The sequence below is a fragment of the Brevundimonas sp. NIBR10 genome, from assembly GCF_027912515.1.
Lineage (GTDB): Bacteria > Pseudomonadota > Alphaproteobacteria > Caulobacterales > Caulobacteraceae > Brevundimonas.
In genome coordinates this window covers 1,461,116-1,570,291 of sequence record NZ_CP115464.1, presented here as the reverse complement: position 1 = coordinate 1,570,291, position 109,176 = coordinate 1,461,116, and the positions used below count along the sequence as shown (strand labels likewise).

The window sequence follows — 109,176 nt, the reverse complement described above, 5'->3', positions numbered from 1 at the left end:
TATGCCAAGGGCTTCGGCTGGGCGGCCGAGCTGAACCTGCAGGACGTCTACAAGAAGCTGTTCGAGGGCGAGCGCGGCCTTGGCTACCCCAAGGAACGCGCCCAGATCATGGCCACCAACCGCGGCATCCTGAAAAACCTGAAGACCGTCACCTGCCACGACATGATCACGGTTCTGAAGACCGTCGACCAGGACCTGCTGAAGGCGGCCGTCGCCGGTGAGAAGTTCCAGGAGTATTTCTTCGCCAACGCGACCGACACGGCCATCCGCGACTACATCAAGGGCGTGGTCGCCACCTCGCCGGCGCTGCAACCGGCCTGAGACTGAAATCGGCCTGAGATTGGCGCCCGCTGTCGCACCGACGGCGGGCGTCGTTCGTTCAGGCGGGGATGTCGGACTTGCGGATGACCAGCGAAGGGCGAACCTCGGGCTGGCTCAGCTTTGCAGGATCGACGCCGCGCAAGGGGGCCAGCAGTTTCTCGGCCGCCATCCGGCCCATGTCGCGGATCGGCAGACGCACCGTCGTCAGGTTCGGCCAGATGCGCTGGGCCATGGGCAGGTCGTCGAAGCCGACGATGGAAAGGTCGCGCGGCAGTTCCAGACCCCGCTCGCGCGCCGCCTGCATGACCCCGATGGCCATGTCGTCGTTCAGGCTGAAGATGGCCGTGGGCGGCTCTTTCATCGACAGCAGGGCGTGGCCCGCCTCGACACCTGATTCGTAGGTATAGGCCCCCTCGTACTCATAGGCGGGGTCCATGGGGATGCCGCGCTCGGCCAGGGCGTCGCGGAAGCCACCACCGCGCACCGCAGCCGACCGGAACAGGCTGGGGCCGCGCACCAGGCCGATTCGCCTGTGGCCCAGGTCGGCCAGGCGATGCGCCGCCTCGGCCGCGCCCAGATGGTCATTGGTCACGACCATGACGCCCGGCTCGTCCAGCGAAACCGAGGCGATCCGGACATAGGGACAGTCGAGATCGCGCAGCAGGGCGATGACCCGCTCGTCCTCCGACACCGACGGCGGCATGATGACGCCGAACAGGCGCTGGCGTTCGACGAAGCCCCGGATGTCCTCGACCAGGGTGTCGGAATAGCGGTTGCAGGGGTGGACGACGAGTTCGAGCCCCGAACCCTTCAGCGCGTCCAGCACGCCCTGCTGCATGTTCACGACATAGGTGGGGCTGGGGTTGTCGTAGATCAGCCCGACCAGGAAGGACCGGCGGAAGGCGAGGCCGCGCGCCTGGGGGTCCGGGGTGAAGCCCAGTTCGGTGATCACCTCGTTGACCCGGGTGCGAGTCTCCTCGCGCACCAGGGGCGACTGGTTGATGACGCGGGACACCGTCTTCTTGGAGACCCGGGCGATCCGGGCCACGTCGTTGATGGTGGCGCGCTTGCCCGGCTTCAGCGGGTGCGGATCGTCTGTCACGTCGGCGTCTCTGGATAAGTCCGACGCATGGCATAGCCGTGACGGCGCGCCGACGCCAACCCGGATTGTGAAAGCCGATTGACACCGGTTTCCTTCGCCGGTCATATCCCGCCCAAGAACGAGGGAACGCCTAAGTGATCCGCATCCAGCACAAGAGCCGCGCATGACGGCCGAGCCGATCCACGAATCGAGCGCAGCCGCCGTGGCCGAGGCGTTCGTCTCCGCACGCCTGGCGTCGCGGGCCACGCCCGACTATCCGGGCGTCCTGCCCACCACCATGGCCGAAGGCTATGCGATCCAGGAGATCGCCATCGGCCTGTATCCGGACCGGATCATCGGCTGGAAGGTGGGCGGCGTGGGCCCTGCCCTGCAAGAGAAACTGGGCACCCACCGTCTGGCGGGTCCGATCTTCGCGCGCAACGAATGGCCGGTCGACGGCCCCGTGACCGTCGGTGCCATCGAGGGCGGCTTCTGTGCCGTCGAGGCCGAATTCATCGCCCGCATCGGCGAGGGTGTCGATCCCGCCAAGACCGACTGGACGATCGAGGAGGCCACGGCCGCCGTCGACGCCGTCTTCATCGGGATCGAAATCGCCGGCAGCCCCCTGGCCGCCATCAACGACCTGGGGCCGCCCATCGTGGCGTCCGATTTCGGCAACAACGCCGGGGTCTTCGTCGGCCTGGAGTTGGACGGCTGGCGCGAGCGGCTGGACGCGATCACGGTCGAGACCACCATCGACGGCGTCTCGGTCGGAACCGGCGGATCGCCGTCCCTGCAAGGCGGGGCGATGGAATCGGTGCGGTTCCTGCTGGAGCACGGGGCACGGCGCGGCCGGCCCCTGACCGCCGGTATCCTGGTCTCGACAGGGGCAGTGACGGGCGTACACAGGATCTACAGCGGCAGCGACTTCGTCTGCGACTTCCAGGGCGTGGGCGAGATCCGCGGCACCGTCATCAAGGCGCAAGTCTGAACCATCAACACCGACGCCAACCCGACGGAGACAGGTCGGGACGCGTGAGGACCAGAGTACAGGAACGGCCATCATGACCGACACCACCCAGGGCTCTACGGGCCCGATCTCGATCAAGGCGCCGTCGCCGGGCAAGTACCGCTGGCTGATCATGTGGCTGCTGTTCGCGGCCATGGTGATCAACTACGTCGACCGGCAGATGATCGGGGTGCTGAAGCCCACCCTGTCGACCGAGTTCGGCTGGTCCGAGACGGACTATGCCGACATCGTCTTCTGGTTCCAGGCCTCCTACGCCCTCTTCTATGCGATCTGGGGCCGGTTGATGGACAAGATCGGGGCCCGGTTCGGTCTCGGCATCGCCTTCGCCATCTGGCAGGTCGGTCACATCCTGCACGGCGGGGCGCGGGACCTGACGCATTTCATCATGGCGCGGATGCTGCTGGGCGTCGGCGAGGCCGGGGGCTTCCCCGGCGGGATCAAGGCCGTCACCGAGTGGTTCCCCAAGAAGGAACGCGCCCTGGCCACCGGCCTGTTCAACGCCGGCACCAACATCGGCGCGATCGTCACGCCCCTGCTGGTGCCCGCCCTGGTGCTGGCCTTCGGCTGGCAGATGGCCTTCGTGATCACCGGCCTGATGGGGCTGATCTGGCTGCCGATCTGGCTGCTGGTCTATCGCAAGCCGCGTGACCAGAAGCGTCTGTCCGCGACCGAACTGGCCTATATCGAACAGGACCCGGCCGATCCGGCCGAGAAGGTGGGCTGGCTCAAGCTGCTGACCGTCAAGGAAACCTGGGCCTATGCCGGCGGAAAATTCCTGATCGACCCGGTCTGGTGGATGTTCCTGTTCTGGCTGCCCGACTTCCTGGGCAAGCGCTATGGCCTGGACCTGAAGACCTTCGGCCCCCCGCTGGTGGCCATCTATCTGCTCAGCGATGTCGGCTCGGTCGGGGGCGGCTGGCTGTCGTCGCGGATGATGCATATGGGGATCAGCCTGAACCGGGCGCGCAAGACCACCATGCTGATCTGCGCCCTGCTGGCCGTGCCCGTGATGTTCGCGGCCTATGCCTCCAACGTCTGGATCGCGGTGCTGATCATCGGCGTCGCCACGGCGGCCCACCAGGGCTTCTCGGCCAACCTCTACGCCATGCCCGGCGACGTCTTCCCGCGCTCGGCGGTGGGGTCGGTCGTGGGCATCGGCGGGATGCTGGGCGGCATCGGCGGCATGGTCTTCTCGAAATACGTCGGTCAGGTGCTGGAGAAGATCGGCACCTATACGCCCATCTTCGTGGTCGCCGGCACGGTCTATCTGCTGGCCCTGCTGCTGATCCACGTGATCTCGCCGCGGTACGCTCCGGCCAAGGTCTCGACCTGATCTGAGGCTTGGGGGGACGACGCCCGGCGGCGCGTCGTCCCCCTGTCACCGCCGCCGGTGTTGGTGGAGTGCCCACGATGATGACGCGACGAGGTCTGACGCTCGGCGTCGCCGCCGGGGCCGCCGTCACCGCCCTGCCACGCCTGTCCCTGGCACAGACCACAGCCCCGACGGTGCGCACCACCTACGGGCCGATCATCGGCGGGCGGGACGGCGACATCTCGGTCTTCAAGGGCGTGCGCTACGGTGCCGACACGGGCCCACGCCGGTTCCAGCCGCCCGTCGCCCCGACACCCTGGACCGAGCCGGTCGAGACCCTGGCCTATGGGGCATCGGCACCGCAGGGCCGTCCCGATGTGCCAGCGTCCGAGGACTGTCTGTTCCTGAACGTCTGGACGCCGGGGCTGGACGGCGAGAAGCGGCCGGTCATGGTCTATATCCACGGCGGGGCCTATTCGAACGGCTCGGGCTCGGACCCGCTGTATGACGGGACGCGGCTGGCGCGGCGCAAGGACGTCGTCGTCGTCACCCTGAACCACCGTCTGAACGTGTTCGGCTATGCGTTTCTGGCACGGCTGGCGCCCGGCTTCGGGTCATCGGGCAATGCGGGTCAGCTGGACCTGATCCTGGCGCTGCAATGGGTCAGGGACAATATCGCGGCCTTCGGCGGCGATCCGGGCCGGGTCATGGTGTTCGGCCAGTCGGGCGGCGGGGCCAAGATCGCGACCCTGATGGCGACGCCGGCGGCCGCCGGCCTGTTCCACACGGCGGCGACCATGAGCGGTCAGCAGGTCACGGCGTCGGGCCCGATCAACGCCACGCGCCGGACCCAGGCCTGGCTGGCGGCGATGGAACTGCCTGTCGAGCGGATCGGCGAGCTGGCCACGATGCCTTGGGAGACGCTGCTGGAGGGCACCTCGGCGCGGGACCCGATCCTGACCGGCAGCGGGGTCTATATGGGGCCGGTGATGGATGACGTGGTGCTGCACCGCCATCCCTTCTATCCCGATGCCGCGCCCCAGTCGGCGTCGATGCCGATGATCATCGGCAACACCCACGACGAGACCCTGGGGTTCCTCGGCAACGACCCGGCCAACGCCAATCTGACCTGGGATACGCTGGTCGGGCGGCTGACGCCCGAGCAGTTGAGGATCGACATCCAGCCCGAGACGGTGATCGCCTGGTATCGCCAGAGCCACCCGGAGCTGTCGCCCGATCAGGTGCTCATCGCCGCCACGACCGCCGGTCGATCGTGGCGCGGGGCGGTGATCGAGGCCGAGGTCCGGGCCGCCACCGCTGCGGCGGGGGCCGGCAGGGGGGCCTGGGTCTATCAACTCGACTTCCAGGCCAGCCTGTCGAACGGCAGGAAGGGTGCCTATCACACCGCCGACATCCCCCTGGTGTTCGACAATGTCGCCGCAGCCGGATCGGGGGCAACGGGAGCGGAGGCCCAAGCGGCGGCCGACCTGATGAGCGGGGCCTTCGCCACCCTGGCCCGGACCGGAGATCCCAACCATGCGGGGCTGCCGGACTGGACGCCCTATGACCTGACGCGGCGCCAGACCATGGTGTTCGACACCACCGCCCGGATGGCCGACGACCCGCGCGGCGACGAGCGGGCCTTCTTCAGCCGCGTGCCCTATATCCAGCCGGGAACCTGAGCCCATGAGGATCGATCGCCGCAGCCTGTTCGGGTTCGCCGCCGCCGTGGCCGGGGGAGCGTCTGCCCCGTCAGCCCTGGCCCAGATGAGGCCGGGGCCGCTGCTGGCCCCGCCGGACCCGACCGAGGTGTGGAAACTGTGGCCGAACGGTGCGCCGGGCGGGGAGCGGGTCACGGTCACGCCGGTCGTCACTGAGCGGTCGACGGACCCGGCCTTCCATGACCGGTTCGCCCAGTACACGACCGACCCGATCCTGACGGTCATGCGGCCGATCACGCCGAACGGGGCGTCGATGATCCTGATCCCCGGGGGCGGGTACAAATGGTCCGTCGTGGACAAGGAAGGGATGGATGTCGCGCGAGTCTTCGCCGAAGCCGGGGTGACCTGTTTCGTGCTGCGCTATCGCCTGCCCGCGGACGGCTGGGCAGCGGGGGCCGAGGCGCCGTTGCAGGACGCGCAGAGGGCGGTGCGGATGGTGCGGTCGCGGGCCGCCGAGTTCGGATTGGACCCGGCGCGGGTGGCGGTGCTGGGGGCCTCGGCCGGGGGGCATCTGGCGGGATGGGCGACGGCCGAGACGACGGCGGCCTACACGCCGGTGGACGCCCATGACGAAGTGTCGTTGCGGCCGGATTTCAGTATCCTGATGTATCCGGTGGCGACCATGGCCGATCCGTTCGTCCATGCGGGGTCGCGCGAGCAGTTGCTGGGGACCGCGCCTTCGCCGGAGCGGATCAAGGCCCATTCGCTGGAGGAGATGGACTGGACGGGCGCGCCGCCGGTCTGGTTGATCCACGCCATCGACGATGCGTCGGTGGTGGTCGAGAACAGTCTGAACCTGCTGTCAGCCCTGCGGCGCGCCAAGGTGCCGGCCGAGGCCCATCTGTTCGAGGAAGGCGGCCACGGCTTCGGGGTGCGCCTGATCGCCGGAAAGCCCGCCGACACCTGGCCCGAGATCGCGCTGCGGTTCGGAAAAAGGCATGGGTGGGTGGCGTAGGCCACGATCGGTGCGCTGGACTCCCCGGACTCGAAAATTAGAGTCCGAAGAGTCCGAAGAGTCCGAAGAGTCCGAAGAGTCCGAAGAGTCCGAAGAGTCCGAAGAGTCCGAAGAGTCCGAAGAGTCCGAAGAGTCCGAAGAGTCCGAAGAGTCCGAAGAGTCCGAAGAGTCCGAAGAGTCCGGACTCGAAAAAAGAGTCCGTTGAGTCCGTTGAGTCCGGACTCGAAAAAGAGTCCGTTGAGTCCGTTGAGTCCGGACTAAGGATCGGAGGTGCGACGGCGCGGGATGTCAAAGACCGTGTTCGCCCCAGTCTAACATACCGGCGGACCAGGGCGGGAAACTCAGGCCGAGATCGGCACGATCCGTTGCAGGATAAGGGATTGGCGCGTTGAAGTTGGATAACGCGGCGGCGTTGAGCAGCCTATTTGCTATGGCTTTGTCAGCCGACGCTGGTCCTGGTTCGGAACATTCGATGTCCCCAGCGGAGCATAGAGAACGCAGTCGGCAAGACGACGATGGGGAGAAGCAGCCGGTGCGCTGTGTCCCAGCTCCAAACCCAAGGCGAACGGCCAATGAGAATCGGCATCGAGAAGGCCGCCAACACCCACACGGCAAAGGCCGCCAGGCAAAGCGCGAGCGCCATCACCATGATGCCATTCAGCAGACTGGCAGCCCGCTCTTCGGGACCGTCTACAGGACTTTCAGGTTGGCTATCGGGCTTCGGCATCGCAACCTCCGGACACCCGAGACTAGGGGGCCTGCTCATAGAGGTCCATGCGTTTCCCTAGACCGGCTGCAGCGCCCCGCTGGCGATGACCGGGCCGGTGGGGAGGCCGGTGGGGGAGCCGCCGCGGGGTTCGACGGAGACGGCGAGGGCCGGAGGGTTGTCGGGGTTGACGCCCAACAGGCGGGCGGCGTCGATGACCACGACCTCGGCGCCGTCCATGGAGCCCATGGAGACCGGTGGCGAACCGTCGGGCAGCATCCACATCTCGAACGAATGCCCCTCGGGCGCGCCGGAGATGGGGGCGATGATCAGCTTCTGGTTCTGGCGATCCAGGGTGACGACGAAACTGACCGGGCCGTCCTCGGCCGACTTGAGCATTCCGACCGACATGGGCTGGATCGTCGGGACGGGCGTAGCCGGGGTCGGGGCGATCGGGGTCGCGCCGGGGTTCAGCAGGACGACGGCAAAGGCGGCGGCGGCGGCCGTGGCGAAGACGGCGGTGCCGGCGCGCCAGATGGCGATATTGCCCCAGAAGCCGTCATTGTCGTTGGCCGGGGTCCTGGTCAGACCCAGCTGCGCGGCGATGCGCAGCCAGACGACGCGCGGCGGCACGACCGGCGGCACGGCCTCTATCATCGGGGCCAGGCGGGCGTCCCAGTCGGCGACCTGATCGGCGAAACCGGCGTCGGACTTGATGCGGCGCTCGGCGGCGGCGCGTTCTTCGGCCGTCAGCACGCCCAATGCGTATTCGGCAGCGCGTTCGTCGGGGAAGGGGAAGTCGGTTGTGTCTGTCATCCGCCCAGGCAAGCCTTCAGCTTCATCAGGGAGCGGCGGATCCAGCTCTTCATCGTGCCGGTCGGGACGCCGAACACCTTGGCCACGTCCTCATAGGTGCGGCCCTCGAAGAAGGCGGTGCGGATGGCCCTGGCCTGAGCGTCCTCCAGCTGGTCCATGCAGACGTCCAGCCGGGTGGTCTGTTCCGAGCGAAGCACGGCACCCAGGCCGTCCTCGGCATCGTCCGGAACCTCGTTGGCGTCATCGATGGGGCGGGTGGTGCGACGGCCGACCTGGCGCTGGCGGTCGATGGCGCGGTTGCGGGCCATGGTCGCCAGCCAGGTGATCGGGCTGGCACGGTTCTCGTCGAACGTGCCCGCCTTTGACCAGACGCTGATATAGACTTCCTGCAGCACGTCCTCGGCCTCGCTTCGATCGTTCAAGATACGAAGGACCACACCGAATAGTTTCGACGAGGTCGCGTCATAGACGTCCTGAAGCGCGGAACGGTCACCGCCGGCGACGCGGCGCAGGTTTAAGGTCAAAGTCTGACGACTGATGTCGGCGTCCATGCGTCGGCGTCTGTATATCCGTTGATCGTCAACGCCTTCGGTCGCACGGCGGCGCTGCGTCCGCAAGCGGACTCAGCAATCAGCGCACCAGCAGGCGCGATCCGAAATAGCCCGCGAGCGCGGCCGTGCAACTGATGAAGGTCCCCCACGCCATGTCGGCGAGGGTGATGTGCAGGGCCCACCGCGTCAGGGTCGCCTGGTTGGTGAGGTCATAGGTCGCATAGGCCACGAAGCCGAACACCGCCCCGTTGATCGCCGCCCGGCTCCAGCTCTGTTCGTTCAGGGCCGGGACGACGGCCAGGAATGTGATCCCGAAGAGGAAGATGAAATAAAAGGCCCCGGCCGCGACGAAGTCGACCTTGGTGCGCATCCAGTCGCCGAGCACGGGGCGATAAAGCCTGTCGCCCATCATGGTCAGCCAGACCACGTCGAGCACCAGCATGGCGATCGCGGACGATCCATAGGCGGCGATGTATTTCAGCATGGGATCCTCAAGGCTTCTTCAGGCGATAGTGGCTGACGCCCCAGACCGTTCCGTCCGAGTCGCCGAACAGGCCGGCGGTGGCCATGTAGAAACGCCGCCAGCGCCGGGTCCACAGGGCGGCCTGGTCGCCATAGACTTCGGTCATGATGGCGCGGACCTCCTCGGCATTGGCGTCCATGTTTTCCAGCCAGTGGTCGGCGGTACGCTGGTAGTGGGTGCCGGACCAGCGCCACTGGTCGTCGATGGTCAGGATATCTGAATACTGACGCATCAGGCCGTGGCTGGGCATGACGCCGCCGGTGAAGAAATGCTGGGCGATGAAATCTGAATCGTCCGAGACCTCGAACCGGTAGGGCTGGTCGACGTGGCTGAAGACGTGGATGAACATCCGGCCGTCGGCCTTCAGCCATCCCGCCGCCCTGGTCAGCAGGGCGCGCCAGTTGGCCATGTGCTCGAACATCTCGACCGAGACGATCCGGTCGAAGGTGCGGTCGATGTTGAAGACGTTCATGTCGGCAGTGATGATGGTCAGGTTGGTCAGGCCGCGTCTGGCCGCCTCGCCGTCGATGAAGGCCTTCTGGCTGCGCGAGTTGGACACCGCCGTGATGGTCGAGTTCGGATAGTGTTCGGCCATCCACAGGGACAGCGAGCCCCAGCCGCAGCCGAGTTCGAGCACGGCCTGGCCGTCGTGAAGGTCCGCGTGTTCGCTGGTGATCCGTAGGGCGCTGGCCTCGGCCTGATCCAGGGTCGCGGTCGGGGATTCGTAGAAGCAGCTGGAATATTTGCGGTGCTTGCCCAGGCACAGTTCGAAGAAGCGGGCGGGCAGTTCGTAGTGCTGTTCGTTGGCAGCGTCGGTGTGTTCCGCGACCGGTCGGGCGGCCATTTCGCGGGCGAACTCGGCCTCGACGTCGGCGGGCGGGGTCTTGAGCGCCTTGCGCGCATTGGCGACCAGAAGGGCGATGGCGGGGCGGGTCACGAAGTCCGGAAACGGCGCGTCCTGGAGTTTGTTGACGCTGTTGGCGAGCAGGCTCATCGGGCGGTCCTCAGGAGGCTTTGGAAGGGCGGGGGAAGAAGGCCCCGACGCGGTTCTGGTAATCGACGTAGGCCTGGCCGCGCGACTTCAGCATGGCGGCCTCCAGCGGGGGCACGCCGGTCAGGCGGGTCAGGATCAGATACATGACGATCGGCGCGATCAGGGCGGCCCAGCCCCAGGGCCAGTTTGCGGTCAGGTCGATGGCCATGACGGGGTATGCGACCCAGCCGAACCATTCGAAGACATAGTTGGGATGGCGCGACAGGCCCCACAGGCCCTTGTCCATGATCCGGCCCCTGTTGGCGGGGTCGGCCTTGAAGGCCTTCATCTGCTGGTCGGCGATGCCCTCGCCCGCGATGGCGACGGCCAGGATCACGGCGCCGACATAGTCGGTCAGCGTCAGGCCTTCGCCGGGGCGCAGGGCCGCCGCGGCGATGGAGGCGCACAGCAGGGTCGTCGCCGGGGCCTGGACGATGGCGAGACCGAACAGCCGCTTGCCGAAAGTGGGGCCCCACTCGGCCTTGAGCATGGTGTAGCGGGCGTCTTCTTCCCTGGTGCGGGCCACGCGGATGGCGATGTAGGCACCCAGTCGGACGGACCAGACGGCGACCAGGACCGCGACCAGGATCTGGCGCGCGCTCGGGCCATCGACGTCCCAGGCCCATGGCGACAGGGCGACGATGACCCCGGTCAGGCCGGTGCCGAAGGTCCAGAACACGTCGGTCCAGCCGGCATTGCCGGTCTTGAGCACGGTGGCCCAGGCCGTCGTCATGACGACCAGCATGAAAATCAGGGCGAAGGCGAGGGCGAGCAGCACGGCGGCGTCCTATCGGCTGATCAGCTGGCGGGTCGGCAGGCCGAGGCGGCCCATGCGGGCGATCAGCTCGGTCTTCTGGGCGGCGCTCATGGTCGGGCTGCGCGACAGGAGGGCCGGGAACTGGCCGTCGGCGGTCGTGGCGATCATCCACGAATAGTCAGGGGCGATGTCGATGACCCAGTACCTCTGGCGGATCAGGCCGCCGAAGAAGCTGGCCTCCCATTTGGCGTTGGTGGCGGAGTCGAGGACGCGGGCGGTCGTGTTGATGGTCGTCGTCCGGCCCGTGCGGCTGCCGCGATGGCAGGTCTGGCTGATCGAGAAGCTGGTGGCATTGCGGCGCGACCAGACCTGATTGGCGGCCCAACAGTCGCTTTGGCGATCGTTCGGGGTGCGGGCGATCTCGTACCAGCGGCCCATGAAGCGATCGAGATTTATGGTCGCGCGCGGTTCGGGGGCCTGGGCCAGGGCGGCACCGGCCGATCCGGCCAGCAGGGCGATCGCGAGGGCTATGGAACGGAACTTACGCATGGTGACCTCGGGGTTCGGAGACGGCACCGACCGTGACTGGATAGGCGGGGGTGACGCCGCCGCGCAGGCGCAGGCCCTTGAGCAGCAGCCGCACCGCCTCCCAGTGGATGCCGGCGATGACCTTCAACGTGAGCAACGGATGGCCGATCCAGGCGGCCAGCAGGTTGCGGTCGGTGATCTCGGCCCGGTGCGCATGGAAGGCGGTGAAGAGGATCGGCCCCTGGGCGTCCTCGACCGTGATGGCGACACTGGCGGCCTCGCCGGGCACGCCGGTCGGCGGGGTCACGGCGAAGCGATAGGCCAGGTCCATGTCCATGAAGGGCGAGACGTGAAAGGCCTTGTCCACGGACTGGCGTACCGCGCCGGCGGTCTGCTCGACCGGCATCAGATAGGCATGGCGACCGCCGAAGGTGTTGGACACCTCGTACAGGATGGCGCTCAACCGGCCGTCCACGGCGTGGCAGAAGAAGACGCTGAGCGGATTGAAGCCGTAGCCCAGGATGCGGGGCATGGTCAGCAGCTGGACCGGGCCGCCGCCCTCGATCCCGGCCTCGGCCAGGCGGGTCGCGATCTGGGTCTTCAGCGGCGTCTCGGAGCGGTCGCCGAAGTCGGAGGCGCGCAGGGTCATCAGGCCGAACCGATCCGCGCCGAGCCAGCGCAGACGCTTCACCAGCCCGTCCCATTCGTCGAGGTCGAGCAGCAGCATGAAGACGCGGTATTGCAGGGCATGGACGCGCGGACGGGTCCGGCGGTGGAACACCGTACCGGCATAGAGGCCCGAGCGTGTGCCCGCCTGGGTCATTCGGCCGCGAGCGCCATGGCAGAAGCGGGAGACGGCACGGTCAGAGGGATGCGGCCGCTTTCGTTCTCGACCGTCCAGGGACGCCGCACGCCGCCGATGGCCTCGGCGACGGCGAGACCGGCCTGGAGGCCGTCCTCGTGGAAACCCGAGCCGAACCAGGCCCCGGCGAACCAGGTGTCGTTGACGCCCTGAAGCGACCACAGCTCGCTCTGCGCAGCCAGGGCGGCGGCGTTGAAGATGGGGTGATCGAACTCGCGATCGACCAGCACGGTCGCAGGGGCGGGTTCGCGCTCGGGGTTCAGGGTGACGAACAGATTGTCGCCGGCCAGACCCTGCAACAGGGTCATCCAGTAGGTGACGCTGGGCTGACCCGCGTCGCCCGCCACCGGTTGTTCGCCGACGTAGTTCCAGGCGGCCCAGGCGGACTTGCGCCGGGGCATCAGGGCGGTGTCGCGGTGCAGGACGACGCGGTTCTTGCTGTAGCGGATTGCCCCGAGCAGGCGCGCTTCTTCGGCCGTCGGATGCTCCAGCATCGCCAGGGCCTGATCGGAATGACAGGCCAGGACGACGCCGTCATAGGATCGGCGCTCGCCGTTGGCTAAGATCGTCGCCCGGCCCGGCGTCCGCTCGATCAGATCGACCGAATGATTCAGCAGCACCTCGCCCCGGAAGGCGCGGGTCAAGGCGTCGACGTAGGAGCGGCTGCCGCCCTCGACCGTCTTCCAGTTGGGCTTGAGATCGACCTCGAGCAGGCGATGGTTGCGGTAGAAACGCACGAAGGCGGCGGCCGGATAGTCGGCCATCTGGCGCGACGAGGACGACCAGATCGCCGCTGCCTGGGGCAGCAGATGCAGGTCGCGGAAGGCCTGGCCATAGCCCTTGCGGTCCAGGTAGTCGCCCAGGGAACATAGGGACTGATCCAGCTCGGGAAGGTCGGCCTCGGCCTCGCGGTGGAAGCGTTTCAGGTCGGCCAGCATGCTCCAGAATTTCGGGTTTGCCAGGTTGCGCTTCTGGGCGAACAGACCCTTCAGGCCATGGCTGGAATATTCGAACCCGCCGGCCTCCATCGACACGGCGAACGACATATGGGCCGGTTTGGCGGCGACGCCGAGGTGGTCAAGCAGGGCTGTGAAGTTCGGATAGTTGGGCTCGTTGTAGACGATGAAGCCGATGTCCACCGCCGTCATGCAGGAGCCGCGCTGATCGAAATCCGGCGCCTCAACTGTACAGGCATGACCGCCGACCCGGTCGCCGGACTCGTACAAGGTGACGTCATGATGTTGCGACAGCAGCCAGGCCGCCGACAGGCCCGACACGCCTGATCCGACGACGGCCAGCCTGCGGCGGACGGACGAAGGCTCTTGATGCGGCGGGATGCGGTCGTACATGAAGCCCTGCGGTATCGGTGTTTCTGACAGTCGGGCTCAGCTACGTGCGGCGTCGCGATCCGGATGCCGGGAAAGCTAAGCTTGAGAGGACGCGAAAGTTCCAGACAGGCGGCGCATCCGTTCGGAACACGGTGCGTAGCTGTTCACGGGGTTGCGGTTTGCGTCCTGGTGCGTGGAGTGAAGACAGATGACGGCTCCCCTGGTGGACGACGTTCAAGGCCGGTTCGGATTCGATCTGCCGAGACCGAACCGTATCCTGCTGTGGGCCTTTCGCGCCGCCGACAAGGACTGGCAGGGGCGTGGCCTGACCATGGTCATGCCCGATCGTCAGGAGCATCATTTCGGACCGCCGTCACCCGATCGGGCCGTGCTCGACATCCGCGATTGGGGCTTCATCCACCGGATCGTGGCCGGCGGGGCGATCGGCCTGGCTGAGAGCTATATGGCCGACGAGTGGCGCACCCCCGACCTTGCGCGGACCCTGATCGTGCTGGCGGACAATTTCGACCGGCTGGGCAAGCTGACCCAAGGGAACGCCCTGGTGCGGGCCTTCAACTGGGTCACGCACAATCTGGGGCGGATGAACACCCGGGCCGGATCGAAGAAGAACATCGTCGCCCACTATGACCTGGGCAACGACTTCTATTCGCGCTGGCTCGATCCGAGCATGACCTATTCGTCGGCGCTGTGGACGCAAGGCAGCCAGTCGCTGGAGCAGGCGCAACACGAGAAATACGCGGCCGTGGCCCGGTCCATCGACCTGCAGCCCCACCACCGGGTGCTCGAGATCGGTTGCGGCTGGGGTGGGTTCGCGGAATATGCGGCGCGCGAGATCGGCTGTTCCATCGTCGGACTGACCCTGTCTCCGGCCCAGCAGGCGTTCGCGGTCGAGCGGATGGCAAAGGCCGGCCTGTCCGACCGGGTCGAGATCCGGTTGCAGGACTATCGCGACACGGCCGAGACCTTCGACCGCATCGTCTCCATCGAGATGTTCGAGGCGGTCGGCGAGCAGTGGTGGCCGACCTATTTCAAGGTGGTGCGCGATCGGCTGGTGCCCGGCGGACGGGCGGGATTGCAGATCATCACCATCCGCGAGAACCTGTTCGAGGCCTATCGGCGCGAGGTCGACTTCATCCAGAAATACGTCTTCCCCGGCGGGATGCTGCCGTCCGAGCCGCGCCTGAACCAGGAGACGGCGGCGCAAGGGCTGGTGACCACTGAGACGCGGCGTTTCGGCGCCGACTACGCCCGCACCCTGGCCCTGTGGCTCAAGCGGTTCGACGAGACCCACAGCGGCATGGACGCGACCTTCGACCGGCTGTGGCGGTTCTACCTCGCCTATTGCGAGGCGGGGTTCTCTACGGGCCGAACCGACGTGGTTCAGGTGTCGCTGGTGCGGCCGAACTGACGCTTTCGGGCCGAATCTGAACCAACCGCCGCGCTTCGCATTGCTGGTCTGCAATTCGAGGAACAGCGATCATGGCCGCACGACCCACCTGGCAGGGACATCTGAAGCTGTCGCTCGTCACCTGTCCGGTGGCGCTCTACACGGCGACGTCGTCGTCGAGCGAGATCCACTTCAACCTGATCAACCCCGAGACCAACAACCGCATCCGCATGGTCCCGACCGACCCGGATACCGGCCCGGTCGAACGCTCCAGCCTGGTCCGGGGATACGAGGTGTCCAAGGACGAATACGTCCTGTTCGACGACAAGGATTTCGATCAAGTTCGTCTGGAAAGCACCCGCACCATCTCGATCGACAAGTTCGTCGACGAGACCGAGATCGACCGGCTGTACTGGGACGATCCCTTCTATGTCGTGCCGGAAAAGGGTGCAGGAGTTGAAGCCTTTGCCGTCATCCGCGACGCCATGCAGAAACAGGGCAAGATCGCCCTGGGGCAGCTGGTGCTGCGCGGCAAGGAGCGTCAGCTGGCGCTGGAGGTGCGGGGCAAGGGGCTGGTCGCCTATACACTGCGGGCCCACGAGGAGGTCCGCGACGCCGACGACTATTTCGACGACATCCCCACGGTCAAGGCCGACGCCGACATGGTCGAGATCGCCGCCCGGATCATCGCCCAGAAGGAGGCCGACTTCGACCCGACCGAGTTCAAGGACCGCTACGACGACGCCCTGCGCGAACTGATCAAGTCCAAGACCAAGGGCGGCAAGGGGGTGGTCGAGGTCGAGGAGCCGGACGACACCAATGTCATCGACCTGATGGAAGCCTTGCGAAACAGTCTGAAGGGATCGGCGACGGGGGCGAGGAAAGCCCCGGCGAAAAAGGCGGCGACGAGGAAGCCGGCCGCGAAGAAGAAGGCGGCCTGAAAGCGAGAGGCCGGAGCGACGTCAGGCCAGTGAGGTCAGGGGGCGTGTCGTCAGCGACAGGGCGTCCGCGTCGAACTGGGCCGCCATGGCGATGATGCGGTCGCGGTCAACGCCGCTGGTCATCCATTCCGCGCGGCGGCGAAACGAGCGCGCGCGGTTCTTGAGGTTGTCGATCTGGATCACGATGGGTCCCTCCCCGGGACACTCATACAACCCGTCCGAGAGCGCTTTGTTCCATACGACTGTCTGGAACCGGACATTCAGGGGCCAATGTCCGATCCTGTGGCCTTGATCGCCGGCCGCAAGCTCTTCGCCGCCGCGCGAAAATCCTTCCACGGATCGGGCTTTCCGAGCAGCGCCTCATAGTTCCAGAGGTTGAAGACGGAGGGGTCCAGGCCCGTCCTCACCTGGCTCCAGGACAGCGGAAAGGCGATGCCCGCGCCTGGGCGGGCGCGCGGCGACCAGGGGGCCACGGCCGTCGCCATCCGGCCGTTGCGCAGATAGTCGAGGAAGATCTTTCCTGCCCGCGCCTTCTTGGCCAGGGTGGTGGTGAAGCGGTCGGGGGCGTCGGCGCGAATAGCCTCCGAGACCGCCTTGGCGAAGGCCTTGTTCTGGTCCCAGGTGATCCGGCTGCGGGCGTCGGTCCTGATCGGCACGACGACGTGCAGGCCCTTTCCGCCGGTCGTCTTGACGAAGGGCGTCAGGCCGAGGGTTTCGAGTTTCGTCTTTACGACCTCGGCGGCCGAGATCACGTCGTTGAAATCCAGGCCCTCGTCGGGGTCGAGATCGAAGGTGATCTGGTCCGGGATTTCCGGCTCGCCCGGCGCGCAGCCCCAGGGATGAAGTTCCAGCCCGCCGGACTGGCCGATGGCGACCAGGCCGCCGGCATCCACGACCGAGACATAGGGTTTGCGCTCGTTGACGTCGATCAGCTTCAGCCGGGGGTTGGAGCCGGGCATGGCGTGGCGCTGGAAGAAGGTCTCGCCGCCGATGCCCTCGGGGGCGCGGATGACCGAGGTGGGGCGGTCGCCGACATGGGGCAGGATGCGGTCCGAGACGGCCTCGTAATAGCGGGCGAGGTCGGCCTTGGTGATGTCGGGGCGACCGTCGGTTCCGGGCCACAGCACCTTGTCCGGGTTGGACAGGGTGACGCCGGCGACGACGACCTTGCCGGGTTTGCCGCCGAGTTTCAGCTGGGGCGGGGGCGAGGCCTTGACGGTACCCTTGGTGCCCGGTGCCGCCTTGGGATCGACGGGGGCCTGGGGCATGGCATCGACCTCGGCGGCCGCCTTGTCCTCGCGCAGGCCCTTGAAGGCGGCCTGACGCAGGGAGCCGCTGTCGGTATAGCCGCCGTGTTCGATCTCGGCGACCAGGACCGGCTTGAGCCAGTGGATCGTGCCGCCGGTGGAGGACCGGCGCGGTGCGGCCTTGCCGACGAAGGGGCTGTGGTCGGCGGCCTGGGCCTTCAGGGCGGGGAGGAGCCGTTTGACCACCGCTTCTGAATAGCCCGTGCCGACGCGGCCGAGGTGACGCAGGCCCTTGCCGGCCGTCTTGTCCACGTCCTGGACGCCGACGATCAGGGAGCGGAAGCGGTCGCCCTCCGAGGTCCAGCCGCCGATCACCACCTCGTCCCTGCCCCGGCATTTCGACTTGACCCAGGTCGAGGATCGGCCGGCGGTGTAGGGGGCGGTCAGGTCCTTGGAGATGATGCCTTCGAGGTCCATGCGGCAGGCGCTGTCGAGCACGGCCTGTCCGGTCGTGGCGAAATGATCGACGTAGCGGATGCGTTTGGCGGCCGCCTTCGGGATGCGGTCGATATAGGCCTGGAGCCGCGCCTTGCGATGCGAGAGCGGCAGTTTGCGCAGGTCCTCGGGCCCGTCGAACAGCAGGTCGAAGGCGAAGAAGATGAGCCCGCCGGTCTCGCCGTCCGAGATCGCTGCCTGGAGCGCCGAGAAGTCAGGCATGTGGTCGTCGGCGAGGGCGCAGAGCTCGCCGTCCACGACGCCGTCGGGCCATTTCGCCGCGTCGGCCGCATGGGCCGCGAACCGATCCGACCAGTCCAGACCCTTGCGGGTGCGCAGGGTCGCACTTCCGCCGCCGACGCCGACCTGGAGGCGGTAACCGTCGAACTTGATCTCATGGGCCCAGCCGGTGCCGCGCGGGGGGTAGTCGCCGACCTTGCACAGCTGGATCGGGACGAAGGCCGGGGGTTTCGTGAGCGGGGCGGGGGCCGCCTTCGGCTTCGGAGGTGCCTTTCGGCCGGTGGGCTTGGACGAGGTCCACTGTTTCCGGCCGTCGGCGATCTGGGCCATGGTGCGGCCCGAGGTGACCGAAGCGTCGATCTCCATATTGGCATCGCCTTCGCCGTCGACGGTGAAGTCGTCGATCTCCTTGATCAGCAGCCAGTTGTTGCGTTTGGACGGTTTTCCCCGATCGCCCTTGAGCCGGATCAGGGCCCATTTGCCCTTCAGCCGTTCGCCGTGCAGGACCATCTTGACCTGACCCTTGGCGAAGGCGGCGTCGAGGTCGGGCTCCTGGGGCTCCCAGCTGCCCTCGTCCCACATCTGGACCGTGCCGGCACCGTAGTTGCCGGCCGGGATCGTGCCCTCGAACCCGCCGTAGTCGAGCGGATGGTCCTCGACCTCGACGGCCAGGCGCTTGATGGTGTGGTCGCGCGACGGGGCCTTGGTCACGGCCCAGGATTTCAGGACGCCGTCGACCTCGATGCGGAAATCGTAGTGCAGCCGCGTCGCCGCGTGGCGCTGGATCAGATAGCGCAGCGGGGCGCCCTTCCTCGCCTTGGCCTTCTTGCCCTTGGGCTCGGGCGTGTCGGCGAACCGGCGCTTGGCCTGATAGGTGTCGAGCTCGCCCTTCGCGGTCATGACCCTGGAGCCTTCAGGAACTTGGCCAGGGCCTTCTCGAATCCCACGGTCTCCGCGCCCGGCAGCACTTCGGCCATCTGTCCGCTCTCATAGAGTTCGAACACGGCCGGGTGCACATAGGACGAGCGGCACACCGTCGGGGTATTGCCGAGCAGCCCCGCCGTGGCCTTGACGCAGACGGTGATCGACCGTTTCGCGGCGGTCGGCGAGGTCGGGGGCTCCATGCCGCGCAGGGCCCGCGCCGCCGAGACCGTGCCGGCCCAGGTGCGGAAATCCTTGGCCGAGAACTGTTCGCCCATGGCATCGCGGATGTAGGCGTTCACGTCGTCGGATGTGACGGGGCACAGATCGCCGTCCTCATTGCGGTACTTGAACAGGCTCTGGCCGGGCAGGTCGCGCAGGGATCGGACGACGGTGGCGAGGCGGCGGTCTCGGACGCTGACCCTGTGCTCGACGCCGCTCTTGCCCTTGAAGGCGAAGGTCAGGCCGGTGCCGTCCACGGCCAGGTGGCGCTTGTGCAGGGTGGTCAGGCCGTAGCTGCGGTTCTGTCTGGCATAGACGGCGTTGCCGACCCGGATCAGGGTGATCTCGAGCAATTGCACGGCCGTGGCCAGGACCTTGGCCCGGCATGCCCCTTTCAGGGCCATGTCCGCCTCGACCTGTCTGCGCAAGCGCGGCAGGGCGGCGGCGAAGGCGGGCAGCTTGTCGAACTTGTTGGAGGCCGCGTGGGCGCTCCAGCCGTCGTGATAGCGATACTGTTTGCGGCCCTTCACGTCGCGGCCGGTGGCCTGGATATGGCCGGACGCGCGGGGACAGATCCAGACGTCGGTCCAGGCAGGCGGAATGGCCAGCATGCGGATGCGGTCCAGAACCTTCTCGTCGGTGACGGGCTGACCTTGGGCGTCCAGATAGTCGAAGCCCTTGCGCGACACCTTGCGGGTCAGGCCCGGCCGGTCGTCCGAGCACCAGGTCAGGCCCTTGGGAGCCGACTCGGTGGGAAATTTCGCCAGTCCGTCCGCCATCGCCGTCCCATTCGCCCGATCAGAGGCTGGCGAACGCATCATCGACGACGCCGTTCCTGAAGCGGCTGTTCGGCCGGCGGGCCCCAGGGTTGCGGCACCTGCACCGTGGACAGGCCGCCGTGCCTCGCCCATAGGGACGCCGTGAGCGCGCCCCCCTCTTCGTCACGCCGATACGATCTCGACTGGCTGCGCGTCGGGGCGTTCGCCCTGCTGATCTTCTATCATGTCGGTCTGGCCTACGGCGTCTACGACTGGCACATCCATTCGACCCATACGCTGTTGTGGATGCGCGAAGGAGTGCTGGTCACCAACCCGTGGCGGCTGACCCTGCTGTTCCTGGTCTCGGGCGCGGCGATCCGGTTCATGACCCTGAGGAAGACGCCGATCCAGGTGGCGCGGCTGCGCGTCGCCCGGCTTCTGCCGCCCCTGATCTTCGGCGTGCTGGTGCTGGTGACGATCCAGTCGTGGATCGAGGCGCTGGACAAGGGTGGGTTCGACGGCGGCTATCTGGCTTGGCTGGGGCATGAGTTCGGCCCGTCGGGCCTGGCCGACGGGGTTCCGCTGAACCACCTGTGGTTCGTCCTCTATATCGCGGTCTACAGCGCGGTGATCGTGGCCCTGATGACCCGTCCGGCCTGGATCGAGGCGGTCGAGCGCAGGATGGGACCGCTGTTCGCCGGCTGGCGGATCCTGATCCTCCCCGCGCTCTGGCTGATCGGGGTGCGGGTGCTGCTGTTTCCGTGGTTCGGCCTGACGAATGTCCTGTGGTGGGACTGGTACAACCATGCCCAGTCGCTGGCCGCCTTCCTGTTCGGCTTCTTCGCCGTGCGTCAGGTCTCGATCTGGCGCGATCTGGAGCGGTTCCGCTGGGTGGCCTTGAGCGTCGCGGCGGTCGCCCTGCCGCTGATGATGCTTCAGGTCGCCCATCCCGGAGGCGGAGCCTTCTGGGGCGTGCCGCGCAACATCGTGGTGGCCATCGACCAGTGGGCCGTGATCGTGGCCCTGCTGGGGTTCGCCAGCCTGCATCTGCGTGACAAGGGCGGCCCGGCGCTGACCTATCTGAACGACGCGGTCTTCACCTTGTATCTGGCGCATCAGACGGTGCTGGTCTGCGCGGTCTGGCTGATCCGACCCGCCGCGCTACCCGTGTGGATCGAGGCGCCCTTGCTGGCCGCCGTGACCTGGGGGGCCAGTCTGTTGATCTACGAGATCGTGCGGCGGATTCCGCTGCTGCGTCCGATCTGGGGCCTGCGTCCCCTGCCCGGTCGGCCGACCCTGGCCTGGCTGACAGCTGCGCACTGGTCGCACGTGCGGTTCCGGCGGCGGCGTATCCTGCTGGCCATCGGGGTCATGGCGCCGGTGCTGGCCTTTGCGGCCGTCGGGGTGGCTATCCTCGCCTATCCCGGCTTCGACAATGCCCGACAGTATCTGAGCGAGCTCGGCAATGACTCGGCCGCCAACCCCATGATCTTCAACGGCGGGGTCTTCGCCGCGGGCGCGATGGCCGGTTTCGCCGGGGTCGGCTTCGGCCTTGCGGTCAGCGCCATCACCCGGGCCCACATCACCGGCTGGCTGATCGGCATCGTCTTCGTGCTGGCCGGGGCGGGTCTGGCGCTGTCGACCCTGTTTCCGTATCCGGACCCGCGCCATCAGGTGATCAACATGGCCCTGGGCATCCAGGTGGCCCCGCTGCTGTTGCTGTGGGGGCTGGCCGGGACGCGGGAAATGCCGCGACTCAAGGCCTTCCTGACCCTGACCTTCGTGGTGATGACGATCCTGACCGTCATCACCCATCATCTGGTCTTGCCGGGCACGGTCAATCCGACCAACGTCGGCTGGTGGGAGCGGGCCTTCGCCGTGGTGCTGGTCACCTGGGTTGGGGTCACGGCCCTGATCCTGGGGCGTCACCTGCACCGACGCGCGGCCGACACGGAAATGTGAAAATCACGGGACAATCACGACTCCGTGATTGATTTTCACGAGAATGCGTTCATGCTGCGATGCAGTAGCCTGGCGCACCTTCCTTCCCCATCGCGCGCCGGTCTCCGGGATATCAAAAGACGCCATGAACAGTCTGGCCCTGCGCAGCGATGTCCTGGACGGCGCCGTCGATTTCGGCGCCGACACTTGGGCTCCTGACGATGCCCCGCTGGCCATGCCGCGCCAATCCTTCGAGACGTGGGCCTTCGACGAGAGCGCGCCGGCTGCGCCCGTCGCGACTTCGCCCCGGAACGTGGGCTTGCGCCGTCTGGTGCTGGCCGGTGCCACGACCCTGATCACCGTTCTGGCCGCCATCGCCCCCTTCATCCTGTACGGCCGCAAGGGCTGGGACGGGCTGGAGATGCTGGCGTTCGGCCTGTTCCTGATCCTGATCGCCTCGATCGGCTGCTGGTTCGCCAACTCGGCCATCGGCCTTTGGGTGCTGATGACCAACCGCGAACAGGAAGACCTGTCATTTTCGCCCCACCCCGAGGCACCGACAACCCGCACCGCCCTGTTGATGCCGCTTTACAACGAGGACGCCCATGCGGCGCTCGGTCGGTTGCACGCCATCGACGCGGGCCTGGCGCGTCTCGGCGTTTCGGACGCCTTCGACCTTTTCGTTCTGTCGGACACCAACAAGCTCGACGCCCTGATGTCGGAACAGGCCGTGTTCGCGGGCTTTCGCCTGCGCACCCATTCCCAGGCCTTCTATCGCCACCGCGAGCTCAACGTCGAAGCCAAGTCGGGCAACATCACCGACTGGACCCGGCGATTTGGCGGTGCCTATGAGTTCATGATCGTGCTGGACGCCGACTCGACCATGGCGGGCGAGACCGTGCTGCGCATGGTCGACGCCATGGAGCGGAATCCGCGCATCGGCCTGATCCAGACCGCCCCGACCATCATCAAGGCCCAGACCCTGTTCGCGCGCGTCTCGCAGTTCAGCGTCAAACTGTACGGCCGCGTCGCCGCCGCCGGTCTGGCCTGGTGGACGGGCTCGGAAGGCTCCTACTGGGGTCACAACGCGATCCTGCGCACCCGCGCCTTCGCCGAGGCCGCCGGCCTGCCGGTCCTGCCGGGTGTGAAGCCGTTCGGCGGCCACATCATGAGCCACGACGTCGTCGAGGCCGCCCTGCTGCGCCGCGCCGGCTGGGGCGTCCATGTCACCGCCGCCCTGGACGGATCGTGCGAAGAGACCCCGCCGACCATCACCGACTTCGTGCGCCGCGAACACCGCTGGTGCCAGGGCAACCTGCAGCACCTGGCCCTGCTGGGCGCGCCGGGCCTGACGGGTGCCAGCCGGACCCAGCTGTTCATGGGCGTGCTGGCCTATCTGGCCTCGCCCCTGTGGTCCGCCTCGCTGGTGACCGGGCTGGTGATCCAGCTCTACTATCCGATCGACTGGGCCTCGTTCTTCTACTTCCTGAAGCCCCAGTTCACGCCGTTCATGCTGGCATCATTGCTGGCCGGCGTGCTGCTGATCGGGCCCAAGATCATGGGCGCGGTCCTGGTGCTGTCGCGTCCGCGCGAGCGCCGGGCTTTCGGTGGCGGCCGCCAGATCGTCAAGGGGATGATGGCCGAGATCTTCCTGTCGGCCACCCTGGCCCCGATCTTCATGGTCGCCAACACGGTCGCCGTGACCAAGATCCTGATCGGTCAGGACGCCGGCTGGCATGCCCAGCAGCGCGACGCCGATGGCGTGTCGTGGAAGGACGCCTTCCGCTCCATGCGCTGGCAGATGGGCACGGGCCTGGCCTTCTGTGCCGCGCTCGCCTTCCGTCCGGACCTGGCCACCTTCTTCATCCCGATCGTCGGTCCGCTGCTGCTGGCCGCGCCGATCGTGGTCTGGACCTCGCGCCGCGCCTCCGGCAAGGCCTTCGCCCGCAACGGTTTTCTGGTCACGCCCAAGGGCGACGAACAGAGCGCCACGCCGTCCGTGCTGCACGGCCCGGTTCGCCCGAGCCCGCTGACCGACGGTGTCCGCGTCGCGGCCCTGCGCGCGGCGATGCAGAACGCTTAGGCCGCCACTCGCTCCGGCGCTGGCGATCGGGATGTTGCCTGACCATCTCTGGCCCACACGGTCAGTGAGGCGACTATGAACAAGATCGGGATTGCGGGGATTGCGGCAGGCATCGCCGCCCTAGCCTGCGTTTCTCTTGCAACAGCGGACACCGGACTACTCGTTGCCGAGCGTATCAGGACGCCAGACAGTCCCCTGATATGGATCCCTCACTCCAGTGACACGCCAATCGTGGACACGGGCCTACTGAAACTCCAGTGCACCTACTTCACGGGTTTGGGGATAGAGCGGCAGGTTCACGCCGACCACCTTTCGCGGCTTGGAACCCCACAATGTCCCTTTCTCAAGCCCAGGGACGATTGCGGACTGGTCAAGGCCGTCCAGCGTGCCGACGGAAAGCGCGACCCGTGGGGTAGTCGCCTGACATGGTCTCAGCCGAAGCACTGCCCGTCCTAAAGCTGCCCCATCTGATTGTCGTGATGCACGGCTTGGCTCTTCAGCCAGGCCACGAAGGCCGTGGCGCTGGGCGATGGCGGGCGATCGCGCGGCAGGACTACGTGATAGGCGAAGCCCACCGCCTCGCTGCCGTCAGGGAAGGGCGCGACCAGACGGCCTGAGGCCAGGTCCGCCTGGGCCAGGGTGCGTTTGGCAAGGGCCACGCCGCGGCCCGCCGCCGCCGCCTCGATCAGCATCGACGACTGGTTGAAGCGCGAGCCCTTGCGCGGGTCCGAATGCTTGACCCGGCGGGCCTTCAGCCACATCGCCCAATCCGGCCGCGAAGGATCGCCGTCGTTGGACATGTCGTGCAGCAGGACGTGTCCGGCCAGGTCGGCCGGCGTCCGGATCGGCTTGTCGCCTGCCATCAGCGACGGGGCGATCACCGGCAACACTGTCTCGGTCATCAACCGCTCGACGACATGGCCCGGATAGTCGCCGGGGCCGTAGCGCACGGCCAGGTCGGCCCCGCCCTCGCCCAGCACGGCGGGCTCGAGGTCGGCCGAAATCCAGACCTCGATCTCGGGGTGGGCCGCGTGGAAATCGTCCATGCGCGGCATCAGCCATTTGGCGGCGAAGGACGGCGTCACGCTGATCGAGACCTGTTTCTTCTTGGGTGGTTCGCGCAACAGGGACGAGGCGTCCATCAGCCGCTCGAAGCCCTCGCGCAGCAGGGGCACGGCCCCGCGCCCCAGGTCGGTCAGTTGCAGACCCTTGGCCTCGCGCTTGAACAGGGGGCCGCCGACGATGTCCTCGAGCAAGCGAATCTGCTGGCTGACGGCGCCGGGAGTCACCGACAGTTCGTCGGCGGCCCGGCTGAAGTTCAGGTTCCGCGCCGCGCTTTCGAAGGCGCGCAGGGCGTTCAGGGGAAGGAGCGGTCTGGCCATGGCGGTTAGAAATCCTATCAGGCCGACAAAGACAATCTGATTTGTGCGGCGCACCCCGCGGGCGGAGTGTGATCGCACGACCCACGGCAGGCTAGCCCCTCCGATCGAGGCCGGCGGAGCTGTCATGAGAGTCTTTCTAGCATCCATTCCCATGGACGGCGCCCGCGTCGTCATCGTCGGCGACGGCGAGCCCGCGCTGGCCAAGCTGCGCCTGTTCCAGAAGACGCCCGCCGATCTGGCCTGGTTCGCGCCGAACGGCGCACCGACGGGAGCGAGCGCAGCGCAGGGCGGTACGGTGGCAATCGACCGGCTGCCCCACGCTGACGATCTGGCCGGGGCCCGGCTGGTCTTCATCGCGATCGAGGACACGGACGTCGCGACCGATCTGGCCGCCCTGGCCCGCGCGACCGGAGCCCAGGTCAATGTGGTCGACAGGCCCGCGCTGAGCGACTTCCACACCCCCGCCCTGATCGACCGCGACGAGGTCGTCATCGGCATCGCCACCGGCGGATCGGCGCCCATTCTGGCGCGTGACATCCGCAGCAAGATCGAGGCGGTCCTGCCTGCCGGCCTGACCGAGGTGGCGAAGCTGGCGCGCGATCTGCGCGACACGGTGATCGCAAGCGTTCCCGACTTCATGGCGCGCCGGCGGTTCTGGGAGAAGGCCTTCCGGGGTCCGGCCGCCGACCTGGCCGCCGCAGGACGCACCGCCGAGGCCCGCCGCGAGATGATGCGGCTGCTGAACGCGTCCAGCGAAATCACCACCGGCCCGGAGCAGGGGGTGGTCCACATCGTCGGGGCCGGACCCGGCGATCCGGAACTGCTGACGCTGAAGGCGTTGCGCGTGCTTCAGGACGCGGACGTCATCATCCACGACAAGCTGGTCCCCGACGCGATCCTGGACCGCGCCCGCCGCGACGCGCATCGCCTATATGTCGGCAAGAGCCGCAGTCATCACTCGGTGCCGCAGGATCAGATCGAGGCCCTGATGGTCGAGGAGGCGAGGAAGGGTCAGCGCGTGGTGCGGCTGAAGGGCGGCGATCCGTTCGTGTTCGGGCGCGGCGGCGAGGAACTGGAGGCCATGCGCAAGGCGGGTGTTCCGGTCTTCGTCGTACCGGGCATCACGGCGGCCATCGGCTGCGCCGCCTCGGCCGGCATTCCCTTGACCCACCGCGACATGGCCCAGTCGGTGACCTTCGTCACGGCGCAGGAAAAGCCCGGCGGGATCGCGCCCGACTGGTCGCGGCTGGCCGGACCGAACCAGACCCTGGCCGTCTATATGGGCGTGGGCCGCGCGGCAGAGACGGCGGCGTCCCTGATCGCGGCCGGTCGCGATCCCTCCACGCCGGTGGCCGTGGTCGAGAACGGCAGCCGCCCGGATGAGCGGGTCATCACCGGTACGCTTGCCGAACTCGGTGGGCTGGTGGCGCGCGCCAGTCTGACCGGCCCGGCCCTGCTCTACGTCGGCGAATGCGCGGCGTTCAGCGCAGCGCAACTGGATGTGCAGGCGGAGTTGGTCGCATGAAGATCGTTACCGCCAATCGTCTGTCGGACGGCCGGGTCATCTATCTGGGTCCGGACGCCGCCGTGGTCGAGGACCTGGCCCTGGCCGCCCTGTTCGACGCGGACGCGGCCGATGCGGCCCTGATCGCCGCCGCGTCCAAGCCCGCGACGTGGGTCAATCCCTATCTGGTCGAGGTCACCGATGGCCCGACGCCTTCCGGCCGCGACCGGCTGAAGGAAACCATCCGCTCGGCCGGCCCGACCGTCGGCAACAGCCTGAACCACCGCGAGCCTGCCTGATGTACCGTTACGACGAGTTCGACCATGCCCTGGTCCAGGAGCGGGTCGCGGAGTTCGCCGATCAGGTCGCGCGCCGGGCCTCCGGTGCCCTGACCGAGGACGAGTTCAAGCCGCTGCGGCTGATGAACGGCGTCTATCTGCAACTGCACGCCTATATGCTGCGGGTCGCGGTGCCGTACGGGGTGATGAACGGCACCCAGATGCGCCGGCTGGCCCAAATCGGCAGGACCTATGACAAGGGCTATGGCCACTTCACGACGCGGACCAACATCCAGTTCAACTGGCCGGCCCTGACTGACCTGCCCGCCATCCTGAGCGACCTGGCCGAGGTCGAGATGCACGCCATCCAGACCAGCGGCAACTGCATCAGGAACGTCACCACCGACGTCTTCGCCGGGGCCACGGCCGACGAGTTGGAGGATCCGCGTCCGTGGTGCGAGATCCTGAGGCAGTGGTCGACGATCCATCCCGAGTTCAGCTTCCTGCCGCGCAAGTTCAAGATCGCGGTGATCGCGTCCGAGACCGACCGCGCCGCCATCCGCACCCATGACGTGGGCCTGCAGATCGTGAAGGGCGAGGACGGCGGCACGGCCTTCCGCGTCTTCGTCGGCGGGGGTCAGGGACGGCTGCCGCACATTGCCCAGGAGATCGCAACGGTCCCAGCCGTGGACCTGCTGGCCTATCTGACCGCCATCGTCCGGGCCTGGAATCTGGAAGGGCGGCGCGACAACATCCACAAGGCGCGGATCAAGATCCTGGTCGCCTCGCTGGGCATCGACGCCTTCCGCGAGAAGGTGGACGCCCATTTCGCCACCTTGCGTCGCGAGGCCCTGGCCATCCCGCAGGACGAGGCGGATCGCATCAAGGCCTATTTCGCCCCGCCCGCGTTCGCCGACCTGCCGAAGACTAGCGCGCCGTTCGACCGGGCGGTCCTGGCCGATCCCGACTTCGCGCGGTTCAGCAGGAACAACGTCCGGCCGCACAAGCAGGCGGGGTACGCGTCGGTCATCATCTCGCTGAAGCCGCTGGACGGCGTGCCCGGCGACATCACGGCCGAACAGATGGAGATCGTCGCCGACCTGGCCGAGCGCTATGCGTTCGACGAGGTCCGCGCGGCCTATGAGCAAAACCTCGTTTTGCCCCACGTCCGGCTGGACGACACCCCGGCCCTGTGGCGCGAACTGCTGGCGGCGGGGCTGGGCACGCCCAACGCCGACCTGGTCACCGACATCATCGCCTGCCCCGGCCTGGACTACTGCAGCCTCGCCAACGCCCGCTCCATTCCGGTGGCGCAGGCCTTGTCGAAACAGCTCGCCGATCTCGACTACCAGGAGCGGGTCGGGCCGGTGCGCATCAATATGAGCGGGTGCATCAACGCCTGCGGACACCACCACGTCGGCCATATCGGCGTGCTGGGCGTCGACCGGAAGGGCGAGGAATATTACCAGATCACGGTCGGAGGTTCCCCTGACGAACAGGCGGCGCTGGGCGAGATCGTGGGGCGGTCCCTGCCCGCCGACGAGGTGCCGGGAGCCATTACCCGGGCCCTGGATCGCTACCTGGAAATCCGTACCGAGGGCGAGCGTTTCATCGACACCGTCCGCCGGACCGGTGCCGAACCGTTCCGCGAGGCCATCTATGCGCCCTTCTCGAACCCGGAGGTCGCCGATGTCGCCGCCTGAGCTGGAACTGCTGGACGGGATCCACAATGGCCCGCGCCTGTCGGTCACGACGCCGCTGGACCAAATCGAGGCAGCTGCGCGAGAGACCGATGTGCTGGTGCTGGAGTTCGAGGCCTTTCGGGACGGGCGGGGCTTTTCGCTGGGCGCGATCCTGCGCGAGCGGGGCTATGGCGGCCGGCTGATCGCCGCCGGAAAGATCCTGCCGGACCAGGCGCGGCACCTGCGCCGGTCGGGTTTCGATGCGGTCGAGCTGAACCCCGGGGCCGACAGGGCGACGTGGGAACGGATGGATCACGCCTTCGACGCCGCCTATCAGGCCGCGATCGATCCGGTCCCGACCATCTGGCAGCGCCGCACCGCCGCCCAGAGCACGACGCCCCCTGCCCTGCCCCCAAAGCCTGACGGCGATCTGCATGCTCTGGCTGCGCGCCTGAACGAACAGGTCGCTGGACAGGATGCAGCGGCCATCCTGAAGGCAGCCCTCGACCCGGCCCTGGGGCTGAAGACCGCCGCCATCTCGTCGTTCGGGGCCGAGGCGGCCGTCCTGCTGCATCTGATCTCGGACGAGAAGCCCGACCTGCCCGTCGTCTTTCTGGAAACCGGCCAGCATTTCTTCCAGACCCTGCAATACCGGTCGCAGCTGACCGCCAGCCTCGGTCTGACCGACGTGCGGCTGGTCACGCCGGATCCGCAGGAAAAGGCCGATCTCGACGCCCGCGACGACCTGTGGAAGACCGACGCCGATGCCTGCTGCGACCTGCGCAAGACCCGGCCCCTGGCCCGCGCCACGGTCGGTTTCACCGCCCTGGTGACCGGCAGGAAGCGCCATCAGGCCTCGACGCGGGCCGGGCTGAAGCCGTTCGAGGTTCTGGACGGGGTGTTGCGCGTCAATCCGCTGGCCGACTGGTCTGCAGACGACGTCGAGGATCATCTGGTCGCCCACGCCCTGCCCCGCCATCCTCTGGTCGAGCAGGGCTACCTGTCGATCGGTTGCCACACCTGCACCCGCCCGGTGCAGGAGGGCGAGGATGCGCGCGCCGGTCGCTGGTCGGGGCTGGACAAGACGGAATGTGGTATTCACGTCGAACGACGCCAGCCGATCGCGGCCTGACCGCCCCTTCCCTACAGAGTATGCCCGTGACCACCGCCTCCATCACCGACCTGATCGGCAACACACCGCTGATCCGGCTGAACCGCCTGTCGGACCTGACCGGCTGCGAGATCCTGGGCAAGGCCGAGTTCATGAACCCCGGCGGCTCGATCAAGGACCGCGCCGCCCTGTCGATCGTCCAGTCGGCGCGGGCGTCCGGCGCGCTCAAGCCCGGCGGGACCATCGTCGAGGGCACGGCGGGCAATACCGGCATCGGCCTGGCCCTCGTCGGGGCCGCTTTGGGCCATCCCGTGGTCATCGTGATTCCGCGGACCCAGTCCGAGGAAAAGAAGCAGGCCATCCGCTCGCTGGGGGCCCGGCTGGTCGAGGTCGACGCCGCGCCGTTCTCGAGCCCCAACCATTTCGTCCACTATTCCGGCCGGCTGGCGGGCGAGCTGAACGCGTCGGAACCCAACGGCGCGATCTGGTCCAATCAGTTCGACAACCTGGCCAATCGCGAGGCCCACTACGCGACCACCGGCCCGGAGATCTGGGCCCAGACCGAAGGCAAGGTGGACGCGTTCGTCAGCGCCATCGGCTCGGGCGGCACCATCGTCGGCGTGTCACAGTATCTGAGAGAGCAGAACCCCGACATCCGAATCGCCATCGCCGATCCGGCAGGCGCGGCCATGTTCAACTGGTTCACGCAAGGCCAGATGACGTCGGAAGGCTCCTCGATCACCGAGGGCATCGGGGTGGCGCGGATCACGGGCAATCTGGAAGGGTTCAAGCCCGACCATGCCTATCGGATCGAGGATGCCGAGTTCCTGCCCATCCTGTTCGACCTGGTCCAGCACGAGGGCTTGTCGCTGGGCGGATCGGCGGGGGTGAACCTGGCGGGGGCGGTGCGGCTAGCCCGAGATCTGGGGCCGGGCCAGACCATTGTGACCTGCCTGTGCGATCCCGGCTCGCGCTATGCATCCAAGCTGTTCAACGCCGATTTCCTGCTCAGCAAGGGGCTGCCGACGCCGCCGTGGACGCAAGCCGCGGCGGCGGCGGCGGCCGCCTGACGGCCGGGCGTCCACGAGGCGGTTGCAGGTTCGTCCGCCTTCCCCATATTCAGGCCCGACGCCGAACTCGCCGCTTCAGGGAGATGGGCGTCGCAGTCGCTTGATTTGAGGACTCGCCAACGTGACCACACGAACCATCCTGTTCGACAGCCCCTTTTTGCTCGGTTTCGACCAGACACGGGCCCTGATCGACCGCGCCGCCAAGGCCGCGAACGAGTCCTATCCGCCCTACAACGTCGAGCAACGCGGCGAGAGCGAGGTCCGGATCACCCTGGCCGTCGCCGGATTCACGCCCGATGACCTGGCCGTGACCCTTGAAGGTCGCCAGCTGACCATCGCCGGCAAGCGCGAGCCGGTCGGCGAGGCGGACCAGGCGTTTCTGCATCGCGGCATCGCGGCGCGGGGTTTCGTCCGCAGCTTTGTGCTGGCCGACGGGCTGGAGGTCGAGGGCGCGGCCCTGGAGCACGGCCTGCTGCACGTCGACATGAAGCGGCCCGACCATATCGCGGCCGTGCGCCGCATCCCCATTCGCTCGGCCTGATCGCGACCGATCAGAGCCTTGATGCGAACCGTCCGGGGAACCGGGCGTTACCCTATCCAGAAGGAGGCGTTTCGATGCTGTCGACGCGTATGACCAAGGAAGATTTCGCCGGCCTGGGTGCCCCGGATCTCGTCTATGTGCGCGAGATCACGGCCGCCGATGTGCTCAGCGACACCCCGTTGAAGGATCTGGGCGGCTTCGACATCGATCCGGACCAGACCCTGTATGCCGTGCATGGCGCGAACGGTGAGCGGCTGGCCGTCATGATGGATCGGGAAACCGCCTTCGCCGCCGCCGTGGCGCACGAGCTCGCCCCGGTCTCCGTTCACTGATTTAGGCAGAGGCCGATCGGCCACTCCGGGGCCGCGCTCAGGCGGCGGTTGCCGCCTCGTTGCGGACGAACAGGGCATGGACCGCATCGACGGTGCGAGCTTGGCGCAGCTTCTCACGCAGTTCCGGCGAACGCAGGGCGCGCGACACTGCCGCCAGAGCCCTGAGGTGTTCGGCACCGTCGCGCGGCGGGGCGAACAGGGCGAACAGCAGGTCCACGGGCCGGTCATCCACCGAGCCGAAGGCCACCGGCGCGTCCAGACGCACGAAGACCGCAGAGATACGGCTCAGGCCCTCGATGCGGGCGTGGGGGATGGCGACGCCAGAGCCAAGACCGGTCGAGCCCAGGGCCTCACGTTCGAGCAGGGCGTCCAGTACGCGATCGGCGTCGAGGTTCAGCGACTGCGCCGCCGCCTCGGCGACGACGTGCAGTGCCTGGCGCTTTGACGAAGCGCCGCTGCGCAGGACGATACCGTCCGGCGCGAGCAGGTCATCGATGTCCATGCTATCCCCGACTCAAATCACTGACAGCCCACGATCGGCGGGCGGGCGCCGTTTAGACGCTCCGCCCGCCTTCGCATAGCCCTACACCCTAAACGCTTGCGGAAGCGTGTCCGTTGCTCTTGGCGGCACCATTGGAGGTGATGGTCCGTTCCGGGTCGATCCACCCGACGTTTCCGTCAGGCCGACGATAGACGACCGACAGGCCGCCGTGCGCCGCATTCCTGAAGAGCACGACCGGATAGCCCGTCATGTCGAGCTCGGCCACGGCACGACCGACGGTGATGGTGCGGATTTCGCTCTGGGTTTCGGCGATCACCATGCCGACGGGCGGCGGGCCGTCCTGGGTTCCCGCATCGCCGAAGACCTCGTCCTCGACCTCATCGGGGTTACGGAACACGATCGAATGGGCGACCTCGGCCGCAGCCATTTCGGTCTTTTCGGGGGAGAGGCCCTTGGGCCCGGCGTGGTGGTCCTTGAGCCGTCGCTTGTAACGACGCACCCGCTTCTCGAGCTTGTCGAGACTTTCCGTGAAGGCGGAATGGGCGTCGCCGCCCATGCCCGTCGTCACGAGGGTCTGCCCCGACGCCAGGCGGACCCAACAGTCCACCTTGAAGCCGAAACCGTCCTTGGACACCACGACCTCGGCGTTTTCACCGCCGCGTTCGAAGTATTTTCCGACGCCCTCTTCGAGTTCCTGGGAGATGCGCGAGCCTAACGCTTCGCCGACATCCACATGCTTGCCGCTCACTTGCACTTGCATGGGAGTAGAACGCGACTCCTCGCGGAAGGTGTCAATCCATATCACGGATTTGTGGCAAAGCTGATCGCCGATCAGGCGAACTTCAGCATCCGACGGCGCTGCACCGAGGACGGAATCCTCAAGGCTTCCCGGTACTTGGCCACGGTCCGGCGGGCGATGTCGATCCCGGCCTCGTTCAACAATTCGACGATGCGGTCGTCGGACAGGACGTCGCCGTCGCGGCCTTCGTGATCGATCATCGCCTTGATCCGGTGCCGGACGGCTTCGGCGGAATGGGCCGCGCCGTCGCCCGTCGCATTGATCGAGGCGGTGAAGAAGAATTTCAGCTCGAACACGCCGCGCGGGGTCGAGACGTATTTGTTGGAGGTCACGCGACTGACCGTCGATTCGTGCATGCCGATGGCGTCGGCGACGGTCTTCAGGTTCAGGGGGCGCAGGAACTCGACGCCGAACGCGAGGAAAGCGTCCTGCTGGCGCACGATCTCGGCCCCGACCTTCAGGATGGTGCGGGCCCGCTGGTCCAGCGACTTGACCAGCCAGGAGGCCTGGGCCGCGCAGTCGGCGACGAAGGTCTTTTCGGTCTCGGTGCGGGCACCGGCCGAGATGGTCGCGTGATAGCGTTTATCGACCAGCAGGCGCGGCAGGGTGTCGGAGTTGAGCTCGACCTTCCAGCCGCCGGCCGGGTCGGGGCGGACGTGGACGTCGGGGATCACCGTCTGGGCCGTCTCATGACCGAAGCCCGCGCCGGGACGCGGCGTCAGGCCCTTCAGCTCTGTGATCATCTCCGACAGGTCTTCGGCATCGACGCCGCAGGCCTGGCGCAGGGCCGTCAGGTCGCGCCGGGCCAGCAGTTCGAGGTTGTCGAGCAGGGCGGCCATGGCCGGGTCGAAGCGGTTGCGCTCGACCAGTTGCAACCTCAGGCATTCGGGCACGGAGCGGGCCATGACGCCGGTGGGCTCGAAGCCCTGACAGACGATCAGCACCGCCTCGACGCGATCGAGGCCGCAGCCCAGCCGGTCGGCGATCTCGGCCAGTTCGCCCCGCAGATAGCCGCCGTCATCGACCCCGTCGATCAGGCTGAGCGCGATGGCGTGATCGACCGCCGAAAACCCGGCCGAGGAAGCCTGGGCCTGAAGGTGTTCGGACAGGGTGGGGATCTGGGCGTCGGGGCGTTCGCCGCCGTCGCCATCGTTGAACGACCCACCCTTGCCCGCCGCCGACCAGTCCGACAGGCCGGGCTGGGAGGCCGCGTCATCGGACAGCCGGTCCGAGGTCCGTTCGCCGGGGGTGGCGTCGCCATAGACGTCGTCCTCGCGCGCATCGACGGTGGATGAGCGATCCGAGGCCTCGCCGTCGGTGAAGCTGAGTTCGTCGGAGCGGGTGATTTCGGCAGGCGCGTCGCGGGCCTCCTCCAGACGGCTCTCGACAGGGGTGCCGTCGGTCTCGTCGCGTTGCAGGAGGGGGTTCTTTTCGAGCTCGGCCTCGACATATTCGTCCAGTTCCTGGTTCGAGAGCTGCAGCAGTTTGATCGCCTGCTGGAGCTGGGGCGTGATGACGAGGCCCTGCCCCTGCCTGATCTCCAGCCTTTGCCCAACCACGATCGTTGCGTCTTTCGATAAGGGGGCCGACATGGCCCGGAACTTGCTGTCGCCCACGATGACGGCAAGCGGTTAACGGCGCTCTAAGCGGTGGGGACGGCCCCGTCATTCTTCCCCCGCTCGCGGGGGAAAGCGGTCCGTCGTCGAGCGGAGCGAGACCAGGACCGATGGGGGAAGTCTTCCTTCTTCGCCCTGCGTGACACGACCCCCATCGTCGCTGCCTTCGCTGCGCTCAGGGACGCGACACTTCCCCCGCTGCGCGGGAGAAGAAGACTTACCGCCGCTTCCGCTTCTGCATGACGAAGCCGATGACCTTGGCGGCGGCTTCGAAATGCTCGCGCGGGATGGTCTCGTCGATGTCCACGGCGGCGTAGAGAGCGCGGGCCAGGGGGACGTTCTCGACGATCGGGACCTTGTGTTCGCGGGCGACCTCGCGGATGCGCAGGGCGACGGCGTCGACGCCCTTGGCCACGCAGACGGGAGCGGCGTCGCCGTCCTCGTAGCGCAGGGCGACGGAATAGTGGGTCGGGTTGGTGACGATGACCGTGGCCGTGGGCACGTTCTGCATCATCCGCTGGCGGCTTTTCTGCATGCGGATCTGCTTGAGCTTGGCCTTGACGTGCGGGTCGCCTTCCGAGTTCTTGTACTCCTCCTTGACCTCTTCCTTGGACATCCGCATCCGCTTGGCGAAGCGGATCTTCTGCCAGATGAAGTCACCGCCGGCCGTCAGCCCCAGGAAGACCAGGGCCGACATCATCAGGGCGATCATCATGTCGCGCGCCAGGGGAAGGATGGTCGCCGGGCTCATGGCGGCCATCATCTCGAACTCGCGCATATGGGGCTTGAGCACCATCCAGCAGATCACCCCGACGGCGATCAGCTTGAGCAGGGTCTGACCGAACTGCATCAGGCCGTCGGGGCCGTAGATGCGCTTGAACCCGGCCATGGGACTGACCTTCTCCCATTTCGGCTTCATCTTCTCGCCGCTGAAGATCAGACCGCCGCTCTGGGCCACATTGCCGCCGACGCCGCCGATGATGGTGGCCAGCATCACGGCGCCCAGGAAGGGCACGACGATCCACAGGGCGTGCATGCCGATTTCGAGGCCGCCGCCCGCATCCAGACCGCCGATCATGGCGTGGGGCGAGGCGATGAAGGGCAGGAACCCTTCGGCCATGGTGGTGGCGAAGTATGACCCGCCGAAGACGATGACGGCGCAGGCCCCCATCAGGCTCAGGGCCTGGGCGACGTCGGGCGACTTGGCGACGTCGCCCTTCTTTCGCGCCTCCTCGAGTTTCTGAGGAGAGGCTTCTTCTGTCTTGGACTCGGGATCGGCGCCTTCAGCCACCGACGCCTCCTGCGCCCGCGGCGAACACGCGGGCGACCGCGCGGTACCGATCGATGAACACGGTGCCCATCACCCCCAGCGACAGGGCGAAGATGGACAGGCCCAGGATGACGCTGAGCGGGGCGGCGGCGAAGAAGACCTGAAATGCCGGCATGACCCGCGCCACCAACCCCGAGGCCAGGTTGAAGATCAGGGCGAAGACCACCACCGGCGCGGCGAGTTGCAGCCCCAGGGCGAAGCTGTCGCCGACGGTGCGGACCGCCATCTGGGCAAAGTCACCCATCAGGAGCGGTTTCATCGGGGCGATGGTCTGGTACGAGCCGACAAGTCCGGCGATGAACAGGTGATGGGTGTTGGTGGCGAACACCAGCACCGTCCCGAACAGCATCAGGAAGGACGCGATCGTGGTGCCGGGCTGGGCCTGGAGCGGGTTTGCGGTCTGGGCGAAGCTGAGGGTGGTCTGGAGCGACACGATCTCGCCAGCCGTCGACAGGGCCGAGGTGAACATCCGCAGCAGCATCCCGATCATCAGGCCGGTGACGACCTCACGGATGATCCAGCCGACCATGGTGCCCAGGCTCTGCGGCAGGGGCGGCAGACCACCGGCGACGATGGGCCACAGCGCCAGGGTCACGACCAGGGCCAGGGACAGGCGGATGCGCGGCGGCACATAGCTTTCGCCGATGCCCGGCAGGGTCAGCAGGATGGCGCCGATGCGTGCGAAGATCAGCGCGCCGGTCCAGACCTGTTCGCTGGTCGCATAAGGCTCCACCGCGTCGCTACATCCCGGCGATGCGGGCGGCGATCGTCCTCATGAACCCGCCCAGCAGGGCCCCCATCAGCGGCAGGAACAGCAGCAGGGACACAAAGATGGCGATGATCTTGGGGGCATAGATCAGGGTCTGTTCCTGAATCTGGGTCAGGGCCTGAAACAGACCGATGCCGACACCGACCACCAGACCCACCAGCAGGATGGGGGCGCACAGTTGCACCGTCAGCCAGATGGCGTCGCGACCGACATCCAGAACTTCCGCGCCGTTCATCTGAAAACTCACACTCCGGGAAACTCGGCAGAAAATGCCGGGAGCGTGGTTAACGGAGGGTTAGGAGACGCGTCATTCTGCCTGTCATCACCATCGATTGCGCGCGCCATCCGGATCGCCGCCGCGATCTGTCTTTCACGCATGGCGGAGCGAAGGTCGCACCCCCTCCCCTTTGCCGATTTCACCGCTATATCGACGCCATGACCGATCCCGTTGCGTTTCCCCCCGTTTCCCCCGCCGAGGCCGAGGCCGCCGTGCGGACTTTGATCCGCTGGGCGGGCGACAATCCGGATCGCGAAGGATTGCTCGACACCCCCGGCCGCGTGACCCGCAGCTACAAGGAACTGTTCGCCGGCTATGAGGTTGAACCGCGCCAGTATCTGGAGCGGACCTTCGAGGAGGTCGGCGGGTACGATCAGATGGTGGTGCTGAAGGATATCCGGTTCGTCAGTTTCTGCGAGCATCACATGCTGCCGGTCGTCGGCGTGGCCCACGTCGCCTATCTGCCCACCGATCGGGTGGTGGGCATCTCCAAACTGGCGCGGGTGGTGCGGGGCTATGCGCGGCGCCTCCAGATCCAGGAAAAGATGACGGCCGAGATCGCCACGGCCATCGACGAGGTGCTGCGCCCCGCAGGTGTCGGCGTCGTCATCCAGGCCGAGCATTCCTGCATGACCCTGCGCGGCGTCGACGTGCCGGGGGCCACCCTGACCACCTCGACCCTGCTGGGTGCCTTCCGCGACGATCACCGGACGCGCGAGGAGTTCCTGAGCCTGACCCGCCGGGGATGAGCGAGGCGGAGGCGCTCCATCGGTCGGCGCTGCTCAGCGGCATCGGCCTGGGCACGCCCTACGATCCGGCGCTGGCGATGACGCGGCTGCGTCAGGCGGCAGCGTTGGGGCACGATCTGGCGGCAGGGGCGTTGGCCGTGATCGAGGCCGAGCCGGACGGGCTGGAGGGATGGCTCACGCCGCCCGCGCCGCGCGTGCTTTCAGAACGACCGCACATCCTGGAGGTGGAAGCTTTCGTTTCGCCGGCCGTCTGCGACTGGCTGGTCGAGCGGGCGCGGGCGCGGATGGCACCGGCCGAGATCTACGATCAGGCCACGGGGGCCGGGCGGCCCGATCCGGTGCGGACCAACACGGCCTTCGCCTTCGACCTGGAGGCGACCGACATGGTGCTGGTGCTGGTGCGCGAGAGGATCGCGCGGCTGGCGGGGCTGCCGGTACCGGGGCTCGAGCCCAGCCAGGTGCTGAGATACACCCCCGGCCAGAAGTTCGACTGGCACGTCGATTTCCTCGACCCTGCGATGCCCGGCCATCGCGAGGACCTGGCGCGATCGGGGCAGAGGATCGCGACCTGTCTGGTGCGGCTCAACGACGACTACGAGGGTGGCGAGACCGCGTTCGCGACCGGCGATCGGCGGTTCGGCGGGCCGAAAGGCTCGGCCATTCTGTGGGCCAATGTGACGCCGGACGGGAGGGCTGATCCCCTGACACGCCACGCGGGCCTGGCACCGACGTCGGGCGAGAAATGGATCCTGTCGCAGTGGATGCGGCCCCGCGCGCCGCTGCGCGCAGCCTGAGCCCCCGCGTGCCGCTGCGCGCCTGACGAGATATTTACGCCTGTCAGGCGACAAATGGTCCGTTGCTTGCGCCGAGGGGCTCAAAGGAGCCTGATCCCATGGCCTGGACCGCGATTTCGACCCGAAACGAGACACCCGCGATCTCTCGCGGCGGGTGGCTGGACGCCCTGCGTTTCATTGTGGCCTCGCTGATCATCCTGCACCATTTCCAGGCGGCGGGCCCTGTACCGCTGGCTGAGCTGATCAATCCGATCTTCGAGCGGGGCGGGTTCCTGCTGACCAACTTCTTCCTGATCGATTCGGGATACGTCCTGATGCGGGTCTATGGGCCGTCGGTCGGGGCCGGAAGGATGTCGGCGGGCGACTTCTTCGCCAAGCGCTTCCTGCGGGTCTATCCGGCGCATCTGCTGATGGGGCTGGCGCTGGTCGTGCTCGTGGTCGCCTCGACTGCGGCCGGGATCGGGCCGCGCAATCCCGAGTGGTTCCGCTGGGACCAGTTGCCGGCGCAACTGACCCTGACCCAGGCGTTCGGCGTCTATGGCGGGCTGGGCTGGAACGCGCCGTCATGGTCGATCTCGGCCCTGGTCGGCTGTTACCTCGCGTTTCCGTGGCTGTTGAAGGCGATGCGCCGGATGGGGCCGTGGGCGGTGCTGGCGGGCGTCGTGGTGCTGTACCTGCTGGCCAATCAGGCGACCCACGCCCTGTTCGGATACCCGGTCTATCAGATGCCGATGATGTACGGCTTCTGGCGGGCCCTGCCGCTGTTCATCCTGGGGATGGGGCTGGCCGTCTTCACCGAAAAGGTCTGGATCGCGCCGAAGCTGGCGGCCTTCGTCGGCATCGTCTCGGCCGTGGCCTTCTTCGCCCTGGAACTGCACGGCAAGCATGCGCTCATCGCCCTGACCCTGATCTCGCTGATCATCCTGGCGGCGGGGGCCGTGCCGGTGACCCGGCCGTCGAAGCTGGTCGAGAAGCTGTCGGTGATGTCGTTCTCGATGTTCATCACCAATGAGGTGACGCGGATCGCCTTCTTCGGCGTCGCCAACGTGATGATCGCGAAGCTGGCCCTGCCCGTCGCGGCGCAGTGGGGCCTGTGGGTGCTGGGGGTCGTCATGGCGTTCGTGGTCGCCTTCGGCTTCCACATCCTGATCGATCAGCCGATCCAGAACCGGATCAAGGCCTGGCTGAAGGCGCGGCGTCGGCGTCCTTCGCCGGTCGTCGGGCCGGTGGTGTCGCTGGAGGGCTGAGCCCTCAGGGCGCTGGCCGCGTCGCGTTCCAGACGAAGACGAAGTTGCGCTGTTCGGCCCATGTCTGGCCCTCGACATGGTCGCCGACCAAACAGGCGGCGGTGTGATAGGGGCCGACGCCGTCCGAGGTGCGGAACGAGACGCACAGCCGCCCGTGCTGGGCCTTCCAGCGGCCGGCCTCGATCTGGCTCTGATAGAAGTCGCCGGTGACTGTGCCGTCCGGGGCCAGGGCCAGGTTCATCGGCTGCGTATAGGGCTGGGCCGGATCGACGCTGAGATCGACCGACCAGGTGCCATCGAGCTGAGCGGATGCCGGGGCCGCTGTCTGGACGGGTGCCGTCTGCGATGCGAGGGCCAGGAACAGGGCGGCGAGGATCATGGGCGAACTCCGGTTTGTGGCCAGACTGGACGGGCCAAAGACCCTGGGCAATCCATGATCCATTAACCGCGTTGAAAGGCCGCGCACGGCACAACCGGGATCAATGGCCCGCCCCCGTTCGAGATCGTCGATCGCGAGGACGTCCGTGGCGCTGGGCGCCATGGGCGCGGTCGTGCTCGGGCCCATGGCAGCGGCGGTCGCGCCCGCCTTTGCCCAGGAAGCCGCCGCCCCCACCGATCCCCTATCCATCCGCGTCGGGGCCAACCGCGACTTCACCCGCGTCGAGTTCGCCGGCGTCATCGGCCAGAGGTCGCGCGTCCGGCGCGAAGGCCAGGCCGTCATCGTCCGGATCGGTGCCACCGCCGCCGACGTCAGCCGCCTGAGGAACGATCCACCCCCCGGCGTCACCAAGGTCGAGACTCGCGCCGTCCAGGGCGGGTCCGAGCTGATCCTGACCCTGGCCGCCGGGGCCGACGCGCGCACGGGCACCGACGACGGCGCGGTCTGGGTGAACCTGTACGCCGATGCGGCCAGGGCGGCCCAGGGTCCGGCCCCGACGGTCGCGCCCGGTTCCCTGGTGCGGGTCGCGGCCGAGACGCATGACGACCAGGTCACGCTGAGCTTTCCGTGGACGGCTCCGGTCGGCGCCGCCGTGTTCCGGCGAGGCAATGCCGTCTGGGTGGTGTTCGACACAGCCGCCCGTCTGGAGATGCCCAAGCAGGCGGCCATGGGCCCGGCCGGGGCCGCACGCTGGGCCGCCGGTCCCGACTATACGGTGGTACGCATCCCGGCACGCAACGACCTGCAGGTCTCCGCGGTGGGCCAGGGCGCGACCTGGACCGTGACCATCGGCGGAGCGCCGACCTCGGCCGCCACGGCCGTCGAGGTCACCCGGGACGATGAGGCCGCGACCGCCCTGGTGGCGCGGATGGCCGGGGCGACCAAGGCCATCTGGCTGACCGATCCCATGGTCGGAGACCGGTTCGCGGCCGTCACCGCCCTGGCCCCCGGCAAGGGCAATGGGGCGCTGCGCAGGACGATCGACGCCACCCTGTTGCCGACGGCCCAGGGTCTGGCGGTCGAGACCCCGACCGACGACCTGACCATCAAGACCGAAGGCGACCTGGTCACCGTGACCCGGCCGCGCGGCCTGACGATGTCGCCGCCATCCCAGGCCTTCGACGAGGCCCCCGAGGCCGAAGACACGCTGAAGAAGGCCGCCTTCCCCGCCATGATCCTCGCCGGCTGGGCCGATCCGGGGCACGACGGGTTCGCCAAGCGGTATCGCGCGCTCCAGGACGCGGCGTCGCTGGAAACCATCCAGTCCACAGATGACCCCCGCACGCCGATCGAGGCGCGGATGCAGTTCACCCGGTTCCTGATCGGATCAGGTCTGGGGTTTGAGGCCATCGGAGTTCTGAACGCCGCGATCGCCAAGACGCCCAGCCTGCAAGGGGAGCCGGAGATCCGGGGCCTGCGCGGCGCGGCCCGGGCCTCGATCGGACGGTTCGAGGAGGCGGAGGCTGACTTCTCGGCCGGGGCCCTGGCCGGGGATCCCTCGACCAAGGTCTGGCAGGGGTATCTGGACGCCCAGCGCGGCGACTGGGCTTCGGCGCGCCAGAATTTCGCCGCCGGTGCCGCCGTGATCGACGACTTTCCCAATACATGGAAGGCCCGGTTCGGGGCGGCCCATGCCCAGGCGGCCCTGGAGCTCGGCGACCTGAACGCAGCCCGCACCCTGCTGGCCTACAGCTTCAGCCAGAGGGCGCCGGCGGCCGACCAGTTGACCGCACGGCTGGTGCAGTCGCGACTGTTCGAGCTGACCGGCGAGAGCGATCGGGCCCTGGCGGTCTACAAGGCCGTGGCGCGTGCGCCGCTGGACGGGATCGCGACGCCTGCCAAGCTGGGTGTCATCAAGCTGTCCCTGGCCAAGGGGCTGATGACGCCGGTCCAGGCGGCGGCCGAGCTGGAACAGCTGAAGTGGCGCTGGCGCGGCGATGCGACCGAACTGGCCGTCATCCGAACGCTGGGCGGCCTTTACCTGTCGCAGGGACGGTATCGTGAGGCGCTTGAGACGCTGAGGGGGGCCGGCAAGCAGCTGGGTGACCTGCCGGGCGCGGCCGAGCTTCAGGCCGATCTGGGCAATGCCTTCCGGGCCCTGTTCCTGGACGGGGCGGCGGACGGATTGCAGCCGGTGCAGGCGGTGGCCCTGTTCTATGATTTCCGCGACCTGACGCCCGTGGGGGCTGACGGCGACGAGATGGTGCGCCGGCTGACGCGTCGGCTGGTCGACGTCGATCTGTTGCCCCAGGCGGCCGAGCTGCTGAAACACCAGGTCGACGAACGGCTGGAGGGGGTGGCCAAGGCTCAGGTCGCGTCGGACCTGGCAACGCTCTATCTGATGGACCGTCAGCCCGAGAAGGCCTTGCAGGCCATCTGGGGCTCGCGCACCACCCTGTTGCCGACGGCGCTGAACACCGAACGCCGCGCGATCGAGGCTCGGGCCCTGATGGACCTGGGCCGGTACGACCACGCGCTGGAGACCCTGGGGACCGACACCAACGGCCCGGCCCAGGACGTGCGGGCGGAAATCCTGTGGAAGCAGCAGAACTGGGCCGGGGCGGCCAAGATCTATGAGGCGCGGCTGGCGGGTCGGGCGGCGGATACGGCGACGCCGCTGTCGGCGGCCGAGGAAAGCCGCGTGATCCGGGCGGGCATCGGCTATTCGCTGGGGCGGGACGCGGCGTCGCTGGGCCGACTGTCGCGCGCATTCCAGCCGTTCGTGGAGCGGGCCCGGTCCAAGGCGGCAATGCAGATCGCGCTGGATACGCTGAACGGGATGGACGGGGTGGCCAGTGCCACGACCTTTGCCGGCCTGACCGCCTCGGCCGACACCTTCGCGGGCTGGGTGGCCTCGGCGAAGGAAGAGTTCAGAAAGCAGACGGGCGGAAACGGCTGACCGTTCCCGCCCGCGTTCCTCGTCGCGATGCGACGCGGAAGGTCTTACTTGTTGACGGCGTCCTTGAGGGGCTTGGACACGCGGAAGCGCACGGCCTTGGAGGCGGCGATCTTGATCGTGGCGCCCGTGGCGGGGTTACGGCCTTCACGCTCGGCGCGGGCAGCGGTGTCGAACACGCCCAGGTTCGAGATGCGGACGTCGCCGCCGCCGATCAGCGAGGAGTGGATGTTCTTCACGATGGCTTCCAGCACGCGGCCGGCGTCGGCCTGCGAGACACCGGCGTCCTTGGCGACGGAGGCGATCAGTTCAGCTTGAGTGGTCATATGGTCGTTTCCAAAAAAACCGCCCTGTTCCGGGCGATGACCGAGGGATCAAACCTCTTTTCAGCGGCTTGGCAAGCTTCGTTGCGGCGCAAAAGCCCTCGTGGCGGGCTTTTACCCCCCTCCTGACGCCCTCTGGAAGCTCTCGACCAGGCTTCCGGCGACCAGTCGCCAGCCATCCACGAGCACGAAGAAGATCAGCTTGAACGGCAGGGAAATCACCACTGGCGGCAGCATCATCATACCCATCGACATGAGCACGCTGGAGACCACCAGATCGATCACAAGGAACGGAACGAAAAGGAGAAATCCGATTTCGAACGCCGTTTTCAACTCCGAGATCATGAAGGCCGGCGTGACCACCCGAAGCGGCAGATCTACGGCCGGGGTGTCGGCCGGAACCTGGCTGAGACGGGTGAACAACGCGAGGTCGTCACGCCCCACCTGGGCCAGCATGAAGTTCTTCACAGGTTCCGACGCCAGATCGAACGCCTGGGGCAATTCCATCTGCTGATCCATCAGGGGACGGATGCCCGAATCATAGGCGTCCTGCCACGTCGGGGCCATGACGATGGCGCTGAGGAACAGGGCCAGGGACACCAGAACCGCGTTCGGCGGCGACTGCTGCATGCCGAGCGCGGTCCTCAGCAGGCTGAGCACGACGATGATCCGCACGAAACTGGTGGTCATGATGACGATCGAGGGGGCCAGCGACAGGACGGTCATCAGCCCGACCAGTTGCACCACCCGCTCGGTCAGGCCCGCCCCGGTGCCGAGGTCGACGTTGATGGCGGCGCCCGACTGGCCGGCGGCGGCGACGTCCTGGGCCAGGGCGGCGAGCGGCCAGACGAGGCAGACCAGGGTGGTCAGGAGGGAGAGGAGAAGGGCACGTTTGAGTTCGTCGCGCGTGGGCAGGACGAAGATCGCGGGCCTCTCCCTCCCCCGCGGGGGAGGGCAGATCGCGAAGCGATCGGGTGGGGGCGGCAAGGCGATACGGCGATGATTTGCGTCGCCCTTCCCACCCGGTCTCCGCTTCGCTGCGACCACCCTCCCCCGAGGGGGAGGGAGACGTTCTTGGGAACTCACTTGCCCGCCTCCGACCCGCGCGGTTCGATCAGCTCGCGGCCTTCCCCCAGCAGGATCAGCCGTTCCTCGTCGTCGATCCGCACCAACACCAGCCGACGTGCGGGATCGAGAACCAGGGTCTCCATCACCTTCATCCGGCGCTCGCCGCGTTCGGCAGACAGGCGGGCCATGAGTTGCGGCGCATAGCGGCGCGCGGCCCAGGCGGCCAGGCCGATCAGGCCCAGCACGAAGGCCAGGCCGAAGATGGCGCGGGCGAGGTCGAGGAGGTTCATGCGAAACGGGCCCGGCGGCCGGACAGACAGATGGCCGATCGCGCGGAGCCTTTAACCATCGTGGTTAACGGGGCGTTGAAATAACCCGGCGTTAACCATGCACACGGCATTTTCTGCCCATCTGCCGAAGGATTGTCGCCCATGGGCTACGCCGACCTGCCGCTGCTGAGCCAGATCAAGGGCCGCCTGACCTGGCTGGACGAGCGCCAGCGCGTGGTCGCCCAGAACGTCGCCAACTCCGACACTCCCGGCTATGTCGCCCGCGACCTGAAGGCACCGACCGATTTCGCCGCCGCGATGAGGCAGGGTGGCGGGTTGCAGATGACGCGGACCAGCGCGGCCCATATCGCCCCGGCCAACGGCGCGGTGGCGCGCTTCACGTCAGAGAAGACGCCGGATTCGGAGACGACGCTGGACGGCAACTCGGTCGTGGTCGAGGAGCAGATGCTCAAGATGGCCGAGAGCCGCATGGCCTATGACGCCGCCATCGGCCTGTACACCAAGTCCATGCAGATGCTGCGCATGGCCGCCAAGAAGCCCGGCGCATGAGGTCTGAACCATGAGCGATCCCGTCAACGGCGCCCCGCCTCGCAACAGCGCCATGGCGGTCGCGGCCTCGGCCCTGCGCGCCCAGCAGTCGCGGATGCGGGTCATCGCCGAGAACATCGCCAACGCCGAGTCGACCTCTCCGACCGCCGGCGGAACCCCCTATCGCCGCCAGATTCCGGTCTTCCAGGCGCGCGAGATGGACGGAGCGACGGGCGTGGCCCTGGCCGAGGTGCGGCCGGACCAGAGCGATTTCCGCATGGACTACGATCCCGCCCACCCGGCGGCCAACGCCGACGGCTATGTGATGCGGCCCAATGTCGACACCCTGATCGAGGCCATGGACATGCGCGAGGCGCAGCGGGCCTATGAGGCCAATCTGAACGTCATCGAGACGGCGCGGTCGATGGAAAGCCGCACCCTCGACATCCTGAAGCGATAGGACCTGAACGATGAATCCGATGGCGGCGATGAAGGCCTATCAGGCGGTCCAGGGCGGGGGGATGCCCACGGGCGGCCCGGCCCCAACCGGCGCGCCCGGCTTCGGCGAACTGTTGCAGAACGTCATGGGTGACATGACCCAGCAGACCCGCGCTGCGGAAACGCAGATGACGGGGGCCATCTCGGGCCAGAACAACATGATCGACGTGGTCACCGCCGTGTCCAGCGCCGAGGCCAGCCTGGAGACCGTCATCGCGGTGCGGGACCAGGTCATCTCCGCGTACCAAGAGATCATGCGGATGCCGATCTAAGGGGAACGGGATCGCCGCTCCGGACGCTGGTTTCCCATCGAAAGGGAGACCGCCATGCTCAGAGACCGAAACTCATCCGCCATCGTCGCCGTCCGCGACATAGATCGGGCTCGTGCCTTCTATGAGGACACCCTTGGACTGAAGCGGCTTGATGGGACCGGCGACGAGATGCTGGCCTTCTCAACGGGCGAAACTGTTCTCACCGTCTATGTCTCGGAGTTCGCGGGCACGAACAGGGCCAATGCCGTGACGTGGGATATGAGGGGCGACATGGTCGAGACCGTCGATGCTCTGAAGGCAAAGGGAGTCGCGTTCGAACACTATCGCGATCTGCCCGGCCTGACCCTGAACGGCGACGTTCACGAGGTAGGGGATATCAAGCTCGTGTGGTTCAAGGATCCGGACGGCAACATCCTGCATCTAATCGAAGGGATGTAGCGGGTCGATGCGACACTGCCGTCTCTTGCATCGGGCCTGATGCAGGCCGACATCCCGGACGTCAGGAACGCCCATGTCAGAACCCGCCTATCCGCCGCTCAACACCCTTTCGACGGGCATCCGCTGTCGTTGTCCGCGCTGCGGCAAGGGGCCGTTGCTCAGGGGGTATCTGACCATTCGCGATGAATGCCCGGTTTGTCACCTCGACTTCAGTTTCGCCGATCCGGCAGACGGTCCGGCCTTTTTCGTGATGTCGGGCGTGGGGGTCGTCGGGATGATGGCCTTCATGGCGTTCGAGTTCATGGTCCACCCGCCGATCTGGGTGCATTTTGTGGTGACGCTACCGTTATTGGCCCTGATGTGCCTGTCGGTGCTGCGGCCGTTCAAGGGCTGGCTGGTGTCGGAACAGTATGTCCACAAGGCCGCCCCGCCGGAATGGCAGAGCATCGGCAAGCACGGCGAAGGCTCGAAGTGGCGCTGAGTTACAGGGCCTAGATCGGTTCGGGCGGGTTAGAGGTCCAGGCGGCGGCGAGGCGGTCGATCACCTCGGGCGAGGTCTGAAACGCATGGCCATCGATGGCCGTGATCGGACAGGCGGGCGTGGCGCTGTTGCACAGGAAGGCGCCGTCGAAGGCGTCGAGGTCGGCGGTGCGCACCGGTCGGTTCACTGACGTCATTCCGACGCCGGCCAGGCCGCGATCGATCAGGATCCGGGTCACGCCCGCCAGCATCGGGGCCTGAGGCCAGACGACCAAGTCGCCCGACAGGAAGCCGATGTTCCAGCTGCTGCCCTCGGAGATGAGCCCGTCGGCGTCGGCGAACAGGGCGTCGTCGAGGCCAGCCTCGCGCGCCAGGCGCCGCGCCCGGATCAGGCCGTAGATGGCCGTGTGCTTGATGTGGGCGTCTTCGCGAACATAGGTCTGGACCTGAAGCCGGACGCTGGTGGCGAGCGGCGGCGGCGGTGGCGACAGGGCGGTCATGACCTTGGGGCGGACTTGGGCCGAGGGCGTGCGGGACCAGATGTCGGGCGAGAACAGGCTGACCCGCAGCCAGGCGTCGCGGCGGTCGGCCAGCGCCGCTCGGACGTGGGCGCGCAGGCCCCCCTCCTCCACCGGTTCTCCGAACAGGGCGACGGCGTAGGCGTCGAGGCGACCGAGGTGGTGCCCCAGCCCGCGCACACCGCCGTCCTCGACCCGAAACGAGGTGTAGGCCCCGTAGTTGACCAGAGCGAGATAGGTGAGGTCGGCCTCGGTGGGGGGGAGGCCATCGATCAAGATCGCCGTCATGCTTCCATCTCCCAGAGGGAGAGGGCTTGAGCGCCCGAGAGCGTCAGCGATCGGACTTGCGCGAAAGGGTGAGGGGCACCGTGCCAACCGGTGAGGGCGTAACCCCTCACCCTTTCGGCCAAGGCGCATCGCTGCGCTCTGCGGACCTCAAGCCCTCTCCCTCCGGGAGAGGGATCAGTCTTCCGTGTCACCGTTCGAGTCATCGACGTCTCCACCGGGCGATTCCGCCAGGCGTTCGACCGAGACGACGCGTTCGCCGTCGGCGGTCTTGAAGATGGTGACGCCCTGGCTGGAGCGGCCGACGACGCGGACCTGACTGACCCGCGTGCGGATCATCTGGCCGGTCGAGGTGACCATCAAGAGATCGTCGGTTTCTTCCACCGGGAAGGCGGCGGCGAGGCGGTTGCCGGCGCGACCGCCCAGGCCGTGGGCGGTCAGACCCTGGCCCCCGCGACCCGTGCGGCGGTACTCATAGGCCGAGGATCGCTTGCCGAAGCCGGTGTCGGTCACGGTCAGGATCATCTGCTCCGCAGCACCCAGGGCCGCGATGCGTTCGAGCGACAGGACGGCGTCGCCGCCCTCCCCTTCGTCACCCTCGTCAGCTTCGACCACCGGCGTCTCGTCATCGCCCTCGCTGGTTGCCCCGTCGCTGGCCTTGCGCATCGCATTGGCGTGCTTGACGTAAGCGCTGCGTTCCTCGGGCGTCGCGTCGACGCGACCCAGGATGGCCATGGAGATGACCTCGTCGCCGGATTGCAGGCGGACGCCGCGCACCCCGGTCGAATCCCGGCCCTTGAAGACCCGGACGTCGTCGGCCTTGAAGCGGATCGCGCGGCCGAGCGCGGTGGTCAGCAGGACGTCGTCCTCGCCGGTACACAGGGCGACGCCGACCATGTGATCGCCGTCCTCCAGCTTCATGGCGATCTTGCCGGCGCGGTTGACGCTGGCGAAGTCGCTGAGCTTGTTCCGGCGGACGTCGCCCGACTTGGTGGCGAACATGATGTCGTAGTCGTGCCAGGTCGTCTCGTCCTCGGGCAGGGGCAGGACGTTCATGATCGAATCGCCCGGCTCGATCGGCAGCAGGTTGACGAAGGCCTTGCCGCGCGAGGTCGGGGCGCCCAGCGGCAGACGCCAGACCTTGAGCTTGTAGGCCTTGCCGTTGGTGGCGAAGAACAGGACCGGCGTGTGGGTCGAGGCCGAGAACACGCCGACCACGGCGTCCTCGTCCTTCATCGTCATGCCGGACTTGCCCTTGCCGCCGCGATGCTGGGTCCGATAGGCGTTGAGGGCGACGCGTTTGACATAGCCGCCGTGGGTGACGGTCACGACCATGTCCTCGCGCGGGATCAGGTCCTCGTCCTCCATCTCGGCGTCGCCTTCGCCGATGACGGTGCGACGCGGCACGGCGAACTCGGACTTCACCAGCAGCAGGTCGTCGCGGATGATCTTGAGGATGTTGGCACGGTCCGACAGGATGGTCAGGTGGCCCTGGATGGTGTCGGCGAGGGCGCGGGCTTCGCCGAAGATGTCGTCGCGGCCCAGGCCGGTCAGGCGGCTGAGCGTGAGGCCCAGGATGGCGCGGGCCTGTTCGTCGGTCAGGTTCAGCTTGTCGCCGTCGATCAGCATGGACCGCGGGTCGGCGATCAACTCGACCAGGGCGATCATGTCGGCGACGGGCCAGGGCTTGGACTGCAACCGCTCGCGCGCCTCGGCCGGATCGGCGGAGGAGCGGATGATGTGGATGACCTCGTCGATATTGGCGACGGCGACGGCCAGACCGACCAGAACGTGGCCTCGATCGCGGGCCTTGGCCAGCTCGAACTTGACGCGGCGGACGACGACTTCCTCGCGGAACTCCAGGAAGGCTTCCAGAAGCTGGCGCAGGCCCATCTGTTCAGGGCGACCGTGGTTCAGGGCCAGCATATTGACGCCGAACGACGACTGCATGGCCGAGAAGCGCCACAGCTGGTTCAGGACCACGTCGCCGGAGGCATCGCGCTTCAGCTCGATGACCAGCCGCATCCCCTGACGGTCGGATTCGTCGCGGACGTCGGAGATGCCCTCGATCCGCTTTTCGCGGACCATTTCGGCGATCCGCTCCTGAAGGGTCAGCTTGTTGACCTGATAGGGCAGTGCGGTGACGACGATGGCCTCGCGGTCCTTGCGGATCGTCTCGATGGTGGCCACGCCGCGCACCACGACTGAACCGCGACCGTCGCGCAGGGCGTTGCGGGGCGCGGTGCGGCCCATGATCTCGCCGCCCGTCGGGAAGTCGGGACCGGGCACGATGTCCAGCAGGGCGTCGTCCGAGACGTCCGGATCGTCCAGCAGGGCCACGGCCGCGTCGATGATCTCGCCCAGGTTATGCGGCGGGATGTTGGTCGCCATGCCGACGGCGATACCGCCCGCGCCGTTGACCAGCAGGTTGGGGATCCGCGCCGGCAGGACGACGGGCTCCAGCTCCTTTTCGTCGTAGTTCGGCTGGAAATCGACGGTGTCCTTGTCGATGTCGGCCAGAAGCGCGCTGGCGGCCGGGGCCATCCGGGCCTCGGTGTAGCGCATGGAGGCCGGCATATCGCCGTCGACCGAGCCGAAATTGCCCTGGCCGTCGACCAGCATCAGCCCCATCGAGAAGGGCTGGGCCATGCGCACCAGGGCCATGTAGACCGAGGCGTCGCCGTGCGGGTGAAACCGGCCCAGCACGTCGCCGACCACACGGGCGCATTTCGAATACGACCGTTCCGGCGTCATGTTCAGGTCGTGCATCGAATACAGGATGCGGCGGTGAACGGGCTTCAGGCCGTCGCGCGCGTCCGGCAGCGCACGGCTGACGATCACGCTCATGGCGTAGTCGAGGTAGGAGCGTTTCAGCTCGTCCTCGATCGTGATGGTAGAGATGTCTGAACCGCCCGTACCTGCAGGAGGTGCGGCGTTTTCGTAGCTGTCGTCAGTCAAGGATTTGAGGCTTTAAGTGGCCGGAATCGGAACGTGATCCGCTGTCGCGTTTTCTAGCATCCGAGGCGTCCGGTGGCAAAGTTTGCGCGCCCTTCGGCCTCGTCCGTGAAAGGAACATCCATGCGCATCCCCGCTCTCGCCCTGTCCCTCGCTGCCGGTGCCCTGATGGCCGGGGGTTGCGCCGCGGCCCGGACGGCTGCCCCCGCCCCCGCCGCGACGACCGCGCCCGCGCCTCAGCCCGTCGCGACGGCCGCGCTGAAGACGGCGGACGGTAGCGATGCCGGGATGGTGACCGCCTACAAGGGCCCTCTGGGGGTGCTGCTCGTGGTCGAGGGCAAGGGCTGGCCGCAGGGGTGGCATGGCGTCCACCTGCACGCGGTCGGCACCTGCGAGGGGCCGGGCTTCACCTCGGCGGGGGCCCATGTGAACCATCCGGAGACGGCGCGTCCGCACGGCCTGCTGAACAGCAACGGCGGGCCCGACCTTGGGGACCTGCAGAATATCCATGCGGCGGCGGACGGGTCGGCCCAGGCCGAGGTCTATGTGTCGGGGGCCGGACTAATCGGGCCGGGATACGACCTGCTGGACGCCGACGGGGTGTCCTTTCTGGTCCACGCCAACCGCGACGATCACGTCAGCCAGCCGATCGGCGGGGCCGGGGCGCGCATCGCCTGCGGGGTATTCCGTCCGTCGTAGGCCGCGCTGATCACGCGCGGGCGGCACCGGCCCTGAGACCTCGTTCTGCCAGGGCGACGAGCGCCACACCCGCCATGGTCAGGGTCGCGCCGACCAGGATCTGGACCGTCAGCACGTCGCCGAGCAGGCCCCAGCCGATGGCGATGGAGACGACCGGCGTAGCCAGCAGATACGGCGTCACCCGTCCGGCCTCGCGTCTCTGGACCAGCCAGAAGGTCAGGCTGGTTGCGACGACCGATGACGCAATCCCGGCCCACAGGATGCAGACCCAGACCAGCGGCGTGGCGGACATGATCTGGGCGGCCTGGTCACGCTCGAACACCGCCGAGGCGGCGGCGAGGCCCGGAAGAGCGACCAGGGCCAGCAGGCCCTGCATCTTGAGCGGGGGGATGGAGGTGGTGCGTCGCGCGATCACCGTCGTCATGGCCCAGCAACCGCTGGCGGCGATGCCGACCAGGATGGCCTTCCAGTCCTCAAACGCGTGAGGGTCCAGTGTCATCCAGGCGACGCCCAGGAAGGCGACGGCCATGCCGGCGAGCGCCAGCTTCGACAGCCGTTCGCCCAGCAGCAGGAAGGCGAACAGGGCGGTGAAGGGGATCCACATCTGGGCCGCCACCGACACCGGGCTGACATCCTGGGCCAGCCAGAAGGCGAGATAGATCAGGCCATAATGGATTGGGCCGCCCAGCACGACGATGATGGCCAGGCTCTTCCAGTCCGGAAAAGGCGGCCGGACGAACCAGGTCAGGCAGGCCGCCGCCAGGGCAAACCTGAGCGCCGCCACCAGCAGGGGCGACATGGTCTCGGTCGCGACCTTGGCTGCGGCATTGTTGACGCCCCAGATCACCAGCACCGCCACGATGGCGGCGATCTCGAGCGAGGTCAGGGGGCTGTGGGGCTTGTCAGGTACGGTCACCGGGGCGTCATGCCACAGGGGTGTGGCAATGGCGCGTCAAGATGGGTGACGGGGTGTTTCGCTTTGACATGTACATGCAGTGCGCGCATCCTGTACGCATGGCCGACATCACGCTCACCGAGATGCGCAAGGACCTGTTCCGAATTGTCGATGAGATGATCGGAGGCGGCGAACCCGTCCGTATTCGCCGGGGTAATATTTCGGTCGAGTTGACCGCCAGGGTAGTCGAAAAACCCGACAGCCAATTGACGAGAGCAGAGCGGTTCGACCGGTGGGTGGCCAAAGGCCCTCGCCCAGGGTTTGAAGACTCGGATTACGACCACACCGACAAGAGCCATCGCGTCTGGGATCCCGACCGGGAATTCAATATCCTGCGCAAACCTTGAGCCAGCTCGACACCCATATTGTCGTGTGGCTGTATGAAGGCCGGGCAAGCAAACTGTCGAAGGCGGCTCGAAATCTGATCAGGCGTTCCGACACGGTCACTATTTCGCCGCTGACCCTTATGGAACTCGACAACCTCATCGCTGGACGACGGGTCAAGGCAGAGAGCCCGGCGACCATCATCGCGATCATTTCCCAGGAAATCGGTCCCATCGACGTCTCCCCGACGCCCTTTCAGGACATCATTGCCAAGGCGCTGACCATCGGCTGGACCCGCGACCCGTTCGACCGTTTGATCGTGGCCAATGCGATGGCTGACGGCGTCAAACTGATCACTGCGGACGAGAAGATCCGCGCCAACTTCAAGGACGCCGTCTGGGACTGACGGCGTCCTTGTCTTCGATCAGAAAGGGATGTCGTCGTTGAGGTCGTAGCTTTCGCGGGGGCCAGAGGGCTTGTTGGCACCGCCGGTGGAAAAGCCGGAGGAATAGTCGTCATCGCCGCGACCGCCGCCCGAACCACCGCCGTAACCGCCGCCACCCTGGGACGCGCCGCCGCCGTCACGGCCGCCCAGCATGGTGAGCTGGCCGTTGAAGCGACCGACGATGACCTCAGTGGTGTATTTCTCGACGCCGTCCTTGTCGGTCCATTTGCGGGTCTGCATCGCGCCCTCGATGTAGACGGTCGAGCCCTTTTTCACATAGTTCTCAACGACCTTGACGATGTTGTCGTTGAAGATGGCGACGCGGTGCCATTCGGTCTTTTCCTTGCGCTCGCCCGAGGACTTGTCGCGCCAGGTCTCGGAGGTGGCGATCGACAGATTGGCGATGCGGTCGCCGTTCGGCATGGACCGGATCTCGGGGTCGCGCCCCAGATTGCCGACCAGGATGACCTTGTTGACGCTGCCCGCCATGATGTTCTCTCGCGTTGTCTGCCCCGCGCGGTTCGGCGCGGCTTGATTGATTGACCCCGCCTAGCGCGCGCTTGCACCCACGTCAGGCTGTTAACGCCGCCTTAACACGAATGCTGTGGATGTTCCAGCTTTGTTCTGCTACTCGGCGGCCTTGCCCGGCATGGGCGGGGCCACCACAGCCTCGACCGGCGACCGGTCGATCGCGCCGGGCACGGCCAGACGTCCGTCGCCGGTGCGGGCCAGGGCGAAGAAGCGGGGGCCGTCGAGCTTCTGGGACTGCCAGACGCCGGCCCGGTCAATGAACAGGTACAGGCCCTGATACGAGCCGATCACCTCGGTCTGTGAGCCGCCCATGCGCAGGAAGCGCAGGCGCATCTCCTCCAGACGCGCCGCGCAGGCCTCCATCTGGGGCTGGTTGTCGGCCAGGCGGTTGAACCGAACCTCGCCCTTCTCGCCGGGCTCGGGCGTCACGACGGCATAGCAGACGCCGTTTTCGGCCGGGGCCTTTACCTCGGGCGTACAGGCGGCGAGGACGGCGGCGGAGGCGGCCAGGGCGGCGGTCAGGACAAGGGTGCGCATGGTTACAGGCTCGGGAACTGACAGTTGCGGTCCTGTTCGGCCAGGACGCGGAAGCGGTTGTTGTCGTTGGACTGTTCGACCCGGCGCGGCACCAGGCGAAGGGTGACGTCGCCCGAGCGGCCATACTGGGCGTCGCCCAGACGCTGCACACAGGCCCCGGAATACAGGGCCTGAACGCACTGGCTCAGGCTCATCGAATTGGACACGGTGCGCCATTCGGACCCGGTGTGGCGCAGGCAGGGACTGCCGTTCGCGGAGGTGGCCGGGACAGGCGTGGCGGTCTGGAAATCCCCCGGCGATGCGGGTTGAGGCTGGCCGGACAGGTCACCCGTCGCGATCCCGGGCTCGGCCGGTGGCGGAGCGAAGGCGGCGGTCGGGGCAGCGGCCAGGGCACCGGTCTCGTCCAGGCCGACGTCGAGCGCATCGGTGGCCACACCGTTACGGCGCGCGCAGTCCGGAAGGGTGGCCAGGCCGACATACTGGCCGTTGACGAAGCAGCGCAGCTCGCGCGTGGTGTCGAGAACCGGGGCATCGGCGAGATCGACGGTCAGGCCGCCGCGCGCCGCAGGCGGGGCCTCAGGCGTCTCGTCACGGCCGCCGGTGAAGACCAGGGCCAGGACCACGGCGGCCAGGATGGCCAGGCCGGCACCGATCGCCAGGATCACTCGGTTGTCGACAGGCATTGCGCAAGGCACTCGCGTGGCAGGTGATGCTCAATAACGCCGCCGGACGGCCCGGCGTCAACCGCCAACCCCGGTGAACGACGCTATCCGGTAAGGCGGCTGAGCGCGGCCTGATAGTTGGCCAGCTGTGCGGTCAGATAGGCGGGGACCGTGCCGCTATTGGCCGAGTTGTCGGTCTTGGGCGCCAGTTCGCGATAGGCGTCGCGGACAGCCTTGAGCGCGGCCTGGATCTTCTCGCCGGAGGTCTTGATCGTGGCGGCGTCGGACAGGCTGAGATTGCCCGGCAGATTGAGACCGAAGGTGCGCAGCGCGCCGTCGCCGACGTTCATGCCGATGAAGCCCGCCGACAGGCCCAGCCCCGCCAGGGCGTCGCGGCCCGTCTCGCCGGATGTCAGGATCGCCCCGGTCTTGCCGTCCTTTGCCACGATGGACAGACGCTGAAAGCCGCCGGTGGTCGTGGTGGTCTCGCCTTCCTTGCCGGTGACCGAACCGCCTTCGGAAGCGACGGTGACCTTGAGCTTGCCGCCCGAGGCGACTGAGATCTTGCGGGCCAGGGTCTGCAGCGTGTCCTTGGCCTCGATGGTGACGGGCACGGCACGGCCGCCCGCCGCCGGAGAAACATAGAAGCGGTCGCCGACGCGCACGGATGTCGCCGCGATCAGGGATTTGGAATCCGACTGGTCGATCTCGCCCTTGGGCAGGCCCAGACGGTCCAGGACGCTAGCACCGCCCGATGCCACGGCCAGGGTCAGGGGCTTGGCCTGATCGCCGTCGCCGGACCAGGTCTTCTCATACTCGACCGCGCCGGTCAGGGGATCGAGACGGGCCAGATAGCCCTTGGTCGGGTCGGTGGCCTTGGCGGCGGGGTCGCGGTCGGCGATGCCGGTGATCCAGACCTTGCCGTCGTGGACCTTGACGTCGGCGGCGCTGTCGTCGCCCGCGCCCCCGAACCAGTTCAGGCTGTCGGCCGGCGAGGCCGCGAGGTTGGTCGACAGGGCGGCGACGAAGACGTCCTTGCCTCCGGAATGGGCGACGGTGGTGGTCCCGGCCGCCAGACCTGAATCGCGGCTGGTCCCGGTCAGGACGACCTTGCCGCCCGAGACGGCGACGCCCGAGATGTCCCCCGAAATCTCGCCCAGGTCGCGCGTCGCGGCCAGGGTCGGGACGCCCGCGCCGTCCAGGGTGAACTGACGCACCACCGCCCGGCCGTTCTCGACCCCGGCGGTATAGAGGTTGGAGCCGTCGATGGTCATGGCGTCGACGCTGTCGTCGGAGGTCGTGCCGAACTGGCTGGTGCCGATGGCCTTGGCCGTTATCCCGGCGGTCGGATAGGGTTCGCCCGCCTTGAAGGCCTGGACATAGCCGTCCCAGCCGCCGACCCCGACCGAGCCCGTGATCGCCGACTGGGCACGACCGGCGATATAGACGGTGCCGTCGGCGCCGAAGCTGACCGAGGTGGCCTCGTCGGCGGCGCGGGCGCCCCGGCGCTGGGTCCAGGTCTCCTCCCCGTCCTTGTTGAAGACGGTGACGAAGCTGTCGGCGACGGTGGAGACCTCGCCTGCCTTGCCCGCATCGGTCCGGGAGGTGTTCAGGGCTCCGGTGACGGAGCCGGCGACCGCGACATTGCCGTCGGCGTCCACGGCGATGGCATAGCCCGAGGCCGATGAGGCGGCGCCCAGGGTCCGGGTCGCGACCAGGCGACCGGCGGTGTCATACTTGAACAGGGCGACGTCCTGGGTGCCCTTGATCGGCTGGGTGTCCGAACCCGAGGCCAGGTCGCCGACCAGCCACAGCGAGCCGTCGGGGCCGACGGCGCTGGCGCGGATGGTCGAGATTCCGTCGGGCAGGTCTTCCTGCGACACCCGGCCATCGACCCACTGGGTCTCTCCGACATTGCCTGAGGTGGGGGCGTCGGCGGTCCCGCCGTCGCTCTGGAACTTGAGCAGTTCGGTCTTCAGGGTCGCGGCGGCGGTGGTCTTGGTGGTGGTGACGCCGTTGACGGTCGTGCTGGTGGTCTGGGCCGGGGAGCCCGAGGTCTGGACCACATAGACGGCGTCGGAGGTCTTTGACGCCGCAAAGCCCACGGTCTCTGTCGAGGTGCCGCGGATGGCCAGGGACCATTTGTCGGGACCGGCAGGCAGGGTCACGGGCTTGCCGTTGACCTGAACGGTCTTGGGCTCGGCGACGATCTGCTGGCGGCCGATGCGGGTCTGGAAGCCGGCTGCCTCCAGCTTGCCGTTGATGAAGGTGGTGACGTTGTCGATCGTGCGGGGCGTCGCCCCCATGCCGGCCAGATCGATGGGCACGGCAGTCGTCTGGGTCCCCAGACCGACCGGGACCTTGATGGTGATGTCGAACTGGACGTCGCCCTGGAAGGCCGTGACGGGGGTGTCGAGCGAACCCTCGTGGACCGGGCCGGTGATCGAGACGGCGCTGTCGCGGGGCACGGCGGCTGTGGTCTTGGACAAGGAGGTCGAAGTGCCCTGCACCATCCGCACCCCCTCGAAACCGGCGCTGCCGACATAGGCCGAGATCTCGGCCAGACCGGCGGTGAACCGCTTGGCCAGCTGGGCAGACTCGGTCGTCGTCAGGCCGGTGGTCGCCGCGCGGTTGGTCAGGGCGTTCAGCGTCTCGAGCCCCTGATAGAGGGCGAACAGCTTCCTGTAGTCGGTGGAGGCGCCCTTCACGTCGACCTGGGCGGCGTCCTCGTTGATCAGCTTGCGGCCGCCGAGCGCCGAGCGGACCAGGGCGTCGGCCTTCGGAGGGGTCGCGGATGACGACCAGGGCGCGGTCGGCTGTGCCTTCTTGGTGATCGACGCCGTCAGGGCAGCCGAAGCCGTCGGGTCGTATGACCCGCCGTATAGTCCCAGCAGATAGCCGTTGTTGATCGACGTCACACGGACCTCCTGTGTGACAGTCTAGGGGCACAGGCGTAACGGGCTGTTAACAGAACCGGGAACCCGCGCTCGAATCATGCATTATTCGCCTCGCAGGAGAGCAAGGTTCGGTGAGCGTCAGCGCGCCGGCGATGGGGCTCTCGACACGCTGGAGCGTCACGATGAGCATTCCGTCGGTGGTTCAGTCTATCCTTGCGCTCTATGGATTTGGCGACCGCGCCCATGCGCCGCGCCGCCGCCCCGGCCCCGTGATGATCGGGGTCCACCAGCAGAAGCGATGACGACCTTAGCCCTGGAACAGGGACAGGATCATCTGCGGCGACTGGTTGGCGATCGAAAGCGACTGCGCCCCTAGCTGCTGCTGCACCTGCAAGGCCTGAAGGCGCGCGCTTTCCTTGGCCAGGTCGGCGTCGACGAGGTTGCCGATTCCGCTTTCGAGCGTGTCCGTCAGCTTGCTGACGAAGATGTTGTGGGCCTCGATCTGCTTGGCCTGGGCACCGATGGAGCCCAGCGCCGCATTCACGCGGGTGATGGAGGCGTCGAGCTTGTTCAGGGCCGTGGTGGCACCGGTCAGGGTCAGCAGGCTGTCGGCCAGACCCAGGGAAATGACCGCGCCCGAAAGGCTGAGGTTCTTTGAGCCCAGGGTCACGAACGAGGTGGCGTCGGCATTGGCCAGGAACCGGATGCCGTTGGTGATCGAGCCGTTCAGGATGTTGCCGCCGTCGAAGGCCGCGTTCTCGACCGCCGACTTGATGGAGCGAAGCAGGGCCTTGAAGTCGTCGTTCAGAAGGGACCGGGACTGGGTGCCCAGGGAGGTGTCCTTGGCGGCGACGACCTTTTCCTTGAGCTGGTTCAGCAGGTCCGAGATCGATTCACCGGCCGAGAGGGCCACGTCGGCGATCGAGGTGGCGCGGTCCAGGCTGGACCTGACCGCCGAGAGGGCCCCGACGTCGGCGCGCTGGCTCTGGGCGATGGCCCAGACCGCGGCGTTGTCCTTGGCGCCCTGGACCTTCAGGCCGGTCGAGATCCGCGACTGAACATCGCCCAATCGATTGTTGGTCGCGGTCAGGTTCTGCAGCGCGACGGCGGCTGAAGAGTTGGTCAGGACGCTGTTGGACATTGTTCGTAGCCCCGGAAGTGATTCTCCTGAGGATGGCGGCAAGTCGTGAGCGTATGGTTAACGGAAGTAAACGACGCGAAACGCCCGCTCAGGGAGGGCCCTGGCGGTTGTGTTGATCAGTTCCGGTCCCGAAAAAACCGGTGAGGTCAGGCGGAGGTGTCGATCACCGATCCGGCATTGTATTGGCGGGCCTCGGCCAGACGCAGGACCTGTTCACGGGGGAACTGGCGAACCACTTCGCCGGTCGTGCTGTTCAGGGTCTTGTAGACGAAGGTCCCAACGGTGGGCCCTTCCTCGATGACAAGCCGGTAGCTGGCGGCGGCTTCGACGTCTCTGGACGCCTCGGCGGGCACGTTCGGCGGGGGCTGTTGGGCCACGGGCGGAACGGCGGCGGGGGCGACGAGACTCAGTTTGGCATGTGATTCCATGGCTCCAGGCGCCGGGGAGGATTCGGCGCTCCCGATGAGAAGGGTGAAAAGCGGTCGGGCGGGACCGGATGGCCCCGCCCGCCGTTAGTCGTTTATCGGAACAGGCCGAGCAGGATCGACGACGAGGAGTTGGCGATCGACAGCGCCTGCACACCCAGCTGTTGCTTGGTTTGCAGAGACTGCAGCTTCGCGCTTTCCTTGGCGAGATCCGCATCGACCAGGTTGCCAATGCCGTTTTCCAGGGCGTCCGACAGCTTGCCGACGAACGTCGAGTGGGTTTCGAGCGCCTTGGAGCCGGTACCCAGGCGAGCCAGGGAGGCCGAGACTTTGTCGATCGAGGCGTTGACGAGACCCAGGGCCGTGGTGGCCAGGGTCGAGGTGCCGATGGTGGTCGTGGCCGCAACGGTCACGTTGGCGCCGCCCAGCGACAGGTTTTCACCCGCCACCTTGATGGTGGAGCCGGCCGTGTTGGACAGGGCCTTGTAGCCACCGGTGCCGGTCGAGTTGTCCAGCAGGTTCACGCCGTTGAACTTGGCGTTGGTGACGACGGTCGTGATCTGATCGCGGATCGCCTTGAAGTCTTCGTTCAGGGCGCTGCGAGCAGCGGTGGTCAGGGACTTGTCAGTCGCCGACAGGGCCTTTTCCTTCAGCTGGATGAGCAGATCGGAAACCGATTCACCCGCCGAGATCGAGACGTCGACGGCCGAAGAGCCGCGCGACAGGCTGTCCTTGACGGCGCCAAGGGCAGTGACTTCCGAACGCTGGCCTTGGGCGATAGCCCAGACAGCGCCGTTGTCTTTTGCGGAGTTGACCTTCTTGCCGGTGTTGATGCGGCTCTGGGTGGTCGCCAGCTCGTTGTTGGTGTTCTGCAGGTTCTGCAGGGCGACCATTGCGCCCGAGTTCGTGTTCACGCTGTTCAGCGCCATGACGAAAGTCCTTGTTTCAAGGTGTCCGACCGTCATTTTGACCGTCGGGAGCATTTTGCTCGGAAAGACAGGCAGCAAGGGCCGCGCCACATCGCGCCGATCGCCAGGGCGGCGTGCCAGATCGCAGTTTTGTTGATTTCGTTACGGTACTTTGCCTTAACCACGCTTCGCACCAGGCAAGACCTGCCGGGAGAGATCGGGTCGCCCGGCAAGTTCTGCCGATCGCCCGGCAAGTTCTGCCGCCGAGGCCCCGGCCCGCCCGGCCCGGCCCGGCCCGGCCCGGCGATCGAAACGGTCGGGGTGAATGCATCGACCGTTTCAACCGTTTCAACCGATTGGTCCCAAGGCCCGCCTCAGGGATAGCGGGATCGATCGAGCTCGAAATGCGGGCCGTCGCGCAGTCGAGGCCAGTCGCCGCCCCAGATGATCGGGACATCCAGCGCCAGAGCCGCCGCCTTGAAGGCCCCGGCGATGCGCGGATAGAGCGGCCAGTCCCAGCGGACCTTGCCGTCCACCAGGGCGCAGACGTCGACGGCATGGCCCGTCAGGTGGCGCGAGTTCAGGGTTCGGCTGGCCCCCGCCCGCACCAGGGCGGCCTGGCGCTCGGGCGTGCGCAGGCCCTCGGTGACCATGAAGTCGATCGGGGTGCGGGCGATGGCGGCCTCGACCACCCGGACCAGGTCGGGATGGACCCCGACCAGGCGATCGCGCGAACGGCGCGACAGGACGCTCATGACCGGCCTCCCAGGCGAAGACGCAGGTTGGCCATCAGCTCGATCAGCTGCTGGGTCGTCGGCGCGACCAGATAGATGATCAGCACCAGGGCCAGCAGCCCCATGATCCCGTCGGTGATCCGGGGCAGGGACTGGGGCGTGGCCGTGCGCACCGCCGCCGCCAGCAGGGCCCACAGGGCCGCGCTGACCGCAAAGACATAGACGCGCCGCCACAGCCACCGCCCCTCGGCCAGGGGCGGGATGTCGGGTGCCCGGACGTGGGGATCTGGGGTGACCGGCACGGCGGTCCGGGAAATCAGGGGATCGGTCATCGGTCATCCTCCAGATCGGGTTCGTTGAAGGGGCGGAGACCGGAGCGGATGCCGGTCTGGTCCCGCAGGTCCCAGAGGCCGAGCCGGCGCGGGGCCTCGAAGACCTCCGCATCCAGCAGTTCGACCTCCGGCTCGGTCGGGTCGCGGCCATACGGAAGGGCGTTCATCCGATGGCCACCAGTCGGACCAGGCCCCCGCCGCCCGCACCGCCGGCACCCGAGGCGGAGACACCGGCCCCGCCGCCGCCCCCGCCCGCGCCGACTGCACCTGTGCCGCCGTCATGGCCGGTCGTGACCGAGGCCCCGCCTCCGCCACCTCCGCCGCCTGCCCAGGAGATCTCGGGGGTCGCAGGCGCGGAGCCCGCTCCGCCTGAGGCACCCGCGCCGCCGCTGCCGCCCGAGGCCGGACGCTGGATCGCAGCCCCCTGCCCGCCTGCGCCGCCGTCGCGGGCCGTGTTCGCGGCGTCGAGACCGCCGCCCGCCCCGCCGCCGCCGGAGCCGTCGGGGCGTTGCAGGGCCTGTCCCGCCCCGGCCGTCGCGTCCGTTCGACTGTCGCCACCCGGATTGGCAGCGGAAACGCCGGGACCACCCGCACCGCCCGGACCGGAGGTCGCGTCACCGCCCGCGCCGCCTCGACCGGCCAGGGCCGTCAGGATCACCGTCGCAGTGCTGGAGATCGTGGTTGCGAGCCCGTCGGTGCCGGTCGCACCGGGGCCGGATGTGACCGGGGCCCCGCCCGTGCCGCCTGTGCCGATGACGATGGCCAAGGTGGCTCCGAGGTCTGCGGTGCTCCACTGGCCAAGGGACACACCCCCTGCCCCACCGCCACCGCCGCCGAAGCGGGGCGAGCCGCTCGCTCCCGCCGCGCCCGAGCCACCGCCGCCTGCGCCGCCCACGGCGACGGCTTCGACCCGCCGCGCCCAGGCGGGGACCGTCCAGGTTCCGCTCGTGGTCAGGACTGTGGTCTCGACCCGGCCGCCGCCGAACGGAAAGGCCACCGCGCCCGTGGCCCGGTCCACGGTCATGGCCGCGCGCCAGGTCGAACCGTCGGCGCTGACCTTCAGCGTCAGGTCGTCGTCGCCGATCAGGCCCAGTTCGGCCCGGCCGGAATAGCCGCTCTGGAACAACAGGGAGCCGACGTCGGTCGCCGTGTCCTTGTTGAAGGTCAGGCGCAGGTCGCCGTCGCCGCCGTCGGAGACCGACCGGGCGGTCCACAGGGCCTTGTTCAGTCGGGCGGCAAAGGGATTGGTAGCGTCGGCCGTGGTGTCGATCCCCAGGCGGGTCAGGGCCTGGACCGCGCCGAGCTGCTCACCCAGTGGCGACCAGCCCGAGGGCGTACGCACCACCAGCCGGGCCTGATCCGCGACCCAGACGACGAGGCCGGACGGTGCCGCGACCACGGCCCAGCCGCCGGCCTCGAACCGGATGAGGTCGTCGGCGTCGAAGGCCGACCAGACACCGCCGGTGGGACCGGCGGGCAGGATGTAGAGATCACCGTCCTCGGGATCGGCGGGCTGGGTCGTGGTCGTATCGCTGACCACCGCGCACTGGACGAGGGCGTCCAGCCGGGTCAGGGCCTCGTTGAGGGTGACGTGTTTCTGAAGCTGGCCGGCGGCCAGATAGGGAAGCCCAAGGCGGGCGCTGGTATCCATGACGATCTCCGTTGCTGTCGGAGATCAGTCTGGGGGCGCGGCGAACCTGGGCGCGTCGGAAGGGGGTCTCAACGCTGCAATCCCTTGTGCGGCAAGGGATTGGACGACTGAAGTTTGAAAGTTCGAGGCCGCCGACAAGCCGGATGAGGGTTGCGGGGAGGCCCATGGAAGGGCTCTGAAGGCCTCCCCGCTGACCGGCTCGCGGCTGTCAGGACCGCGCACGGCCGCCAAGGCGTCCGAGCGACGAACCGATCGGCCGTAGCTACGGCAAGCATCCGCCTGCAGATGACCTCAGTCGTGCAGATAGACGACGCGACGCAGGTTCCGATCGCCGCGCACGGTCTCCAGATGCCGGTCATGATCGCCCGAGGCACGGGCCGCGCTTTCAGAATCCTCGACCCAGTGGGTGGAGGCGATGTCCTTTTGCAGGGCCTTGGCGGCGAGCAACTGGCCGGGGAAGAAGGTGTCGACGACGTCGCCGGCGATCGGGACCGTGCCCGTCGCGGTGTCAACCGCCATATAGGCCGCCATCTGGGCCAGGGTCGCAGGCGAGGCCTTGGCCCGGACTGCCTGAAGGATCAGCCAGCCGCCTGTACCGACCGTATAGACGGTGCCGACCACCGGCACCCAGGTCAGCAGGGCGTCGAGACCCAGCCCAAAGGGGCCGATGCCGATCACGCGGTCGGACAGCTTCTTGACGCCCTCGACATTGGACCAGATCTTCTCGATATCCGCGATCGTGCGCCGGGCCATGATCTTTTCCTTCGTCGCGGCCAAGCTGGCGCGATGCGACAACGCCCCATACCGACCCGCGTTCAAGAAGAAAGCAAGCGCATGAGGCTGCCCGTCCCGACTGTCCGCCAGATGGCGACCGCAGCGGTGATCCTGGCGCTGGGACCGTCGCTGGTGATCGGTATCGCAGCGCTGAGCGGGATCGGGTACCGGTGGGTGGATATTCTGGCCCAGTTCACCGGGCCGGCGATGGCGGTGTGCTTGGCCGTGCTGGTCGTGACGCTGGTGGCCCGGCTGTGGATGGCGGCGGGGGTCGGCGGGGTCGTGGCCCTGGTGCTGCTGGCGGCCGGGGCACCTCAGTGGTTTCCGGCGAAAGGCCAGCCCGAGGCGGGGGCGCCGGTGGTGAGCCTGTACACGGCCAATCTGTGGGTCTGGAACCGGGATGCGGAGGCGATCCGGGCCTCGGTGGCGGACAGCGCAGCCGATGTGGTGGTGCTGATCGAGACGCCGGTGCCCATGCTGGACGATCTTGACCTCCTGTTGCCCGGTCAGCCGAACCGGGTGGTCGAGACCGGCGGGGCCTATGCGGTGGATGGGACGGTGATCGCCTCGCGCTGGCCGGTGAGGAAGATCGAGGCGCGGGGTGGGCCGAACCATGTGGCGGCCGTGGTCGAGACGCCGCTGGGGCCGGTGACGGTGTTCGCCGTCCACCTGACGCGGCCCTGGCCCTATCAGTTCCAGTGGGGGCAGATCAGCCAGGTTATGGCGCTGGAAGACTCGATGCGGGGGCTGGAAGGGCCGGTGGTGGTGGCCGGGGATTTCAACAGCGTGTCCAGCGCGCGGATCGGGCGACAGATCAAGGACGATCTGGGGCTGATCCCGGCACCGGGCTGGCCGGGGACCTGGCCTGAAGCGCTGCCCTCGCCGCTGGGGATCACGATCGACCAGGTCTATCGCAGCCCGGATCTGGCCCTGGTCGGGCGGGAACTGGGGCGGCCGACGGGGTCGGATCACCGGCCGGTGGTGACGCGGCTTACGCGGTCAGCGATGCGATGACGCGGGCCAGACGTTCGGCGTGGCCCTCGGTCGGGAAGTCGTCGGCGATCCAGCCGGCCTCGAAGGCGGCGAGCACCCGGCCGGTGTCGGGACCGGCGGGGAGGCCCGCCGCCGCGACCTGACGCCCCCCGACCGGCAGGCGCGGGATGGGCCAGGCGTCGGCGAGGTCGAGCCAGGGGGCGGCGGCGACGGAGCGGTCTGTCTGGGCGGCGGCGCGCTGGACGCGGTCGCGGAAGGTCTCGCGGCCCAGGCGGTACAGGTGGGCGCGGGCCGTGGGCGCGGTCATGTCCAGGTCGATCTCGCCGGACGCCGCCGCGACCAGGCGCAGGCGGTCGGGGTTTGACAGGCGCAGGGCCCGCGCGGTGGCCTCGACGCTTTCAGGATCGGCGGGCAGCAGGGCCGAGAGGCGCAGGACCGGGTCGGGGCTGATGGCGACCATCCGCTCGAACATCGGCAGCGGGGCGGTGTCGGGCAGGATCCGGGCCAGCACCTCGGAAGTGGCCATGGCGGCGACCGCCGGGCGGGGATCGGGGGCGCGCAGAAGTTTCAGCAGTTCGCGAGAAACCCGCTCGGCCGAGAGGCGGACCATGCCATCGGCGAGAGCCGCGCAGGCGGCGAGGCCCTCCGCGTCCGGTTCGCCCCGGCCGTACCAGGCGAAGAAACGGAAGAAGCGCAGGATGCGGAGGTAGTCCTCGCGGATGCGGGTCTCGGGGTCCCCGACGAAGACGATGCGCCCAGTGCGGGCGTCATCGACGCCGTGGCCGGTAGGGTCGAACACCTGGCCCGTGCCGTCGGCGTAGAGGGCGTTGAGGCGGAAATCGCGGCGCTGGGCGTCCTCGGACCAGTCGTCGGTGAAGGCGACGGTGGCGTTGCGGCCATCGGTCGAGACGTCGCGGCGCAGGGTTGTGATTTCATAGGGCGCGCGGCCTGAGACGGCCGTGACGGTGCCGTGGGCCAGGCCGGTGGGCACGACCTTGAGCCCCGCATCCTTCAGCGCCGCCATGGCCGCCTCGGGTTTTAGCCGGGTGGCCAGATCGATGTCGTCGACGGGCTGGCCCATCAGGCTGTTGCGCACACAGCCGCCGACGAAGCGGACGCAGCCCTCTCCGCCCGCGGCCTCCAGCGCGGCGATGACTGCGCGGGTGGCGCGGCTGGTCAGCCAGGACTGGTCGGCGACGGTCGTCATGCGGCGTTCTCGTCTGCCCTCTTATCGTCGCCGTACAGGCGGGCGTGCAGGCCCCGGACGATGCCGGCCGTCACGCCCCAGATATAGCGCTCCTGCCAGGGCATGGCCCAGTACCAGCGACGCGGGCCGGTCTCGGGGTCGTAGTGGTCGCGGCGGTGGTTGGCGACGTCCATCAGGAAGTCGAACGGCACCTCGAACACCTCGGCGACCTCGTCGGCGCTGGGCGAGAGACGCGGCGGCTCGGTCAGCCAGCCGACCACGGGGGTGATGCGAAAGCCGGTGCCGGTCTCATAGGTGTCGGCCAGGCCCAGGACCTCGACCACCGACGGCGACAGGGCGACCTCCTCGTCGGCCTCGCGCAGGGCCGCCTCGATCGCAGTCTCGCCCGCGTCGAGGCGACCGCCGGGGAAGGCGATCTGGCCGGTGTGGCTGCTGAGTGTGTCGGAGCGCCGGGTCAGAAGGACGGTCGGCCCCTCCACGCGGGCGATGATGGGGATCAGGACGGCGGCGGGACGCAGGGGTGAAATGACGGGGAAGGTCGCGACGTCGCGATCCGGGTTCAGATCGAAATCCGAGCGCACCGGGCGGCGATCCGGGTGCCAGGTCTCGACCGGATCGAGGCCGGCGGTCAGGCGCGCCTTGAGATCATGAAGGGGACCGGCCGCGCTCATTCCACACCGGCTCCGACAGGACCCAGCGGAAAGGCCTGGCCGCACGAGGTCACGGTCAGGCGGCCATCAATGACCTCGGCCATCTCGACCAGATCGTAGAAGACGGTGCGGACGATGCGGGCCTCTAGCCCCCGGCGGACATGGATGCGGGGCGCGGGTTCGCCGGTGGCGGGGTCGGTCTCGACGGTGATCGGATGGTCGGCGTCGGCCGTGACCTGATCGCCGACGTCGGTGGTGAAGACCAGGGCATCGTCCCGGCGTTCCATCGCCACGGCGCGGAACGGCAGGTCCTCGACCGTGATCCGCATCTTCTCGGCCGGGGTGACCAGATGATAGCCGTCGGGGTCGAGCCTCAGGACCGTCGAGAACAGCCGCACCAGTTCCCTGCGCCCGATCGGCGAGTTCTCATGCATCCAGGTCCCGTCGGCGCGGATGACGATGTCGATGTCGCCGCAATGGTCGGGATGCCACAGATGCACGGGCGGCAGGCCGCGACCAGGGGCCTGTTTGGCGGCGGCGGTGATCGCGCTGAGGCCTCCGGTGGGCGGGGAGTCGGTCATTGCCCTGACTTAGGCGCAGCAGGTCGCCGCGTCATCATGCGTAATGCGTCAAGCGACACTTGACGGAACCAGCGTCTCGCGCCATGTTCACGCGTGGAGATCGAAAGCATCCGTCACAAAGCCTTGCGGCGCTTCGCAGAGACTGGCGCGCCCAAGGGGCTGGCTGGAGACCTGATCCCTCGATTGCGCGGGATGCTGGCCTACCTTGCGGCTATCGCGGATGTCGAGGAGCTCAGGATTCCTCCGAACTACGGTGCTCACGTCCTGACGGGCGACCGGACGGGGACATGGGCGCTGACGGTGACGCGAAACTGGCGGATGACATTTACGGTCAACTCTGACGGCGCGATCGAAGGTCTGGATCTGGAGGATTATCACTGATGGCCATCAAGCTTCATTCCAGTTTCGCCATCCATCCCGGCCCGTGGCTCAGGGATGAGGTGGTCGAACCCAGCGGGCTGAGCGTGACGGACCTGGCGCAGCGGCTGGACGTGACGCGGCAGGCCCTGAGCGGGCTGTTGAACGGTCGCGCGGGGCTGTCTGCCGAGATGGCCATTCGCTTCGAGAAGGCGTTCGGCCTGAGCGCGGACACCCTTCTGAGGATGCAGACGGCACATGATCTGTCGAACGCACGCAGTCACCAGGACCGGATCAGGGTTGAGCCAATCGCGGCCTGAGCCATTCCAGCCTCACACCGGCCGGGCGATCCCCGTCGGCGCCGGGGCCGTCACCGGCAACCACAGCACACGGCGCGCGTCGGCGGGGCCTTCCAGGCGGACGGCCGGCGCGGGCTCGAAGCCGAAGCGGGTGAAATAGGACAGGTCGCCGACCAGCAGGATGCCCGCGACGTCGCAGCGTTTCGCATAGTCGATGCAGGCGGCGACCAGATCAGCGCCCAGACCCGCCTTGCGGTCGTCGGCGGCGACGGTGATGGGCCCGAGGAACAGCGCGGGCTGGCCCTCGATCTCGATCGACCAGAGCCGGACCGACCCGACCAGCCGATCCCCGTCTCGGGCCACGAAGCCGGCGGCCATGTGGGCGCGCTCGCGCACGCGCTCGGCGGTCTTGGCGTAACGGCCGGGACCGAAGGCGGCCATGATCAGGGCGTCCGCCTCGGCGCGGTCGCGAGGCAGCTCCGGCGTGAGGGCGAGCGTGTTGATGTTGGCGGCGGCGGACATGAGGCGCGCCTGCTAGTCGCAATGGGCGGCAGGTTCAAGGCAAGGCTTGATGACGCTCAGCCAGCTTTACTGAAATCGGGGGCCCGCTTCTGGGTGAAGGCCATGAAGGCCTCCATGGCTTCGGGGCTGGACATCTGGGAGCCGAAGGCTTCGCCCTCGCGCTGCATCAGGGCCCACAGGGCCTCGGCGTCGCGCATAAGGCGCTTGGTCTTCTTGATCGAGTTGGGCGCGCGCTGGGCCACCTTGGCGGCGAGGCCAGCGGCGACCGCGTCGACCTCGCTGGAGGGAACGCAGCGGTTGGCGATACCCCAGGCCAGGGCGGTCTTGCCGTCAATCGCCTCGCCCAGCGCGAACATTTCGAAGGCGCGCTGATGGCCGATCGCCATGGGCAGCAGCATCGAGGACGCGGCCTCGGGTGCCAGGGCCAGGTTGACGAAGGGCACCGACAGCAGGGCGTCCTCGGCGACGACCACGAGGTCGCAGTTTAGCAGAAGCGTCAGGCCGATGCCGACCGCGCGGCCTCGCACCGCCGCCACCGCCGGCTTGTCCAACTCGGCCATGGCGCGCAGGAACTGGAACACCGGCGCATCGATCATCTGGCCGCCGCCGCCCGCCTGGCTGATGGCGATGAAGTCCATGATGTCGTTGCCGGCAGAGAAGCTGTCGCCCTCGGACCGGAACAGGATGACGCGCACGGCGTCGTCGGTCCGGGCGCGGTTCGTCGCCTCGGCCAGGACCGAATACATGGCCTGGGTGATCGAGTTCTTCTTCTCGGGCCGGGCCAGGGTGACGGTCAGGACGCCGTCGGCCAGGTCTGTACGGATGGGGTCGCTCATGCGTCGGGTTCCGGGCTTCCAGGGGTTGAGGGTTGACGGCGACCCACCAGTCGACGCCGTCTGCATCACGTTCGCGTCGGACCAGACCGCGATTTTCCAGGCAGTTGAGGTGGGCCAGGCTCTCGCCCGTGGCCATGCCGAACACCCCGTCGCCGATCGGGCGGGCGAACAGGCTGGAGAAGACATCGATGGCGCGTTTGGGCGTTCGCAGGGACCGCTCAAGGCGGCGCAGGCCGGTCTCGTGCCCCCGCTTGAGCGCGTCGAGCCGGGTGTGGACGCCGGTGAAGGGCTCGCCATGGGCGGGCAGGACGAAGGTGTCCGTCGCGAGGAGGCCGCGCAGTTTGTCGAGCGACGTCAGCCAGTCGGCCAGCGGGTCCTGAAGCGGCTCGGTCGGCCAGACCGAGACGTTGGAAGAAATCCGCGGCAGTATCTGGTCGCCCGAGATGAAGACGCCGTCCGACTGACGCCACAGGCAGACATGTTCGGGGCAGTGGCCATTGCCGACCACGATCCGCCAGACGTCGTCGCCGATGGTCACATCGTCGCCTTCGCTCAGACGCTGATAACTCTGCGGCATCGGCGAGACGGCACTGCCGAAGCGGCCAAACTCCCGACGATAGCTCTCGATCCGGTCCGCGTCCCAGCCGGCGGCGCGATAGAAGGTGACGCCCTCTTCCGGTGCCGGCCGGCCGGTGTCGGCGACAAGCAGGCGGCAGGTGATGTATTCCAGCCGTGACATCAGCAGCGGTGCGCCGGTCCGCGCGCACAACCAGCCGGCCATGCCGACGTGATCGGGGTGCATGTGGGTGCAGATCACCCGCGTGATCGGCCGCCCCCCCAGCGGGCCCGCCAGCGCCGCCTCCCAGGCCTCGAGCGACGCCTGGGTGTTCAGACCGGTATCGACCAGCACCCAGCCGTCGCCGTCCTCGACCGCATAGACATTGATGTGGTTCAGCGACATCGGCAGGGGCAGCCGCATCCACAGCACGCCCGCGGCGGCCTGGACCGCCGTGCCGGGTTCAGGCGGCGTGCCGAGGGGATAGGTCAGGCCTCGGTTGCCGGAACCTGCGTCGACCGTACCGTCCTGGGTGGTGATGACTGCGCCGTCGGCCAAGTCCGTCTCCTATCGAAACGAAGCTTTAGGCCCGGGGTTCGGCGTCGTCCAGATCACGCAGGGTAAGCGGTGGCGCAAGTTTCGCCCCCGGTTCGCCAAGGTCCGCCTTGACCGCGCCACATCGCCCCGGCATGGCTCCGCCACGTCGTACCCGCTGTCCGTCTGGAGCCGCTTTCGTGTTCACTCGATTCCTTCCTGCGGCCGTCGCCGCCCTGTCGCTGACCCTCGGGTCCGTCCCGGCCCTCGCCCAGGAAAATCCCGCCGTCGCGGCCCGGACCCAGGAAGCGGTGACCAACGCGGCCCAGCAGCGGCAGGACCGCCAACAGCGCCAGAACCGCAACAGCCGGGCCCCGGCCGCGCCGACACCGGAACAGAACAAGGCAGCCGCCGACGCCCTGATCGCGGCCACCAACAGCACCTGCCAGACCACCGAGGTCGTCCTGCGCGGCCAGATCGGCGAAGGCCAGAACGCCTATGAGGTCGCCTGCGCCACCGGTCCGGGCCTGGTCCTGATCGGATCGACCCCGCCCCAGGCCGTCGACTGCATCGCCCTGTTCGGCCAGGCCGACATGGCCCGCGCCGCCGATCCAGACGCCGACGTCGGCCTGCAATGCCAGATCGAGGCCAACAAGGACGTCCTGAAGGTCGTCAAACAATATGCCGCCGAAGCCGGCGTGAACTGCACGATCGACGCCGGTTCGGCGGTCGGCAAGTCCGAGGCCGACGGCCTGGTCTATGAGGTCGGCTGCACCGGCGTGGACGGCGTCCGCATCGAAAAGGCCGCATCGGGCTGGACCCGGACGTCCTGCTTCCAGATCGCCTCGGCGGGCGGTACCTGCCGCTACACCACCCCCGCCGAACAGTCGGCCACGCTGAAGACCTGGCTGGCGTCCAGCGCAGCGGCCGCCTGCGACGTGACCCAGTCCCGTCTGATGGGTGCCAATGCCAACGGCTCTTTCTACGAAGCCAAATGCGCCGCCGGAAACGGCCTGATCGCCCGCTTCAACACCGCGATGGCCGTGCAGCAGATCTACCCTTGCGAAACCGCCCAGCTGATCGGCGGCGGCTGCAAACTGACCATCGTTCCGCCGGCCCCCGCCGCTGCGGCTCCCGCCCAGTAGGAGCGTCACGACGCCGTGACCGCCTCTGGGTTGCACCCGGGGCAATCCAGGGCCACAGTGCCTTCTTTCAGTCACGATTGGAGGCGGTCATGCGGGCTCACTGGAAACGAATTGCGGGCGTTGTCTGCGGTGCGCTGATGCTGGCGACGGCGTCGGCGGCGGCGGCACAGACTCCCGGCAATGGTCAGATCGTCGGGCCCGGCGGTCTGGCGACCGGCGCGCGCAGCTTCTCGACCAAGCTGACCGACCCTATGGCCGCGACAGTGACGGCGGTGACGCCGACCCGGCTCGATCGGCAACGCAATCGCAACGGCGTCTATACCCGCAACCCGTCGGTCAACGAGGTCGTGTCCGCAGCGCAGTCCGAGATCAACACCGCCAACGTCGACTGTCGCGTCGTCGAGGCCAGTCTGATGGGCTATAATTTCGAGCAGCAGGCCGTCTATGAGGTCTCCTGCGGGACCGGCATGGGCTATGTCGTCGGCGCTTCGTCGCCGCCCACGGTCACCGACTGCATCACCATCGCCGGCCGTGCCGACATGGCTTTGCGCGCCGATCCGGCCGCGACACCCGTGGTCTGCACCCTGAGCGCCAATCGCAACATCAGCGGCATGGTGGCCAACTATGCGCGCGAGGCCGGTGTCGGCTGCAACATCGACGAGGCCGCCATGGCCGGCACCTCGGTCGCGGGCAACGCCGTCTATGAGGTCGGGTGCAACGGGGCCGACGGCTACTGGATCGAGAAGGCCAGCGCAGGCTGGATGCTGACCCCGTGCGTCAAGGTCGCGGCCCAGAGCAACGCCTGCCGCTTCACCACCCGCGACGAACAGGCCGCCACGGTGCGGACCTGGCTGGCCGGAACCTCGGCCGCCGCCTGCGACGTGACCGACGTCCGCTACATGGGTGCCAATGCCACGGACGCTTTCTACGAAGCCAAATGCGGCGGCGGCGGGGGCTATGTGGCGCGCCTGAACAGCGCTCTGGCCGTCCAGCAAGTCCTGCCCTGCGCCCAGGCGGCGGGTATCGGCGGGGGCTGCACCCTGGCCGCCAACCGGAACTGATCGGCGCCGATCCTGCTGCGAGCCGCCTTGTCCGACAGGGCGGCTCGCCCTAGCCTTCCGCCATGCGTATCGCGACCTGGAATGTGAACTCCGTCAACGCCCGGCTGGCGACCGTTCTGGCCTGGCTGGAGGCGGCGAATCCCGACGTCGTCTGCATGCAGGAGATCAAGACGGTCGACGAGAAGTTCCCGCGCGAGGACTTCGAGCGGCTGGGCTACAATATCGAGACCCATGGCCAGAAGTCGTACAACGGCGTGGCCATCCTGTCGAAACACCCGATGTCGGACTTGCGGCGCGGCCTGCCCGGGCCTGAGGGCGCAGGGCCCGACGGCACGGACGACGATCAGGCCCGCTATATTGAGGCGGTAATCGAGGCCCCGGTACCGGTGCGGGTGGGGGCCATCTATCTGCCCAACGGCAATCCGGTCGCCACGGGCAAGTTTCCCTACAAGCTGGCATGGATGGAGCGGCTGCGGGCCCATGCCGTCGACCTGCTGGCCCATGAGGAGCCGCTGGTGCTGTGCGGGGACTACAACGTCATCCCGACGCCGGCCGATGCCAAGAACCCCCAGAACTGGGTCGGCGACGCGCTGTTCATGCCCGAGAGCCAGGCGGCGTTCCGGGCGATGAAGCACCTGGGCCTGTCCGAGGCCGGGGAACTGGGCGAACAGCCGCCGGGGACCTTCACCTTCTGGGACTATCAGGCCGGGGCCTGGCAGAGGGACAACGGCATCCGCATCGACTTCCACCTGCTGTCGCCCCAGGCCGCCGACCGGTTCCGGGGCGTGGAGACCCACCGCGACGCCCGCGACATGGACAAGCCGTCCGACCATGTGCCGGTGGTCATCGACCTGAATCTGGACGCCTGATGGAAGAGGCACTGCGGGTCATCCTGCTGGTCGGCCTGGCGGCGGCGGCTTTGACCACCGGGGCCCTGACGCTGAACTGGTGGATGGAGCCCGAGCGGCGGCTGCGCAGGGCCATGCTGAAGTCGCTGGGCGCCGTGCCCGAGGCCCTGGCCCTGTCGCCGGCGCAAGGGCGGGCCGCCGGGCTGGACTTCGACGGGGGCCAGGTGGCCGTGCTGTGGAACCGGGGGGCGATGGGGCTGGTCTATGCGTTCGATGAGGTCGAGGGCGGCGAGGTCATCGTCGACGGCCACGTCCTGGCCCGGATCCGGCGCGGGGAAGCGAGGAAGTCGCTGGACGTCATGGCCCCCGACGCCGAACAGGTCACCCTGCGGCTGATGTTCGCCGATGCCCGCCATCCCGAGTTCGAACTCAGCCTGTGGGACGCCACCCTGCCGACCCAGACGGGATCGCCGGCCGAGGCCCTGAGGCTGGGGCGGCGGTGGCTGAGCCATCTGGAGGCGTTGTTGAAGGGCTAAGCGGACGGGTGGGCATTGCTGCGCAAGGGGGAGGAGATTAGAAGGCCCCCTTCCCTTCACGTGCATTTCCCGGAGGCCGCCATGGCCCGCCTTTTCGACGCCTATGTGATCGCCGACTGGACCGCCGCCGAAGGCAAGAAGCTGGGCGAGAACTCGGTGTGGATCGGCGTGGCCAAGCGCGACGTACGGTTTCGCCTCTATACCGAGACCCACAATGTCGCCACCCGGGCCGAGGGCGAGGCGTTGCTGACTTCCATCCTGGCCGACCACAGGAAGCGCGGGGATCGGGTGCTGGTCGGGTTCGACTTCTCGCTGGGCTATCCGGTGGGGACGGCCGAGCGGCTGGGCCTGAAGGACACGCCGATCTGGTCGGCGATGTGGAAATTCGTGGCGTCCAACATCGTGGACAAGGCCGACAACACCAACAACCGCTATCAGGTCGCGGCCAAGATGAACCGGCTGATGACCGACCAGGCCTGGCCCTTCTGGGGGGCGCCGGCCAAACAGGCGCAACGCTGGCTGACCACGACCAAGCCACCCGCAGGATCGGGCGCAGACATCCCCGAGTACCGGGCCACCGAACGGACCATCAAGGGCGGCCGGCTTCAGCCCAAGTCCAACTGGCAGATGCACGGAGCGGGTGCCGTCGGCGGCCAGACCCTGGTCGGCATCCCCATGGTGCGCCGCCTGCTGGAGAGCCTGGGGCCCGCCGGGGCCGTCTGGCCCTTCGGCACCGGCTGGCGCGCGCTGGAGGCCGCCGACGTCGAGCCGCTGAACGTGCTGGTCGCCGAGGTCTGGCCCTCGATGTGGCCCACCACCCCGACCGAGGGCGAGTTCAAGGACCAGACCCAGGTGCGCACGACGGCCATGGCCTTCGCCGAGATGGACGACAAGGGCGACCTGGCCAGGGCGTTTGCCCCGCCGAAGACCGCGACGCCGGAGCTGGTGGACCAGGTCGAGCAGGAAGAGGGCTGGATCCTGGGGGTCTGAGGCAGGGCTGAGGGACCCCGATCAGGGCGAGCCGCCCCCGCCCCGGCGCTCGCGGCGGGCCTCGCGCAGGGCCCGGCGGCGGTCGGAACGGTTCGGCGCCGACCCCGATGGCGCGCCGGCCCCGGCCTTGAAAAAATTGTTGTCCGGACTGTCCGGATCGTCCGGCGCGACCGACCCGGACGCCTTGACCAGACGGGCCAGGGCCTGGGCCTCGCGCAGGAGGATGTCCATCTCGCGCCGCTCCTCGGCGGCCTCGCGCTGGGCCTGACGGGTCGTCGCCTCGTCGATCTCGCGCAGGCGGGCGCGTTCGGCCTCGGCCTCGGCCCGCTGTTCGACGGCGATGGAATGGGCCACCCGCGACCAGCGCAGGGCCTCCAGCGCCTGCCCCCGCCGGATGGCCAGGGCCATCTTGTCGGTCGCCACCCGCCGCAGGGCGTCGGGGTCCTCGAACGCGTCGTCGGGATCGGAGGGGTCCCAGACCGGCCCCTCCGGGCCGTCATCCAGGGCGTCCGCGCCGAAGACCGGAGCGTCCTGCGGCGCCGGATCGGCCTGATCCGCCCGCCGCCAGCCCCCCGCCCGCGCCCGCTCCCAGAAGGCGCTGGTCCCCACCGCGAACCGCCGACACACGCTCTCGGCCGTCTCCCCGCCCACGAAGGCGTCGCGGATCATGTCCCAGGTCTCGGACGAACGAATGCGATAGGCGTCGGTCATGCCGGGGAGTGAAGCACAGCGGTACGTCAGAAACGGTCGTGGCCACGGAGATCGTATGATGATCTGCTATGCGCCTGTCCAGATCCCCGATACCAAGAGACTCGCGTACCGTTGCCGGGGCTAGATTTTGATCAACTCACTCTCGCATCTACTTGAGATTATGGCGCATCATGGCGCGTACCGCATATATGCGAAGAAGCTTTCCCCGAACGACAACTCCAAGAACCAAGTGTATCTGGGCAGTGGGTTTGGGGCACTGAACATAATTCCTCACGGCGAAATCTATCTCGACACAAGTGCTCGAGCAGGAAGCAAGCAAGATAGACCAAAAGCGGCGGTCAGATTTTCTTGGATTGAAGATACGGGCAGGCATGTAGCGCCGGATGCGAACCTGATTCTCTATCCAGACTACCCGGAAGTCCGAATGTCGGGTTTCCTGCGTGGTTGCAGTTCCGCGCCTACCGACTTGATGACATCACGCGATAAGGGGCGTGTCCTGTTTTTTGGGATCACACGTGAGGGTGAGGTTCTTGGATTTGTCTCGGATCATACTAGCCCGATCTCAAATCAGATCAACGCTGCTGTATGGCCGACGTTGGGCATTTTCCTTGAGCTACCGCTCAGCCTCAAAGGCGAGACTGATCCAAAGGCGATCTTGCTCGGACATCTACGACGGATCCATTCTTTGCGGTGGATTGCGTCTCAGAAACTTACGCGAACGGGGGCCAAAATGTCGTACGCCGCCCGCAACGGAGGAGGGTACAGCCTCGAAGCCGAACTTGGTGTGCAGCCCAACGGGTATGCCGAACCCGATTTCATGGGCTGGGAAGTAAAGCAGTATGGGGTGAAAGATTTTGTTGGCTTCACGCCAAAATCTGCGGTCACTCTTTTTACGCCCGAGCCAAGCGGAGGCTTCTACAAGACAGGAACAGCGGAAAAGTTCGTCGAGCGTTTCGGCTACAGCGATAAAAGCGGAAAGCCAGACAGAATCAACTTCGGCGGCATTTATTCCGCCGGGAAAGACGCGCACGCCGACACAGGGCTTTGTATGACTATCAAAGGGTTCGATGCTCATGCCGGAAAGATCACCGACATGGACGGTGGCTTGGCATTGATCACAAAGGATGGTGAAGAGGCTGCAACTTGGTCGTTTTCCGGCCTCATAGCACATTGGAACAGAAAGCATGCGCAGGCTGCCTATGTGCCGTCAATCTTCCGCACGCCACCGCCTGAGTACGCTTACGGACCACAAGTACTTTTGTGCGAACAGACCGACTTCATACTATTTCTGAAGGCGTTTTCTGCGGGTAAGGTCTACTACGACCCTGCATTGAAACTCGAAACGACCTCTTCGGGTAGAAAAACACTACACCGACGCAGTCAATTTCGGATTCAGCACTCCAACCTCACGCAAATGTATCATCGCAATGAGATCGTCAGCCTAGTCCAGTAATTCGGGACCTGATCAAGGAAGCTGTAGCGACGTCACGATGCCGCCTGCGGCATACCGCCGACCGCAAAATATGCATCACTTCCTGCAAGCCATGCTTGGCACTCGTCTAATACGGCGTCTAACGGCAACCGGGTCCGACCTTTCAAAGCGCATTCCCAGACCACGCCGACGCGCCAGCCTCCATCCAGCAACGCTGCAGTCGAGCGCTGATCAACTTCGCGGTTTCGCTCGATCTTGGCTGCCCAGAATTCCGGTCGAGTCGAGGGCATTCGGAAAAGGTGACAGTTATGACCGTGCCAGAAACAACCATGGGCGAAGAGGACAGCTTGCATTCGCGCAAACACTAAGTCGGGTTTGCCGGGCAGGGTCTTTTCGTGAAGCCGGTAACGAAGCCCGCGCTTGTGCAGGCCTTGCCGCAGCAGCATTTCGGGTTTCGTGTTCTTGCCCCGGATGCCGGACATCATCCTGCTTCGCGTTGCCGTATCGACGATGTCAGGCAAGCGCCACCTTGCGCTGCGCGGCAAGCGCCTTGAACAGATGCGGCTTCATGTGTTCGGCGACAGCCTTGACGGCCGGCACGACGACTGAATTGCCAAACTGGCGATAGGCCTGGGTGTCCGAAACTGGAATTATGAAGTCATTCCCCTGAGGATCATCGAAACCCATCAGCCGTGCGCACTCCCGGGGTGTGAGACGGCGCGGCGCCTTGCCTTCCTGCTCGATCAGAATTTCAGAGCCGTCCTTATAGTAGCGAGCTGACAGGGTGCGCGCGATGTCGTCCGGTCCCACCAAACCGAACCCAAAGCCGTTCCCCGCCGCCTGATGCTTTTCCTTGTACCGTTGGAGATAATTCCAGAGGTGATCGGTCAGCGTGTATTTGTCCGCCACGCGGCCAGAATTCCCTACAGTGAATTTTTGGTCGGGCGCTTCTGATCCATCACCGGGATGCAGGATTTCGCGCAACTTCGGCCTTGCGTCAGGCAACTTCAGGTCAGCGAAGCGGAAGGCCTGATCTTCGCGAAATCCAACGATAAAAATACGTTCGCGATGCTGGGGCGTCCATGACTGCCCGTCGATGACTCGATAGTCGATCGTATAACCAAGGTCCTTCTCGAGGACGTCCTTGATCGTTTGAAAAGTCTTCCCCTTATCGTGCCCAATCAGGTTCCTGACATTTTCCAACAGAAAAGCCGCCGGACGGTGATGTTTGATGATCCGCGCTACATCGTAAAACAGTGTGCCTTGTGTCTTGTCCTCAAATCCATGGGCGCGCCCAAGCGAGTTCTTCTTTGAAACACCAGCAATGGAAAATGGCTGACATGGAAAACCAGCCAACAGAACGTCGTGTTCTGGAATGTCGCTGACATCGACACTAGTGATGTCACCGCTTATTTCGTGATCGTCGTTGGGAAAGTTCGCAGCGTAGGTTTTTTGACTATATTTGTCCCATTCTGACGTGAAGACACATTTTCCGCCGATGGACTCGAAGCCTCGCCGAAGTCCCCCGATGCCTGCGAACAGGTCGATGAAAGTGAAATCGGCCCCAGCGGCATCAAGATCGCCACGGACCAGCTTGAACCTCGGTTGAGTGACCGACGGCGTCGCCGGCCCATCGATAAACCCAAGGCGCACAGCCCGGTCAGCCGTCGCCTGACCTGCTTGCTTCACCATGATCGCGTACTCCGACACGGTAGAATCCCCGCCTGTTCAGGATGGCAGAATGGCAAGTTTAAACCAGGAGAACAAGTGGAGAACGCCATGCAGAAATAGAGCGTAAAGCTGGATCGGGACACGGCAGATTTAACTCGCCCCTACACCGACCCGATCGTCTTCAGCCGGGCCCTCGGGTGGATCTCGTTCTGGCTCATGACCACCGTCTGTCCCCTGAACCGTTCGATGATGGAGCGGACGTAGGGGCGGATCTGGGGGCCGGTGAGGAGGACGGCGCTTTCGCCGGCCATGGCGGCGCGTTCGAACACGTCGCGCGTGGCGCGGATGAAGTCCTGAAGGCGTGAGGGGGCCATGGCCAGCTGCTTGTCCTCGCCCGTGCCGACCAGGGCGTCGGCGAAGGCCTGTTCCCACTCGGGCGACAGGGTGACGATGGGCAGGGCACCGTCGTCGCCCTTGTGCTGCCAGCACAGCTGACGCGCCAGGCGGCTGCGGACGTGTTCGACCAGGGTGGTGACCGAGGTGGAATGGGGCGCGGCCTCGGCCAGGCCCTCCAGGATGGCACCCAGATCGCGGATCGAGACCTTTTCGCGCAGCAGGGCCTGAAGCACCCGTTGCAGGGTGGTGACAGTGACGACCGAGGGGACCAGTTCGTCGACCAGCTTCTTTTCGTCCTCGCCCAGTTCCCGGATCAGCTTCTGCACCTCTGCATAGGACAGCAGGTCGGCCATATTGTCCTTGAGGATCTCGGTCAGGTGGGTGGTCAGGACGGTCGAGGGATCGACGATCGTATAGCCCCGGAAGGTCGCCTCTTCCCTCAGGCCATCGTCGATCCAGGTGGCGGGCAGGCCGAAGGCGGGCTCCTTGGTGTGTTCGCCGGGCAGCTCGACCTGACGGCCCATGGGGTCCATGGCCAGCAGCGAACCGAGGCGGACCTCTCCGGCCCCGGCCTCCATCTCCTTGATGCGGATGGCATAGCCTTGCGTCGGCAGGCGCATGTTGTCGAGGATGCGGACCGAGGGGATGACGAAGCCGTATTCCTGGGCCAGGGCGCGGCGCAGGGCGCGGATCTGGTCGGTCAGGCGGCGGCCCTCCAGGTCGTTGATCAGGCTGAGCAGGGAATAGCCGAGCTCGATCTTGACCTCGTCGATGGTCAGGGCCGTGCCGATCGGTTCCTCGACGTCGTCCTTTGGCTTGCCGGCCGAGGCGGTGGCGGCCAGTTCGGCCTCGGTCGGCTGGGGTCTGAGCTTGGCGCGGCCGAGGCGCCAGGCCAGGAAGCCGGCCCCGATCGCCAGGCCGACGAACGGGATGATCGGCATGCCGGGGATGACGGCCAGCAGGGCCGAGGCGGCGGCGACCATGCCCAGGCTGACGGGGTTCGTCGCCAGTTGCGAGACGAGGGCCTTGTCCGCCGAGCCCTCAACGCCCGCCTTCGACACCAGGAAGCCGGCGGCGATGGAGATGATGATGGCCGGAACCTGGGTCACCAGACCGTCGCCGATGGTCAGCTGGACATAGGTGTTGGCCGCCTCGCCGAAGGGCAGGCCGTGCTGGATCACCCCGATCAGCATGCCGCCGATGGCGTTGATGAAGACGATGATCAGGCCGGCCATGGCGTCGCCGCGCACGAATTTGGACGCACCGTCCATGGCCCCGAAGAAGGTGGATTCCTGCTCCAGCTCCTTGCGGCGGAGCTTGGCCTGGTCCTCGGTGATGAGGCCGCTGGACAGGTCGGCGTCGATGGCCATCTGCTTGCCCGGCATGGAGTCCAGGGTGAAGCGGGCGCTGACCTCGGCGATCCGGGTCGAGCCCTTGGTGATGACGACGAAATTCACCACCAGGATGATGGCGAAGATGATGATGCCGATGATGAAGCTGCCGCCCATCATCAGGGCCCCGAAGGCGTTGATGACCTGACCGGCGGCGTCGTGGCCCTCGTGCCCGTGGGTCAGGACCAGGCGCGTCGAGGCCAGGTTGAGGCCCAGCCGGAACAGGGTCGAGATCAGCAGCACCGTCGGAAAGATGGCGAAGTCCAGCGGCCGCTTCATCATCAGCGCCGTCATCAGGATCAGCACGCTGGAGACCAGCGAGATGGCCAGCAGCAGGTCCAGCAGGAATTTCGGGACCGGCAGGATCAGCAGCAGGATGACGCCGATCACGCCGACCGCCATCCCGACCTCGCCGCGCATCAGCCAGCCACGGATGTCGCCGCCCGTCGGACGGGCCATGCCGTCCTTCATCATGACAGGCTGAACGGGGACGTCGGTCACGTGCGGCCCAGTCGGCTGAGGGCCAGTCGCGTCGCCTGTGCGATCACGGCGTCATTGGCGGCGGCCGAGGAGGTCGAGGTCGCGTGATAGTAGGCGGCGACGATCACAGGCGCGCCGGTCGGGGGATACAGGATGCCGATGTCGTTCGTCGGGCCAAAGCCGCCCGTGCCGGTCTTGTGCGCCACGCGCCAGTCGGCGGGCACCCCCGCCTTGATCCGGGCGGTGCCGGTGGGGGATGCGAACATCCAGCCGAGCAGCTTGTCCTTCGAGGCGTCGGACAGGGGAGTGCCGTTGTCGAGGAACAGCTGGCGGATGTTGGCCGCCGACTGGACCGGAGTGATCGTGTCCTTGTCGCCGTCGAGACGATTCATTTCGGGCTCGAAGCGATCGACGGTGGTGCTGTCGTCGGCGAGGTCGCGCCGGTAGAAGGCCCGCATGGCATCGATGCCACCGAGCGCCTTGAGCAGCAGGTTGGCGGCGGGGTTGTCGGAGACCTCGACCGTGCCCTTCATCAACTGTTCGACGGTCAGGGTCGAGCCGACGGCCGGCTCGGTGACCGGGGCGTGGCTGATCATGTCGGCGCGGGTGATCGGGATCAGCCGGTCGAGCTGTTCATCGCCCGCCTGCACGCGTATCAGGGTCGCGGCGGCGAGGTACATCTTGAAGGTCGAGCAGTAGACGAACCGTTCGTCGCCGCGCCAGGCCAGACCCTTACCGCTTCCCTGATCCAGAGCGACGAAACCCAAACGGCCGCCGCCGCGACGCTCGAGCGCCGACAGGTCGAACGGCTCGCTGACCTCCCGAACCGACTCTGCCGACGACGCCAGGTCTGGCGCAGGCGCACAACCCATCAGGCCCAGCGCCCCGAGGCCGGTCAGGACGCTCCTGCGATCCGCACCCATCATCAGATCAGGCCGCGCTGGACGAATAGCCGCCGGTAGCGATGCCCGTCTGGGGGGCGATGATCGAGGTGCCCTCGTCGGCGTATTCGTTGAGCTTGTTGCGGAGCGTCCGGATCGAGATGCCCAGGATGTTGGCGGCGTGAGTGCGGTTGCCCAGGCAGTGGGTCAGGGTGTCGAGGATCAGGGTCTTTTCCATCTGGGCGACGGTCTGGCCGACATAGGCGCGCGACACGGCATCGGCGGTCTGGGCGGCGCGGGCGGCGAGCCCCCCCTGCCCTGCGTCGGCACCCGCGACCGCACCCATCAAGGGTTGGCCGTCGGGCAGGCGGATGGCCTCGGCGTCGATCTCGGGACCGACGGCCAGCAGGACGGCGCGGTGCATGGCGTTTTCCAGCTCACGGACGTTGCCGGGCCAGCGGTGGGCGGCCAGCGCACGACGGGCATCCACGGACAATGGGCGCACCGGCACGCCATTGGCGGCGGCGTATTTCTTGACGAAATGATCGGCCAGGACCGCCACGTCGCCGGGCCGCTCGCGCAGGGCGGGCAGGCGCAGGTTGACGACGTTCAGGCGATACAGAAGGTCTTCGCGGAACGTGCCCTCGGCCACGGCCTTGGCCAGGTCGCGGTTGGAGGTGGCAATGATGCGGATGTTGACGGGCACGGGCTTGGTGCCGCCGACCCGGTCGATGATCCGCTCCTGGATAGCGCGCAGCAGCTTGGCCTGGAGCCGGGCGTCCATTTCGCTGATTTCGTCCAGCAGCAGGGTGCCGCCGTCGGCCTCCTCGAACTTGCCGATGCGGCGGGCCACGGCGCCGGTGAAGGCGCCCTTCTCGTGCCCGAACAGTTCGGATTCCAGCAGGTTGTCGGGGATGGCGGCGCAGTTGACGCTGATGAAGGGGCGTTCGGCGCGCTTGGAGTTGACGTGCAGATAGCGCGCCATGACTTCCTTACCGACACCGCTTTCGCCGGTGATAAGGATCGAGGCTTCGGAGCGGGCGACCTGGTCGGCCAGCTTGACCACGGCCTGCATCGACGGATCGGCCGAGATCAGCGGGCGCTCGTCGTCGGCGACGGCCGACAGGACGGCGGCGATCAGATCGGCTTCGGGCGGAAGCGGGATGAACTCCTTGGCCCCGGCGCGGATGGCGGCGGCGGCCTTGACCGGATCGTTGTCGACGCCACAGGCGACCACAGGCACATGGATCCGCTCGGCGTCGTTGGCGGCGATCAGCCCGGCGATGTCCAGGTTGTAGTCGACCATCAGCAGGTCGGCCCCCTGCCCGCGGCGCAGTTGTTCCGTCGCCTGATCGGTGCGTTCGACGTGCTGGACCTTGGCGCCGTGCGCCATGGCCATCTTCACCGCCGCCGCGAGCTGTCCGCTCAGCCGACCCACCACCAGAAGCCGCATCGGTCTTCTCCTCTAAGCTCTTACGCGTGACCGACCGCCTAGGCGGCCGAGTCCTCGGTCTTGATGATTTCCGTCATGGTCACGCCCAGGCGATCCTCGACGACGACGACCTCCCCGCGGGCGACCAGACGGTTGTTGACGAAGATGTCGATGGCCTCGCCGACCTTGCGGTCCAGCTCCAGCACCGATCCCCGGTTCAGTTTCAGCAGTTGCGCCACGGTCATGTGGGCCTTGCCCAGAACGGCCGAAATGTTGACCGGCACATCGAAGACGGTGGCCAGATCGGTGGCGCTCTTGTCGCCCCCTTCGTCAGCGGTGGCCAGGGCGGTGGAGGCGCCGAATTCCTCCAGGGCGAAATCGTCAGCCATCAGTGGGGGCTCCCGTTCAGGGTTTCAGCATGTCCGGCCTCGGCGGCGAGGGCGGCGGCCAGGGCCTCGCCCATGCGGGCAGCGGCCTCGGCCGGATCGTAGTCGGCGCGGCCGTCGGCCCATTCGAGCTGGAAGGCGGCGGTGGCCATGCCCGGATCGTCCCGGAAGGCGATCAGGCCCGAGAAGCCGGCATCGGCGCAGACGGCCTGAAGCCGGGCCTGCACCGTCTCGTCCAGGCCCCGCGCGCGGATCACCAGCCGGGGCGCAGCATCGATCTCTGAGCCGAGCTGTTCCAGCGCCTCCTGCAATGGACCGGCCGGGAAGCGGTCCAGCGCGGCGGTGGCGATGACCCGGGCGGCGGCCAGGGCCAGTTCGGCCGACTGTTCGCGGTGGGCCTGGGCGACCTGGCCCAGGGCCGGAGCCGAGGCCGCGATGGCCTGTCCGATTGTAACCAGGGCCATGGCCTGTAGGCTTTCGACCTCGGCAAGGGCGGCCTCGCGGGCTTCCAGCCGTCCCTGCGCGACCAGGGCCTCGACCTCGGCCGGCAGATAGGCACGCTTGGTCGGGACGAAGGCCGCGCCGGTCCGCGTCGTCGATCCGTCCGAGGCGAACTCGGTGTCGAAGGAGAAGGGACGGGAGTTGAGGGGGGCGACGTGGGTCATGTCAGTAGATCAGCTCGTCGTCGGCGCCGCCGGCACCGGCCAGCATGATCTCGCCCTTGGCCGCCAGATCCTTGGCCGCCTGGACCATGGCCATCTGGGCCGAGTCGACGTCCTTGAGCCGGACCGGGCCCATGGATTCCATATCCTCGCGCATGATCTTGGAGGCACGCTCGCTCATGTTGGTGAAGAACATCTCGCGCAGGGTTTCGGACGCCCCCTTCAGCGCCAGGGCGAGCTTGTCCTTCTCGACCACGCGCAACAGGGTCTGGACCCCGCCGGGATCGAGCTTTGACAGGTCCTCGAACACGAACATCAGGGCGCGAATCCGCTCGGCCGCCTCGCGGTTGCGTTCCTCCAGCGCGCCAATGAACCGGGCCTCGGTCTGGCGATCGAACGAATTGAAGATGTCGGCCATCATCTCGTGGCTGTCGCGTTTGGACGTCCGCGCCAGGTTGGACATGAACTCGGTGCGCAGGGTCTGTTCGATCTTGTCCAGGATATCGCGCTGCACCGGCTCCATGCGCAGCATGCGCTGGACGCATTCCAGGGCGAAATCCTCGGGCAGGGCGGTGAGGACGCGGGAGGCATGCTCGGGCTTGATCTTGGACAGAACGACCGCGACCGTCTGGGGGTATTCGTTCTTCAGATAGTTGGCGAGGACGCTTTCGTTCACATTGCCCAGCTTGTCCCACATGGTCCGGCCGGCGGGACCGCGGATTTCCTCCATCAGGCCGTCGACGCGATCGGGCGGCAGGAAGGCGGCCAGCAGCTTCTGGGTCTGTTCGAACGACCCCAGGACCGCACCGGAACCGCTCATTCCGGAGACGAACTCCATCATCAGTTCCTCGACCACGTTCGAGGAGACGGTGCCGAGGCTCGCCATGGCCTGGGAGATCTCCTTGATCTCCTCGTCGTCGAGGTTCTTCCACAGCTGGGTGTGTTCTTCGCCCAGCGACAGCAGGATGACCGCAGCCTTCTCAGGCCCGGTCAGCTTCTTGGCGTCCTCGACCGAAGCCTTTTTGGTACTTCCAGCCTGCTTTGCCATCAGCTTTCGTGCACCCAGCTGCGCAGGATGGCGGTGGACTCATCCGGGTGCTTTTCGACGAATTCGGCGACCTTCTTGACCGAGGAGGCCTTCACCTGTCCCTCGATGCGGGCGATGTCGAGCCGCTGATCCATCTCCGACGGAGGGCCGCCGAGCATGGGCTGGCCGCCCGCCAGGGTGGCCTGAAGCTGGGTAACACCCGGCCCGCCGGGACCCGCCACGGCCATGGCCAGAGGGCCGCCGCCCGCGCCGCCGGTCGCCGACTTCAGCAACGGCCTCAGCACGAAGAAGATCAGCAGCAGGCCGGTCACCAGCAGCACCAGCAGTTCGACGCCGCGCATGATGTCGTTCTTGGTGAAGTCCAGCATGGAGGCCTTGGCCTCGGTGCCGCCCGCACCCGAGGTGTCGCGGCTGAAACGAATGGCCTCGACCTTGACCTGGTCGCCGCGCGGCTGATCGAAGCCGATGGCGGCCTTCACCAGGGCGTCGATCTTGGCGATGTCCTCGGCCGAGCGGGGCGCGAAGGTCGGCTCGCCCTGGCCGTCGGCGGCCGGGGTCCAGACGCCGTCGACGGCGACCGCGACGGCCAGCTTCTGCACCTCGCCCGCCTCGCGGATGGTGGTCGTGGTGGTGTTGGAGATTTCGTAGTTGGTGGTCTCTGTGTTGGCTTTGTCGGAGGACCCGATCGGAGTGGTGGCCGGGGGCGCGCCGCCGGGGATGTTGTTGGTCGCCGTGGCACCGCCGTCCGGCTGACCCGTCGTGTCGGTCGACTCGGTGCCGTTGGTGGAGGTCGAGCGGACGACCTGGCCGTCGGGATCGAAGCGTTGTTCCTGGGTGGTGGCGCGACTGTGGTCGATCTCGGCGGTGACCTGGACGCGCGCGGCGCCGGGACCGACGACGCCTTCGACGATGTCCAGGATGCGGGCCTGGAGCTGCATCTCCGCCTCGTTCTTGGCGTCGGAGGCCGAGGCAGCCGAGAAGCCGCCGTCTGCGGAACCAGCCGCGAGGGTGCGGTTGGCGGTGTCGGTGACCGTGACCCGCTCGGGCTTCAGGCCGGGCACGGAGGAGGCGACGACGTTGCGGATGGCCTGAATCTGGTCGCCGGTCAGGGCGCGACCGCCGACGCCGACGGTGACCGCCGCCGTGGGCTCGGCGGTGTCACTGGCGAACATCTCGCGGCGCGGCAGGGCGATCATCACCTTGGCCGAGGAGATGCCCCGGAACGACAGGATGTTCCTCGACAGCTCGCCTTCGAGGGCGCGCTTTTCATTGAGGTTCTGCTGGAACTCGGTCTGGCCCAGCACCGACTGGTTGTCGAACAGCTCGTATCCGACCGAGCCCGAGGTCACGAGACCCTTCTGGGCCACCATCATCCGGGCGGTGCCGACCTCGTCGCGGTTGACCATGATGGTCGAGCCGTCGCCCTGGGTCTTGTACTTGATGCCTGCCTGTTCCAGCGAGGCGGTGATGTCGCCCGCCTCCTTCAGGTCCAGGTTGGAATAGAGCAGGGCGTCCGGCGACTGGCCGACGCGCATCATCAACAGGACGAGCACCGCCGCGACACCCGCGCCGACGCCCAGCACCATGGCGAGGCGCCCGATCCCAAATCTCTGCAACGCCGCCGTAAAGCCGCCCACGCGTCCCCACACATACTGAAACGGGGGAGCCCGTATGCCCCGCTAGGCAGAAACTGCCGCCTGCGTGGTAAATGCCGCGTTAAGGGGGGTTAAAATCCTCGGCGATCGTCACGCCGGACGCGTCAGGGCGTCGCGGCCGCGCCGAGAAGGCCGATGCCGATGACCAGCGTACCGCCGAAGACTGCGGCGATCTGGACGCAGAGCATCAGCAGGAGCGCCTTGCCCACTCCCGCCAACCACGACCTGAACCATCGGCCCCGGCCCATCCGCAGGAAGGCGACGAGGCCCAGGATGATGATGGCCAGGGACACGAGGCCGGCCAGCGGTCCGGTACCATAGCCCCACCACGCGATCGGCAGCATCAGGACGGTCCAGGCGCACAGCCAGCCGAAGGCCGCCCGGAACCCGCGACGCCAGCCCAGATCCGCCCTGTCCCAAAGACGAAGCAGCGGGGCCGCCGCCAAGGCGTAAAAGAGGGACAGCAACGGCACCATCACCAGAGTCATCCAGCCGTCGGCGTCGGCGATGAAGGCGTCCCTGGACTTGCCCGCGTTCGCGACAAGCGGGTCGATGAACCCGGCAGGCAGGCCCTCCAGCATGTACCCGGCACCTCCCCGAAGAAACAGGAGCAGCATCAGGATCGCGTTCAGCGCGAGGTAGAGCCGCAGCGGTCGTGCATAGGCACCGCCCCCGTGGGCCCCCTGCTCCATCCAGGCCTGCAGCACAGCGCCCGGGCGCAGGACCAGATCCCTGACGGTGACCAGCTCGCTTGCGCCAAATCCCAGCACATCGTCCGCCAGGGCCTGAGCCGGCTTTTCGGTATCCGCCATCCTATCCCCCTGAAGGCCGACCGGGGCCGGCCCCTGCCAACCGTCACTATAGACCAGATTCGGCTCGCCGCAGCGTGGTGGGCCAGACCAGCGGAACGGCACAGTGCCTCGCCTAGCGATGCTTGAGCTGCGGTTGGACCGGGCCTGCCCCGGACGGCAGCGGTGCGAGCGGGTCCGGACTGCGCAACCACGCCGCCACGTCGCCATAGACGACCTCCGCATCGAGGTCGCGATTCAGCAAATGCCAGCCGTCGGGATACCAGGCGGTGCGCAGGTTGGGCGCGTCGCCTGCGCGGATCAGGGCGCGACGCATGGGGCCGGGCTCGACCACCTGATCTTGGGCACCGTACATCAGCAGGGTCGGGATGCGGGTGCGGCCCAGGCTGTTCGACGCCGTCTCCATCAGGCTGACCAGGCCCGAGATGGTGTCGAACCGGGTGGACAGGATGCTGTCGGGGTCGTCGCCGTTCCTGACCAGTTCGGCCAGGTTGGACGAGGCCAGGATGTGGCGGGCGATGAAATCGGGCGGCTGGACCGCCGTCGAACCCAGGGCCCGGGCGGCGATCCACAGGCTGGTGCGGTTGGCGATGTTCTGGCTGGACCAGCCCCAGACGCCGGGGGCCAGCAGGATCAGCCGGTCGGCGTCGGGGGCCCGGTCCGAGGCGAAGGCGGCCGCCGCCACCGACCCGCCCATGCTCTCGCCCACCACCGCGATCGTGGCATTGGGACGTCGCGCGCGGACCAGGGCGGTGATGGTGCGAAGATCCTCGACCATGCTCGCCTCCCCCGCCCAGATGCCCCGTCCGGGGGCCCGGCCGAAGCCGCGCTGGTCGTAGCTCCAGGTCTCGATGCCGGCTTGCGCCCACCACGGCCCCGCGAGTCTGAAGGAGGCGTCGTGGTCATTCATGCCGTGCAGGGCGACAATGACGACGTCAGGCTGTGCGTTCGCCGGGCTCCAGCGCAGGAAGGGCAGGCGCGCGCCGTCCTGGACGATGAAGGCCCCGGGCGATCCCGGCCGCGCGGGCTCGACGATCATGGGCCCTGCGAAGGCGGCGGGTGGCGTCAGCGGCGGCTGGACATAGGGGGTTGTGCAGGAGGCCAGGGCAAGGGCTGCGAGGACTGCCAGACCCACTCTCTTCCGCTCATCCCGGCGAAGGCCGGGACCCAGTGCTTTGGGCGACCGGAGGCGAAGGGTTCGCATCGACAGAAAATCCCAGACGCCGTGCGTCACAAAAGAAGTGGGTCCCGGCTTTCGCCGGGATGAGCGGAGTTGTTGGAGAGTATGTCGTGAACCCTGTTGCGCAAGTAAGGCACGACCTCGGCGTCGAACCAGGAATTCTTGCGCAGCCACGCCGTGTTGCGCCAGGACGGATGCGGCATCGGCAGGATCGTGGGCGCAAAGTCTCGCCAGGCCCGCACCGTCTCGGTCATGTTGTCCCTGGCCCGCGCGCCGAGCGCCCAGGCCTGGGCATAGCCGCCGACCAGCAGGGTCAGCTCCATCTGCGGCAGGGCGGCCAGCAGCCGGGGCCGCCACAGTTCGGCGCAGCGTCGCGGCGGCGGGTAGTCTCCGCCCTTCGGGGCCGTTCCCGGATAACAGAAGGCCTGGGCCGCAACGCCGATGCGGTGATCGGCGTAGAAGGTCTCGTAATCCACACCCATCCAGCCCCGCAGCCGGTCGCCGGACGGATCGGTGAAGGGCAGGCCGCTCTCATGCACGCGCCGCCCCGGCGCCTGGCCGCAGATCAGCAGCCGCGTCTGTGGAAAGACCCGCACCACCGGTCGCGGCGTGTGCGGGAGTTCGCCCAGACACGCCCGACAGGCGCGGATGTCGGCGAGGACGGCGTCGAGATCAGGCGCGGACCTCTCAGGCGAAGTCGTCATCGTCCTCGTTGACGACCGGCGGAAGCGCCGCCAGCGCCGCAGCGGTCTCTTCCGCCGTGGGCAGGCGCAGGCGGATCACGCCCTTCATGGCGTTCGGATCGATCGCCTTGCCCTTCTTGGTGATGGTCAGCCGGCCCTGGCGCATCAGGCCCAGCGCCACGCCGCGCACCTTGGGCATCATGCGCTGCCACTGTTCGGGTTGCAGGGCCTTGGCCACTTCGGCGGGTTCGATGCTCTTGCCATTGTCGCCCTTGGGGTCGACGCGGGCCAGTTTTTCGAAGATTGCGGTTTCGATGGGGTCGCTCATCGCGCCTGTATGAGGCATTGCGGGCGCGAACGTAAGGCAAGGATGACGGACATGGTCGCGAAACTGGCGGTGACCGAGGGCGAGTTCGCCGGTTGGCATACCTATGACCTGCACGGCACCTTCGACCAGGTGGTCGGCCCCTTCTATTTCAGGCCCGACCCCGACGGCCGGATGCGTTGCGCCTTTCGCGCCGAGCCCAAGCACATGAACGCGGGCAATCGCATGCACGGCGGCTGTCTGATGACCTTCGCCGACATCGCCCTGTTCCAGACCGCCTATCAGGAGATGGAGGGACGCAACGGCGTGACGGTGCAGCTGGACTCCACCCTGATCGACGGCGGCTATGTCGGGGAACTGATCGAGGCGACGGGAGAGGTCGTCCGTGCGGGGGGTTCGTTGATCTTCGTGCGTGGCCAGATCACGACGGGTCAGCGGACGTTGATGACCTTCTCCGGCATCATCAAGAAGTTCGACCTGCGGAACTGAGGTCAGGTCAGGATCACCGAGACCCCATAGTCGGCCAGAATCCGGTCGCCGGTGACGAGCGTCATGCCCTCGATCATCGCCTGGGCCACGATGACCCGGTCAAAGGGATCCTTGTGGATCGGCGGGAGGTTTCGGACCTTCCAGGCGTGGTCGGCTGTCACGGGCAGCCAGTCGGACATCGCTTCAACCTTCTGGCGCGCTTCCTGATCGAATATCAGACGCCCTGTCGAGGCCTTGGCGGCGATCTCCATCAAGGACGCCGTACTTACGAACAGGTCGTTGTCGGCGTCCTCTAAAGTCCGGATCACTGCGGGTGAAATCCGGATCGGACTTCCGAGCAGCCAGATGACGATGTTGGCGTCGAGCAGCAGCCGCATCAGCGCGTCAACGGCGCTGCTGTCTCGGCTGCGTGGGGCAAACCCTCGGGCTCCTCGCCATACCATTTGCGGTGCATATCGGCGTCGAAGGCTGACTCTTCCCAGCCGGGCTGGAGATTCATCTTTCCCTCCATACTGCCGAAGAGCGCCAGGCGCTTCTGGCGGATGGCCTCACGATCGACGACAGAGGGGTTGAGCGCCTTGAGCTCGACCACCGGCTTGCCTGCCCGGGCGATGATGACCTCTTCGCCCGCAAGCGCGCGTTCGATCAGCTTGGACAGCGTCGTCTTGGCTTCGTGGATGTTCGCGATGACGGCCATCCAGATAAGCTAGGCTAGCTAATCGGTCCTCGCAAGATCGAACCGGCCCGCCGCTTCCCACGGGCCGCCGCGATAGCGCCAAAGCAGCAGGGCCTCGGCTGTGGCGGTCCAGGGCGTGAAACCAGCGGCAAGGCGGTCGTGGAGAGCGGCCGCCTCCTTCGGATCGACCTTGTTCTGGATGGTGACGTGGGGTCGGAAACCCTGGCGATCCTGAGGGGTCAGGACGTCGGCGAAGCGCGCAGCGATCCGCGCACGGATCGAAATGAGTTCGGGGCTGACCAGCGTCAGGGCGACGCCCCGGCCGAGCTTGCGCAGACCCGACACCTCCAGCGCGAAGGGGGCGACGGTGCCGGCAGCCTCGGCCAAGGCGGCTGTGACCTCATCGGGCCGGTCGCCGGGCAGATGGTGGAACAGGGTCAGGTGCGCAGGGATCTTGTTCAGCGCCGGCGGGAAATGGGACCGGCGCAGTCCGTCGAGCCGCTCGAACGTCTCCGTATCGAACCCCAGGCTGACGATCAGCGGGTCGGTGTCGATCACGCGCCCGCAGACGCCGCCGGCCGCGCCCGGCAGGTCTCGTACCAGCGGTTCAGGGCGACGAGATCCTCGGGCGGGCGGACCTTGACCAAGCGGGCGAAGTCCAGGCCGATCGTGGCGACGATGTCGGCGATGGTGAACCGGTCACCGGCGATGAAGGCGTTGCCGGCGAGTTGGCGGTCCAGGGTGCGCATGAAACGCTCGGCCCAGACGCGGTTGTATTCGGCGACCTCGGCGACCTGAACGCCTTCCAGGGCGGCCAGGGCCGGGTGCGAGTGGCGCACGTTCAGCATCAGCGGATTGGCCAGATAGAATTCGCAGCGCCGCGTCCACATCTCGATGACCGCCTGTTCGCGGGCGTCGTGACCGAACAGATTGGGCTCGGGGTACATGGACTCCAGATACCGGCCGATGGCGACCGATTCCGAGATGGTCGTGCCGTCGTCGAGTTCCAGCGCCGGGACGTGGGGCACGCCGACCTTGCCGCGGTACTCGGGCGTCTTGTGGTCGCCGGCCATGATGTCGACCTCGACGATCTCGACGTCGGTGATGGCCTTTTCGGCCATGACCCAGCGGACCCGGCGCGGGTTGGGCGCGCGCTTCGAGGTATAGAGTTTCATCGGTGGATCCTGTGTTCGGCTCAGCCGAATATGGAGGCCGGCATGGCCCCGACAACCGCTGCCGTCATCAGGGTGGCGCAGAAGCCGGCGAACAAGGCTTTCCAGATCATGCCCAGCACCTCTTCGCGGCGTTCGGGCATCAGGACCGACAGGCCCGTCACCGTGATCCCGACCGAGCCGATGTTGGCGAAGCCGCACAGGGCATAGGTCATCAGCATCCGCGTCCGCTCGCTCATCTCGGCGGCCGGCACCTTGCCCAGTTCGATAAAGGCGACGAACTCGGTCAGGGTCAGTTTGACGCCCAGCAGCCAGCCCGCGCGACCGGCCTCCGAAGCCTCCACCCCCGTCAACCAGGCGACCGGCCAGAAGATCCAGCCCAGCAGACGTTCAAGGGTCAGGGGCTCGCCGAAGACCGGGATCCAGCCGATCATGATGTTGACCAGGGCGACCAGGGCCACGAACACGATCAGCACCGCCGAGATGTTCATCACCACCATCAGGCCGTCGGCCGTGCCCTTGACGATGGCGTCGATGGCCGAGTCGTATTTCAACGCCGAGCCGTAGTCGGCGACCGCCCCGCCCTCGCCCGCCTTTTCCGGGATCATGATCCGGGCCAGCAGCACCCCCGCCGGGGCCGAGACGATCGAGGCGACCAGCACATGGCCCGCCGCATTGGGCAGGACCGCCGACAGGATGGTCGCATAGGCCACCATGGTCGATCCCGCGACCGTGGCCAGCCCCACCACCATCATCAGAAAGATCTCGGACCGCGTCAGCTTGTCCAGATAGGCGCGGATCATGATCGGGCTCTCGATCATGCCCAGAAAGATGTTGGCCGCCACCGCCAGGGCCGAGGCTCCGCCGAGCCCCATGGTCTTCTGGAAGAGGAAGCCGAACCCCAGCGTGATCCACTTCAGGATCTTCCAGTGCCAAAGCAACGCCGACAGGGCCGAGATCACCAGGATCATCGGCAGGACGTTGAAGGCGAAGGTGAACAGGGCCCCCTCGTTGCCGACCACATAGGGCTGCTGTCCCCCGGCCAGATAGCCGAACACGAACTGCGCGCCCTTGGACGCCGCCACCGTCAGGCCGTCGACCGCGCCGGTGATCCCGGCCAGCACGACCTGCGATCCCGGAATGGCGAACAGCGCCAGCACCAGCAGGGCCTGCACCCCGACCGCGCCGAGCGCCAGCCGCCAGGGAAAGGCCCGCTTGTTCTCGGACAGCCCCCAGGCCGCCGCCACGATGACGATCAGCCCGAACAGGCTCTGAAGGTTCAGCAGGCTGAACATGATGATGGGATCCCCGAACTCCATCCACCTCTAGCGTCCGTCGCGGTCAGCGCAAGGCACCGGCAAGGTTGCGCGCGTTCATCGACCGGGTGAGACTGGGATCGCTACCACAGCCGAACACGGGGTCTTGTCATGAAAATCAACCTGAAGATGCTTGGTGCCGGTCTGGGGTTCGGTCTGGTCGCCTGTGCCACGCCGCCCGAGGCCGGTGGTGCAGGGCCCGTCATCGCCGACGATTTCGAGGCCTATGCGGTCGGTGGTCCGCCGGGCGGTCCGTGGGGCGTCCAGCAGGTGAACGGCACGGCCGTGATCGACGACACCCGGGCCGCCTCCGGGCACCGGTCGGTGCGGATCGACGTGGCGGGGACGGGCACCGTCTATCTGTTCAACCAGGGTGGCCCCCTGTTCCCTGCGGCTCGGGACGGACTGTCCGGGCGGATGAAGGTCTGGCTGGAGGAAGGTCCGCGTACGGAAATCCACTGGACCATCATCGAGGGACGGGGCGTGCGGCGCAGCGACGGCCATACCGGACTGGTCCGGTTCGGCGGCCAGTTGCCGATACCGAACGGATCGCGGCTGATGTCGAACTATGAGACGCCCGACGGCTATTCGGACCCTACCGCCCCAATGTCCGACTGCTGGGGCCATGCGGGCGAGGCCGACGTCATGCCGGAGGGACGCTGGGTCGATGTCGCCTGGAGGATCGCGCCGACCGGCCTGACCCTGTCCATCGACGGACGGCCGATCTCGGGGCTGGACGTCGGTGCCACGGGCCAGGGCTGCGTCCACCAGCCGGCGTCCTACGTCTGGGAACTGCCGGCGATGGAGCGGGTCAACATCGGCTGGGAGACCTATATCCCCGACGGCCCGCGCAGGCTCTGGATCGACGATGTCGAGATCAGCGACTAGCGGGGTACTCGCAGCTCACGGCCGCCAAGGCATGACCGAGTCCCCTCCGAACACAGCCCCGCGACGTCCGGCGTCCGAGAACAGGCCGTAGATCAACCGCTGCTCGGGTGCACTGACGGCGTCCAGCATCGCGCGGTGGTCGTCGGACAGGACGATGTCGAGGGCCGAGGCGTTGTCCACGATCTGTTGCGGGCGGCTGGCGCCGATCAGGGTGGTCGCCACGCCGCGTCGGCCGATGACCCAGGCCAGGGCGACACGGGCCGGGCTCTGGCCCGCATCGTCCGCCACGCGCTTCAGGGTCTCGACGATGGTCCAGTTGCGGTCCGTGAACAGGCTGTCGCCGAACGGATTGGCGCCGTCGAGACGATTGTCGCTCTCGGGCCGCGCCTCGCCGGCCACGGCCGCCTCGCGGGGGACGCCGCCGGCACGAGGGGCCCCGGCCTCGATCGCCGCGCGATCATACTTTCCGGTCAGCAGGCCGTAGGCGAGCGGGCTCCAGGGGACCATGCCCAGGCCGAACTCGGCCCCCAGCGGCAAATGCTCGTCCTCGATGTCTCGGCTGACCAGGGAATAGAAATACTGCATCGCGATCGGCCCCGGCCGGTTCGTGGCCCGCGCCAGGGTGGCCAGGCTGGCGACGTACCAGGCCGGTGCGTTGGAAATGCCCCAGTAGCGAATCTTTCCCGACCGAACGAGGCCGGCCATGGTCTGGAGCAGTTCGTCCGGCGGCGTGACCGAATCCCAGACGTGGACCCAGTAGAGATCGACATGGTCCACGCCGAGCCGCCGTAGAGACCCTTCCAGCGCGGTGTTGGTGTGCTTTGCGCCGTTGCCGCCGGCCAGACGCCCCTGCCCTGTGCCGAAGCCCGCCTTGGTCGACAGGACGAGGTCGTGACGCAGGCCCCGATCGGCGATGAACTGCCCGACCATCTCCTCGCCGCGCCCGCCGGCGTAGACGTCGGCCGTGTCGATGACGTTGCCGCCGCCGTCGACATAGGCGTCGAAGATCGCCCGGGACTGATCCTCGGCCGCGCCCCAGCGCGCGGTCCCGAACGTCATGGTGCCGAGCGACAGCGGGCTGACCAGCAGGCCGGAACGCCCCAGTGTGCGGTAATCGGAGAGCGACATCGAGGGTTTCCTAGTGATTGCTATGGAACCAGTGAAGCCCTTGCCGTCGCCGGTCAAGGGTTTCATAACGGACGCTATGAAAACGTCGCAGTCTTCATCGATCCGCAAGGCGGGCAGACCCCTGTCGTTCGATCGCGAGGCCGCCCTGGAAACGGCCATGCTGCTGTTCTGGCGGCATGGTTATGAGTCCACCTCGCTGGGGGACCTGACGGCGGCGATGGGGGTTTCACCGCCGAGCGTCTATGCGGCGTTCGGCAACAAGAAGGGTCTCTTTCTGGAGTCCGTTCGCCGCTACCTGTCGCATCCGACTTCGCCCCAGGAGATCATCGACGCGGCGGGATCGGCGCGCGACGCCGCCTTGGCCCTGATGTCGGGTGCGGCCCAGACCTTCACCGATCCGACGACGCCGCCCGGCTGTATGCTGGCCACCTCTGCCATCAGCGTTTCGGCCTCGGCCGCTGACGTTCAGGCCGAGCTGGCAGCTCTGCGCAACGCGGTCGAGGCCCACCTCAGACGCCGGATAGAACACGCGGTGGTCGACGGAGAACTGCCTGAAGACACCGATGCGGGCGCTCTGGCCGGGCACACCACAGCGGTCATTCAGGGGATGTCCACCCTCGCTCGCGACGGTGCCAGCCGCGACAAACTGCTGGGCGTTGTCCGGATCGCGATGCGGGCCTGGGGTTGATTGCACCCGGACGTTCGAGCGGGCGCAACGGAACAGGGTTCCTTGCAGGTCGCCTTGATCTCGGCCACGCTGTATGCACGCGCGGAACACGCCGATGAGCCCCAGACTATGAGTTACGAATCACGCAATCGCTCCGGCCCCGTCGCCGGCCCCGGCGTCGGACGGCACCTGCTGGTCGTCGACGACGATGACCGCATTCGCGAACTGCTGAAGGAATATCTGGCGCGCGAGGGCTATCGCACCACCGGTGCCGCCCACGCCGCCGCCGCGCGTCGGCTGATGGAGCTGATCGAGTTCGACCTGGTCATCCTGGACGTCATGATGCCGGGCGAGACGGGGCTGGAGCTCACGTCGTGGGTCCGGTCCAAGGCGCAGCTGTCCAAGACGCCCGTGCTGCTGCTGACCGCGCGCGGCGAGGCGTCGGACCGGATCGAGGGCCTGTCGCGCGGCGCCGACGACTATATGTCCAAGCCGTTCGAGCCCAAGGAACTGGCATTGCGGATCGAGGCGATCCTGCGTCGCACGGGCGGCAAGCCCCTGACGCCGCGCGAGATCCGGCTGGGCGAGGTGTCGTTCGACATGGAGCGGCTGGAGCTGTCGCGCGACGGCAAGCCGCTGCGTCTGACCGAGGCCGAGGCGCAACTGCTGAAGACGCTGGCCATCCATGCCCATTCGCCGGTCGAGCGGATGGACCTGTCGCCCGACACCGCCGACATCACCGGCCGCGCCGTGGACGTCCAGGTGACGCGCCTGCGCAGGAAGCTGGAAGCGGACCCGAAGAACCCGCGCTATCTCCAGACCGTGCGCGGCGTGGGGTATATGCTGGCGCCGGATTGATGACGGCGCTTTGGCTCCCTCTCCCATGGGGAGAGGGCTTGAGCGCCCGAGAGCGTAGCGATCGGTCTTCGCGCGAAAGGGTGAGGGGTTTCCCTCTCAGAATGACGCACCGTAACCCCTCACCCTTTCGGCTGGCGGATCGCTGCGCTCTCCGAGCCTCAAGCCCTCTCCCTATGGGAGAGGGACGCTGATGCGCTTCGTCCCCCCCGCCGTCCTCGGCCGGTTCATCAAGCGCAGGCTACCCGCCTCGCTGTGGGGGCGGTCGTTGCTGATCATCGTGGCGCCGATCCTGATCATGCAGGGGGCGGTGACCTGGGCCTTCTTCGACGCCCACTGGCAGAGGGTGACCGCCCGCCTGTCGGAGGGGCTGGCCGGGGACATCGCCTGGGCGTCAGAAAGCTATCGCGACGATCCGACGCCACAGAACCTGGCCGTCATCGCCGCCCGGGCGGAAAAGTCGATGCAGCTGTCCGTCGCCCTGAAGGAAGATGAGACCCTGCCGACCGAACAAAATCGTGGGCCGATCGGCCTGATCGACCGGACGCTGGAACAGGCCCTGGCCTCGCGGCTGGACCAGCCTTTCTGGTTCGACACAACCCGCTATCCGGCTTACGTCGATATCCAGGTGCAGGAGCCGAACGGAGTGCTGCGCATCATCGCGCCCCGCGAACGCGCCGTGGCGACCCAGGCCCATATCTTCGTGCTGTGGCTGACCATCGCCACCGTGCTGCTGATGTCGGTGGCCATCCTGTTCATCAGGAACCAGGTCCGTGCCATCGAGCGGCTGGCCGAGGCGGCCGAGGCCTTCGGGCGCGGCGAGATCCAGCCCCGGTTCAAGCCCCACGGCGCGCGTGAGGTGCGCCAGGCGGCGACGGCCTTTCTGGCCATGCGCGACCGGATCCAGCGCCATATCGACCAGCGTACCGCCCTGCTGGCCTCGGTCAGCCATGACCTGAGGACGCCCCTGACCCGGCTGCGGCTGGAGCTGGCGCTGGCGCCGCCCTTCAAGCGTCAGACAGCGATGAAGGGCGATCTGGACGAGATGGAGCATATGATCGACGAATACCTGGCCTTCGCGCGCGGCGAGGCGGGTGAGGCGGCGCAGATCATCGACATCGCCGCCCTGTTGACCTCTGCCGGCGAGGACGCGCGCCGGATAGGGGCGGAAGTCGAGGTCCAGGCGCCGGAGGGGCTGAAGGCGACGTTGCGCCCCATCGCCATCCGTCGCGCCCTGAACAACCTGGCAGGCAACGCCGCAGCGCACGGCGAGCACGTCCGCCTGTCGGCCCGCGCCCTGGCGTCCGGCGGGATCGAGATCGCGGTCGAGGATGACGGCCCCGGCATCCCCGAAGAGATGCACGAAGAGGCGTTCTCGCCCTTCTCGCGCCTGGATGAAAGCCGCAACCAGAACACCAAGGGCGTCGGCCTGGGCCTGGCCATCGCGCGCGACGTGGCGCGCGGGCACGGCGGGGACATCACCCTGGATCGCAGCGACATGGGCGGGCTGAAGGCGCTGATCCGGCTACCGGGGTAGGGGCGTCTTGCGGAAAGGCGGTGCCGGGCGCATCTTCATCGGGACAGGGACCCATGGAGATCATCATGCGCAGGTTCGCCTTCTTCGCCCCCCTCGCCGCCGTCATGGCGGTCGCCGCCGCCGCCCAGGCCGAGCCCGCCAACCAGCCCCGGATCGGCGCCCCGTCCGTCACCGTGACCATCGGCGGCGATCTGATCGAGGACGTCGAAAAGCTCGGCGAGCGTGACGTCAACTGGCAGATCGACGACCTGAAACAGACGGTCGAGCGCGAACTGGCCCGCAGCGGTGCCCTGGCCGGGGCCCAGGTCAATCTGGTGGTCACCGACCTCAAGCCCAACCGCCCGACGATGCAGCAGTCGATCGACCGCCCCGGCCTGTCGATCTTCGACAGTGTCTCGATCGGCGGTGCCACGATCGAGGGCGAGGTCGTCACCGCCGACGGCCAGCGCCTGCCGGTCAAATACTCGCGCTACTCCAACAGCATCGCCGACGTCTTCGGCTACAACACCTGGGAAGAGGCCGACCGTGCCTTCGACCGTCTGGCGTCCAACCTGTCACGCGGGCGGTTGGTCAGCCGCTAGCACTTCGGTCTCGGCGACGCTGCCGGCATGATGAAGCTAGCGACCCCTCGGCTAGTCTCTGACCAGGCGATGGTGCGAGTCATCATCTTCTGCTTTCTGTGCCTGCCAGTCACTTTCGTTCTGTTTATCCTCCTCACGATGTCTCAGGGTGGCGGAACGAACGCACTCCTCCGCTTGATGTCAGCGACGTTGGCGCTCTGGACCAGCAGTCTGCTTCTGGGGCCGGTCGGCGGCGTGATCTTTCAGAAGCTGAAATGGCGCTGGGCGACTTGGATCAGCGTCGCGGTGCCTCTTACGCTCAGCCTGGCAATGGTCGTGATGCTGATCCTGTTTTTCACGGGCGCGGCATAGGCCTGACCGGCCGTTGACGTCGGTTTGAACGAAGCGTCCCGCGACTACCGCGCCAGCTCGCGCGCCCGCGCCAGCGCCGCCGTTACCGCCGCCTCAACCGATGCGTCCAACGCCCGCCCATTCGCCAGCGCTTTCAGCCCCGCTTCCGTGGTGCCGCCGGGCGAGGCGACGCGGGCGATGAGGTCGCCGAGCGGCGTCGCCGGATCGGCCGAGGCCGCCGAGCGAACGGCCCCGCGCGCCAGCCTGAGCGCGCTGTCCGCGTCCAGCCCCTGCGCCTCCCCCGCCTCGGCCAGGGCGCGGGTGAAGGCGTGGACGTAGGCGGGGCCGGAGCCGGCGACGGCGGTGGCGACGTCGATCAGGACTTCCTGATCCAGATCGACGGTGTCGGCCAGGGGGTCGAACAACGCGTGGGCCGCCTCGCGCGCATTGCGGTTGGCGGCATAGATGGCCGCCACCCCCTGCCCCGTCGCCACGCCGGTGGTCGGCATGACCCGCGCCACCGACCGGCCGAGGAAGGCCTCTGAAATCGCCTCGTCGCGGACCCCGGCCATGACCGAGACGATCACCGCTCCCGGATCGAAAGCGTCGGACAGGCCCTCGGCGACCGAGCGCCACAGGGCGGGCTTGACCGCGAGGACCACAGCGCCCGCCTCGGCCAGCGCTGATCGGTCGGGGTTCAGCCGGGCCCCGCGCAGGGCGGCGGCCTCGGCGACGGGCTTGGACGAGGGGCTGAGGATGATCAGGCGGCGCGGGTCGAACCCCGTCGCCAGCCAGCCCTCGACGATGGCCGAGCCGAGCCGGCCGCAGCCGACCAGAACGACGGGGGCGTCCGGCGCGATCACGCCGTGCCGACGGTCTCGAACAGGCAGGAGTCGATCGCCTCCTGCGGCTTCTTGTTGCCGCGGATCATGAAGTCGAAGGCGGGATAGTAGCGATCCGCCGTCTCCACCGCCGCGTCGATCATCGAGGCGGCCTGGGCCAGGGTCGGGCGTTCGCCGTGCGGCAGGGCCAGGGAGTGGCGGAAGACGATCTCGCCGTCCTCGGACCAGACCTCGAAATGGCCCATCCAGGCGCGCTGGTTGACCAGGCTGACCAGTTCATAGGCGGCGTTGCGACGCGACTTGGTGGCCCGCAGGTCCAGCGCGCAGCACAGCTGAAGGCAGTCGCCCTCGGGCCGCCAGGCGAACCACAGCTCGTAATCCTTCCAGTCGCCGGCCAGGGCGAAGGCCAGGTCGCCGTCGTCCGTGCGGTCGAACGGCAGGTTCTCCGCGTTCAGCACGTGTTCGACCACGTCCAGCGGATCGTAGGGAACGTCGACCTCTTCGGGGCCCAGTGCGTTCATAGGTCGGTTCCAGCGGCGTGTGAGAGGGAACGCGAGTCACGCCCCTCCAGATTACGGTAAACGTGTTCGCGGATTCGGCTCAACCCGCTGCGTCCTCAGCGGGAGTTCCGCCTGTGGAGGTTCCCGTGGCAGGCTTCTTCGCCTTGGCGGCAAAGGCGGCGTTGAGGACGGTCAACTGGTTGCGCAGGGCCGCGACCTCGGCCTTCAGGGCGTCGAATTCGTCGCGGCGCACCAGGTCCAGCTCCGCGGCAACGCGGTCGGTCTGGCTGCGGAAGGCGGCCTTGGCCTCTTCGCCCGCGGCCTGGGCCAGGCCCATGGCGCCGGTGGTGATCTTGGCGAACTCGTCGAGGATCGGGTTGCGGGTCTGCATGGCGGTCTCCGTGGCCACCGACTCGGGCGGGCGGCCGTGGTTAAGGAAGGTTTACGCGATATGGTGAACGAAACCTTTCCGTCGATGCGACTTATAGCCTGCGTCGTGTCGAAATCGAGATCATGGATGTCGCCATGGCGTTCACCCGGATGGCTTTACGAGGGGCCGCTTGCTAAACGACGGGGCCAAGCCGCGCGGAGCCTGCGTTCGTGATCTTCCCCGAGTTCGACCCGGTCCTGATCCAGCTGGGGCCGCTGCCGATCCGCTGGTACGCCCTGGCCTATGTCGCCGGCATCGTGCTGGGCTGGTGGTACGCCGGCGTCCTGATCAAGCGAAACAGCCTTTGGGCACCGAAGAAGCCGCCGATCACGACGGTCCAGCTGGACGACCTGGTGCTGTGGATCACGCTCGGCATCATCCTGGGCGGCCGGTTCGGATACGCCCTGTTCTACAAGCCGGTCATGTATCTGCAGCTGTTTACCGGCGACAGCTGGGGCGAGCGGCTGGAGCTGTTCCAGCTGTGGACCGGCGGGATGTCGTTCCACGGCGGCCTGCTGGGCTGTACCGCCGCCGTTCTGTGGTTCGCCTGGAAGAACAAGCTGTCCACCCTCAGCGTCGGCGACATGGCCCTGGCCACCGCGCCGATCGGCATCTTCTTCGGCCGCATGGCCAACTTCATCAACGGCGAGCTGTGGGGCCGCGAGACGACCGTCCCCTGGGCCATCCGCTTCTGCAACGATCGTATCCTTTCGACCTACGGGATATGCCCGGCCGGCGACGTGCCGCGTCACCCCAGCCAACTGTACGAAGCGGGTCTTGAGGGGCTGCTGCTGTTCGGCCTGCTGTCGCTGGCGATCTGGAAATTCCGGCTGCTGGCCAAGCCCGGCTATGTCACCGGCCTGTTCCTGGTCGGATACGGCCTGTCGCGGATCGTGCTGGAGAATGTGCGCCAGCCCGATGTCGGGCTGGACAACCTGCCGCTCGGCCTGACCATGGGCATCCTGTTGTCCGTGCCGATGATCGCCATCGGCGGCTGGCTGATCTGGCGGGCGTGGAAGACGGCACCGGTCGCGGAGCCCGAAGCGGAACCCACGGCGACGTGAGCCTGAAGGCGAGACTGGTCCGCGAGATCGTCCTGACCGGACCAATGACGGTCGCCGACTATGTGCTGCGCTGTCTGCATGATCCTCAGGAAGGCTATTACGCCACCCGGCCGGGCCTGGGCGTCGACGGCGACTTCATCACCGCGCCGATGGTCAGTCAGATGTTCGGCGAACTGGTCTGCCTGTGGGCCGCCGAGATCTGGCGCCGGCTGGGAAGCCCTGCGCGGTTCACCCTGGTCGAGGTCGGGCCCGGCGACGGCACCCTGATGGACGACATCCTGAGGACCGCCCGGCGCGCGCCGGGGTTCCTGGAGGCCTGCGACCTGATCCTGATCGAACCCAGCCCGGTCCTGAGGGACGCCCAGGCGCAGCGGCTGGAGGGCGCTGCCCTGACGCCGCGCTGGGTGGCGTCACTCGATGCCATCGACGCCGACGCGCCCGTGATCCTCGTCGCCAACGAAATGCTGGATTGCCTGCCGGTGCGCCAGTTCATGAGGACCGCCGAGGGCTGGGCCGAGCGCTGCGTCGGGGTCGATGAGGCCGGCGACCTGATCTTCGGCCTGACGGCAGCCCCGGCGGGTTTCACCCCGCCCCCCTACCCCGTCGAGATCGGCCAGGTCGTCGAGACCTCGCCGCATCAGGCCCAGTTCGGCCGGGACTGCGCCGCCCTGCTGGTCCAGGCCACGGGTGCGGCCCTGCTGATCGACTATGGCCGCGACACGCCGGGGCCGGGCGACACCCTCCAGGCCCTGAGCCGGCACAAGGCGGTGGACCCGCTCGTCGGCCCCGGCGAGGCCGACCTGACCCAGTGGGCCGATTTTCCCGCCGTCCTGGCCGCCGCTGCGACGGCCGGTGCCGGAACCACCGCCTGCATCGGCCAGGGCGACCTTCTTCGTGCCATGGGGATCGAGGTCCGGGCCGCCCGGCTGAAGGAAGCCCGACCGGACGGCGCGGCCCTGCTGGACCGCCAGATGAACCGCTTGATCGCCGACGACGAAATGGGGACGTTGTTCAAGGCCTGTGCGATCTTCGCGCCCGCCGCCCTGTCCGTGCCGGGATTCGAGACATGACCCCTGCCCTGCCTGAACCGATCACTCATCCGCTACTGACGAAGGCCGGGGTTCGCCACGGGTTCTTCACGCGACGGGGCGGGTTTTCCACCGGGATCTTCGACAGTCTGAACACCGGCCTGGGGTCCAGCGACGACATCGCGGCCGTTGAGGAGAACCGCCGCCGGATCGCGCAGACCTTCGGCGGCGGTCCAGACGACCTGGCCGCCTGTTACCAGATCCATTCGGCCATCACCCGTGTCGCGGAAGGGCCGTGGCGCGGCGACCGGCCCGAAGGTGATGCGGTGGCCACCGCGACGCCCGGCGTCATCTGCGCCGTCCTGACCGCCGACTGCGCGCCGGTGCTGCTGGCGGACGCCGAGGCCGGGGTGGTCGCGGCCGTCCACGCGGGCTGGAAGGGGGCGCTGGGTGGGGTGGTGCAGAGCGCGGTCGCGGCCATGTCGGCGCTCGGCGCGCGCCCGGAGCGCACCGTCGCCGTCGTCGGCCCCTGCATTGCCCAAGCCTCCTACGAGGTCGGGGCGGACTTCCAGGAACGGTTCGAGAGCGTCGATCCGGACAGCGCGCGGTTCTTCATGCCTGGCATGGCGGCGGACAAGCGGATGTTCGACCTGCCGGGCTTCGTGCTGGGACGGCTGGAACAGGCGGGGATCGGCGAGGCGGCGTGGACCGGCGACGACACCTGTGCGGATGAGGCGCGGTTCTTCTCCAACCGCCGGGCGTTCCAGCGTGGGGAGCCGGATTTCGGACGGTTGATGAGTGCGATCTCGATGAGTTGATCCCTCTTACATAGGGAGAGGGACAGCCTTTACCCCACCCGCGCCAGTTCCGGCACGCGGACGGTCTCGCGCCAGCTCTGGGGGTTGGCCAGCAGTTCGCGGACCAGCAGGTTGTTAAGGGCGTGGCCGCCCTTGTAGCCTTCGTACCGGCCCAGCAGGGGCGCGCCCAGGACGTACAGGTCGCCGATCGCGTCCAGCGCCTTGTGCTTCACGAACTCGCGTTCCATCCGCAGGCCGCCCGGGTTCAGGATGTCGTCCCCGTCGATGACCACGGCGTTCTCGAGGCTGCCGCCACGGGCCAGGCCGGCCTGACGCAGGGCCTCGACCTCATGGGCAAAACCAAAGGTGCGGGCGGCCATGATGTCGGAGCGGAACGTTTCCTCGTCGACGACGAAGTCCACGACCTGGTTGCCGATCACGGTGTTGTCGAAGTCGATCTCGAACCGCATCTCGTAGCGGTCGCACGGATACAGGGCCGCGTGCTTGTCGCCGTCGGTCACGTGGATCGGCTCCAGGATCTCGATGTAGCGGACCGGCATGGACTGGGGCCGGAAACCCGCGCGGTCCAGCAACTGCACGAACTGCAGGGCCGAACCGTCCAGGATCGGCAGTTCGGGCCCATCGACCTCGACCACGGCGTTGGAGATGCCGAGCGCGCAGAACGCCGCCATCAGATGCTCGATCGTCGACAGGCGCACGCCCGCCGCATTCTCGATCATGGTGTTCAGGCGGGCGTCAATGACCGCCTCGCCCGAGACGGGGATGCGGTTGTCGCGGTCGGTGATGTCGGTGCGGACGAAGACGATACCCGTGTCCGGCGCGGCCGGACGGATGGCCAGACGCACCCGCTGGCCCGTGTGCACGCCCACGCCCGCGCAGATCGCAGGGGCGACGATGGTCCGTTCGTGATGATCGGGACGCAGCGGCAAAGTGGGGAACTCTCGTGCGGGCGGCGAGGGGGAGCCGCCGATGACACTTTGGTATCGCCTATGCGACCAGACGGAAACCAAAGTCAGGTTTCGGATTGTTTCGTCTCCCTCCCCCGAAGTGGGGAGGGAAGATCGCGCAGCGATCAGGCTGGGGAAGTGTGCCGCAAAGGAGGTCGTGGTGGTTCACACGGCCCCACCCGGGCTTCGCTTCGCTTCGCCGTCCCTCCCCACTCCGGGGGAGGGAGACGCAAAAAAGGCGGCCCCTGCGGACCGCCCCTTCTGTTGCCTGTTGCTCGTTGCCCGTTGGCAGCGAAGCTAGTTGGCCAGGCGTCGCAGGAAGGATGGGATTTCCAGGTCGTCTTCCTCGGCCGACAGTTCAGGCGCGGCCTGGGCCGATCCGGTCTGGCGCATCTGGGGCGCGGCGGGGGCGACGTAGTTGGACTGGGCGCGCGGCTTCTTGGAGCCGAACAGGCTCCAGCCCGACTTGCGATGATCGCGATCGTCATAGGCGGGCTCGGCGGCCTGACGCTCCATATAGAGTTCGCCCTGGGCGGTGGCGGCGGCGGGCGTCGCCTTGCGGCCGTGATCGGCCTCGAAGGCCTCGACCCAGGGATCGACGATGGGCTCCAGGGCACGGGTGGGCTCGGCGACGTGGATGACCGGCTCGGGCGTGCGCGCGACGACGGGTTCCGGCGTGGGCTGGAAGGTCGGGACGATCGGGGCCTGTTCGACACGGACCTCGGCCGCGCGGGCCATCTCGGCACGGACGGGTTCCGGGCGAAGCGCTTCCTGGCGGATCGGCTCGGGACGGACGGGAGCCACAGGACGGCGGGTGTCGTGGAAGGCGCTGGTCGGGGTCGGCTCGGCCTTGACGGCACCGACCTCGTCCATGCCGGTGGCGACGACGGAGACGCGGATCTTGCCTTCTAGATTGGGATCGAAGGCCGCGCCGAAGATGATGTTGGCGTCGCCGTCCACCTCGGCCGAGATGGCGTTGGCGGCCTCGTCGACTTCCAGCAGGGTCATGTCCAGCCCGCCGGTGATGTTGACCAGAACGGCCTTGGCGCCCTTCAGCGACGTCTCGTCGAGCAGCGGGTTCGCGATGGCGTTCTGGGCGGCCAGCAGGGCGCGGTCGTCGCCGGTCGCCTCGCCGGTGCCCATCATCGCCTTGCCCATTTCGGACATGACGGCGCGGACGTCGGCGAAGTCGAGGTTGATCAGGCCAGGCAGGATCATCAGGTCGGTGATCGAGCGAACGCCCGAATGCAGCACCTGGTCGGCCATCGCAAAGGCGTCGGCGAAGGTGGTGCGTTCGTTGGCGACGCGGAACAGGTTCTGGTTCGGGATGACGATCAGGGTATCGACATAGCGTTGCAGCTCGGCGATGCCCGCATCGGCCAGGCGCATGCGGTGGCGGCCTTCGAAGGTGAAGGGCTTGGTCACCACGCCGACGGTCAGGATGCCGCGATCGCGCGCGCATTTGGCGATGATCGGAGCCGCACCGGTGCCGGTCCCGCCGCCCATGCCGGCGGTGATGAAGATCATGTGCGCGCCTTCGAGGTGCGCGTGGATTTCGTCGGCCGACTCCTCGGCCGCGTTCATGCCGACCTCGGGGTGAGCGCCGGCACCGAGGCCTTGCGTGATCGTTTCGCCCAGCTGGATGCGGCGGTCGGTCTTGGCGAACGACAGATGTTGGGCGTCGGTGTTGGCGACGACGAACTCGACCCCTTCAAGGCCGGCGTCGATCATGTTGTTGACGGCGTTGCCGCCTGCGCCACCGACGCCGAAGACGACGATCCGGGGCTTGAGTTCCGTGGCTTGAGGACGCACCAGCGAGAGAGACATTTTGAAACCGACCTTTTCCGACCCTGCCCCCTTACCGGCCTCCTGATCCGCCCCGCCGAATCAGAAGGTTAATGGGCCCGTTAAGGAAACACCCATCACCGTTAAGGGAAGGTTACCGATTAAGGTGAGTCGGACTCGCGTCGAGCAAAAAGGTTAACCTTGACCGCAGGATAGGCCCCACAGGACCGGCCAAGCCTGGGTCCATCCACAGGTTTCAACGAAAAAGGGCGGCTCGTGAGAGCCGCCCTTTCCGTATCCTTGGGACGTGAAGTCCTACCAGACGCGCCAGTTCAGACCGACGTTGAAGCGACGACCGTAGGGGTCGAAGTTCGAGTAGAGGGTCGTTCCCAGCCACGGCGACTGCTCGGCGTCGAAGACGTTGGTGACGCCGGCGCGCAGGGTGACGTCGTCCGTCAGGTCGTAACGGACGTTGAAGTCGTTACGGACGAAGTTGCCGCTTTCGCGATAGGCCAGGGGCTGGGTGTCCAGGTTGAGGATCAGGGTCCGCAACTGGCTGATGTCTTGCGACGACTGCCAGTCGGCGATCCAGCTGACCGTCACGGTGTCGGTCGGTGCCCACTGGAGCGTCGAGGTGAAGCGGACGCGCGGGTAGAACAGCGAGGAGGCGTTCTCGGTGAAGGCACCGGGGTTGGCGATATCGGTGAAGAACTTCTGCTCGATCAGCCAGGAACCGTTCAGCGAGTAGTTGAACTGACCCCAGTTGCGACCCAGCATTTCCTCGGTGTCGAACGAGTAGCGCGCCGTGAAGTCCAGGCCGCGAACGGTGCGCTTGGCGAAGTTCACCGAGCCCTGGATGAAGCCGCCGATCGGATCGGTCGTGCCCGTGCCGCCGACCTTGAAGGCCTCGGAGCGGAGAACCGCCGTCGTGCCGGCCGCGGCCGGGTTGTTGCGGAAGATGGTCGCGCAGGCCGCGGTGTTCAGGGTCGGGCCGCTGACGCAGTTGGCCGCTGCGGCCGGGGCCGTCACCGCCGCGATCACATTGGTGATCTCGATCTCGTAGTAGTCGAGCACCAGGTCCAGGTTCGGGATGAACCGGGGCTGGAACACGGTCGAGAAGGTGAAGGAGTCCGACTCTTCAGGCTGGAGGAACGGGTTGCCGCCGTTCACCCCGGCGACGCCCGAAGCGTACAGCGGAGCGTAGTCATCGTCCGGCGAACCGGTGGTGCCGGCGAAGTCATAGGCCAGACCCTTGGCAGCGGCCAGGGTGGTGCAGTTGGCGATCCGGTTGGCGCGGATGTCGGCGGCCAGGGTGGCTGCCGTGATGCTGGCCGTGGAGCAGGGATCGACGAAGCCGTTCGAGAAGGTCTGGCTGCGCGGCGAGAAGTTCTCACCCAGCGACGGCACGCGGATCGAGGAGTTGAAGCTGGTCTTGAACGCGATGTCGCTGACCGGGCGATAGACGAAGTTGACGCCGTACACTTCGGTTTCGCCGACGGTGGAGTAGTCGGCGTAACGGTACGAACCGCTCAGTTCGGCGTATTCACCCAGGAAGCTGTCGCGGATCAGCGGGATCGATAGCTCGGCGAAGGCTTCCTGCGAGTCGTAGGAGGCTTCCGGGAAGTCGGCACCGGTGTTCAGGAACAGGAAGCGATCGCCGGTCGTGGTCGAACGACCGATGCCCGAGGTGGTTTCCTTGCGGTATTCCGCGCCCAGGGCGACGCCGATGGCGCCGGCACCCCAGAAGTCCCACAGCTGTCCGGACACCGAAGCGATGGCGTCTTCCTGCTGGTTCTCTTCGTTGACGGTGATGAAGGCCTTCACATAGTCGAGGCCGGCCTGGCTCTGGTTGCCGGCACCGAAGATGTTCAGCGGCTGGCAGGAATTGATCGAGGCCAGGGCCGTCGGGCTGTTGCGCAGATCGCCACCGCGGAAGGCGTCGGCCAGTTGACCGGAAGCGACGGTCGGGTTCTGGGCGACGATCAGCTTGGCGCGGCAGACGATGGCACCGGGGGTGCCGAGAACGCCGGCGGTGTCGACTACGGAATCGGCCGCCCAGTTGAAGCGCTCGACGTCGACGCCGTTCTCGATGTTCGTG

At 67.4% G+C, this 109,176-nt stretch carries 118 protein-coding genes and 1 pseudogene (2 of these 119 only partly in view); 48 read left to right on the top strand and 71 right to left on the bottom strand.

The window, feature by feature from the left end; translation table 11 throughout:
* Positions 1-321 carry the end of an RpiB/LacA/LacB family sugar-phosphate isomerase gene (locus O5K39_RS07715; protein ID WP_271146693.1) on the top strand. It extends 342 nt beyond the left edge of the window, so 321 of the gene's 663 nt are visible here — the last part of the coding sequence; its start codon lies beyond the left edge, outside the window; the stop codon is at positions 319-321.
* 58 nt (positions 322-379) lie between these two features.
* Here the strand turns inward: O5K39_RS07715 and O5K39_RS07710 are convergent, their stop codons facing one another.
* Complete coding sequence (locus tag O5K39_RS07710) at positions 380-1,423, bottom strand: LacI family DNA-binding transcriptional regulator (protein ID WP_271146692.1); 1,044 nt, start codon at positions 1,421-1,423, stop codon at positions 380-382.
* 163 nt (positions 1,424-1,586) lie between these two features.
* Between O5K39_RS07710 and O5K39_RS07705 the strand changes: the two genes are divergently transcribed.
* From O5K39_RS07705 to O5K39_RS07690, 4 genes are all read left to right on the top strand, one after another.
* Positions 1,587-2,393 (top strand): 2-keto-4-pentenoate hydratase, encoded by an 807-nt coding sequence (locus O5K39_RS07705; RefSeq protein WP_271146691.1) that lies wholly within the window; start codon positions 1,587-1,589, stop codon positions 2,391-2,393.
* Between the two features lie 73 nt (positions 2,394-2,466).
* Positions 2,467-3,765 carry an MFS transporter gene (locus O5K39_RS07700; protein WP_271146690.1) on the top strand — a complete coding sequence of 433 codons (1,299 nt, stop codon included), beginning with the start codon at positions 2,467-2,469 and terminating at the stop codon, positions 3,763-3,765.
* An 80-nt stretch (positions 3,766-3,845) separates the two neighbouring features.
* Positions 3,846-5,426: a carboxylesterase/lipase family protein gene (locus O5K39_RS07695; RefSeq protein ID WP_271147123.1), complete on the top strand. Its 1,581-nt coding sequence runs from the start codon at positions 3,846-3,848 to the stop codon at positions 5,424-5,426.
* A 4-nt stretch (positions 5,427-5,430) separates the two neighbouring features.
* Entirely contained in the window at positions 5,431-6,420 is a 990-nt protein-coding gene (locus O5K39_RS07690) for an alpha/beta hydrolase (RefSeq protein WP_271146689.1), read from the top strand.
* A gap of 439 nt (positions 6,421-6,859) precedes the next feature.
* Here the strand turns inward: O5K39_RS07690 and O5K39_RS07685 are convergent, their stop codons facing one another.
* The 9 genes from O5K39_RS07685 to O5K39_RS07645 all read right to left on the bottom strand — a co-directional run bounded on the left by O5K39_RS07685 (position 6,860) and on the right by O5K39_RS07645 (position 13,545).
* Positions 6,860-7,147, bottom strand: a complete 288-nt coding sequence (locus tag O5K39_RS07685; protein ID WP_271146688.1) for a hypothetical protein — start codon at positions 7,145-7,147, stop codon at positions 6,860-6,862.
* Positions 7,148-7,204: 57 nt separating this feature from the next.
* Entirely contained in the window at positions 7,205-7,942 is a 738-nt protein-coding gene (locus O5K39_RS07680) for an anti-sigma factor (RefSeq protein ID WP_271146687.1), read from the bottom strand.
* Positions 7,939-8,493: a sigma-70 family RNA polymerase sigma factor gene (locus O5K39_RS07675; RefSeq protein ID WP_271146686.1), complete on the bottom strand. Its 555-nt coding sequence runs from the start codon at positions 8,491-8,493 to the stop codon at positions 7,939-7,941. Before O5K39_RS07675 ends, O5K39_RS07680 begins: the two co-directional genes overlap by 4 nt.
* 79 nt (positions 8,494-8,572) lie before the next feature.
* A complete protein-coding gene (locus tag O5K39_RS07670) occupies positions 8,573-8,977 on the bottom strand; it encodes a DUF2177 family protein (protein WP_271146685.1) in 405 nt (134 codons plus the stop codon).
* A 7-nt stretch (positions 8,978-8,984) separates the two neighbouring features.
* Positions 8,985-10,010 (bottom strand): cyclopropane-fatty-acyl-phospholipid synthase family protein, encoded by a 1,026-nt coding sequence (locus tag O5K39_RS07665; RefSeq protein ID WP_271146684.1) that lies wholly within the window; start codon positions 10,008-10,010, stop codon positions 8,985-8,987.
* A gap of 10 nt (positions 10,011-10,020) precedes the next feature.
* Positions 10,021-10,827, bottom strand: a complete 807-nt coding sequence (locus O5K39_RS07660) for a DUF1295 domain-containing protein (RefSeq protein WP_271146683.1) — start codon at positions 10,825-10,827, stop codon at positions 10,021-10,023.
* A 9-nt stretch (positions 10,828-10,836) separates the two neighbouring features.
* Positions 10,837-11,355 (bottom strand): lipocalin family protein, encoded by a 519-nt coding sequence (locus O5K39_RS07655; RefSeq protein ID WP_271146682.1) that lies wholly within the window; start codon positions 11,353-11,355, stop codon positions 10,837-10,839.
* Positions 11,348-12,157 carry a DUF1365 family protein gene (locus O5K39_RS07650; RefSeq protein ID WP_271146681.1) on the bottom strand — a complete coding sequence of 270 codons (810 nt, stop codon included), beginning with the start codon at positions 12,155-12,157 and terminating at the stop codon, positions 11,348-11,350. The genes O5K39_RS07655 and O5K39_RS07650 overlap by 8 nt, the downstream gene beginning before the upstream one ends.
* Positions 12,154-13,545 carry an FAD-dependent oxidoreductase gene (locus O5K39_RS07645; protein ID WP_271146680.1) on the bottom strand — a complete coding sequence of 464 codons (1,392 nt, stop codon included), beginning with the start codon at positions 13,543-13,545 and terminating at the stop codon, positions 12,154-12,156. Before O5K39_RS07645 ends, O5K39_RS07650 begins: the two co-directional genes overlap by 4 nt.
* 187 nt (positions 13,546-13,732) lie before the next feature.
* Between O5K39_RS07645 and O5K39_RS07640 the strand changes: the two genes are divergently transcribed.
* Positions 13,733-14,953, top strand: coding sequence for a cyclopropane-fatty-acyl-phospholipid synthase family protein (locus O5K39_RS07640; protein WP_271146679.1), 1,221 nt, complete (start codon positions 13,733-13,735; stop codon positions 14,951-14,953).
* Positions 14,954-15,024: 71 nt separating this feature from the next.
* Complete coding sequence (locus O5K39_RS07635) at positions 15,025-15,873, top strand: Ku protein (protein WP_271146678.1); 849 nt, start codon at positions 15,025-15,027, stop codon at positions 15,871-15,873.
* 21 nt (positions 15,874-15,894) lie between these two features.
* Here O5K39_RS07635 and O5K39_RS07630 read toward each other — a convergent pair whose 3' ends face one another.
* From O5K39_RS07630 to O5K39_RS07620, 3 genes are all read right to left on the bottom strand, one after another.
* The gene (locus tag O5K39_RS07630; protein ID WP_271146677.1) at positions 15,895-16,056 is read right to left on the bottom strand and encodes a hypothetical protein; all 162 of its coding nucleotides are present in this window, start codon (positions 16,054-16,056) and stop codon (positions 15,895-15,897) included.
* 77 nt (positions 16,057-16,133) lie between these two features.
* Positions 16,134-18,755: a DNA ligase D gene (ligD, locus tag O5K39_RS07625; protein WP_271146676.1), complete on the bottom strand. Its 2,622-nt coding sequence runs from the start codon at positions 18,753-18,755 to the stop codon at positions 16,134-16,136.
* Complete coding sequence (locus O5K39_RS07620) at positions 18,752-19,777, bottom strand: DNA topoisomerase IB (RefSeq protein WP_271146675.1); 1,026 nt, start codon at positions 19,775-19,777, stop codon at positions 18,752-18,754. Before O5K39_RS07620 ends, ligD begins: the two co-directional genes overlap by 4 nt.
* 141 nt (positions 19,778-19,918) lie before the next feature.
* Between O5K39_RS07620 and O5K39_RS07615 the strand changes: the two genes are divergently transcribed.
* Both O5K39_RS07615 and mdoH read left to right on the top strand, forming a co-directional pair.
* On the top strand, positions 19,919-21,718 hold the full coding sequence (locus O5K39_RS07615; protein ID WP_271146674.1) for an acyltransferase family protein: 1,800 nt from the start codon (positions 19,919-19,921) through the stop codon (positions 21,716-21,718).
* 124 nt (positions 21,719-21,842) lie between these two features.
* Positions 21,843-23,780: a glucans biosynthesis glucosyltransferase MdoH gene (mdoH, locus tag O5K39_RS07610; protein ID WP_271146673.1), complete on the top strand. Its 1,938-nt coding sequence runs from the start codon at positions 21,843-21,845 to the stop codon at positions 23,778-23,780.
* 452 nt (positions 23,781-24,232) lie between these two features.
* Here mdoH and gcvA read toward each other — a convergent pair whose 3' ends face one another.
* Positions 24,233-25,162 (bottom strand): transcriptional regulator GcvA, encoded by a 930-nt coding sequence (gene gcvA, locus O5K39_RS07605; protein ID WP_271146672.1) that lies wholly within the window; start codon positions 25,160-25,162, stop codon positions 24,233-24,235.
* A 124-nt stretch (positions 25,163-25,286) separates the two neighbouring features.
* On the opposite strand from gcvA, the gene cysG reads away from it, so the two are divergent.
* The 7 genes from cysG (at position 25,287) to O5K39_RS07570 (ending at position 31,680) form a co-directional block, all read left to right on the top strand.
* Positions 25,287-26,687, top strand: coding sequence for a siroheme synthase CysG (gene cysG / locus O5K39_RS07600; RefSeq protein WP_271146671.1), 1,401 nt, complete (start codon positions 25,287-25,289; stop codon positions 26,685-26,687).
* Positions 26,684-26,965 carry a DUF2849 domain-containing protein gene (locus O5K39_RS07595; RefSeq protein WP_271146670.1) on the top strand — a complete coding sequence of 94 codons (282 nt, stop codon included), beginning with the start codon at positions 26,684-26,686 and terminating at the stop codon, positions 26,963-26,965. The genes cysG and O5K39_RS07595 overlap by 4 nt, the downstream gene beginning before the upstream one ends.
* Positions 26,965-28,647: a nitrite/sulfite reductase gene (locus O5K39_RS07590; protein WP_271146669.1), complete on the top strand. Its 1,683-nt coding sequence runs from the start codon at positions 26,965-26,967 to the stop codon at positions 28,645-28,647. The genes O5K39_RS07595 and O5K39_RS07590 overlap by 1 nt, the downstream gene beginning before the upstream one ends.
* Positions 28,634-29,758, top strand: a complete 1,125-nt coding sequence (locus O5K39_RS07585; protein WP_271146668.1) for a phosphoadenylyl-sulfate reductase — start codon at positions 28,634-28,636, stop codon at positions 29,756-29,758. Before O5K39_RS07590 ends, O5K39_RS07585 begins: the two co-directional genes overlap by 14 nt.
* 20 nt (positions 29,759-29,778) lie before the next feature.
* Positions 29,779-30,807: a cysteine synthase A gene (locus tag O5K39_RS07580; protein ID WP_271146667.1), complete on the top strand. Its 1,029-nt coding sequence runs from the start codon at positions 29,779-29,781 to the stop codon at positions 30,805-30,807.
* A gap of 121 nt (positions 30,808-30,928) precedes the next feature.
* Complete coding sequence (locus O5K39_RS07575; RefSeq protein ID WP_271146666.1) at positions 30,929-31,348, top strand: Hsp20 family protein; 420 nt, start codon at positions 30,929-30,931, stop codon at positions 31,346-31,348.
* Positions 31,349-31,422: 74 nt separating this feature from the next.
* Complete coding sequence (locus O5K39_RS07570; protein WP_271146665.1) at positions 31,423-31,680, top strand: DUF1150 domain-containing protein; 258 nt, start codon at positions 31,423-31,425, stop codon at positions 31,678-31,680.
* 37 nt (positions 31,681-31,717) lie between these two features.
* Here O5K39_RS07570 and ptsN read toward each other — a convergent pair whose 3' ends face one another.
* The 6 genes from ptsN to fliQ all read right to left on the bottom strand — a co-directional run bounded on the left by ptsN (position 31,718) and on the right by fliQ (position 36,931).
* On the bottom strand, positions 31,718-32,182 hold the full coding sequence (gene ptsN, locus O5K39_RS07565; RefSeq protein WP_271146664.1) for a PTS IIA-like nitrogen regulatory protein PtsN: 465 nt from the start codon (positions 32,180-32,182) through the stop codon (positions 31,718-31,720).
* Between the two features lie 88 nt (positions 32,183-32,270).
* Positions 32,271-32,942, bottom strand: coding sequence for a ribosome-associated translation inhibitor RaiA (gene raiA / locus O5K39_RS07560; protein WP_271146663.1), 672 nt, complete (start codon positions 32,940-32,942; stop codon positions 32,271-32,273).
* 71 nt (positions 32,943-33,013) lie between these two features.
* Entirely contained in the window at positions 33,014-34,573 is a 1,560-nt protein-coding gene (rpoN, locus tag O5K39_RS07555) for an RNA polymerase factor sigma-54 (RefSeq protein WP_271146662.1), read from the bottom strand.
* A gap of 241 nt (positions 34,574-34,814) precedes the next feature.
* Positions 34,815-35,888 (bottom strand): flagellar biosynthesis protein FlhB, encoded by a 1,074-nt coding sequence (gene flhB, locus O5K39_RS07550; RefSeq protein ID WP_271146661.1) that lies wholly within the window; start codon positions 35,886-35,888, stop codon positions 34,815-34,817.
* A complete protein-coding gene (fliR, locus tag O5K39_RS07545) occupies positions 35,881-36,660 on the bottom strand; it encodes a flagellar biosynthetic protein FliR (protein WP_271146660.1) in 780 nt (259 codons plus the stop codon). The genes flhB and fliR overlap by 8 nt, the downstream gene beginning before the upstream one ends.
* Before the next feature lie 7 nt (positions 36,661-36,667).
* On the bottom strand, positions 36,668-36,931 hold the full coding sequence (gene fliQ, locus O5K39_RS07540; protein WP_271146659.1) for a flagellar biosynthesis protein FliQ: 264 nt from the start codon (positions 36,929-36,931) through the stop codon (positions 36,668-36,670).
* Between the two features lie 200 nt (positions 36,932-37,131).
* Here fliQ and folE point away from each other — a divergent pair, with 200 nt between their 5' ends.
* From folE to O5K39_RS07525, 3 genes are all read left to right on the top strand, one after another.
* Positions 37,132-37,722 (top strand): GTP cyclohydrolase I FolE, encoded by a 591-nt coding sequence (folE, locus tag O5K39_RS07535; protein WP_271146658.1) that lies wholly within the window; start codon positions 37,132-37,134, stop codon positions 37,720-37,722.
* Entirely contained in the window at positions 37,719-38,516 is a 798-nt protein-coding gene (locus O5K39_RS07530) for a 2OG-Fe(II) oxygenase (protein WP_271146657.1), read from the top strand. The genes folE and O5K39_RS07530 overlap by 4 nt, the downstream gene beginning before the upstream one ends.
* Before the next feature lie 98 nt (positions 38,517-38,614).
* Positions 38,615-39,763 carry an acyltransferase gene (locus O5K39_RS07525; RefSeq protein WP_271146656.1) on the top strand — a complete coding sequence of 383 codons (1,149 nt, stop codon included), beginning with the start codon at positions 38,615-38,617 and terminating at the stop codon, positions 39,761-39,763.
* 4 nt (positions 39,764-39,767) lie between these two features.
* On the opposite strand, the gene O5K39_RS07520 is transcribed toward O5K39_RS07525, so the two are convergent.
* Entirely contained in the window at positions 39,768-40,142 is a 375-nt protein-coding gene (locus tag O5K39_RS07520) for a hypothetical protein (protein ID WP_271146655.1), read from the bottom strand.
* Positions 40,143-40,287: 145 nt separating this feature from the next.
* Between O5K39_RS07520 and O5K39_RS07515 the strand changes: the two genes are divergently transcribed.
* Complete coding sequence (locus O5K39_RS07515; RefSeq protein WP_271146654.1) at positions 40,288-43,101, top strand: hypothetical protein; 2,814 nt, start codon at positions 40,288-40,290, stop codon at positions 43,099-43,101.
* A 44-nt stretch (positions 43,102-43,145) separates the two neighbouring features.
* Here the strand turns inward: O5K39_RS07515 and O5K39_RS07510 are convergent, their stop codons facing one another.
* The 3 genes from O5K39_RS07510 to O5K39_RS07500 all read right to left on the bottom strand — a co-directional run bounded on the left by O5K39_RS07510 (position 43,146) and on the right by O5K39_RS07500 (position 44,779).
* Complete coding sequence (locus O5K39_RS07510; protein ID WP_271146653.1) at positions 43,146-43,424, bottom strand: HU family DNA-binding protein; 279 nt, start codon at positions 43,422-43,424, stop codon at positions 43,146-43,148.
* A 111-nt stretch (positions 43,425-43,535) separates the two neighbouring features.
* Positions 43,536-44,345 carry a flagellar type III secretion system pore protein FliP gene (gene fliP / locus O5K39_RS07505; RefSeq protein ID WP_271147122.1) on the bottom strand — a complete coding sequence of 270 codons (810 nt, stop codon included), beginning with the start codon at positions 44,343-44,345 and terminating at the stop codon, positions 43,536-43,538.
* Between the two features lie 158 nt (positions 44,346-44,503).
* Positions 44,504-44,779 (bottom strand): flagellar biosynthetic protein FliO, encoded by a 276-nt coding sequence (locus O5K39_RS07500; RefSeq protein WP_271146652.1) that lies wholly within the window; start codon positions 44,777-44,779, stop codon positions 44,504-44,506.
* Between the two features lie 141 nt (positions 44,780-44,920).
* Between O5K39_RS07500 and flgB the strand changes: the two genes are divergently transcribed.
* The 5 genes from flgB to O5K39_RS07475 all read left to right on the top strand — a co-directional run bounded on the left by flgB (position 44,921) and on the right by O5K39_RS07475 (position 46,996).
* Positions 44,921-45,328, top strand: a complete 408-nt coding sequence (flgB, locus tag O5K39_RS07495; RefSeq protein WP_271146651.1) for a flagellar basal body rod protein FlgB — start codon at positions 44,921-44,923, stop codon at positions 45,326-45,328.
* A gap of 10 nt (positions 45,329-45,338) precedes the next feature.
* The gene (gene flgC, locus O5K39_RS07490; protein WP_271146650.1) at positions 45,339-45,767 is read left to right on the top strand and encodes a flagellar basal body rod protein FlgC; all 429 of its coding nucleotides are present in this window, start codon (positions 45,339-45,341) and stop codon (positions 45,765-45,767) included.
* Between the two features lie 10 nt (positions 45,768-45,777).
* Positions 45,778-46,077, top strand: coding sequence for a flagellar hook-basal body complex protein FliE (fliE, locus tag O5K39_RS07485; protein WP_271146649.1), 300 nt, complete (start codon positions 45,778-45,780; stop codon positions 46,075-46,077).
* 54 nt (positions 46,078-46,131) lie between these two features.
* Positions 46,132-46,515, top strand: coding sequence for a VOC family protein (locus O5K39_RS07480; protein ID WP_271146648.1), 384 nt, complete (start codon positions 46,132-46,134; stop codon positions 46,513-46,515).
* Positions 46,516-46,588: 73 nt separating this feature from the next.
* A complete protein-coding gene (locus tag O5K39_RS07475) occupies positions 46,589-46,996 on the top strand; it encodes a DUF983 domain-containing protein (RefSeq protein ID WP_271146647.1) in 408 nt (135 codons plus the stop codon).
* A gap of 10 nt (positions 46,997-47,006) precedes the next feature.
* Here O5K39_RS07475 and O5K39_RS07470 read toward each other — a convergent pair whose 3' ends face one another.
* Both O5K39_RS07470 and gyrA read right to left on the bottom strand, forming a co-directional pair.
* Positions 47,007-47,801: an aminotransferase class IV gene (locus tag O5K39_RS07470; RefSeq protein WP_271146646.1), complete on the bottom strand. Its 795-nt coding sequence runs from the start codon at positions 47,799-47,801 to the stop codon at positions 47,007-47,009.
* A 174-nt stretch (positions 47,802-47,975) separates the two neighbouring features.
* Entirely contained in the window at positions 47,976-50,756 is a 2,781-nt protein-coding gene (gyrA, locus tag O5K39_RS07465) for a DNA gyrase subunit A (RefSeq protein WP_271146645.1), read from the bottom strand.
* Positions 50,757-50,876: 120 nt separating this feature from the next.
* On the opposite strand from gyrA, the gene O5K39_RS07460 reads away from it, so the two are divergent.
* On the top strand, positions 50,877-51,452 hold the full coding sequence (locus O5K39_RS07460; protein ID WP_271146644.1) for a superoxide dismutase family protein: 576 nt from the start codon (positions 50,877-50,879) through the stop codon (positions 51,450-51,452).
* Between the two features lie 10 nt (positions 51,453-51,462).
* On the opposite strand, the gene O5K39_RS07455 is transcribed toward O5K39_RS07460, so the two are convergent.
* Positions 51,463-52,368, bottom strand: coding sequence for a DMT family transporter (locus O5K39_RS07455; RefSeq protein ID WP_271146643.1), 906 nt, complete (start codon positions 52,366-52,368; stop codon positions 51,463-51,465).
* 98 nt (positions 52,369-52,466) lie between these two features.
* On the opposite strand from O5K39_RS07455, the gene O5K39_RS07450 reads away from it, so the two are divergent.
* Together O5K39_RS07450 and O5K39_RS07445 are read left to right on the top strand one after the other, a co-directional pair.
* The gene (locus tag O5K39_RS07450) at positions 52,467-52,754 is read left to right on the top strand and encodes a hypothetical protein (RefSeq protein WP_271146642.1); all 288 of its coding nucleotides are present in this window, start codon (positions 52,467-52,469) and stop codon (positions 52,752-52,754) included.
* On the top strand, positions 52,751-53,137 hold the full coding sequence (locus O5K39_RS07445) for a PIN domain-containing protein (protein ID WP_271146641.1): 387 nt from the start codon (positions 52,751-52,753) through the stop codon (positions 53,135-53,137). Before O5K39_RS07450 ends, O5K39_RS07445 begins: the two co-directional genes overlap by 4 nt.
* An 18-nt stretch (positions 53,138-53,155) precedes the next feature.
* Here O5K39_RS07445 and ssb read toward each other — a convergent pair whose 3' ends face one another.
* The 4 genes from ssb to O5K39_RS07425 all read right to left on the bottom strand — a co-directional run bounded on the left by ssb (position 53,156) and on the right by O5K39_RS07425 (position 57,824).
* Positions 53,156-53,665 (bottom strand): single-stranded DNA-binding protein, encoded by a 510-nt coding sequence (ssb, locus tag O5K39_RS07440; protein WP_271146640.1) that lies wholly within the window; start codon positions 53,663-53,665, stop codon positions 53,156-53,158.
* A 138-nt stretch (positions 53,666-53,803) separates the two neighbouring features.
* On the bottom strand, positions 53,804-54,244 hold the full coding sequence (locus O5K39_RS07435) for a hypothetical protein (protein ID WP_271146639.1): 441 nt from the start codon (positions 54,242-54,244) through the stop codon (positions 53,804-53,806).
* A gap of 2 nt (positions 54,245-54,246) precedes the next feature.
* Entirely contained in the window at positions 54,247-54,927 is a 681-nt protein-coding gene (locus tag O5K39_RS07430) for a hypothetical protein (protein ID WP_271146638.1), read from the bottom strand.
* Between the two features lie 83 nt (positions 54,928-55,010).
* Positions 55,011-57,824, bottom strand: coding sequence for a transcriptional regulator (locus O5K39_RS07425; protein WP_271146637.1), 2,814 nt, complete (start codon positions 57,822-57,824; stop codon positions 55,011-55,013).
* Positions 57,825-57,934: 110 nt separating this feature from the next.
* On the opposite strand from O5K39_RS07425, the gene O5K39_RS07420 reads away from it, so the two are divergent.
* Positions 57,935-58,105, top strand: coding sequence for a hypothetical protein (locus tag O5K39_RS07420; RefSeq protein WP_271146636.1), 171 nt, complete (start codon positions 57,935-57,937; stop codon positions 58,103-58,105).
* Between the two features lie 5 nt (positions 58,106-58,110).
* On the opposite strand, the gene O5K39_RS07415 is transcribed toward O5K39_RS07420, so the two are convergent.
* From O5K39_RS07415 to O5K39_RS07380, 8 genes are all read right to left on the bottom strand, one after another.
* On the bottom strand, positions 58,111-58,944 hold the full coding sequence (locus O5K39_RS07415; protein WP_271146635.1) for a flagellin: 834 nt from the start codon (positions 58,942-58,944) through the stop codon (positions 58,111-58,113).
* A gap of 146 nt (positions 58,945-59,090) precedes the next feature.
* Complete coding sequence (locus O5K39_RS07410; protein WP_271146634.1) at positions 59,091-59,372, bottom strand: flagellar protein FlaG; 282 nt, start codon at positions 59,370-59,372, stop codon at positions 59,091-59,093.
* Positions 59,373-59,464: 92 nt separating this feature from the next.
* Entirely contained in the window at positions 59,465-60,298 is an 834-nt protein-coding gene (locus tag O5K39_RS07405; RefSeq protein WP_271146633.1) for a flagellin, read from the bottom strand.
* A gap of 353 nt (positions 60,299-60,651) precedes the next feature.
* Positions 60,652-61,032, bottom strand: coding sequence for a M15 family metallopeptidase (locus tag O5K39_RS07400; protein WP_271146632.1), 381 nt, complete (start codon positions 61,030-61,032; stop codon positions 60,652-60,654).
* Entirely contained in the window at positions 61,029-61,343 is a 315-nt protein-coding gene (locus O5K39_RS07395) for a hypothetical protein (protein ID WP_271146631.1), read from the bottom strand. The genes O5K39_RS07400 and O5K39_RS07395 overlap by 4 nt, the downstream gene beginning before the upstream one ends.
* A complete protein-coding gene (locus O5K39_RS07390; protein WP_271146630.1) occupies positions 61,340-61,510 on the bottom strand; it encodes a hypothetical protein in 171 nt (56 codons plus the stop codon). The genes O5K39_RS07395 and O5K39_RS07390 overlap by 4 nt, the downstream gene beginning before the upstream one ends.
* On the bottom strand, positions 61,507-62,994 hold the full coding sequence (locus O5K39_RS07385) for a DUF2793 domain-containing protein (protein WP_271146629.1): 1,488 nt from the start codon (positions 62,992-62,994) through the stop codon (positions 61,507-61,509). The genes O5K39_RS07390 and O5K39_RS07385 overlap by 4 nt, the downstream gene beginning before the upstream one ends.
* 291 nt (positions 62,995-63,285) lie before the next feature.
* A complete protein-coding gene (locus O5K39_RS07380; RefSeq protein WP_271146628.1) occupies positions 63,286-63,747 on the bottom strand; it encodes a DUF4112 domain-containing protein in 462 nt (153 codons plus the stop codon).
* 81 nt (positions 63,748-63,828) lie between these two features.
* On the opposite strand from O5K39_RS07380, the gene O5K39_RS07375 reads away from it, so the two are divergent.
* Entirely contained in the window at positions 63,829-64,782 is a 954-nt protein-coding gene (locus tag O5K39_RS07375; RefSeq protein ID WP_271146627.1) for an endonuclease/exonuclease/phosphatase family protein, read from the top strand.
* Here O5K39_RS07375 and O5K39_RS07370 read toward each other — a convergent pair.
* From O5K39_RS07370 to O5K39_RS07360, 3 genes are read right to left on the bottom strand one after another with little or no spacing between them, the layout of a single operon-like run.
* On the bottom strand, positions 64,760-65,968 hold the full coding sequence (locus tag O5K39_RS07370; RefSeq protein ID WP_271146626.1) for a CCA tRNA nucleotidyltransferase: 1,209 nt from the start codon (positions 65,966-65,968) through the stop codon (positions 64,760-64,762). The two genes, O5K39_RS07375 and O5K39_RS07370, sit on opposite strands and share 23 nt — an antisense overlap.
* Positions 65,965-66,639: a CoA pyrophosphatase gene (locus tag O5K39_RS07365; protein ID WP_271146625.1), complete on the bottom strand. Its 675-nt coding sequence runs from the start codon at positions 66,637-66,639 to the stop codon at positions 65,965-65,967. The genes O5K39_RS07370 and O5K39_RS07365 overlap by 4 nt, the downstream gene beginning before the upstream one ends.
* The gene (locus O5K39_RS07360; RefSeq protein WP_271146624.1) at positions 66,636-67,199 is read right to left on the bottom strand and encodes a DUF1285 domain-containing protein; all 564 of its coding nucleotides are present in this window, start codon (positions 67,197-67,199) and stop codon (positions 66,636-66,638) included. The genes O5K39_RS07365 and O5K39_RS07360 overlap by 4 nt, the downstream gene beginning before the upstream one ends.
* 93 nt (positions 67,200-67,292) lie before the next feature.
* Here O5K39_RS07360 and O5K39_RS07355 point away from each other — a divergent pair, with 93 nt between their 5' ends.
* Both O5K39_RS07355 and O5K39_RS07350 read left to right on the top strand, forming a co-directional pair.
* A complete protein-coding gene (locus O5K39_RS07355; protein WP_271146623.1) occupies positions 67,293-67,580 on the top strand; it encodes a type II toxin-antitoxin system RelE/ParE family toxin in 288 nt (95 codons plus the stop codon).
* A complete protein-coding gene (locus O5K39_RS07350) occupies positions 67,580-67,876 on the top strand; it encodes a HigA family addiction module antitoxin (RefSeq protein WP_271146622.1) in 297 nt (98 codons plus the stop codon). The genes O5K39_RS07355 and O5K39_RS07350 overlap by 1 nt, the downstream gene beginning before the upstream one ends.
* A 12-nt stretch (positions 67,877-67,888) precedes the next feature.
* Here the strand turns inward: O5K39_RS07350 and O5K39_RS07345 are convergent, their stop codons facing one another.
* From O5K39_RS07345 to O5K39_RS07335, 3 genes and pseudogenes are all read right to left on the bottom strand, one after another.
* Positions 67,889-68,377: an N-acetyltransferase gene (locus tag O5K39_RS07345; RefSeq protein WP_271146621.1), complete on the bottom strand. Its 489-nt coding sequence runs from the start codon at positions 68,375-68,377 to the stop codon at positions 67,889-67,891.
* Between the two features lie 56 nt (positions 68,378-68,433).
* Complete coding sequence (locus O5K39_RS07340) at positions 68,434-69,213, bottom strand: enoyl-CoA hydratase (protein ID WP_271146620.1); 780 nt, start codon at positions 69,211-69,213, stop codon at positions 68,434-68,436.
* Between the two features lie 143 nt (positions 69,214-69,356).
* A pseudogene (locus O5K39_RS07335) lies at positions 69,357-70,174 on the bottom strand (MBL fold metallo-hydrolase); the annotation flags it as partial.
* A 329-nt stretch (positions 70,175-70,503) separates the two neighbouring features.
* On the opposite strand from O5K39_RS07335, the gene O5K39_RS07330 reads away from it, so the two are divergent.
* The 5 genes from O5K39_RS07330 to O5K39_RS07310 all read left to right on the top strand — a co-directional run bounded on the left by O5K39_RS07330 (position 70,504) and on the right by O5K39_RS07310 (position 74,883).
* Entirely contained in the window at positions 70,504-71,448 is a 945-nt protein-coding gene (locus O5K39_RS07330) for a hypothetical protein (protein WP_271146619.1), read from the top strand.
* 89 nt (positions 71,449-71,537) lie between these two features.
* A complete protein-coding gene (locus tag O5K39_RS07325) occupies positions 71,538-72,509 on the top strand; it encodes a hypothetical protein (RefSeq protein WP_271146618.1) in 972 nt (323 codons plus the stop codon).
* Positions 72,510-72,571: 62 nt separating this feature from the next.
* Positions 72,572-73,378, top strand: a complete 807-nt coding sequence (xth, locus tag O5K39_RS07320) for an exodeoxyribonuclease III (RefSeq protein ID WP_271146617.1) — start codon at positions 72,572-72,574, stop codon at positions 73,376-73,378.
* Entirely contained in the window at positions 73,378-73,893 is a 516-nt protein-coding gene (locus tag O5K39_RS07315) for a hypothetical protein (RefSeq protein ID WP_271146616.1), read from the top strand. Before xth ends, O5K39_RS07315 begins: the two co-directional genes overlap by 1 nt.
* Positions 73,894-73,974: 81 nt before the next feature.
* Positions 73,975-74,883, top strand: a complete 909-nt coding sequence (locus tag O5K39_RS07310; protein WP_271146615.1) for a cobalamin biosynthesis protein CbiG — start codon at positions 73,975-73,977, stop codon at positions 74,881-74,883.
* A gap of 21 nt (positions 74,884-74,904) precedes the next feature.
* Here the strand turns inward: O5K39_RS07310 and O5K39_RS07305 are convergent, their stop codons facing one another.
* The gene (locus O5K39_RS07305; RefSeq protein WP_271146614.1) at positions 74,905-75,594 is read right to left on the bottom strand and encodes a hypothetical protein; all 690 of its coding nucleotides are present in this window, start codon (positions 75,592-75,594) and stop codon (positions 74,905-74,907) included.
* A gap of 127 nt (positions 75,595-75,721) precedes the next feature.
* Between O5K39_RS07305 and O5K39_RS07300 the strand changes: the two genes are divergently transcribed.
* Positions 75,722-77,047 (top strand): MvaI/BcnI family restriction endonuclease, encoded by a 1,326-nt coding sequence (locus O5K39_RS07300; protein ID WP_271146613.1) that lies wholly within the window; start codon positions 75,722-75,724, stop codon positions 77,045-77,047.
* A gap of 32 nt (positions 77,048-77,079) precedes the next feature.
* Here the strand turns inward: O5K39_RS07300 and O5K39_RS07295 are convergent, their stop codons facing one another.
* The 13 genes from O5K39_RS07295 to O5K39_RS07235 all read right to left on the bottom strand — a co-directional run bounded on the left by O5K39_RS07295 (position 77,080) and on the right by O5K39_RS07235 (position 90,028).
* The gene (locus tag O5K39_RS07295; protein WP_271146612.1) at positions 77,080-77,547 is read right to left on the bottom strand and encodes a very short patch repair endonuclease; all 468 of its coding nucleotides are present in this window, start codon (positions 77,545-77,547) and stop codon (positions 77,080-77,082) included.
* On the bottom strand, positions 77,540-78,718 hold the full coding sequence (gene dcm, locus O5K39_RS07290) for a DNA (cytosine-5-)-methyltransferase (protein WP_271146611.1): 1,179 nt from the start codon (positions 78,716-78,718) through the stop codon (positions 77,540-77,542). The genes O5K39_RS07295 and dcm overlap by 8 nt, the downstream gene beginning before the upstream one ends.
* A gap of 140 nt (positions 78,719-78,858) precedes the next feature.
* A complete protein-coding gene (flhA, locus tag O5K39_RS07285; RefSeq protein ID WP_271147121.1) occupies positions 78,859-80,958 on the bottom strand; it encodes a flagellar biosynthesis protein FlhA in 2,100 nt (699 codons plus the stop codon).
* Positions 80,959-80,981: 23 nt separating this feature from the next.
* Entirely contained in the window at positions 80,982-81,890 is a 909-nt protein-coding gene (gene bla / locus O5K39_RS07280; RefSeq protein WP_271146610.1) for a class A beta-lactamase, read from the bottom strand.
* A gap of 4 nt (positions 81,891-81,894) precedes the next feature.
* On the bottom strand, positions 81,895-83,298 hold the full coding sequence (locus O5K39_RS07275; protein WP_271146609.1) for a sigma-54 dependent transcriptional regulator: 1,404 nt from the start codon (positions 83,296-83,298) through the stop codon (positions 81,895-81,897).
* Positions 83,299-83,336: 38 nt separating this feature from the next.
* Positions 83,337-83,666 carry a flagellar motor switch protein FliN gene (fliN, locus tag O5K39_RS07270; RefSeq protein WP_271146608.1) on the bottom strand — a complete coding sequence of 110 codons (330 nt, stop codon included), beginning with the start codon at positions 83,664-83,666 and terminating at the stop codon, positions 83,337-83,339.
* Complete coding sequence (locus O5K39_RS07265) at positions 83,666-84,328, bottom strand: flagellar assembly protein FlbE (protein ID WP_271146607.1); 663 nt, start codon at positions 84,326-84,328, stop codon at positions 83,666-83,668. The genes fliN and O5K39_RS07265 overlap by 1 nt, the downstream gene beginning before the upstream one ends.
* A gap of 1 nt (position 84,329) precedes the next feature.
* Positions 84,330-85,373: a flagellar motor switch protein FliG gene (gene fliG / locus O5K39_RS07260; RefSeq protein ID WP_271146606.1), complete on the bottom strand. Its 1,044-nt coding sequence runs from the start codon at positions 85,371-85,373 to the stop codon at positions 84,330-84,332.
* Positions 85,373-86,959 carry a flagellar basal-body MS-ring/collar protein FliF gene (gene fliF, locus O5K39_RS07255; protein WP_271146605.1) on the bottom strand — a complete coding sequence of 529 codons (1,587 nt, stop codon included), beginning with the start codon at positions 86,957-86,959 and terminating at the stop codon, positions 85,373-85,375. The genes fliG and fliF overlap by 1 nt, the downstream gene beginning before the upstream one ends.
* Positions 86,960-87,132: 173 nt before the next feature.
* Positions 87,133-87,840, bottom strand: a complete 708-nt coding sequence (locus O5K39_RS07250; protein WP_271146604.1) for a hypothetical protein — start codon at positions 87,838-87,840, stop codon at positions 87,133-87,135.
* Positions 87,841-87,952: 112 nt separating this feature from the next.
* Entirely contained in the window at positions 87,953-88,972 is a 1,020-nt protein-coding gene (locus O5K39_RS07245) for an alpha/beta fold hydrolase (RefSeq protein WP_271146603.1), read from the bottom strand.
* Between the two features lie 95 nt (positions 88,973-89,067).
* Positions 89,068-89,721 carry a uracil-DNA glycosylase family protein gene (locus O5K39_RS07240; RefSeq protein ID WP_271146602.1) on the bottom strand — a complete coding sequence of 218 codons (654 nt, stop codon included), beginning with the start codon at positions 89,719-89,721 and terminating at the stop codon, positions 89,068-89,070.
* The gene (locus O5K39_RS07235) at positions 89,705-90,028 is read right to left on the bottom strand and encodes a DUF3253 domain-containing protein (RefSeq protein WP_271146601.1); all 324 of its coding nucleotides are present in this window, start codon (positions 90,026-90,028) and stop codon (positions 89,705-89,707) included. Before O5K39_RS07235 ends, O5K39_RS07240 begins: the two co-directional genes overlap by 17 nt.
* A gap of 51 nt (positions 90,029-90,079) precedes the next feature.
* On the opposite strand from O5K39_RS07235, the gene O5K39_RS07230 reads away from it, so the two are divergent.
* Entirely contained in the window at positions 90,080-90,514 is a 435-nt protein-coding gene (locus O5K39_RS07230) for a PaaI family thioesterase (protein ID WP_271146600.1), read from the top strand.
* A gap of 2 nt (positions 90,515-90,516) precedes the next feature.
* Here the strand turns inward: O5K39_RS07230 and O5K39_RS07225 are convergent, their stop codons facing one another.
* From O5K39_RS07225 to O5K39_RS07205, 5 genes are read right to left on the bottom strand one after another with little or no spacing between them, the layout of a single operon-like run.
* Positions 90,517-90,891: a type II toxin-antitoxin system VapC family toxin gene (locus tag O5K39_RS07225; RefSeq protein WP_271146599.1), complete on the bottom strand. Its 375-nt coding sequence runs from the start codon at positions 90,889-90,891 to the stop codon at positions 90,517-90,519.
* Positions 90,891-91,211: a type II toxin-antitoxin system Phd/YefM family antitoxin gene (locus tag O5K39_RS07220; RefSeq protein ID WP_271146598.1), complete on the bottom strand. Its 321-nt coding sequence runs from the start codon at positions 91,209-91,211 to the stop codon at positions 90,891-90,893. Before O5K39_RS07220 ends, O5K39_RS07225 begins: the two co-directional genes overlap by 1 nt.
* Before the next feature lie 18 nt (positions 91,212-91,229).
* The gene (locus O5K39_RS07215) at positions 91,230-91,748 is read right to left on the bottom strand and encodes a 2'-5' RNA ligase family protein (protein WP_271146597.1); all 519 of its coding nucleotides are present in this window, start codon (positions 91,746-91,748) and stop codon (positions 91,230-91,232) included.
* Positions 91,745-92,365, bottom strand: a complete 621-nt coding sequence (locus tag O5K39_RS07210) for a glutathione S-transferase (protein ID WP_271146596.1) — start codon at positions 92,363-92,365, stop codon at positions 91,745-91,747. Before O5K39_RS07210 ends, O5K39_RS07215 begins: the two co-directional genes overlap by 4 nt.
* A 20-nt stretch (positions 92,366-92,385) precedes the next feature.
* Positions 92,386-93,657, bottom strand: a complete 1,272-nt coding sequence (locus O5K39_RS07205) for a nucleoside transporter C-terminal domain-containing protein (RefSeq protein WP_271147120.1) — start codon at positions 93,655-93,657, stop codon at positions 92,386-92,388.
* A gap of 132 nt (positions 93,658-93,789) precedes the next feature.
* On the opposite strand from O5K39_RS07205, the gene O5K39_RS07200 reads away from it, so the two are divergent.
* Positions 93,790-94,566, top strand: a complete 777-nt coding sequence (locus O5K39_RS07200; protein ID WP_271146595.1) for a hypothetical protein — start codon at positions 93,790-93,792, stop codon at positions 94,564-94,566.
* A 15-nt stretch (positions 94,567-94,581) separates the two neighbouring features.
* Here O5K39_RS07200 and O5K39_RS07195 read toward each other — a convergent pair whose 3' ends face one another.
* Positions 94,582-95,694, bottom strand: a complete 1,113-nt coding sequence (locus tag O5K39_RS07195; protein ID WP_271146594.1) for an aldo/keto reductase — start codon at positions 95,692-95,694, stop codon at positions 94,582-94,584.
* A gap of 76 nt (positions 95,695-95,770) precedes the next feature.
* Here O5K39_RS07195 and O5K39_RS07190 point away from each other — a divergent pair, with 76 nt between their 5' ends.
* The 5 genes from O5K39_RS07190 to O5K39_RS07170 all read left to right on the top strand — a co-directional run bounded on the left by O5K39_RS07190 (position 95,771) and on the right by O5K39_RS07170 (position 99,685).
* Complete coding sequence (locus O5K39_RS07190; protein ID WP_271146593.1) at positions 95,771-96,382, top strand: TetR/AcrR family transcriptional regulator; 612 nt, start codon at positions 95,771-95,773, stop codon at positions 96,380-96,382.
* A 108-nt stretch (positions 96,383-96,490) separates the two neighbouring features.
* Positions 96,491-97,219, top strand: a complete 729-nt coding sequence (locus O5K39_RS07185) for a response regulator transcription factor (protein ID WP_271146592.1) — start codon at positions 96,491-96,493, stop codon at positions 97,217-97,219.
* Positions 97,220-97,409: 190 nt separating this feature from the next.
* A complete protein-coding gene (locus O5K39_RS07180) occupies positions 97,410-98,753 on the top strand; it encodes an ATP-binding protein (RefSeq protein WP_271146591.1) in 1,344 nt (447 codons plus the stop codon).
* A 65-nt stretch (positions 98,754-98,818) separates the two neighbouring features.
* Positions 98,819-99,334 (top strand): hypothetical protein, encoded by a 516-nt coding sequence (locus tag O5K39_RS07175; RefSeq protein ID WP_271146590.1) that lies wholly within the window; start codon positions 98,819-98,821, stop codon positions 99,332-99,334.
* Positions 99,335-99,403: 69 nt separating this feature from the next.
* On the top strand, positions 99,404-99,685 hold the full coding sequence (locus O5K39_RS07170) for a hypothetical protein (protein ID WP_271146589.1): 282 nt from the start codon (positions 99,404-99,406) through the stop codon (positions 99,683-99,685).
* A 44-nt stretch (positions 99,686-99,729) separates the two neighbouring features.
* Here O5K39_RS07170 and O5K39_RS07165 read toward each other — a convergent pair whose 3' ends face one another.
* From O5K39_RS07165 to O5K39_RS07155, 3 genes are all read right to left on the bottom strand, one after another.
* Entirely contained in the window at positions 99,730-100,527 is a 798-nt protein-coding gene (locus O5K39_RS07165) for a pyrroline-5-carboxylate reductase dimerization domain-containing protein (RefSeq protein WP_271146588.1), read from the bottom strand.
* Positions 100,524-101,027 (bottom strand): YbjN domain-containing protein, encoded by a 504-nt coding sequence (locus O5K39_RS07160; RefSeq protein ID WP_271146587.1) that lies wholly within the window; start codon positions 101,025-101,027, stop codon positions 100,524-100,526. Before O5K39_RS07160 ends, O5K39_RS07165 begins: the two co-directional genes overlap by 4 nt.
* Before the next feature lie 79 nt (positions 101,028-101,106).
* Positions 101,107-101,397, bottom strand: coding sequence for an accessory factor UbiK family protein (locus tag O5K39_RS07155; protein WP_271146586.1), 291 nt, complete (start codon positions 101,395-101,397; stop codon positions 101,107-101,109).
* Between the two features lie 209 nt (positions 101,398-101,606).
* Here O5K39_RS07155 and lgt point away from each other — a divergent pair, with 209 nt between their 5' ends.
* Genes lgt through pgeF form a run of 3 tightly spaced genes read left to right on the top strand, consistent with a single transcriptional unit; the run spans position 101,607 to position 104,346 of the window.
* Complete coding sequence (gene lgt / locus O5K39_RS07150) at positions 101,607-102,500, top strand: prolipoprotein diacylglyceryl transferase (RefSeq protein ID WP_271146585.1); 894 nt, start codon at positions 101,607-101,609, stop codon at positions 102,498-102,500.
* A complete protein-coding gene (locus O5K39_RS07145; RefSeq protein WP_271146584.1) occupies positions 102,497-103,570 on the top strand; it encodes an SAM-dependent methyltransferase in 1,074 nt (357 codons plus the stop codon). The genes lgt and O5K39_RS07145 overlap by 4 nt, the downstream gene beginning before the upstream one ends.
* Positions 103,567-104,346 (top strand): peptidoglycan editing factor PgeF, encoded by a 780-nt coding sequence (gene pgeF, locus O5K39_RS07140; RefSeq protein WP_271146583.1) that lies wholly within the window; start codon positions 103,567-103,569, stop codon positions 104,344-104,346. Before O5K39_RS07145 ends, pgeF begins: the two co-directional genes overlap by 4 nt.
* A 29-nt stretch (positions 104,347-104,375) precedes the next feature.
* Here the strand turns inward: pgeF and lpxC are convergent, their stop codons facing one another.
* From lpxC to O5K39_RS07125, 3 genes are all read right to left on the bottom strand, one after another.
* On the bottom strand, positions 104,376-105,275 hold the full coding sequence (gene lpxC / locus O5K39_RS07135; protein ID WP_271146582.1) for a UDP-3-O-acyl-N-acetylglucosamine deacetylase: 900 nt from the start codon (positions 105,273-105,275) through the stop codon (positions 104,376-104,378).
* A 315-nt stretch (positions 105,276-105,590) separates the two neighbouring features.
* Positions 105,591-107,120, bottom strand: a complete 1,530-nt coding sequence (gene ftsZ, locus O5K39_RS07130) for a cell division protein FtsZ (protein ID WP_271146581.1) — start codon at positions 107,118-107,120, stop codon at positions 105,591-105,593.
* A 273-nt stretch (positions 107,121-107,393) separates the two neighbouring features.
* Positions 107,394-109,176, bottom strand: the 3' portion of a protein-coding gene (locus O5K39_RS07125) for a TonB-dependent receptor (protein WP_271146580.1). The gene runs 1,571 nt beyond the window's last position; the window shows 1,783 of its 3,354 coding nt (coding positions 1,572-3,354); its start codon lies off the right edge, out of view — the gene reads right to left on this strand; the stop codon is at positions 107,394-107,396.

What these genes read in the sequence shown, in the direction of transcription:
- O5K39_RS07705 (WP_271146691.1), top strand. Translation starts at nt 1,587, where the DNA reads ATGACGGCCGAGCCGATCCACGAATCGAGCGCAGCCGCCGTGGCCGAG.
- O5K39_RS07700 (WP_271146690.1), top strand. Translation starts at nt 2,467, where the DNA reads ATGACCGACACCACCCAGGGCTCTACGGGCCCGATCTCGATCAAGGCG.
- O5K39_RS07695 (WP_271147123.1), top strand. Translation starts at nt 3,846, where the DNA reads ATGACGCGACGAGGTCTGACGCTCGGCGTCGCCGCCGGGGCCGCCGTC.
- O5K39_RS07690 (WP_271146689.1), top strand. Translation starts at nt 5,431, where the DNA reads ATGAGGATCGATCGCCGCAGCCTGTTCGGGTTCGCCGCCGCCGTGGCC.
- O5K39_RS07685 (WP_271146688.1), bottom strand. Translation starts at nt 7,147, where the DNA reads ATGCCGAAGCCCGATAGCCAACCTGAAAGTCCTGTAGACGGTCCCGAA.
- O5K39_RS07680 (WP_271146687.1), bottom strand. Translation starts at nt 7,942, where the DNA reads ATGACAGACACAACCGACTTCCCCTTCCCCGACGAACGCGCTGCCGAA.
- O5K39_RS07675 (WP_271146686.1), bottom strand. Translation starts at nt 8,493, where the DNA reads ATGGACGCCGACATCAGTCGTCAGACTTTGACCTTAAACCTGCGCCGC.
- O5K39_RS07670 (WP_271146685.1), bottom strand. Translation starts at nt 8,977, where the DNA reads ATGCTGAAATACATCGCCGCCTATGGATCGTCCGCGATCGCCATGCTG.
- O5K39_RS07665 (WP_271146684.1), bottom strand. Translation starts at nt 10,010, where the DNA reads ATGAGCCTGCTCGCCAACAGCGTCAACAAACTCCAGGACGCGCCGTTT.
- O5K39_RS07655 (WP_271146682.1), bottom strand. Translation starts at nt 11,355, where the DNA reads ATGCGTAAGTTCCGTTCCATAGCCCTCGCGATCGCCCTGCTGGCCGGA.
- O5K39_RS07650 (WP_271146681.1), bottom strand. Translation starts at nt 12,157, where the DNA reads ATGACCCAGGCGGGCACACGCTCGGGCCTCTATGCCGGTACGGTGTTC.
- O5K39_RS07645 (WP_271146680.1), bottom strand. Translation starts at nt 13,545, where the DNA reads ATGTACGACCGCATCCCGCCGCATCAAGAGCCTTCGTCCGTCCGCCGC.
- O5K39_RS07640 (WP_271146679.1), top strand. Translation starts at nt 13,733, where the DNA reads ATGACGGCTCCCCTGGTGGACGACGTTCAAGGCCGGTTCGGATTCGAT.
- O5K39_RS07635 (WP_271146678.1), top strand. Translation starts at nt 15,025, where the DNA reads ATGGCCGCACGACCCACCTGGCAGGGACATCTGAAGCTGTCGCTCGTC.
- ligD (WP_271146676.1), bottom strand. Translation starts at nt 18,755, where the DNA reads ATGACCGCGAAGGGCGAGCTCGACACCTATCAGGCCAAGCGCCGGTTC.
- O5K39_RS07620 (WP_271146675.1), bottom strand. Translation starts at nt 19,777, where the DNA reads ATGGCGGACGGACTGGCGAAATTTCCCACCGAGTCGGCTCCCAAGGGC.
- mdoH (WP_271146673.1), top strand. Translation starts at nt 21,843, where the DNA reads ATGAACAGTCTGGCCCTGCGCAGCGATGTCCTGGACGGCGCCGTCGAT.
- gcvA (WP_271146672.1), bottom strand. Translation starts at nt 25,162, where the DNA reads ATGGCCAGACCGCTCCTTCCCCTGAACGCCCTGCGCGCCTTCGAAAGC.
- cysG (WP_271146671.1), top strand. Translation starts at nt 25,287, where the DNA reads ATGAGAGTCTTTCTAGCATCCATTCCCATGGACGGCGCCCGCGTCGTC.
- O5K39_RS07595 (WP_271146670.1), top strand. Translation starts at nt 26,684, where the DNA reads ATGAAGATCGTTACCGCCAATCGTCTGTCGGACGGCCGGGTCATCTAT.
- O5K39_RS07590 (WP_271146669.1), top strand. Translation starts at nt 26,965, where the DNA reads ATGTACCGTTACGACGAGTTCGACCATGCCCTGGTCCAGGAGCGGGTC.
- O5K39_RS07585 (WP_271146668.1), top strand. Translation starts at nt 28,634, where the DNA reads ATGTCGCCGCCTGAGCTGGAACTGCTGGACGGGATCCACAATGGCCCG.
- O5K39_RS07580 (WP_271146667.1), top strand. Translation starts at nt 29,779, where the DNA reads ATGCCCGTGACCACCGCCTCCATCACCGACCTGATCGGCAACACACCG.
- O5K39_RS07570 (WP_271146665.1), top strand. Translation starts at nt 31,423, where the DNA reads ATGCTGTCGACGCGTATGACCAAGGAAGATTTCGCCGGCCTGGGTGCC.
- ptsN (WP_271146664.1), bottom strand. Translation starts at nt 32,182, where the DNA reads ATGGACATCGATGACCTGCTCGCGCCGGACGGTATCGTCCTGCGCAGC.
- raiA (WP_271146663.1), bottom strand. Translation starts at nt 32,942, where the DNA reads ATGCAAGTGCAAGTGAGCGGCAAGCATGTGGATGTCGGCGAAGCGTTA.
- rpoN (WP_271146662.1), bottom strand. Translation starts at nt 34,573, where the DNA reads ATGTCGGCCCCCTTATCGAAAGACGCAACGATCGTGGTTGGGCAAAGG.
- fliQ (WP_271146659.1), bottom strand. Translation starts at nt 36,931, where the DNA reads ATGAACGGCGCGGAAGTTCTGGATGTCGGTCGCGACGCCATCTGGCTG.
- folE (WP_271146658.1), top strand. Translation starts at nt 37,132, where the DNA reads ATGACCGATCCCGTTGCGTTTCCCCCCGTTTCCCCCGCCGAGGCCGAG.
- O5K39_RS07530 (WP_271146657.1), top strand. Translation starts at nt 37,719, where the DNA reads ATGAGCGAGGCGGAGGCGCTCCATCGGTCGGCGCTGCTCAGCGGCATC.
- O5K39_RS07525 (WP_271146656.1), top strand. Translation starts at nt 38,615, where the DNA reads ATGGCCTGGACCGCGATTTCGACCCGAAACGAGACACCCGCGATCTCT.
- O5K39_RS07520 (WP_271146655.1), bottom strand. Translation starts at nt 40,142, where the DNA reads ATGATCCTCGCCGCCCTGTTCCTGGCCCTCGCATCGCAGACGGCACCC.
- O5K39_RS07510 (WP_271146653.1), bottom strand. Translation starts at nt 43,424, where the DNA reads ATGACCACTCAAGCTGAACTGATCGCCTCCGTCGCCAAGGACGCCGGT.
- O5K39_RS07500 (WP_271146652.1), bottom strand. Translation starts at nt 44,779, where the DNA reads ATGAACCTCCTCGACCTCGCCCGCGCCATCTTCGGCCTGGCCTTCGTG.
- flgB (WP_271146651.1), top strand. Translation starts at nt 44,921, where the DNA reads ATGGGCTACGCCGACCTGCCGCTGCTGAGCCAGATCAAGGGCCGCCTG.
- flgC (WP_271146650.1), top strand. Translation starts at nt 45,339, where the DNA reads ATGAGCGATCCCGTCAACGGCGCCCCGCCTCGCAACAGCGCCATGGCG.
- fliE (WP_271146649.1), top strand. Translation starts at nt 45,778, where the DNA reads ATGAATCCGATGGCGGCGATGAAGGCCTATCAGGCGGTCCAGGGCGGG.
- O5K39_RS07480 (WP_271146648.1), top strand. Translation starts at nt 46,132, where the DNA reads ATGCTCAGAGACCGAAACTCATCCGCCATCGTCGCCGTCCGCGACATA.
- O5K39_RS07475 (WP_271146647.1), top strand. Translation starts at nt 46,589, where the DNA reads ATGTCAGAACCCGCCTATCCGCCGCTCAACACCCTTTCGACGGGCATC.
- O5K39_RS07470 (WP_271146646.1), bottom strand. Translation starts at nt 47,801, where the DNA reads ATGACGGCGATCTTGATCGATGGCCTCCCCCCCACCGAGGCCGACCTC.
- O5K39_RS07460 (WP_271146644.1), top strand. Translation starts at nt 50,877, where the DNA reads ATGCGCATCCCCGCTCTCGCCCTGTCCCTCGCTGCCGGTGCCCTGATG.
- O5K39_RS07450 (WP_271146642.1), top strand. Translation starts at nt 52,467, where the DNA reads ATGGCCGACATCACGCTCACCGAGATGCGCAAGGACCTGTTCCGAATT.
- ssb (WP_271146640.1), bottom strand. Translation starts at nt 53,665, where the DNA reads ATGGCGGGCAGCGTCAACAAGGTCATCCTGGTCGGCAATCTGGGGCGC.
- O5K39_RS07435 (WP_271146639.1), bottom strand. Translation starts at nt 54,244, where the DNA reads ATGCGCACCCTTGTCCTGACCGCCGCCCTGGCCGCCTCCGCCGCCGTC.
- O5K39_RS07430 (WP_271146638.1), bottom strand. Translation starts at nt 54,927, where the DNA reads ATGCCTGTCGACAACCGAGTGATCCTGGCGATCGGTGCCGGCCTGGCC.
- O5K39_RS07415 (WP_271146635.1), bottom strand. Translation starts at nt 58,944, where the DNA reads ATGTCCAACAGCGTCCTGACCAACTCTTCAGCCGCCGTCGCGCTGCAG.
- O5K39_RS07410 (WP_271146634.1), bottom strand. Translation starts at nt 59,372, where the DNA reads ATGGAATCACATGCCAAACTGAGTCTCGTCGCCCCCGCCGCCGTTCCG.
- O5K39_RS07405 (WP_271146633.1), bottom strand. Translation starts at nt 60,298, where the DNA reads ATGGCGCTGAACAGCGTGAACACGAACTCGGGCGCAATGGTCGCCCTG.
- O5K39_RS07400 (WP_271146632.1), bottom strand. Translation starts at nt 61,032, where the DNA reads ATGAGCGTCCTGTCGCGCCGTTCGCGCGATCGCCTGGTCGGGGTCCAT.
- O5K39_RS07395 (WP_271146631.1), bottom strand. Translation starts at nt 61,343, where the DNA reads ATGACCGATCCCCTGATTTCCCGGACCGCCGTGCCGGTCACCCCAGAT.
- O5K39_RS07390 (WP_271146630.1), bottom strand. Translation starts at nt 61,510, where the DNA reads ATGAACGCCCTTCCGTATGGCCGCGACCCGACCGAGCCGGAGGTCGAA.
- O5K39_RS07385 (WP_271146629.1), bottom strand. Translation starts at nt 62,994, where the DNA reads ATGGATACCAGCGCCCGCCTTGGGCTTCCCTATCTGGCCGCCGGCCAG.
- O5K39_RS07380 (WP_271146628.1), bottom strand. Translation starts at nt 63,747, where the DNA reads ATGGCCCGGCGCACGATCGCGGATATCGAGAAGATCTGGTCCAATGTC.
- O5K39_RS07375 (WP_271146627.1), top strand. Translation starts at nt 63,829, where the DNA reads ATGAGGCTGCCCGTCCCGACTGTCCGCCAGATGGCGACCGCAGCGGTG.
- O5K39_RS07370 (WP_271146626.1), bottom strand. Translation starts at nt 65,968, where the DNA reads ATGACGACCGTCGCCGACCAGTCCTGGCTGACCAGCCGCGCCACCCGC.
- O5K39_RS07365 (WP_271146625.1), bottom strand. Translation starts at nt 66,639, where the DNA reads ATGAGCGCGGCCGGTCCCCTTCATGATCTCAAGGCGCGCCTGACCGCC.
- O5K39_RS07360 (WP_271146624.1), bottom strand. Translation starts at nt 67,199, where the DNA reads ATGACCGACTCCCCGCCCACCGGAGGCCTCAGCGCGATCACCGCCGCC.
- O5K39_RS07350 (WP_271146622.1), top strand. Translation starts at nt 67,580, where the DNA reads ATGGCCATCAAGCTTCATTCCAGTTTCGCCATCCATCCCGGCCCGTGG.
- O5K39_RS07345 (WP_271146621.1), bottom strand. Translation starts at nt 68,377, where the DNA reads ATGTCCGCCGCCGCCAACATCAACACGCTCGCCCTCACGCCGGAGCTG.
- O5K39_RS07340 (WP_271146620.1), bottom strand. Translation starts at nt 69,213, where the DNA reads ATGAGCGACCCCATCCGTACAGACCTGGCCGACGGCGTCCTGACCGTC.
- O5K39_RS07325 (WP_271146618.1), top strand. Translation starts at nt 71,538, where the DNA reads ATGCGGGCTCACTGGAAACGAATTGCGGGCGTTGTCTGCGGTGCGCTG.
- xth (WP_271146617.1), top strand. Translation starts at nt 72,572, where the DNA reads ATGCGTATCGCGACCTGGAATGTGAACTCCGTCAACGCCCGGCTGGCG.
- O5K39_RS07315 (WP_271146616.1), top strand. Translation starts at nt 73,378, where the DNA reads ATGGAAGAGGCACTGCGGGTCATCCTGCTGGTCGGCCTGGCGGCGGCG.
- O5K39_RS07310 (WP_271146615.1), top strand. Translation starts at nt 73,975, where the DNA reads ATGGCCCGCCTTTTCGACGCCTATGTGATCGCCGACTGGACCGCCGCC.
- O5K39_RS07305 (WP_271146614.1), bottom strand. Translation starts at nt 75,594, where the DNA reads ATGACCGACGCCTATCGCATTCGTTCGTCCGAGACCTGGGACATGATC.
- dcm (WP_271146611.1), bottom strand. Translation starts at nt 78,718, where the DNA reads ATGGTGAAGCAAGCAGGTCAGGCGACGGCTGACCGGGCTGTGCGCCTT.
- flhA (WP_271147121.1), bottom strand. Translation starts at nt 80,958, where the DNA reads ATGATGAAGGACGGCATGGCCCGTCCGACGGGCGGCGACATCCGTGGC.
- bla (WP_271146610.1), bottom strand. Translation starts at nt 81,890, where the DNA reads ATGATGGGTGCGGATCGCAGGAGCGTCCTGACCGGCCTCGGGGCGCTG.
- O5K39_RS07275 (WP_271146609.1), bottom strand. Translation starts at nt 83,298, where the DNA reads ATGCGGCTTCTGGTGGTGGGTCGGCTGAGCGGACAGCTCGCGGCGGCG.
- fliN (WP_271146608.1), bottom strand. Translation starts at nt 83,666, where the DNA reads ATGGCTGACGATTTCGCCCTGGAGGAATTCGGCGCCTCCACCGCCCTG.
- O5K39_RS07265 (WP_271146607.1), bottom strand. Translation starts at nt 84,328, where the DNA reads ATGACCCACGTCGCCCCCCTCAACTCCCGTCCCTTCTCCTTCGACACC.
- fliG (WP_271146606.1), bottom strand. Translation starts at nt 85,373, where the DNA reads ATGGCAAAGCAGGCTGGAAGTACCAAAAAGGCTTCGGTCGAGGACGCC.
- fliF (WP_271146605.1), bottom strand. Translation starts at nt 86,959, where the DNA reads ATGGTGCTGGGCGTCGGCGCGGGTGTCGCGGCGGTGCTCGTCCTGTTG.
- O5K39_RS07250 (WP_271146604.1), bottom strand. Translation starts at nt 87,840, where the DNA reads ATGGCGGATACCGAAAAGCCGGCTCAGGCCCTGGCGGACGATGTGCTG.
- O5K39_RS07240 (WP_271146602.1), bottom strand. Translation starts at nt 89,721, where the DNA reads ATGACGACTTCGCCTGAGAGGTCCGCGCCTGATCTCGACGCCGTCCTC.
- O5K39_RS07235 (WP_271146601.1), bottom strand. Translation starts at nt 90,028, where the DNA reads ATGAGCGACCCCATCGAAACCGCAATCTTCGAAAAACTGGCCCGCGTC.
- O5K39_RS07230 (WP_271146600.1), top strand. Translation starts at nt 90,080, where the DNA reads ATGGTCGCGAAACTGGCGGTGACCGAGGGCGAGTTCGCCGGTTGGCAT.
- O5K39_RS07225 (WP_271146599.1), bottom strand. Translation starts at nt 90,891, where the DNA reads ATGCGGCTGCTGCTCGACGCCAACATCGTCATCTGGCTGCTCGGAAGT.
- O5K39_RS07220 (WP_271146598.1), bottom strand. Translation starts at nt 91,211, where the DNA reads ATGGCCGTCATCGCGAACATCCACGAAGCCAAGACGACGCTGTCCAAG.
- O5K39_RS07210 (WP_271146596.1), bottom strand. Translation starts at nt 92,365, where the DNA reads ATGAAACTCTATACCTCGAAGCGCGCGCCCAACCCGCGCCGGGTCCGC.
- O5K39_RS07205 (WP_271147120.1), bottom strand. Translation starts at nt 93,657, where the DNA reads ATGTTCAGCCTGCTGAACCTTCAGAGCCTGTTCGGGCTGATCGTCATC.
- O5K39_RS07200 (WP_271146595.1), top strand. Translation starts at nt 93,790, where the DNA reads ATGAAAATCAACCTGAAGATGCTTGGTGCCGGTCTGGGGTTCGGTCTG.
- O5K39_RS07195 (WP_271146594.1), bottom strand. Translation starts at nt 95,694, where the DNA reads ATGTCGCTCTCCGATTACCGCACACTGGGGCGTTCCGGCCTGCTGGTC.
- O5K39_RS07190 (WP_271146593.1), top strand. Translation starts at nt 95,771, where the DNA reads ATGAAAACGTCGCAGTCTTCATCGATCCGCAAGGCGGGCAGACCCCTG.
- O5K39_RS07185 (WP_271146592.1), top strand. Translation starts at nt 96,491, where the DNA reads ATGAGTTACGAATCACGCAATCGCTCCGGCCCCGTCGCCGGCCCCGGC.
- O5K39_RS07180 (WP_271146591.1), top strand. Translation starts at nt 97,410, where the DNA reads ATGCGCTTCGTCCCCCCCGCCGTCCTCGGCCGGTTCATCAAGCGCAGG.
- O5K39_RS07175 (WP_271146590.1), top strand. Translation starts at nt 98,819, where the DNA reads ATGCGCAGGTTCGCCTTCTTCGCCCCCCTCGCCGCCGTCATGGCGGTC.
- O5K39_RS07170 (WP_271146589.1), top strand. Translation starts at nt 99,404, where the DNA reads ATGGTGCGAGTCATCATCTTCTGCTTTCTGTGCCTGCCAGTCACTTTC.
- O5K39_RS07160 (WP_271146587.1), bottom strand. Translation starts at nt 101,027, where the DNA reads ATGAACGCACTGGGCCCCGAAGAGGTCGACGTTCCCTACGATCCGCTG.
- O5K39_RS07155 (WP_271146586.1), bottom strand. Translation starts at nt 101,397, where the DNA reads ATGCAGACCCGCAACCCGATCCTCGACGAGTTCGCCAAGATCACCACC.
- pgeF (WP_271146583.1), top strand. Translation starts at nt 103,567, where the DNA reads ATGACCCCTGCCCTGCCTGAACCGATCACTCATCCGCTACTGACGAAG.
- ftsZ (WP_271146581.1), bottom strand. Translation starts at nt 107,120, where the DNA reads ATGTCTCTCTCGCTGGTGCGTCCTCAAGCCACGGAACTCAAGCCCCGG.